The sequence below is a fragment of the Rahnella sp. 1L-D-7-B-C2 genome (genome assembly GCF_057290995.1).
This window is the reverse complement of record NZ_JBXAVQ010000002.1, coordinates 226286-341628: the sequence shown is the minus strand read 5'-3', so window position 1 is coordinate 341628 and position 115343 is coordinate 226286. Positions and strand designations below refer to the sequence as shown.

General features: G+C 52.2%; 102 protein-coding genes, 3 tRNA genes and 2 pseudogenes (1 of these 107 cut by a window edge). 60 read left to right on the top strand and 47 right to left on the bottom strand.

Annotated features, from left to right (window positions below; genetic code table 11):
- The 3 genes from AC0Z7K_RS05170 to ppsR all read right to left on the bottom strand — a co-directional run.
- Positions 1-642: the 5' portion of a hemin-degrading factor gene (locus tag AC0Z7K_RS05170; RefSeq protein ID WP_485613164.1), read on the bottom strand. It extends 393 nt beyond the left edge of the window; 642 of the gene's 1035 nt are visible here — the first part of the coding sequence; the start codon lies at positions 640-642; its stop codon lies beyond the left edge, outside the window.
- Between the two features lie 355 nt (positions 643-997).
- Positions 998-2044, bottom strand: coding sequence for a 3-deoxy-7-phosphoheptulonate synthase (locus tag AC0Z7K_RS05165; RefSeq protein ID WP_413529836.1), 1047 nt, complete (start codon positions 2042-2044; stop codon positions 998-1000).
- Between the two features lie 127 nt (positions 2045-2171).
- Positions 2172-2993 carry a posphoenolpyruvate synthetase regulatory kinase/phosphorylase PpsR gene (gene ppsR / locus AC0Z7K_RS05160; RefSeq protein WP_413529835.1) on the bottom strand — a complete coding sequence of 274 codons (822 nt, stop codon included), beginning with the start codon at positions 2991-2993 and terminating at the stop codon, positions 2172-2174.
- 510 nt (positions 2994-3503) lie between these two features.
- Between ppsR and ppsA the strand changes: the two genes are divergently transcribed.
- Positions 3504-5879: a phosphoenolpyruvate synthase gene (gene ppsA / locus AC0Z7K_RS05155; protein WP_485613162.1), complete on the top strand. Its 2376-nt coding sequence runs from the start codon at positions 3504-3506 to the stop codon at positions 5877-5879.
- Between the two features lie 438 nt (positions 5880-6317).
- Here the strand turns inward: ppsA and ydiK are convergent, their stop codons facing one another.
- Positions 6318-7415, bottom strand: coding sequence for an AI-2E family transporter YdiK (ydiK, locus tag AC0Z7K_RS05150; protein ID WP_413529833.1), 1098 nt, complete (start codon positions 7413-7415; stop codon positions 6318-6320).
- A 331-nt stretch (positions 7416-7746) separates the two neighbouring features.
- Here ydiK and ydiJ point away from each other — a divergent pair, with 331 nt between their 5' ends.
- Positions 7747-10803 (top strand): D-2-hydroxyglutarate dehydrogenase YdiJ, encoded by a 3057-nt coding sequence (ydiJ, locus tag AC0Z7K_RS05145; RefSeq protein WP_485613160.1) that lies wholly within the window; start codon positions 7747-7749, stop codon positions 10801-10803.
- A 16-nt stretch (positions 10804-10819) separates the two neighbouring features.
- A complete protein-coding gene (locus AC0Z7K_RS05140) occupies positions 10820-11239 on the top strand; it encodes a hotdog fold thioesterase (RefSeq protein WP_413529831.1) in 420 nt (139 codons plus the stop codon).
- 107 nt (positions 11240-11346) lie between these two features.
- On the opposite strand, the gene AC0Z7K_RS05135 is transcribed toward AC0Z7K_RS05140, so the two are convergent.
- Positions 11347-11751 (bottom strand): hypothetical protein, encoded by a 405-nt coding sequence (locus tag AC0Z7K_RS05135; protein ID WP_413529830.1) that lies wholly within the window; start codon positions 11749-11751, stop codon positions 11347-11349.
- A gap of 455 nt (positions 11752-12206) precedes the next feature.
- On the opposite strand from AC0Z7K_RS05135, the gene sufA reads away from it, so the two are divergent.
- The 7 genes from sufA (at position 12207) to AC0Z7K_RS05100 (ending at position 19234) form a co-directional block, all read left to right on the top strand.
- Positions 12207-12578, top strand: coding sequence for a Fe-S cluster assembly scaffold SufA (gene sufA, locus AC0Z7K_RS05130; RefSeq protein WP_485613158.1), 372 nt, complete (start codon positions 12207-12209; stop codon positions 12576-12578).
- Between the two features lie 47 nt (positions 12579-12625).
- On the top strand, positions 12626-14149 hold the full coding sequence (sufB, locus tag AC0Z7K_RS05125) for a Fe-S cluster assembly protein SufB (protein ID WP_112168604.1): 1524 nt from the start codon (positions 12626-12628) through the stop codon (positions 14147-14149).
- A 120-nt stretch (positions 14150-14269) separates the two neighbouring features.
- Positions 14270-15016, top strand: coding sequence for a Fe-S cluster assembly ATPase SufC (gene sufC / locus AC0Z7K_RS05120; protein ID WP_413529829.1), 747 nt, complete (start codon positions 14270-14272; stop codon positions 15014-15016).
- The gene (sufD, locus tag AC0Z7K_RS05115; RefSeq protein ID WP_485613157.1) at positions 14991-16292 is read left to right on the top strand and encodes a Fe-S cluster assembly protein SufD; all 1302 of its coding nucleotides are present in this window, start codon (positions 14991-14993) and stop codon (positions 16290-16292) included. The genes sufC and sufD overlap by 26 nt, the downstream gene beginning before the upstream one ends.
- Complete coding sequence (sufS, locus tag AC0Z7K_RS05110; RefSeq protein ID WP_485613155.1) at positions 16292-17512, top strand: cysteine desulfurase SufS; 1221 nt, start codon at positions 16292-16294, stop codon at positions 17510-17512. The genes sufD and sufS overlap by 1 nt, the downstream gene beginning before the upstream one ends.
- Before the next feature lie 28 nt (positions 17513-17540).
- On the top strand, positions 17541-17954 hold the full coding sequence (sufE, locus tag AC0Z7K_RS05105) for a cysteine desulfuration protein SufE (RefSeq protein WP_485613153.1): 414 nt from the start codon (positions 17541-17543) through the stop codon (positions 17952-17954).
- 266 nt (positions 17955-18220) lie between these two features.
- Positions 18221-19234: a L,D-transpeptidase family protein gene (locus tag AC0Z7K_RS05100; protein WP_413529825.1), complete on the top strand. Its 1014-nt coding sequence runs from the start codon at positions 18221-18223 to the stop codon at positions 19232-19234.
- Between the two features lie 230 nt (positions 19235-19464).
- On the opposite strand, the gene AC0Z7K_RS05095 is transcribed toward AC0Z7K_RS05100, so the two are convergent.
- From AC0Z7K_RS05095 to AC0Z7K_RS05075, 5 genes are all read right to left on the bottom strand, one after another.
- Positions 19465-19701, bottom strand: a complete 237-nt coding sequence (locus AC0Z7K_RS05095; RefSeq protein ID WP_056773575.1) for a major outer membrane lipoprotein — start codon at positions 19699-19701, stop codon at positions 19465-19467.
- Positions 19702-19993: 292 nt separating this feature from the next.
- Positions 19994-21406, bottom strand: a complete 1413-nt coding sequence (pykF, locus tag AC0Z7K_RS05090; protein ID WP_413529824.1) for a pyruvate kinase PykF — start codon at positions 21404-21406, stop codon at positions 19994-19996.
- Between the two features lie 564 nt (positions 21407-21970).
- Positions 21971-22047: transfer RNA gene (locus AC0Z7K_RS05085), tRNA-Val, on the bottom strand.
- A gap of 28 nt (positions 22048-22075) precedes the next feature.
- A tRNA-Val gene (locus tag AC0Z7K_RS05080) sits at positions 22076-22152 on the bottom strand.
- A 230-nt stretch (positions 22153-22382) separates the two neighbouring features.
- Positions 22383-23756, bottom strand: coding sequence for an MATE family efflux transporter (locus AC0Z7K_RS05075; RefSeq protein WP_413529823.1), 1374 nt, complete (start codon positions 23754-23756; stop codon positions 22383-22385).
- Between the two features lie 254 nt (positions 23757-24010).
- On the opposite strand from AC0Z7K_RS05075, the gene AC0Z7K_RS05070 reads away from it, so the two are divergent.
- Complete coding sequence (locus AC0Z7K_RS05070; RefSeq protein ID WP_413529822.1) at positions 24011-24664, top strand: riboflavin synthase subunit alpha; 654 nt, start codon at positions 24011-24013, stop codon at positions 24662-24664.
- Between the two features lie 81 nt (positions 24665-24745).
- On the opposite strand, the gene cfa is transcribed toward AC0Z7K_RS05070, so the two are convergent.
- Positions 24746-25897 (bottom strand): cyclopropane fatty acyl phospholipid synthase, encoded by a 1152-nt coding sequence (cfa, locus tag AC0Z7K_RS05065; RefSeq protein WP_413529821.1) that lies wholly within the window; start codon positions 25895-25897, stop codon positions 24746-24748.
- Positions 25898-26257: 360 nt separating this feature from the next.
- The gene (gene punC / locus AC0Z7K_RS05060; protein WP_485613149.1) at positions 26258-27457 is read right to left on the bottom strand and encodes a purine nucleoside transporter PunC; all 1200 of its coding nucleotides are present in this window, start codon (positions 27455-27457) and stop codon (positions 26258-26260) included.
- Between the two features lie 136 nt (positions 27458-27593).
- On the opposite strand from punC, the gene punR reads away from it, so the two are divergent.
- Positions 27594-28499: a DNA-binding transcriptional activator PunR gene (gene punR / locus AC0Z7K_RS05055; RefSeq protein ID WP_485613147.1), complete on the top strand. Its 906-nt coding sequence runs from the start codon at positions 27594-27596 to the stop codon at positions 28497-28499.
- Positions 28500-28556: 57 nt separating this feature from the next.
- Here punR and AC0Z7K_RS05050 read toward each other — a convergent pair whose 3' ends face one another.
- Both AC0Z7K_RS05050 and purR read right to left on the bottom strand, forming a co-directional pair.
- The gene (locus tag AC0Z7K_RS05050) at positions 28557-32429 is read right to left on the bottom strand and encodes a S6 family peptidase (protein WP_485613146.1); all 3873 of its coding nucleotides are present in this window, start codon (positions 32427-32429) and stop codon (positions 28557-28559) included.
- Between the two features lie 373 nt (positions 32430-32802).
- Entirely contained in the window at positions 32803-33828 is a 1026-nt protein-coding gene (gene purR, locus AC0Z7K_RS05045) for an HTH-type transcriptional repressor PurR (protein ID WP_413529817.1), read from the bottom strand.
- 333 nt (positions 33829-34161) lie between these two features.
- Here purR and cydH point away from each other — a divergent pair, with 333 nt between their 5' ends.
- On the top strand, positions 34162-34251 hold the full coding sequence (gene cydH / locus AC0Z7K_RS05040; protein ID WP_112168485.1) for a cytochrome bd-I oxidase subunit CydH: 90 nt from the start codon (positions 34162-34164) through the stop codon (positions 34249-34251).
- Positions 34252-34417: 166 nt separating this feature from the next.
- Here the strand turns inward: cydH and AC0Z7K_RS05035 are convergent, their stop codons facing one another.
- The gene (locus AC0Z7K_RS05035; protein WP_485613390.1) at positions 34418-35332 is read right to left on the bottom strand and encodes a C40 family peptidase; all 915 of its coding nucleotides are present in this window, start codon (positions 35330-35332) and stop codon (positions 34418-34420) included.
- Positions 35333-35794: 462 nt separating this feature from the next.
- Between AC0Z7K_RS05035 and AC0Z7K_RS05030 the strand changes: the two genes are divergently transcribed.
- Positions 35795-36142 carry a Grx4 family monothiol glutaredoxin gene (locus AC0Z7K_RS05030; protein ID WP_056773605.1) on the top strand — a complete coding sequence of 116 codons (348 nt, stop codon included), beginning with the start codon at positions 35795-35797 and terminating at the stop codon, positions 36140-36142.
- A gap of 109 nt (positions 36143-36251) precedes the next feature.
- Here the strand turns inward: AC0Z7K_RS05030 and rnt are convergent, their stop codons facing one another.
- The 3 genes from rnt to nemA form a co-directional block, all read right to left on the bottom strand.
- Positions 36252-36968 carry a ribonuclease T gene (rnt, locus tag AC0Z7K_RS05025; RefSeq protein WP_413529815.1) on the bottom strand — a complete coding sequence of 239 codons (717 nt, stop codon included), beginning with the start codon at positions 36966-36968 and terminating at the stop codon, positions 36252-36254.
- A gap of 103 nt (positions 36969-37071) precedes the next feature.
- Positions 37072-37479, bottom strand: coding sequence for a lactoylglutathione lyase (gene gloA, locus AC0Z7K_RS05020; protein ID WP_213052384.1), 408 nt, complete (start codon positions 37477-37479; stop codon positions 37072-37074).
- Between the two features lie 160 nt (positions 37480-37639).
- Positions 37640-38731, bottom strand: coding sequence for an N-ethylmaleimide reductase (nemA, locus tag AC0Z7K_RS05015; protein ID WP_485613145.1), 1092 nt, complete (start codon positions 38729-38731; stop codon positions 37640-37642).
- A gap of 200 nt (positions 38732-38931) precedes the next feature.
- Between nemA and AC0Z7K_RS05010 the strand changes: the two genes are divergently transcribed.
- Positions 38932-39171, top strand: a complete 240-nt coding sequence (locus AC0Z7K_RS05010; protein ID WP_112168489.1) for a DUF1289 domain-containing protein — start codon at positions 38932-38934, stop codon at positions 39169-39171.
- A 117-nt stretch (positions 39172-39288) separates the two neighbouring features.
- Complete coding sequence (locus tag AC0Z7K_RS05005; RefSeq protein WP_485613143.1) at positions 39289-40185, top strand: aldo/keto reductase; 897 nt, start codon at positions 39289-39291, stop codon at positions 40183-40185.
- A gap of 18 nt (positions 40186-40203) precedes the next feature.
- Here AC0Z7K_RS05005 and AC0Z7K_RS05000 read toward each other — a convergent pair whose 3' ends face one another.
- The 3 genes from AC0Z7K_RS05000 to AC0Z7K_RS04990 are packed head-to-tail and all read right to left on the bottom strand — an operon-like array spanning position 40204 to position 43349.
- On the bottom strand, positions 40204-42255 hold the full coding sequence (locus AC0Z7K_RS05000) for an FUSC family protein (protein ID WP_485613141.1): 2052 nt from the start codon (positions 42253-42255) through the stop codon (positions 40204-40206).
- A gap of 9 nt (positions 42256-42264) precedes the next feature.
- Positions 42265-43122, bottom strand: a complete 858-nt coding sequence (locus AC0Z7K_RS04995) for an efflux RND transporter periplasmic adaptor subunit (RefSeq protein WP_413529812.1) — start codon at positions 43120-43122, stop codon at positions 42265-42267.
- Entirely contained in the window at positions 43119-43349 is a 231-nt protein-coding gene (locus AC0Z7K_RS04990; RefSeq protein ID WP_413529859.1) for a DUF1656 domain-containing protein, read from the bottom strand. The genes AC0Z7K_RS04995 and AC0Z7K_RS04990 overlap by 4 nt, the downstream gene beginning before the upstream one ends.
- Before the next feature lie 194 nt (positions 43350-43543).
- Between AC0Z7K_RS04990 and slyA the strand changes: the two genes are divergently transcribed.
- Positions 43544-43978 carry a transcriptional regulator SlyA gene (slyA, locus tag AC0Z7K_RS04985; protein WP_485613139.1) on the top strand — a complete coding sequence of 145 codons (435 nt, stop codon included), beginning with the start codon at positions 43544-43546 and terminating at the stop codon, positions 43976-43978.
- Positions 43979-44104: 126 nt separating this feature from the next.
- Here the strand turns inward: slyA and AC0Z7K_RS04980 are convergent, their stop codons facing one another.
- Positions 44105-44575, bottom strand: coding sequence for an outer membrane lipoprotein (locus tag AC0Z7K_RS04980; RefSeq protein WP_112168494.1), 471 nt, complete (start codon positions 44573-44575; stop codon positions 44105-44107).
- Positions 44576-44971: 396 nt separating this feature from the next.
- Here AC0Z7K_RS04980 and anmK point away from each other — a divergent pair, with 396 nt between their 5' ends.
- From anmK to pdxY, 5 genes are all read left to right on the top strand, one after another.
- The gene (gene anmK / locus AC0Z7K_RS04975; protein WP_485613388.1) at positions 44972-46090 is read left to right on the top strand and encodes an anhydro-N-acetylmuramic acid kinase; all 1119 of its coding nucleotides are present in this window, start codon (positions 44972-44974) and stop codon (positions 46088-46090) included.
- 84 nt (positions 46091-46174) lie between these two features.
- Positions 46175-46489, top strand: coding sequence for an MliC family protein (locus tag AC0Z7K_RS04970; protein ID WP_485613138.1), 315 nt, complete (start codon positions 46175-46177; stop codon positions 46487-46489).
- Between the two features lie 104 nt (positions 46490-46593).
- Complete coding sequence (gene pdxH, locus AC0Z7K_RS04965) at positions 46594-47259, top strand: pyridoxamine 5'-phosphate oxidase (RefSeq protein WP_485613137.1); 666 nt, start codon at positions 46594-46596, stop codon at positions 47257-47259.
- Between the two features lie 162 nt (positions 47260-47421).
- Complete coding sequence (gene tyrS / locus AC0Z7K_RS04960; RefSeq protein WP_485613135.1) at positions 47422-48696, top strand: tyrosine--tRNA ligase; 1275 nt, start codon at positions 47422-47424, stop codon at positions 48694-48696.
- 104 nt (positions 48697-48800) lie between these two features.
- Positions 48801-49661 (top strand): pyridoxal kinase PdxY, encoded by an 861-nt coding sequence (gene pdxY / locus AC0Z7K_RS04955; RefSeq protein WP_485613134.1) that lies wholly within the window; start codon positions 48801-48803, stop codon positions 49659-49661.
- A gap of 79 nt (positions 49662-49740) precedes the next feature.
- Here the strand turns inward: pdxY and gstA are convergent, their stop codons facing one another.
- The 4 genes from gstA to AC0Z7K_RS04935 all read right to left on the bottom strand — a co-directional run bounded on the left by gstA (position 49741) and on the right by AC0Z7K_RS04935 (position 53813).
- Positions 49741-50346: a glutathione transferase GstA gene (gstA, locus tag AC0Z7K_RS04950; RefSeq protein WP_485613132.1), complete on the bottom strand. Its 606-nt coding sequence runs from the start codon at positions 50344-50346 to the stop codon at positions 49741-49743.
- A gap of 186 nt (positions 50347-50532) precedes the next feature.
- Entirely contained in the window at positions 50533-51399 is an 867-nt protein-coding gene (dapA, locus tag AC0Z7K_RS04945; RefSeq protein ID WP_485613131.1) for a 4-hydroxy-tetrahydrodipicolinate synthase, read from the bottom strand.
- A gap of 124 nt (positions 51400-51523) precedes the next feature.
- Positions 51524-53197: a putative bifunctional diguanylate cyclase/phosphodiesterase gene (locus AC0Z7K_RS04940; protein WP_413529804.1), complete on the bottom strand. Its 1674-nt coding sequence runs from the start codon at positions 53195-53197 to the stop codon at positions 51524-51526.
- 346 nt (positions 53198-53543) lie between these two features.
- Positions 53544-53813 carry a hypothetical protein gene (locus tag AC0Z7K_RS04935; RefSeq protein WP_112168502.1) on the bottom strand — a complete coding sequence of 90 codons (270 nt, stop codon included), beginning with the start codon at positions 53811-53813 and terminating at the stop codon, positions 53544-53546.
- Between the two features lie 170 nt (positions 53814-53983).
- On the opposite strand from AC0Z7K_RS04935, the gene AC0Z7K_RS04930 reads away from it, so the two are divergent.
- The 3 genes from AC0Z7K_RS04930 to AC0Z7K_RS04920 all read left to right on the top strand — a co-directional run bounded on the left by AC0Z7K_RS04930 (position 53984) and on the right by AC0Z7K_RS04920 (position 57437).
- A complete protein-coding gene (locus AC0Z7K_RS04930; protein WP_485613129.1) occupies positions 53984-55015 on the top strand; it encodes a helix-turn-helix domain-containing protein in 1032 nt (343 codons plus the stop codon).
- A gap of 165 nt (positions 55016-55180) precedes the next feature.
- On the top strand, positions 55181-57076 hold the full coding sequence (locus tag AC0Z7K_RS04925; protein WP_413529802.1) for a diguanylate cyclase domain-containing protein: 1896 nt from the start codon (positions 55181-55183) through the stop codon (positions 57074-57076).
- Positions 57077-57098: 22 nt separating this feature from the next.
- A complete protein-coding gene (locus AC0Z7K_RS04920) occupies positions 57099-57437 on the top strand; it encodes a hypothetical protein (RefSeq protein ID WP_485613127.1) in 339 nt (112 codons plus the stop codon).
- 341 nt (positions 57438-57778) lie between these two features.
- Here AC0Z7K_RS04920 and dtpA read toward each other — a convergent pair whose 3' ends face one another.
- The 8 genes from dtpA to pspF form a co-directional block, all read right to left on the bottom strand.
- On the bottom strand, positions 57779-59290 hold the full coding sequence (dtpA, locus tag AC0Z7K_RS04915; RefSeq protein ID WP_413529800.1) for a dipeptide/tripeptide permease DtpA: 1512 nt from the start codon (positions 59288-59290) through the stop codon (positions 57779-57781).
- 586 nt (positions 59291-59876) lie between these two features.
- Positions 59877-61079: a CMD domain-containing protein gene (locus tag AC0Z7K_RS04910; protein ID WP_485613125.1), complete on the bottom strand. Its 1203-nt coding sequence runs from the start codon at positions 61077-61079 to the stop codon at positions 59877-59879.
- A 235-nt stretch (positions 61080-61314) separates the two neighbouring features.
- Positions 61315-62130 (bottom strand): putrescine export ABC transporter ATP-binding protein SapF, encoded by an 816-nt coding sequence (gene sapF, locus AC0Z7K_RS04905; RefSeq protein WP_413529798.1) that lies wholly within the window; start codon positions 62128-62130, stop codon positions 61315-61317.
- The gene (sapD, locus tag AC0Z7K_RS04900) at positions 62130-63122 is read right to left on the bottom strand and encodes a putrescine export ABC transporter ATP-binding protein SapD (RefSeq protein WP_485613123.1); all 993 of its coding nucleotides are present in this window, start codon (positions 63120-63122) and stop codon (positions 62130-62132) included. Before sapD ends, sapF begins: the two co-directional genes overlap by 1 nt.
- Positions 63122-64012, bottom strand: coding sequence for a putrescine export ABC transporter permease SapC (gene sapC, locus AC0Z7K_RS04895; RefSeq protein WP_112168510.1), 891 nt, complete (start codon positions 64010-64012; stop codon positions 63122-63124). The genes sapD and sapC overlap by 1 nt, the downstream gene beginning before the upstream one ends.
- Positions 63999-64964, bottom strand: a complete 966-nt coding sequence (gene sapB, locus AC0Z7K_RS04890; protein ID WP_485613122.1) for a putrescine export ABC transporter permease SapB — start codon at positions 64962-64964, stop codon at positions 63999-64001. Before sapB ends, sapC begins: the two co-directional genes overlap by 14 nt.
- A complete protein-coding gene (gene sapA / locus AC0Z7K_RS04885) occupies positions 64961-66625 on the bottom strand; it encodes an ABC transporter substrate-binding protein SapA (protein ID WP_485613120.1) in 1665 nt (554 codons plus the stop codon). Before sapA ends, sapB begins: the two co-directional genes overlap by 4 nt.
- Before the next feature lie 368 nt (positions 66626-66993).
- Positions 66994-67998: a phage shock protein operon transcriptional activator gene (gene pspF, locus AC0Z7K_RS04880; RefSeq protein ID WP_485613119.1), complete on the bottom strand. Its 1005-nt coding sequence runs from the start codon at positions 67996-67998 to the stop codon at positions 66994-66996.
- A 256-nt stretch (positions 67999-68254) separates the two neighbouring features.
- Between pspF and pspA the strand changes: the two genes are divergently transcribed.
- The 6 genes from pspA to AC0Z7K_RS04850 all read left to right on the top strand — a co-directional run bounded on the left by pspA (position 68255) and on the right by AC0Z7K_RS04850 (position 72368).
- Positions 68255-68926 (top strand): phage shock protein PspA, encoded by a 672-nt coding sequence (gene pspA / locus AC0Z7K_RS04875; RefSeq protein WP_112168513.1) that lies wholly within the window; start codon positions 68255-68257, stop codon positions 68924-68926.
- A 97-nt stretch (positions 68927-69023) separates the two neighbouring features.
- Positions 69024-69251, top strand: a complete 228-nt coding sequence (gene pspB / locus AC0Z7K_RS04870; RefSeq protein WP_056773709.1) for an envelope stress response membrane protein PspB — start codon at positions 69024-69026, stop codon at positions 69249-69251.
- Positions 69251-69610, top strand: a complete 360-nt coding sequence (gene pspC / locus AC0Z7K_RS04865) for an envelope stress response membrane protein PspC (RefSeq protein ID WP_112168514.1) — start codon at positions 69251-69253, stop codon at positions 69608-69610. The genes pspB and pspC overlap by 1 nt, the downstream gene beginning before the upstream one ends.
- Positions 69611-69680: 70 nt before the next feature.
- Positions 69681-69932 carry a phage shock protein PspD gene (locus tag AC0Z7K_RS04860; RefSeq protein ID WP_413529728.1) on the top strand — a complete coding sequence of 84 codons (252 nt, stop codon included), beginning with the start codon at positions 69681-69683 and terminating at the stop codon, positions 69930-69932.
- A complete protein-coding gene (locus AC0Z7K_RS04855) occupies positions 69907-71304 on the top strand; it encodes a YcjX family GTP-binding protein (protein WP_485613116.1) in 1398 nt (465 codons plus the stop codon). The genes AC0Z7K_RS04860 and AC0Z7K_RS04855 overlap by 26 nt, the downstream gene beginning before the upstream one ends.
- On the top strand, positions 71301-72368 hold the full coding sequence (locus AC0Z7K_RS04850) for a TIGR01620 family protein (protein ID WP_485613115.1): 1068 nt from the start codon (positions 71301-71303) through the stop codon (positions 72366-72368). The genes AC0Z7K_RS04855 and AC0Z7K_RS04850 overlap by 4 nt, the downstream gene beginning before the upstream one ends.
- Before the next feature lie 86 nt (positions 72369-72454).
- On the opposite strand, the gene AC0Z7K_RS04845 is transcribed toward AC0Z7K_RS04850, so the two are convergent.
- Complete coding sequence (locus AC0Z7K_RS04845; RefSeq protein ID WP_413529725.1) at positions 72455-72646, bottom strand: chemotaxis protein; 192 nt, start codon at positions 72644-72646, stop codon at positions 72455-72457.
- A gap of 460 nt (positions 72647-73106) precedes the next feature.
- Here AC0Z7K_RS04845 and AC0Z7K_RS04840 point away from each other — a divergent pair, with 460 nt between their 5' ends.
- The 8 genes from AC0Z7K_RS04840 (at position 73107) to hxsC (ending at position 82008) form a co-directional block, all read left to right on the top strand.
- Positions 73107-74393, top strand: coding sequence for an HlyD family secretion protein (locus AC0Z7K_RS04840; protein ID WP_485613113.1), 1287 nt, complete (start codon positions 73107-73109; stop codon positions 74391-74393).
- A complete protein-coding gene (locus AC0Z7K_RS04835) occupies positions 74380-76479 on the top strand; it encodes a peptidase domain-containing ABC transporter (protein ID WP_485613112.1) in 2100 nt (699 codons plus the stop codon). The genes AC0Z7K_RS04840 and AC0Z7K_RS04835 overlap by 14 nt, the downstream gene beginning before the upstream one ends.
- A 213-nt stretch (positions 76480-76692) precedes the next feature.
- The gene (gene hemB, locus AC0Z7K_RS04830) at positions 76693-77667 is read left to right on the top strand and encodes a porphobilinogen synthase (RefSeq protein WP_112168520.1); all 975 of its coding nucleotides are present in this window, start codon (positions 76693-76695) and stop codon (positions 77665-77667) included.
- A gap of 711 nt (positions 77668-78378) precedes the next feature.
- Positions 78379-78696, top strand: a complete 318-nt coding sequence (locus tag AC0Z7K_RS04825; protein WP_485613109.1) for a hypothetical protein — start codon at positions 78379-78381, stop codon at positions 78694-78696.
- Positions 78620-79126: a His-Xaa-Ser system protein HxsD gene (gene hxsD, locus AC0Z7K_RS04820; RefSeq protein WP_413529721.1), complete on the top strand. Its 507-nt coding sequence runs from the start codon at positions 78620-78622 to the stop codon at positions 79124-79126. The genes AC0Z7K_RS04825 and hxsD overlap by 77 nt, the downstream gene beginning before the upstream one ends.
- Positions 79127-79131: 5 nt before the next feature.
- The gene (locus AC0Z7K_RS04815; protein WP_413529720.1) at positions 79132-79356 is read left to right on the top strand and encodes a hypothetical protein; all 225 of its coding nucleotides are present in this window, start codon (positions 79132-79134) and stop codon (positions 79354-79356) included.
- Positions 79346-80803, top strand: coding sequence for a His-Xaa-Ser system radical SAM maturase HxsB (gene hxsB, locus AC0Z7K_RS04810; RefSeq protein WP_485613107.1), 1458 nt, complete (start codon positions 79346-79348; stop codon positions 80801-80803). Before AC0Z7K_RS04815 ends, hxsB begins: the two co-directional genes overlap by 11 nt.
- On the top strand, positions 80800-82008 hold the full coding sequence (gene hxsC / locus AC0Z7K_RS04805) for a His-Xaa-Ser system radical SAM maturase HxsC (protein ID WP_485613106.1): 1209 nt from the start codon (positions 80800-80802) through the stop codon (positions 82006-82008). Before hxsB ends, hxsC begins: the two co-directional genes overlap by 4 nt.
- Positions 82009-82204: 196 nt before the next feature.
- Here hxsC and AC0Z7K_RS04800 read toward each other — a convergent pair whose 3' ends face one another.
- Positions 82205-82753: a TetR/AcrR family transcriptional regulator gene (locus AC0Z7K_RS04800; RefSeq protein WP_413529717.1), complete on the bottom strand. Its 549-nt coding sequence runs from the start codon at positions 82751-82753 to the stop codon at positions 82205-82207.
- A 133-nt stretch (positions 82754-82886) separates the two neighbouring features.
- Here AC0Z7K_RS04800 and AC0Z7K_RS04795 point away from each other — a divergent pair.
- The 3 genes and pseudogenes from AC0Z7K_RS04795 to AC0Z7K_RS04785 form a co-directional block, all read left to right on the top strand.
- A pseudogene (locus AC0Z7K_RS04795) lies at positions 82887-83075 on the top strand (oxidoreductase); the annotation flags it as partial.
- A gap of 35 nt (positions 83076-83110) precedes the next feature.
- Positions 83111-83893 carry an SDR family NAD(P)-dependent oxidoreductase gene (locus AC0Z7K_RS04790; protein WP_485613105.1) on the top strand — a complete coding sequence of 261 codons (783 nt, stop codon included), beginning with the start codon at positions 83111-83113 and terminating at the stop codon, positions 83891-83893.
- A 64-nt stretch (positions 83894-83957) separates the two neighbouring features.
- Positions 83958-84431 (top strand): annotated as a pseudogene (locus AC0Z7K_RS04785) (SDR family NAD(P)-dependent oxidoreductase); the annotation flags it as partial.
- Positions 84432-84553: 122 nt separating this feature from the next.
- Here AC0Z7K_RS04785 and AC0Z7K_RS04780 read toward each other — a convergent pair.
- A complete protein-coding gene (locus AC0Z7K_RS04780) occupies positions 84554-84769 on the bottom strand; it encodes a YgdI/YgdR family lipoprotein (protein ID WP_413534941.1) in 216 nt (71 codons plus the stop codon).
- Positions 84770-85243: 474 nt separating this feature from the next.
- On the opposite strand from AC0Z7K_RS04780, the gene AC0Z7K_RS04775 reads away from it, so the two are divergent.
- From AC0Z7K_RS04775 to AC0Z7K_RS04735, 9 genes are all read left to right on the top strand, one after another.
- A complete protein-coding gene (locus AC0Z7K_RS04775; RefSeq protein ID WP_413529748.1) occupies positions 85244-86365 on the top strand; it encodes a branched-chain amino acid ABC transporter substrate-binding protein in 1122 nt (373 codons plus the stop codon).
- Between the two features lie 170 nt (positions 86366-86535).
- Positions 86536-87450, top strand: coding sequence for an ABC transporter permease subunit (locus AC0Z7K_RS04770; protein WP_413529712.1), 915 nt, complete (start codon positions 86536-86538; stop codon positions 87448-87450).
- A gap of 10 nt (positions 87451-87460) precedes the next feature.
- Positions 87461-88753 (top strand): high-affinity branched-chain amino acid ABC transporter permease LivM, encoded by a 1293-nt coding sequence (gene livM, locus AC0Z7K_RS04765; protein WP_485613103.1) that lies wholly within the window; start codon positions 87461-87463, stop codon positions 88751-88753.
- 11 nt (positions 88754-88764) lie between these two features.
- The gene (locus AC0Z7K_RS04760) at positions 88765-89640 is read left to right on the top strand and encodes an ABC transporter ATP-binding protein (protein WP_413529747.1); all 876 of its coding nucleotides are present in this window, start codon (positions 88765-88767) and stop codon (positions 89638-89640) included.
- On the top strand, positions 89637-90353 hold the full coding sequence (locus AC0Z7K_RS04755) for an ABC transporter ATP-binding protein (protein ID WP_413529710.1): 717 nt from the start codon (positions 89637-89639) through the stop codon (positions 90351-90353). Before AC0Z7K_RS04760 ends, AC0Z7K_RS04755 begins: the two co-directional genes overlap by 4 nt.
- A gap of 440 nt (positions 90354-90793) precedes the next feature.
- Positions 90794-93100: a phosphatidylglycerol--membrane-oligosaccharide glycerophosphotransferase gene (opgB, locus tag AC0Z7K_RS04750; RefSeq protein WP_485613102.1), complete on the top strand. Its 2307-nt coding sequence runs from the start codon at positions 90794-90796 to the stop codon at positions 93098-93100.
- Between the two features lie 234 nt (positions 93101-93334).
- On the top strand, positions 93335-94177 hold the full coding sequence (locus AC0Z7K_RS04745) for a MetQ/NlpA family ABC transporter substrate-binding protein (RefSeq protein WP_485613101.1): 843 nt from the start codon (positions 93335-93337) through the stop codon (positions 94175-94177).
- Positions 94178-94188: 11 nt separating this feature from the next.
- Positions 94189-95343, top strand: coding sequence for a methionine ABC transporter ATP-binding protein (locus AC0Z7K_RS04740; RefSeq protein WP_413529707.1), 1155 nt, complete (start codon positions 94189-94191; stop codon positions 95341-95343).
- The gene (locus AC0Z7K_RS04735; RefSeq protein ID WP_413529706.1) at positions 95324-95980 is read left to right on the top strand and encodes a methionine ABC transporter permease; all 657 of its coding nucleotides are present in this window, start codon (positions 95324-95326) and stop codon (positions 95978-95980) included. Before AC0Z7K_RS04740 ends, AC0Z7K_RS04735 begins: the two co-directional genes overlap by 20 nt.
- A 61-nt stretch (positions 95981-96041) precedes the next feature.
- Here AC0Z7K_RS04735 and AC0Z7K_RS04730 read toward each other — a convergent pair whose 3' ends face one another.
- Entirely contained in the window at positions 96042-97355 is a 1314-nt protein-coding gene (locus tag AC0Z7K_RS04730) for an NAD(P)/FAD-dependent oxidoreductase (protein WP_485613100.1), read from the bottom strand.
- A gap of 321 nt (positions 97356-97676) precedes the next feature.
- Between AC0Z7K_RS04730 and AC0Z7K_RS04725 the strand changes: the two genes are divergently transcribed.
- The gene (locus tag AC0Z7K_RS04725) at positions 97677-97829 is read left to right on the top strand and encodes a Hok/Gef family protein (protein ID WP_112168542.1); all 153 of its coding nucleotides are present in this window, start codon (positions 97677-97679) and stop codon (positions 97827-97829) included.
- A 145-nt stretch (positions 97830-97974) separates the two neighbouring features.
- Here AC0Z7K_RS04725 and AC0Z7K_RS04720 read toward each other — a convergent pair.
- Positions 97975-98050 (bottom strand) — tRNA-Asn (locus AC0Z7K_RS04720).
- Positions 98051-98445: 395 nt separating this feature from the next.
- Here AC0Z7K_RS04720 and AC0Z7K_RS04715 point away from each other — a divergent pair.
- From AC0Z7K_RS04715 to AC0Z7K_RS04685, 7 genes are all read left to right on the top strand, one after another.
- The gene (locus AC0Z7K_RS04715; RefSeq protein ID WP_413529690.1) at positions 98446-99318 is read left to right on the top strand and encodes a MurR/RpiR family transcriptional regulator; all 873 of its coding nucleotides are present in this window, start codon (positions 98446-98448) and stop codon (positions 99316-99318) included.
- Positions 99319-99348: 30 nt separating this feature from the next.
- Positions 99349-99930: a D-alanyl-D-alanine dipeptidase gene (ddpX, locus tag AC0Z7K_RS04710; protein ID WP_485613098.1), complete on the top strand. Its 582-nt coding sequence runs from the start codon at positions 99349-99351 to the stop codon at positions 99928-99930.
- A 37-nt stretch (positions 99931-99967) separates the two neighbouring features.
- A complete protein-coding gene (locus AC0Z7K_RS04705; RefSeq protein WP_485613096.1) occupies positions 99968-101548 on the top strand; it encodes an ABC transporter substrate-binding protein in 1581 nt (526 codons plus the stop codon).
- A gap of 63 nt (positions 101549-101611) precedes the next feature.
- Positions 101612-102628 (top strand): ABC transporter permease, encoded by a 1017-nt coding sequence (locus AC0Z7K_RS04700; RefSeq protein WP_413529687.1) that lies wholly within the window; start codon positions 101612-101614, stop codon positions 102626-102628.
- Positions 102629-102631: 3 nt separating this feature from the next.
- Positions 102632-103543, top strand: a complete 912-nt coding sequence (gene ddpC, locus AC0Z7K_RS04695; protein WP_485613095.1) for a D,D-dipeptide ABC transporter permease — start codon at positions 102632-102634, stop codon at positions 103541-103543.
- Position 103544: 1 nt separating this feature from the next.
- Positions 103545-104573, top strand: coding sequence for an ABC transporter ATP-binding protein (locus tag AC0Z7K_RS04690; protein WP_485613093.1), 1029 nt, complete (start codon positions 103545-103547; stop codon positions 104571-104573).
- Entirely contained in the window at positions 104573-105532 is a 960-nt protein-coding gene (locus AC0Z7K_RS04685) for an oligopeptide/dipeptide ABC transporter ATP-binding protein (RefSeq protein ID WP_485613091.1), read from the top strand. The genes AC0Z7K_RS04690 and AC0Z7K_RS04685 overlap by 1 nt, the downstream gene beginning before the upstream one ends.
- A gap of 709 nt (positions 105533-106241) precedes the next feature.
- Here the strand turns inward: AC0Z7K_RS04685 and AC0Z7K_RS04680 are convergent.
- From AC0Z7K_RS04680 to galB, 4 genes are read right to left on the bottom strand one after another with little or no spacing between them, the layout of a single operon-like run.
- On the bottom strand, positions 106242-107129 hold the full coding sequence (locus tag AC0Z7K_RS04680) for an NAD(P)-dependent oxidoreductase (protein ID WP_485613386.1): 888 nt from the start codon (positions 107127-107129) through the stop codon (positions 106242-106244).
- Complete coding sequence (locus tag AC0Z7K_RS04675; RefSeq protein ID WP_485613089.1) at positions 107122-108234, bottom strand: 4-oxalomesaconate tautomerase; 1113 nt, start codon at positions 108232-108234, stop codon at positions 107122-107124. Before AC0Z7K_RS04675 ends, AC0Z7K_RS04680 begins: the two co-directional genes overlap by 8 nt.
- A gap of 9 nt (positions 108235-108243) precedes the next feature.
- Entirely contained in the window at positions 108244-108969 is a 726-nt protein-coding gene (locus AC0Z7K_RS04670; protein ID WP_413529681.1) for a 4-carboxy-4-hydroxy-2-oxoadipate aldolase/oxaloacetate decarboxylase, read from the bottom strand.
- Positions 108966-109721 carry a 4-oxalmesaconate hydratase gene (galB, locus tag AC0Z7K_RS04665; protein ID WP_485613088.1) on the bottom strand — a complete coding sequence of 252 codons (756 nt, stop codon included), beginning with the start codon at positions 109719-109721 and terminating at the stop codon, positions 108966-108968. The genes AC0Z7K_RS04670 and galB overlap by 4 nt, the downstream gene beginning before the upstream one ends.
- Before the next feature lie 162 nt (positions 109722-109883).
- Between galB and AC0Z7K_RS04660 the strand changes: the two genes are divergently transcribed.
- Entirely contained in the window at positions 109884-111155 is a 1272-nt protein-coding gene (locus tag AC0Z7K_RS04660; RefSeq protein ID WP_485613087.1) for a LysR family transcriptional regulator, read from the top strand.
- Here the strand turns inward: AC0Z7K_RS04660 and aroQ are convergent.
- The 4 genes from aroQ to AC0Z7K_RS04640 form a co-directional block, all read right to left on the bottom strand.
- A complete protein-coding gene (aroQ, locus tag AC0Z7K_RS04655; RefSeq protein WP_413529678.1) occupies positions 111124-111564 on the bottom strand; it encodes a type II 3-dehydroquinate dehydratase in 441 nt (146 codons plus the stop codon). The two genes, AC0Z7K_RS04660 and aroQ, sit on opposite strands and share 32 nt — an antisense overlap.
- A gap of 15 nt (positions 111565-111579) precedes the next feature.
- On the bottom strand, positions 111580-112416 hold the full coding sequence (locus tag AC0Z7K_RS04650) for an amidohydrolase family protein (protein WP_485613086.1): 837 nt from the start codon (positions 112414-112416) through the stop codon (positions 111580-111582).
- Entirely contained in the window at positions 112413-113675 is a 1263-nt protein-coding gene (locus AC0Z7K_RS04645; RefSeq protein ID WP_413529676.1) for a gallate dioxygenase, read from the bottom strand. Before AC0Z7K_RS04645 ends, AC0Z7K_RS04650 begins: the two co-directional genes overlap by 4 nt.
- 91 nt (positions 113676-113766) lie before the next feature.
- On the bottom strand, positions 113767-115146 hold the full coding sequence (locus tag AC0Z7K_RS04640; RefSeq protein ID WP_485613084.1) for an MFS transporter: 1380 nt from the start codon (positions 115144-115146) through the stop codon (positions 113767-113769).
- Positions 115147-115343 lie beyond the last annotated feature (197 nt).

The following is a 115343-nucleotide window of genomic DNA, read 5'->3' as shown; positions in this document are numbered from 1 at the left end:
CGCTTTGAAAGCCTGCTGGCGGGTTACATCATGGCGTTTCAGAAGCTGGAAGAACTGATGAACGTCGGTCATTGCGCGCCATTCGGCATCCAGAGTATTGGTATCGGCGGTGTTGACCACCGGATTTGCCGGTACGGCTTCCAGTTGCAACGACGCCTTAATATCGGTTTTGTACTGAGCCACCAACGCATTCCATACCGCCATATCCGTTTCATCGGTGGTATAGACTTTATGCACCGCGTCGCCCTGGGCATCGAAAAACTGAATGCTGTGCCGATCGCCGCGCGGAGTTGATTCCGTCATGCTGAAAATGTGCACCCAGTGTTGCAGGAACAAGCGCAGATCCAACGCGCGTGGATTGAGAATTAACCCGGCATGGCCGTTCAGATGCTGGTTTGCATAATGGCCTTGCTGCTCGTGAACAGCATAGTCGTTACGTGTAATGGATTTCGTTCCACCGACGCTTTCCAGCGTGGCCAGCAGAGTACGGGCATCAACCTTCAGTTTTGCTGCATCGTGAGAAACGCGTAAGGCCGCTAATTCGGCTTCGCTGATGCCAAGAATTTCAGCCAGATCGCGGGCATATTTACCTGGATTCGCTTCTTTGGCCTGTAAATAATCTTGATAGTGAACAGAAAGCATGGCTGTTTCCTCGTAGTCTTAAATGTCATCCGCCATTGGGCAGATAAAAATTTGAGCTGTTATGTGAATGATTTGTAAAATATTATCCCCAAAGGCCCAAGCTGGCTTACGCGGTGGTAATGGGAATTAATATCAATTTGATAATCATTATCAAATCATTGCAGAAACACATCAAGAAAATTTTTGTTGGCAGAATGTAATTTCTGGCAAATAGCCCTTTAAATACCGTGGGATAACCTAAGGGGAGTGCTGCTGGCAGGGCGTTGCGAAAGGGGAGGTGAGCAAGGCAGAGGCACAAAAAAGGGCAACAAAAATGTCGCCCAGGGTGTTTTTCCGCTTTTACCAGCACAACCGATCAGAATCGGCTATCTGTCGCCTCTGCCAGCATCGCTAGCAGCGTTTCGGTATCTTCCCAGCCCAGGCAAGGATCAGTGATCGATTTTCCGTAAACCAGAGGTTTGTTGGTGGCGACAGGCTGTGTGCCTTCAATCAGGAAACTTTCCGCCATGATGCCCGCGACAGCGGTCGAACCGCCGCGGATTTGTTCGCAAATATCCGCGGCCACATCCAACTGACGTTTGTGTTGCTTTTGGCAGTTACCGTGGCTGAAATCCACCACCAGCCGCTGCGGCAGGTCAAACTCGGCCAGATTCAGGCATGCCTGTTCCAGGTCTTCAGCATGATAATTCGGTTTCTTACCGCCACGCATGATCACATGGCCGTAAGGGTTGCCGGCAGTACGGTAAATGGTCATCTGACCGTTTTTATCAGGTGACAGGAACATATGGCTGGTGCGTGAAGAGCGCATGGCATCAATTGCGATACGTGTGTTGCCGTCAGTACCGTTCTTAAAGCCAACCGGACAGGACAATGCAGACGCCATTTCACGGTGGATCTGGCTCTCCGTAGTACGTGCACCGATAGCGCCCCAGCTGATCAGATCAGCGATGTACTGGCCGATGACCATATCCAGGAATTCGGTCGCCGTCGGAATACCCAACTGATTGACCGCCAGCAGAACCTTACGCGCCAGTTCTATACCATCATTAACACGGCATGAACCGTTAAGTTCGGGATCAGAAATCAGGCCTTTCCAGCCAACCACGGTGCGGGGTTTCTCGAAATAGGTACGCATTACGATTTCAAGACGATCCTGATATTTTTCACGCAGCACATTCAGCTTTCCTGCGTAATCAATAGCAGCTTCAATATCATGAATCGAGCAAGGGCCGATCACTACCAGCAGGCGCGGGTCTTCACCGGTAATTATTTTTTCAATACGTTTACGTGATGCCATCACGTGTTGGGCGACCGACGTGGATATTGGCAATTTATCTGCCAGTGCCTGAGGCGTAATCAGGCTGTCGATGCGCGTCGTACGCAGCTCATCTGTTTGTGACATGGTGCTCTCTAAAATTTGATTCTTCTCTGCGGCAGGAATACCGGGAAGTGATGGCGATCACAATAACTCAAAAACAGATGAATTCAACCACTGTTGGCCGGTTATGCCACTCACATCAGCAAAAGGGTCAGAACATGCGCCGACTCATTCCGAAACTGTCCATAATCTTTGCTGCAATCTCTTCCACAGAATAATTGGTGCTGTTGAGATAGCGGATTTGATTTTTGCGGAAAAGTGCTTCTACCTCAGAGACTTCCATCCGGCACTGGCGCAGTGATGCATAACGGCTATTTTCTACACGCTCCTGGCGAATCGCAGTCAGGCGTTCGGGATCAATCGTCAGTCCGAATAGCTTATGCATATGGGGTTTCAGTGCGGCTGGCAGCTGGATGTTATCCATATCATCGGCAGTGAATGGGTAGTTGGCCGCACGGATACCAAACTGTAGCGCCAGATAAAGGCTGGTCGGTGTTTTCCCGCAGCGGGAAACGCCGAGCAAAATGACCTGCGCCTGATCGAGATTACGAAGCGAAATGCCATCATCATGCGCCAGCGTGTAATCAATGGCGGCGATACGGGCATCGTATTTGGTGATATTGCTGGCGGTCAGCCCGTGTGTACGGTTAGCAATGGGCGTCGGTTCCACGCCGAGCTCATTTTGCAGCGGTGCCACCAGCGACTGAACGATGTCCTGACAAAACCCTTCGCTGGCTTTAATGATATTGCGAATATCGGGCGAAACGATTGAATAGAACACCAGTGGGCGATCACCGGATTTTGCAAATATGTCATTGATCTGCTGAACGACCGTTTTCGCCCTCGCTTCACTTTCTACGAAGGGCAGGGAATAGGTGGTCGCATTCACCGGAAATTGTGACAGCACCGCATGGCCTAAAACTTCCGCCGTAATTGCAGTGCCATCGGAAATGTAAAACACACATCTGTCCACTCACCGCTCCTGATTTCTTTCTGTTTGCCTTATCCCTTACGGGAACCCGTTTAGTAATAACCAGAAATTCACTAAATAAAAAGGCTATTTCTCCGGACGGGCATTCTTAAGTTCATTGCTGCGAGATACTGCGCAAAATGACTGTAATAAATGAAATGGGATTTTAATTTTTTCGCGTTATCCCGCACCTTTTTGATTTGCTTCAGCAACGCGTCAGCTTCTTTGGTAGCGTAGTGTTCATGACGAAGTGTCCGGTGGTTCATCACTGATTCATAAGGAATTATGAGATTTAGATAGGAAGGGGATTCAAAGCCGCAGTGGAATTATCCGAAACAAAAATAGTTTGATTTGCTGGATCGATTCACCTGTCCTGTTCTTATGGATCAATATGCTAGTCTCGAAATGACCGCGTGTTTTAAAGGACATGTAGTTAAAGGACATTAAGTCATTTGACTGTGACTGAATTACGACTCTCTGCTCTCCTACTGAATATTAAGAAAGGATTGTTTCATGGCTCATCTCGATCCCGATTTACGCAATGTTATCTGGTACAACCAACTGGGTATGAACGACGTTGATAAAGTCGGGGGCAAGAACGCATCCCTCGGGGAAATGATCACTAATTTGTCTGAATTAGGGGTCTCTGTCCCTAATGGTTTTGCCACCACTTCTCAGGCGTTTAATGATTTTCTTGATCAAAGTGGCGTTAACCATCGTATTCATGAGTTACTGGATAAAACTGACGTTGATGATATTGCTCAACTGACGCAGACGGGGGCGCAAATTCGCCAGTGGATCATCGAGACGCCTTTCCAGCCTGAGCTGGAAGTGTCAATCCGCGAGGCCTATCAGCAGCTTTCGGAAGGCGAACCTGACGCTTCCTTTGCCGTACGTTCTTCTGCCACTGCCGAAGATATGCCTGATGCGTCTTTCGCCGGGCAGCAGGAAACCTTCCTGAACGTACAGGGCTTTGATGCGGTACTGATTGCCGTGAAACATGTGTATGCCTCTTTATTCAATGATCGTGCGATTTCCTATCGCGTGCATCAGGGTTATGACCATCGCGGCGTGGCGCTCTCGGCCGGTGTTCAGCGCATGGTGCGTTCCGATCTTGCGGCCGCGGGGGTGATGTTCACCATTGATACGGAATCCGGTTTTGATCAGGTGGTTTTTATCACTTCAGCCTACGGTCTGGGCGAAATGGTGGTGCAGGGCGCAGTAAACCCGGACGAGTTCTACGTACACAAACCAACGCTTGCCAAAAATAAACCAGCGATCGTGCGCCGTACTATGGGTTCCAAGAAAATCCGTATGGTGTATGCCCCGAGTCAGGAACATGGCAAACAGGTTCAGATAGAAGATGTACCCGCAGAACTCAGCACGCAATTCTCGCTGACGGATGACGAAATTCAGGCACTGGCACGTCAGGCATTGCTTATCGAAAAACATTACGGTCGCCCGATGGATATCGAATGGGCGAAAGACGGTCACAACGGTAAGTTGTATATCGTGCAGGCGCGGCCGGAGACCGTTCGTTCAAACGGTCAGGTCATGGAGCGCTACCAGCTGAACGGCAGCAGTAAAGTTCTGGTGGAAGGCCGTGCAATTGGTCATCGTATCGGTGCCGGGCCGGTCAAAATCATTCATGACATCAGCGAAATGCATCACGTTAAAGCCGGAGATGTGCTGGTTACGGACATGACTGATCCGGACTGGGAACCGATCATGAAAAAAGCGTCAGCGATTGTGACAAACCGCGGCGGGCGTACTTGTCACGCTGCGATTATCGCCCGCGAACTTGGGATCCCTGCGGTGGTAGGCTGCGGCGACGCAACAGAAAAACTGAAAGAAAACCAAAAAGTCACTGTGTCTTGCTCTGAAGGGGATACCGGTTACGTCTATCAGGATGAACTGGACTTTACGGTGCAAAGTTCCGAAGTCAATGAACTGCCTAAATTGCCGCTGAAAATCATGATGAATATCGGTAATCCCGATCGCGCATTTGATTTCGCCTGTTTGCCTAATGAAGGTGTCGGGCTGGCGCGTCTGGAATTCATCATTAACCGCATGATTGGTGTGCATCCTAAAGCTTTGCTGGAGTTTGACCAACAAACGCCGGAGTTGCAGGCTGAAATCAGCAAACTGATTCAGGGTTACAGCAGCCCGCGCGAATACTATGTGGCGCGCCTGACCGAAGGGATTGCAACACTGGGTGCCGCTTTCTGGCCTAAGCGCGTTATCGTGCGTTTGTCAGATTTTAAATCCAATGAATACGCCAATCTGGTCGGCGGCGAGAAGTATGAACCGCACGAAGAAAATCCGATGCTCGGTTTCCGTGGCGCGGGACGTTACGTCTCTGACAGCTTCCGCGATTGCTTTGCGTTGGAATGTGAGGCGATGAAACGGGTACGTAATGACATGGATCTGACCAATGTCGAAGTCATGATCCCGTTCGTACGTACCGTGACACAGGCGGAAGCTGTGGTGGCCGAACTGGCACGTCAGGGACTTAAACGCGGTGAAAACGGCCTAAAGGTCATCATGATGTGTGAGATCCCATCCAATGCGTTGCTGGCGGATCAATTCCTCGAGCACTTTGATGGTTTCTCTATCGGTTCAAACGACATGACACAACTGGCGCTCGGCCTCGATCGTGATTCAGGCGTCGTGTCTGAACTCTTCGATGAGCGCAATGAAGCCGTTAAAGCACTTCTGTCGATGGCGATTAAGGCCGCCAAGAAACAGGGAAAATACGTTGGTATTTGCGGGCAGGGCCCATCCGATCATCAGGACTTCGCCCAATGGCTGATGGATGAAGGGATCGACAGTTTGTCCCTGAATCCGGATACGGTGGTGCAAACCTGGCTGGCACTGGCAGATAAATAAAGTCTTAAAGCCATAATTTAAATGTTCAAAAAACCATCGTGTAAAAGCGATGGTTTTTTTATGGAATAAATGTTTTTTCTGCAAAAATGGGAGAGGTACTGTTGAGATTAAAATTACAAAGAGGGAAGTTTTAGATAAAAAAAAGCCCGTCTCGAAGACAGGCAAAGACTACACACAGCAATTTGGGGTATACATGCTTTTAGGGGGAAAGCGTGTATATATATCAGTGGGTTGAAATCCGAACTGTTAATAATACTAGGTTTCTCAAGGTATTTAGTCTGTAAGAATCCTCCTAATAGATTTTATTCTCACTTGAATAATTCTTGAATATTTTAAGAGATGAGCGGCGGGGCAGAATTTGAAAGGAATAACAGTGCCCGGTATCTTCTCTTTTATTTGTCTGAGACAACACCGGGCATTTAGAAAGGTACTGAGTGATTAGTCGTCGAGAGCTTTTAGCGCTTCTACCGGATCTGATTCAGGCTCTGGCGCTTCGTGTACCCACAGTGAAATCAGGCGGTACGACACGGCGAGTACTACCGGGCCGATAAACAGACCTATCATTCCGAAAGCAAACAGGCCACCGATAACGCCGGACAGGATGAGCAGCATGGGTAAATCTGCTCCCATGCGGATAAGCACTGGTCGTAGTACGTTATCAAGAGAACCTACCACGCAACTCCATACCAGCAGCACGGTGCCCCATGTGTTATCGCCCGACCAGTACAGCCAGATAATGGCCGGGATGAGCACCAGCAATGGACCGATTTGCGCCACGCAGCAAACGAACATCACCACGGTTAATACGGTGGCGTAAGGTATACCGGCAATGGCCAATCCGATACCGCCGAGAACCGATTGCACAATGGCCGTCACTACCACACCCAGTGCCACGGCGCGAATCGCCTGACCCGCAAGGATGACAGCCGCATCACCACGTTCAGCGGCCAGACGAACGGCGAAGTGACGGATCCCCATCGCAACCTGCTCACCACGGCTATACAGCAAGGCGCTGAATAACAGCATCAGCGAACAGTGGACGATAAAGCGACCCAGATGCCCGGCCTGTGTCAGGAACCACGATGCGGTTTGCCCGACGTAAGGCTGCACTTTAGTCATCAGGACATTACCACCACCATTAATCAGCGCATGCCAGCCGGAATAGAGTTTGTGGCCGATCAGCGGAATCGAGTTCAGCCAGTTGAAATCAGGCATATGCAGGGTCGATGGATTTCCCGCAAGAGCCACCAGCGGCGCGCCATTCTCGATTGCGCTGCTGACCAGTAAAGCGATGGGTAACACGAATAGCAAGATCAGTAACAGCGTCATGACGATGACAGCAAGGAAGCGTCGTCCCCACATAATGCGCTGTAGTTTGATCATAAGCGGCCAGGTGGCAATGACCACCATGCCTGCCCAGGCAAAGCCCAGAATAAAGGGCTGCACTATCCAGATACTGGCGATAGTCATCAGCGCAATAAACAGCACCCCAAACATAATTTGTGGTAAGTCATAACGTTTAATTGGGAGATTCATTCATGTTTCTCAAAAGGATAAACGAAGAGGCATCAGCCTTGAGCCTCCAAAAAATAGCGACACTGCGTTCCCGCAGTTGTCATGCATAAGCATGGAACATTCGATTGGTTTTGGATAGCGCACCGCAAATTTAGTTGCAACACGTTGTTGCTAAACGTGCGTTTTGCGGTGCGTCATGAAACAAATGCAACAATGGTTAACCAGACGGAGCGCTTAAAAAAGAAGTATGTTAGTTTTTAATCTGGGTAAAGAACAGGGTGGATCTGCCTCGCAGATCCGGCAAATCGCTTAGCGCTTGCCAGGCATACAACAAAGACAGAGTCATAATTCAATGATCCCACAGATTTCTCAGGCGCCGGGTGTCATCCAGCTGGTGCTCGATTTTTTGGAAGCCTTAAAAAACGACGGATTTACCGGTGATCTCACCACGACATATGCCGATCGACTGACGATGGCCACTGACAACAGCGTATATCAGCTCTTACCGGATGCGGTTCTGTTTCCGCTGGCAACCTCGGACGTTGCCCTGATAGCACGCCTCGCAGGGCAAGAGCGTTTTAAAACGCTGGTCTTCACGCCGCGCGGCGGGGGCACCGGCACTAACGGTCAGTCATTGAACCGCGGCATTGTGGTTGATATGTCCCGTCATATGAACCGAATTCTCGATATTAATATTGAACAAGGTTGGGTCAAGGTCGAGGCAGGTGTGATTAAAGACCAGCTCAACGATTATCTGCGTCCGCTGGGTTATTTCTTCTCGCCGGAGCTGTCCACCAGTAACCGTGCGACGCTTGGCGGAATGATCAATACCGATGCGTCCGGCCAGGGTTCTCTGGTCTATGGCAAAACCTCAGACCACGTGCTGGGTGTGCGCGCCATCGTGCTCGGTGGCGACATGCTGGACACCACAGCGATACCTACGGCGCTGGCCGATAAACTCGGCGAAGAGGATTCTGTTATTGGCCGCATCTATCGTACCGTACTCGACAGTTGCCGTGATAACCGCGCGCTGGTCATCGAAAAATTCCCGAAATTGAATCGCTTCCTTACCGGCTACGATTTGCGTCACGTATTGAGTGATGATCTGCAAACCTTCAATCTGACCCGTATCCTCACCGGCTCGGAAGGTTCACTGGCCTTTATTACAGAAGCGCGTCTGAATATCACGCCAATCCCCAAAGTGCGCCGTCTGGTCAACATTAAATACGACTCCTTCAACTCCGCGCTGCGCAATGCGCCATTTATGGTGGAAGCCAAAGCCCTTTCAGTTGAAACCGTTGATTCCAAAGTCCTCAATCTGGCGCGTGAAGATATCGTCTGGCACAGCGTTCGTGAGTACATAAAGGATGTGGATGGTAAAGACATGCAGGGGCTCAACATCGTTGAGTTTGCCGGTGACGACGCCGATCTGATTGAAGCTCAGGTCAGCGCCCTGTGCGAGCGCCTCGACGGGCTGATGAGCGACCAGGAAGGTGGTGTGATTGGTTATCAGATTTGTGCCGACCTTGCCGGTATTGAACGTATTTATAATATGCGTAAGAAAGCGGTCGGACTGCTGGGCAATGCGAAAGGGCAGGCCAAACCCCTGCCGTTTGCGGAAGATACGTGCGTGCCGCCGCAGCATCTGGCTGATTATATCGTTGAATTCCGTGCGCTGCTGGACAGCCATAATCTGAGTTATGGCATGTTCGGGCACGTCGATGCTGGCGTACTGCATGTACGTCCGGCGCTCGATATGTGTGATCCGCAACAGGAGATGCTGCTAAAGCAAATTTCTGATGAAGTCGTCGCACTGACCGCTAAATATGGTGGCCTGCTGTGGGGCGAGCACGGCAAAGGTTTCCGTGCTGAATACAGTCCGGCATTTTTCGGCGAAGAACTGTTCCATGAGCTTCGCCGTATCAAAACGGCGTTTGACCCCGATAACCGACTGAATCCAGGTAAGATCTGTGCGCCACTCGATTGCGATGAGCCGATGATGAAAGTCGATGCGGCGAAACGTGGCACGCTGGATCGCCGAATTCCGCTGGAAGTGCGTCAGTCGTTCCGTGGTGCAATGGAATGTAACGGTAACGGTCTTTGCTTCAACTTTGATGTGAAAAGCCCGATGTGTCCGTCGATGAAAATCACCGGTAGCCGAATTCACTCACCAAAAGGACGCGCAGGATTAGTCCGGGAATGGCTGCGTTTGCTGTCTGAGCAGGGCGTTGATCCGCTGGCACTTGAAAACGCCTTGCCGGAGAAAGGGCTGAGTTTCCGCACACTCATCGACCGCACACGTAATACCTGGCACGCCAATAAAGGTGAATATGATTTTTCTCATGAAGTGAAAGAGGCTATGTCGGGTTGTCTGGCCTGCAAGGCCTGTTCGACGCAGTGTCCGATTAAGATTGACGTACCCGGATTCCGCTCACGTTTCCTTCAGCTTTATCACACACGTTATTTGCGCCCGGTGCGCGACCATTTCGTCGCAAGCGTTGAAAGTTATGCGCCGCTGATGGCCAAAGCACCGAAGCTGTTTAACTTCTTCCTGAAACAGCCGTGGGTACGGGAAATGAGCCGTAAAAGCATCGGCATGGTAGATTTGCCTTTGCTGTCCACTCCCACGCTGCGTGAGCAACTGCTGGGGCATCGCGCCAGTACGATGACACTCGAACAGTTGGAGAAAATATCTCCGGCCCAGCGCGGCGAATATGTTCTGGTGGTGCAGGATCCGTTTACCAGTTTTTATGATGCACAGGTCGTGGCTGATTTCATCCGGCTTATCGAAAAATTGGGTCTGAAACCTGTGCTGCTGCCGTTCTCACCGAACGGTAAAGCGCAACACATTAAAGGCTTCCTGCAACGCTTTGCGAAAACCGCGAAGAAAACCTCACAGTTCTTAAACCGTGTGGCTCAGTTAGGAATGCCGCTGGTGGGGGTCGACCCGGCGCTGGTGCTCTGTTATCGCGATGAATATAAGGAAATTCTCGGGGAGGCCCGTGGTTCATTCCAGGTTCAGTTGGTACACGAATGGTTAGATACGTGGCTGGCAGAACGTCCAGCGCAACAGCAGAGCGGTGAGCCTTGGTATCTGTTCGGGCACTGCACTGAAAGTACGGCGTTGCCAACCAGTGGTAAGCAATGGGGAGATATTTTTGCCCGCTACGGCGCTAAGCTGGAAAATGTCAGTGTAGGTTGCTGCGGGATGGCCGGAACTTACGGTCACGAAACGAAAAACCTGCAAAACTCGCTGGGGATATACGAGCTGTCATGGCACACATCTTTACAACGCCTGCCGCGTCAGCGCTGTCTGGCGACCGGTTATTCCTGTCGCAGCCAGGTAAAACGTATTGAAGGTAACGGAGTCCGACATCCTTTGCAGGCTTTACTGGAAATCCTTTCCTGATACATAAGGAAGCACGATGTCATTTTGGAAACGAACCACCACTCTTGATGCGCTCAATGCACGTAGTCAGGGATGCATGGTCGGGCACGTCGGAATAGTGTTCACCCAACTGGGCGAGGATTTTCTTGAAGCTACGATGCCAGTGGATGAACGTACTATTCAGCCTTTTGGTTTGTTGCACGGTGGGGCATCAGTCGTACTGGCTGAAACCCTGGGCTCGATGGCGGGATATCTGTGCAGCGAAGGCACACAGACGGTGGTCGGCGTGGAAATCAATGCCAGCCACATGAAGTCAGCGCGGGAAGGACATGTCCGTGGCGTATGCCGTGCATTACGCGCCGGTCGCCGCAGCCAGGTCTGGCAGATTGAAATTTTTGATCAGCAGGGCGGTCTTTGCTGTGTATCCAGACTGACAACGATGGTTATCGATAAATAATTTGAGTGAATGAATCAGGCAGGTAGAAGACAGAAAGGGCGGACAGGCCGAAAAGTTGTCCGCCTTTTTTATTCGCAGTATTCATTAGCTATCACATTGAAACGCAATCAAAGATGATAGGGCACACGTTTGGCAAAGTCTGTTTGGAAGGCTGTCGCTTTTTCCCAGATGCCCATCATGCCATAATACTGACAAATGAGTTTGAGCGTATGCCGCGCAAAATGGTAGCTCTGAACACGGAAGAGTTCACAACGACCGACACTGTTTATTTCCAATATCAGGCGGTTATGCAGCTTGCATAACGCGTGCAGATAACTGTGATCGTCTCCGTTTTGCAGGCATAAATTGGCCATATCCAGACAAATGCTGTTGAGGCGTTTTAGCTGGCAGAGGTGTGCGTCAGGGCGGCGTAAGGCGGCATCCGCCATATAGAAATCCACAGTAGCATCGCGGACACTGGATTTATATTCGTCGATCTTACTCTGCAACCACGCATTTACCGATTGAGCCATTCTCAGTATTCCGGTTTATCTTAATGATAATCATTATCAAAGAATGAACATCATATTGTCAAAAAATAACCGGATCAACGTTTTCATCTGTTTTTTCAATTTTCGGCGGAAATGAGTAAACAAAAAGAGCCTTATTATTGCGTTTAGGGTGAATTCATAAATAGGCATTTCCGATGAATGTTTTATAATAGACCTAATGAAAGCTATTAAACCATGATCTTTATAAGGTTAATTTTGCGTTTTTTAACAAAAAATTGACAACTTATTCAATCAGTTGATGGTTGCGGTGTTCAAGACCCGCCGGCAGCCCGACCCAAAGCCGATGCACATTGAGTGGCGTTCCTCATGGGTCATCGCTATACCCTCTTAAAACAAGAGGTTGAAGTGATAAATGTTATCACTAGAATAGAGACAATAGGTCTTGTCTATGACCGTAAAACTATGAGGTAAGACAGATGCAAACTGAAACTGTCGGCTCGTTCTCTTTAGACGACAACGTATGGCAAGGCGTGATCCTGACTGACTCTGCGGCGAAACAGGTTAAAACCCTGATGACCCAGGATCCTGAAGTCAAAGGTCTTCAGCTCTCGGTGAAACAATCGGGCTGTGCTGGCTTTGGCTACGTTCTGGATTTAACCAAGCAACCGGGCAGCGATGACCTGGTGTTTGAGCATGACGGCGCTTTGCTGTTTGTTCCGCTGAAAGCGATGCCTTTCATCGACGGAACCGAGGTGGATTTCGTCCGCGAAGGGCTGAATCAGATATTTAAATTCAATAATCCTAAAGCTCAGCATGCCTGCGGGTGTGGCGAAAGTTTCGGCCTGTAAGAACCGGCCGTTTTTAAGATTATTGTAAACAAAGCGATGTAACCAACATGTCACGAAGCAACGTAGAAATTCCAGACGATGTGCAGTCTTGGGTCGGCGAGGGAACGAATTATAAAGAAGGGTTCTTTACCCAGCTGGCAACCGATGAACTAGCATCAGGCATCAACGAAGATGTGGTTCGCGCGATCTCCGCGAAACGCAACGAACCCGAGTGGATGCTGGAGTTCCGTCTGCAGGCTTATCATGCTTGGCTGAAAATGGAAGAGCCGCACTGGTTGAAAGCGTATTACACGCCTCTCGATTATCAGGATTATAGCTATTACTCCGCGCCATCCTGTGGCAGCTGTGATGATACCTGTGGTTCTCAGCCAGGTGCTACGCAACAGCCACCCGCAGATTCTCACGGTATTCCGGCGCTTGATGGTAAAAATTACCTGACCAGCGAAGTGGAAAAAGCTTTTGAGCAGTTGGGTGTTCCCGTACGTGAAGGGAAAGAAGTGGCCGTCGATGCAATTTTCGACTCCGTTTCTGTTTCCACGACGTATCGTGAAAAGCTGGCTGAATCTGGCGTCATTTTCTGCTCATTCGGCGAAGCCATTCACGAATACCCGGATCTGGTTCGCAAATACCTCGGTACCGTAGTACCCGCGCAGGATAACTTCTTTGCTGCGCTGAACGCTGCGGTCGCTTCTGACGGCACTTTTGTTTATGTACCAAAAGGTGTGCGTTGTCCGATGGAACTGTCGACCTATTTCCGTATCAACGCGGCGAAAACCGGTCAGTTCGAACGTACTATTCTGATTGCCGATGAAGGTAGCTATGTCAGTTACATCGAAGGTTGTTCAGCACCGGTACGCGATACCTATCAGCTGCACGCGGCCGTCGTTGAAGTCATTCTGCATAAAGACGCTGAAGTGAAATACTCCACCGTACAGAACTGGTTCTCCGGCAGCAAAGACAGCAGCGGCGGGATCCTCAACTTCGTGACCAAACGCGCATTGTGTGAAGGCGCAGGGTCGAAGATGTCCTGGACGCAGTCTGAAACGGGCTCTGCGATCACCTGGAAATACCCAAGCGTTATCCTTAAAGGCGATAACTCAATCGGCGAATTCTTCTCAGTTGCGCTGACCAGTGGCAAGCAGCAGGCCGATACCGGCACCAAGATGATCCACATTGGTAAAAATACTAAATCGACGATCATCTCCAAAGGGATCTCTGCAGGTCACAGCCAGAACAGCTACCGTGGTCTGGTGAAAATTCTGCCGGGTGCTGAAAATGCCCGTAACTTCACGCAGTGTGACTCAATGCTGATCGGTCCTGACAGCGCCGCGCATACATTCCCGTATGTCGAAGTGCGTAACAATACCGCGCAGCTGGAACACGAAGCGACGACGTCGAAAATTGGCGATGACCAGCTGTTCTACTGTCTGCAACGTGGTATCAGCGAAGATGACGCGATTTCCATGATTGTTAACGGTTTCTGTAAAGATGTCTTTTCCGAGCTGCCGCTGGAGTTTGCTGTCGAAGCACAGAAACTGCTGGCGATAAGCCTTGAACACAGCGTTGGGTAATATCGGCGTCTTTTCCTGCCGTCGCTGTGTGGTGTGACGCCGCGGCGGACAGGTTTGAGTTCAGCACAGTCAAAGCATAATCAGAATTATGAGCGCGCAGGCGCAAACTCAAGGATACGTATGTTAAGCATTAAGAATTTGAAGGTCCGTGTCGAAGAAAAGGAAATTCTTAAGGGACTTGATCTGGAGATCAAACCCGGAGAAGTACACGCCATCATGGGCCCGAACGGCTCAGGTAAAAGTACACTCTCCGCGACGCTGGCTGGCCGTGAAGATTACGAAGTGACCGATGGTTCCGTAATGTTCAATGGTAAAGATTTGCTGGATCTCGCGCCGGAAGACCGCGCGGGTGAAGGTGTGTTCATGGCGTTCCAATATCCGGTAGAAATCCCGGGTGTGACCAACCATTTCTTCCTGCAAACTTCGGTTAACGCGGTACGTAAATACCGTAATCTGCCTCCGATGGACCGCTTTGACTTCGCGGATTTCATCGAAGAGAAGATTGCCATGTTGAAAATGCCTGCGGATCTGCTGACCCGTTCCGTCAACGTCGGTTTCTCCGGCGGTGAGAAGAAGCGTAACGATATTCTGCAAATGGCAGCGCTTGAGCCAAGCCTGTGCATTCTTGATGAAACCGACTCCGGTCTGGACATCGATGCGCTGAAAATTGTGTCTAACGGCGTCAATGCGCTGCGCGATGGCAAACGTTCATTCGTGATTGTCACCCACTACCAACGCATCCTCGACTACATCAAGCCTGATTATGTGCACGTGCTGTATCAGGGACGTATTGTAAAATCTGGCGATTTCAGCCTGGTTAAACAGTTAGAGGAGCAGGGTTATGGCTGGCTTACCGACGAAGAGTAATGTACCTGCGGCGGGCAGTTCACATGCCATGCAGCAGCTTTACCGTCTTTTTGAAGGCCGCGGTGGTGAACAATCTGCTCACGCCCATGCACACTGGCAACAAGTGCTACGCCTCGGTTTTCCGCATGCCAAACTGGAAGACTGGAAATATACGCCGGTCTCTTCCCTGTTGGGCAATCAGTTCTTTGCACCTCAGCAGCAGGCGGTTACGGCTGAAACCGTGAAATCGCTGGCACTGCCGGTGGATTGCTACCGTTTAGTATTCGTCGATGGCCGTTTCGATGCGAGCCTGAGTGATGCTGAAACGGGCGCATTTGAGATCCAAAAACTGAATCCGGCGTCTCAACAAATGCTGCCTGATCCGATTCAGTCTGAAGTCTTTTTACATCTGACGGAAAGTCTGGCACAGGATCCATTATCTGTGCGTTTGCCTGCGGGTAAACAGGCGGATAAACCGCTGTATCTGTTACACATTAGCAGTGGTCGTGATCAGTCACGTGAAATGAATACCGTCCATCATCGCTATCACATGGCTATCGAAAGCGGTGCCAATGCTGAAGTAATTGAGCATTACCTGAGTCTTAACGATCACGGCCACTTTACCGGTGCGCGTATGACGGTAAATGTGGGCGACAATGCGGATTTCACGCATTACAAACTGGCATTTGAAAGCCAGGCGAGCTTCCACTTCTCGCATAATGATTTGGTTATCGGTCGTGATGCCCGTGTCGCGAGCCACAGTTTCCTGCTGGGCGCGGGTTTGACCCGTAATAACACCAGTGCGCAGCTGAACGGCGAGAACACCAATCTCAACATGAACAGCCTGGTTCTGCCGGTTGATACTGAGATTGCGGATACCCGCACGTATCTGGAACATAATAAAGGTTATTGCAACAGCAATCAGTTGCATAAAGTGATCGTTAACGATCGCGCGAAAGCCATCTTCAACGGCATGATCAAAGTGGCGAAGCATGCACTGAAAACCGACGGCAAGATGACCAACAACAACTTGTTGCTGGGCAAACACACTGAGGTCGATACTAAACCTCAGCTGGAGATTTATGCCGACGACGTGAAATGCAGCCACGGTGCGACGGTCGGTCGTATCGACGACGAACAGCTTTTCTATCTGCGTACCCGTGGTATTAGCGGTCAGGATGCACAGCAAATGATCATATTTGCATTTGCTGCGGAACTGACGGAAGCCATCGAGAATGAAACCCTGCGTGACGTCGTGATTGCCCGTATTGCGGGTCGACTCAATCGAGGTAAGTAATGACTTTTCCACTGGAAAGAGTACGTAGCGATTTCCCTGTGCTGAGCCGTGAAGTTAACGGCCAGCCGCTGGCATATCTTGACAGCGCAGCCAGCGCACAGAAACCGCGTCAGGTTATTCAACGTGAAATGTCTTTCTTCGAACAAGGTTATGCTGCGGTTCACCGTGGCATTCATACCATGAGCGCAGAAGCGACTGAGCAGATGGAAAACGTTCGCACTCAGGCCGCTCATTTCATGAATGCGGCCTCTGCGGAAGAAATTGTTTTCGTCAAAGGTTCCACGGAGGCCATTAACCTCGTCGCCAATACTTTTGGCCGTGTTCTGTTGCAGCCGGGCGATCGTATTATTCTGACCGAAATGGAACATCACGCCAATATCGTGCCCTGGCAGATGCTGGCGAAAGAGCGCAGTCTGCATATCGACGTCTGGCATCTCACGCCGGAAGGCGAGCTTGATCTCTCACAGCTTGACGCGCTTATCACCCCTCGTACGAAATTGCTGACGCTGGCGCATGTTTCGAACGTGCTGGGTACCGTGAATCCGCTGGAAAAAATCATTCCTCAGGCCAAAGCTGCCGGTCTGACCGTACTGGTAGATGGCGCGCAGGCAGTGATGCATTACGCCGTGGACGTCCAGGCGCTGGGTTGCGATTTCTATGTCTGGTCAGGCCATAAACTGTATGGGCCAACCGGCATCGGTATTCTGTACGGCCGTAAAGAATTGCTCAATCAGATGCCACCATGGGAAGGCGGCGGATCTATGATCAAACACGTCAGTCTGACCGAAGGTACCACCTTCGCAGCAGCACCCTGGCGTTTTGAAGCCGGTACGCCAAATACCGGTGGCATCATGGGTCTGGGCGCAGCCATGGAGTATGTGACGGAATTGGGTCTGGAAAATATCCATGCCTACGAAAATGAACTGATGGCCTACGCGCTGGAACAAATGGCGAAGGTACCGGATATTCAGATTTACGGTCCGGCCAGCCGTTCAGGCGTTATTGCATTTAATCTGGGGAAACACCATGCTTACGATGTGGGCAGTTTCCTCGATCAATACGGTATTGCCATCCGTACCGGTCACCACTGTGCGATGCCATTAATGTCTTTCTACGGTGTTCCGGCGATGTGCCGTGCGTCGCTTGCGATGTACAATACTCACGAAGAAGTCGACCGTCTGGTCGCAGGACTGCAACGTATTCACCGGTTGTTGGGTTAAGCCCGGCAACCCCGCTCAGGATGTTGTTATGGCTTTGCCAGATAAAAATAAGTTAGTCAGAAATTTTTCCCGCTGCCCGAACTGGGAAGAAAAGTATCTGTATGTCATTGAGCTCGGCGGCCAGTTACCAGCTCTGCCGGAGGAATGTCGTCAGGATAAAAACCTGATTTCTGGTTGTCAGAGTCAGGTGTGGATTGTAATGCGCACGGATGAAACCGGCGCACTGACTTTCGAAGGCGACAGCGATGCGGCCATTGTAAAAGGTTTGGTGGCCATCGTGTTCAGTCTCTATCAGGGGCTGACGCCGCGTGATGTGGTAGAGCTGGATGTGCGTCCGTTCTTCACTGAACTGGAACTCAGCCAGCATCTGACACCTTCACGCTCGCAGGGGCTGGAAGCAATGATCCGGTCCATCCGCGCGAATGCTGCGGCGCTTGCTTAACCACTGACTGACCGCTTTGCTCATTAGGAATCGTCTGCTAATGAGCAAAGCCTTTTTTGATTTTCCCCTCGCTTCATTCCGTTTTACTTCTGATTTTTCATCTGTTTAAAATTCGCTTTTGCCACGTTTAACGCCTGCCGTACGATAAGGTAACTTTCTGATTTTCTGCGGTTTGATTGCTCTGAAATTCTGCGCTGCTAGTATTAACAAACAAGATAATTGTCTGGCCTCAGATTGTCTGAGTTCAGGCCAAAAAAGGACTGAGTATGAGACGCGCATTACCCCTTCTGGCGATGTTAGTTGGCACAATGATGGCAACGCACTCCTTGACCGCAAGTGCAGCAGAATATCCTCTGCCGCCGGATAATAGCCGCCTGATTGGCGAAAACACGACTTATGTGGTGCCAAACGACGGTCAGCCGCTTGAAGCCGTAGCCGCCAAATATCAAATTGGCCTGATTGCTATGCTGGAAGCTAACCCGGGAACCGATCCTTATTTACCGAAAGCCGGCACCGTGCTGACAATCCCTTCGCAAATGCTGTTACCTGACACTAAGCGTGAAGGAATTGTTGTCAACCTCGCGGAATTGCGTTTGTACTACTATCCAAAAGGCGAAGATAAAGTCGTCGTCTATCCTATTGGTATCGGCCAGCTGGGTCGCAACACCCCAGAGATGGTCACGTCTGTAAGCCAGAAAATCCCCAATCCGACCTGGACGCCTACAGCCAATATCCGTAAAGCTTACCTGAAAGACGGCATTAAGCTGCCTGGCATGGTGCCAGCCGGGCCGGAAAACCCGATGGGGCTGTTTGCCATGCGTTTGTCAGCAGGGACAGGGCAGTACCTGATCCACGGGACAAACGCTAACTTTGGTATCGGGATGCGCGTGAGCTCCGGTTGTATCCGTTTGCGCCCTGATGACATCGAGGCGTTGTTTAACAGCGTGCCTAAAGGGACACGTGTACAAATCGTCAATCAGCCGATTAAATATGACATTGAACCCGATGGTAAACGCTATATCGAAGTTCATCAGCCACTGTCGCACACCGAAAAAGATGATCCTCAGACCAAGCCGATTGCTCTGACTGCGGCAATGAAGAAATTCATCAAGCATGACGACACGAATACCGAGGTGGTAAAAGAAGCCATCAAGCGGCGTTCAGGTATGCCCGTGGTAGTAAGCGTCGGTGATAAAGCAACGGGGACGCCTCCGGCTGTCAACGAACCGCAGACCGCAGCAGCCACACAACCAGCAGTGAATACCGCAAGTACGCAATAAAGGTTACAGAAACCATTCAGAAGCGTTTTCTTTCAAAGGAGCCATCATGGCTCCTTTTTTATGGCCAAAGCTCTGGCGGGAGACGGAGAGTGCTTTTAGGGGGGTATCACAAAAAGGTAATGTAGAAACAAATCAGAAAGAAGCGGGGATGAATGACATAAATGCGAGGGGAGGATGACAGGTAAAAAAAATGGCGCACTGAGTGCGCCATTGAACTAGAGAAGTAAATATTACTTCTTGTAAGCGTGAGCTTGGTTGTCAAGACGTTGGTTAGCACGTGCTGCGTCGTCTTTAGCTGCCTGAACGTCAGAACGCATTGCGTTCACGTCGTTGCTCAGTTGGTCAACTTTAGAGTTCAGAGTAGAAACGTCTGAAGACAGTTGATCGATTTTAGCGTTGCTTGAACAACCAGCCAGCATAGTTGAAGCCAGGATTACAGCGCCCAGTACCAGTTTAGTGCGATTCATTATAAAACCCTCTAGATTAAGTTAATCTCCATGTAGCGTTACAAGTATTACACAAACTATTTTCTAATGAGAATAATTTTTTGTCGGTAAACGCTATATTTTGATCGTTCGCTCAAAGAAGCATCTTTTTTTACGAAAAAGTTAAAAATTGCTGGGAAAACAGCTGTATTCCATGGGACTTATCCCAATCTCACGCATTCTGTTTTCTGCACTTTTTAAGAAAAAAGAGGCTTTTCGAAAAATAAACGCCGCAGTATGCAGCGTTTATTCATGCTCTGGGTCACGTTTTTAATTAAACAACGTGCACCGAAGAAGTATTGGTAGTGCCGCTCTGAACCAGTGCGCCAGAAACCATCACTACGATATCACCTTTTTGCGCTAAACCGCTTTCAATCGCCGCTTCTTTACCAATGCGATAGAAATCATCAGTAGAGGCAATTTCTTTCACCAGTTGAGTCACAACGCCTTTGGTCAGGATTAACTGACGTGCAGTGATTTCGTTAGTGGTCAGAGCCAGGATAGTCGCGTGCGGGAAGTATTTACGCACAGCTTTAGCAGATTTACCACCGCTGGTTGCAACAACGATCAACGGAGCATCCAGTTTTTCGGCTGTTTCTACTGCGCCACGGCAGACTGCTTCAGTAATACGCAGTTTGCGGTTGTCATTCTGACCATCGATGCGGCTTTGCATAACGCGGTCGGTACGGGCACAAATGGTGGCCATGATGGTCACCGCTTCCAGTGGGTATTTACCTTTAGCACTTTCGCCAGACAGCATCACGGCATCTGTACCGTCGATGATGGCGTTAGCGACGTCACCAGCTTCTGCGCGGGTAGGGCGCGGGTTTTTGATCATGGAATCGAGCATTTGCGTTGCGGTGATCACCACTTTGCGTGCACGGTTACATTTTTCGATCATCATTTTCTGCGCGAAGATAACTTCTTCAACCGGGATTTCAACGCCGAGGTCACCACGGGCAACCATGATGCCGTCTGAAGCTTCGAGGATTTCGTCGAAGTTGTTCAGGCCTTCCTGGTTTTCAATTTTGGAGATGATCTGGATGTGCTCGCCACCGTGGATTTTCAGGTGTTCGCGGATTTCCAGAACGTCAGAACGTTTACGGATAAAGGAGGCCGCAACGAAGTCAACGCCTTGCTCACAACCGAAGATCAGGTCGCGTTTATCTTTTTCAGCCAGTGCTGGCAGTGCGATAGAAACGCCTGGCAGGTTAACGCCTTTGTTTTCGCCCAGATCACCGTTGTTCAGAACTTTACAGGTCACTTCGGTTTCGGTGACGTTAGTCACTTCCATGCCGATCAGGCCATCGTCCACCAGAATGGTGTTACCGATTTTAAGGTCTGCAGCAAAGCCAGCGTAGGTCACAGCAACACGTTCAGTATTACCAATCACGCTCTGGTCGGTGGTGAAAGTGTAGGTCTGGCCCGCAACCAGCGCAGCATCTTTGCCGCCTTCCAGTTTCATGGTGCGGATTTCAGGACCTTTGGTGTCCAGCAGGATAGCTGCTTTGTGGCCAGTCGCGGCCATCACGTTGCGGATGTTCTTAATGCGTTGACCGTGCTCTTCGTAATCACCGTGAGAGAAGTTCAGACGCATTACGTTCATGCCTGCATCAAGCAGTTTGGTTAGCATTTCTTCGGATTCAGTTTTTGGTCCGATGGTACAAACAATTTTGGTCTTTTTCATGACGATTTTATCTACAAGTTGTGATGGATTGGAAACGTGTTTGCCTGACAGCATGGCTGCCCGCACGAAATTGAAGTCTTGCCTGGTTGATCAAATCATTACTAAGCGTAGAAGACTGTGAAAGGAATGGTGTAGTTAGTTCAGCCAAAGCATAGCGATTAGTGCGATTTAAGATCGCTACGGGAGTGGTCACGCTTATATAAGTGCGATATCGACAGATCAAGGGGCTGAAACCATTCAATCGAAGAGACGATGCGTATTATAGAGGGGAACGAGGTGGGAAACCAAATAAAAAACGTGATAATGCGCAAGCTTAGGGCAGATGGCTGAGCGTTGTTGCGCAAATATCCAAAGCGGGCAGCGGGGAAATCACAGGCATAACAGTTTCGTTACGTGACTTTCGAAAATGCTACAAAGACGAAATAAGCCAATAAAAAGGCTAAGGGGCGTACTGAGTCTGTTGGTAAAACGCAGCAGGGAGCAGTTGTAAAAAGCACTGGGGAATAAAGATGTTTAAATCAGAAAAGTACATCAGAGGAAAGGCGAGATATTAAGAAGAGTTGCTGGTGCGTCCGAGTGGACTCGAACCACCGACCCCCACCATGTCAAGGTGGTGCTCTAACCAACTGAGCTACGGACGCACATTATGCAACGGTACAGCAAAGAAATTGGTGCGTCCGAGTGGACTCGAACCACCGACCCCCACCATGTCAAGGTGGTGCTCTAACCAACTGAGCTACGGACGCATCGTTTTCTTTCTTGTCAGCCAGTGTTGGCGACGGGGACGAATATTAACGACGTCTCTGAAGGCTGGCAAGGGAAAAAAGACATTTTTCTTACATATTGTTCGCGACTGACGAGCTTATGCGCATTGCGTTGTTTTTTTAGACATAACCGCCGTCATTGGGGAGAAAAGGCCACGCGCGATGAATCATTCATCGCGCGTGGCCGGTAAAACTATCGGCCAGCTTTAAAACTATCGGCCAGCTTTTTGCAAAATCGTGAATGAAGGCTGCTTCTGTAGCCAGCGCATACGGAACGTCATCATCACGGCGGCAAACGTCAGCCCCAGAATGAATCCGCACCAGAAGCCGCTCGGCCCCATCCTTGGCACAAGGAAATCGGTCAGCCCGAGCATGTATCCGACCGGCAATCCCAGCACCCAGTAGGCGACAAACGTAATATAGAAGATAGAACGCGTATCTTTATAGCCGCGAAGAATGCCGCTGCCGATGACCTGAACTGCATCTGAAATCTGGAACAAAGCCGCGAATATCAGAAGATGGGAAGCCAGCATCACGACTTCAGGGCTGTCGTTATAGAGTGCGGCAATATGTTCGCGAAAGAGAATAGCCGTCGAAGCCGTACAACAGGCCATGAGAATTCCGGTGAAGATACTGGTATATGCTGCCACTTTGGCACCGTCGACCGATGATTTCCCCAATTGTGAACCGACGCGGATCGTCGCGGCCACGCCAAGCGACAGTGGGACTACAAACATCAGAGAGCCCACGTTCAGTGCAATCTGGTGGCTGGCCACTGCCACAATCCCCAGTGGTGAAACCAGCAGCGCGACGATGGCAAACAGTGTCACTTCAAAGAACAACGCCAGCGCAATTGGCATACCGAGCTGAGTCAGGCGGCGTAATGTTGGCCAGTCGGGTTTGGCGAAGCGCGTTGCTGGAATGATGTCGCGCATCGTGTAATTACGACGTACGTAAAAGCGCATCATAAAGAACATAACCCAATACACTGTGCCCGTTGCGACACCACAACCGACACCGCCAAGCGCGGGCGCACCGAACTTACCGTAAATAAAAATGTAGTTCACAGGTATGTTCACCAGCAGGCCGATGAAACCAAAGACCATGCCCGGCTTCGTTTTCGACAAGCCTTCACACTGATCGCGCAGCACCTGGAAGAATAAATAGCCCGGCGCTCCCCACATAATTGCGCGTAAATAGCCGACTGCTTTTTCTTTCAGTTGCGGATCGATGTTATGCATCAGGCCGATAATCTGATCACAGTGATACAGGACGGCGATGATCAACACGGAAACCCCTGAGGCCAGCCAGAACCCTTGTTGTACCTGATGACCGATTTTATCCCGGCGGCCTGCACCATTGAGATGCGCAATCGTCGGGGTCAGCGACAGTAATAAGCCGTGTCCGAATAAAATAGCCGGTAACCAGATAGAGGTCCCGACGGCGACGGCGGCCATGTCCGTTGCACTGACGGAGCCGGCCATTATCGTGTCCACCACGCCCATTGACGTCTGGGCTATTTGCGCGAGGATGACCGGGATGGCAAGCGCTAATAAGACCCGCGCTTCTGCAAGGTACTTCTGCACAGATACACCTTTATTCTTGATTATATTGGATGAAAAAACGCCACGTCAGGTGGCATTAAAGACGAGAGAATAGCCCGAAGATTGTACCGCTTCCTTTTTTTTAAGCAAACGATGCTGTTAATGGCCGGTTAAATAATGATATCCGATCAGGCAGTGCTATTTGTGCCGTGCAGATTTGGCTTTCAATTAAATCTGCGGCAAACTGACGTCAGCGTTGTCTTAATACAACAGAATTCAGCATTGAGGAAAGGGCTATGTTCACCGGAATTGTTCAGGGAACCGGAACGGTAGTGTCGATTGACGAAAAACCGAATTTCCGTACCCATATTGTTCGCATGCCAGAGGATATGCTGGATAACCTCCAGCTCGGTGCTTCTGTATCGCACAATGGCTGCTGCCTGACGGTAACGGAGGTGCAGGGCGACCTGGTCAGCTTTGACCTGATGAAAGAAACGCTCCGTCTGACCAATCTCGGCGATTTAAACGTCGGCGATCAGGTCAATCTTGAACGCGCTGCGCGATTTAATGATGAGATCGGCGGTCATTTAATGTCGGGCCATATTATTTGTACCGCAGAAGTCGCCAAAATTCTGACATCAGAAAATAACCGTCAAATCTGGTTCCGGATGCCTCATGAAGATTTGATGAAATATGTATTACACAAAGGTTATATCGGCATCGACGGTATTAGTCTGACCATCGGCGAAGTGACCCGCACCCGTTTCTGCGTGCATTTAATTCCTGAAACGCTACAGCGCACGACATTAGGCACTAAGCGTCTGGGGGATAAAATTAATATCGAAATTGATCCGCAAACTCAGGCGATTGTCGATACGGTAGAGCGTGTATTAGAAAGCCGTGAAGCGGCGATTGCCACTGCAAAGGCGATGATCGAAAAAGCGGAATAAACCCTTTTCGCCGTCGTTAAGATATAGAAAAACCGGACACAAAACGCTGTCCGGTTTTTTTATGCGTGATTTTTGCCGTCATTAACGCGGAACGCGAAGACCGCCGTCTACACCCTGCGGGCTGAAGACGACCTGCCACAACTGAATGTCGCGCGCGCGGAAAGCACCGGCGCAGGCATTAAGATAATAGGTGAACATCCGGTGGAAACGGTCACCATAGCGCTCGGCCAGTTGCGGCCAGTGCAGCTGGAAGCGTTCGTGCCACGCCATCAGTGTGCGGTCATAATCGGCACCGATATTGTGCCAGTCTTCCATTACAAAATGGGATTCACTGGTGTGCGCAATCTGTTGAATAGAAGGCAGACAGCCGTTGGGGAAGATATATTTATCAATCCACGGATCCACGCTCAGATCGGTCTTATTTGAGCCGATGGTGTGCAGCAGGAAAATACCGTCCGGTTTGATATTGCGTTTCGCCACGTTGAAATAGGTCTGGTAGTTCTTAGGACCCACGTGCTCAAACATCCCGACGGAAACAACGCGGTCAAACTGATCGTTTAAATCACGATAATCTTGCAAAAGAATGGTGACATCCAGCCCTTCACACCTGTCCTGAGCCAGTTTTTGTTGTTCGGCCGAAATCGTCACGCCCACCACGCTGACGCCATAATGGCGCGCCGCATACTCAGATAATCCGCCCCAGCCGCATCCAATATCCAGCAGACGCAGGCCCGGTTTTAATTGCAGCTTATCGCAGATCATTTTGAGTTTAGCTTCCTGCGCTTCTTCGAGGGTAGTGGCTTCTTTCCAGTAGCCGCAGGAATATTGCATATAAGGGTCGAGCATGAGTGTGAATAAATCATTGCCCAGATCGTAGTGCTCTTTACCCACAATCCACGCGCGCTTGCGTGATTGCAAATTCAGAATACGTGCTGCTGCGATGCGAAGTGTGTCTTTAAAATGGCGGGGAAGTTTATCTTCTAAACCGGCTCGCAGAACGCGCTGAAAAAAGATATCCAGACGTTCACATTCCCACCAGCCGTCCATATAGCTTTCACCCAAACCCAGCGAACCTTCCTGCAAAACACGCTTAAAGAAGTCAGTGTTTTTTACTTTAAGGTCAAAAGGGCGACTGCCATTAATCTGGATGTCCGCGGAAGATAACATTTCGCTGACGATTCGATACCACTGATTATCCTGAATGCTTTGATCTTCTATACACGATGAACTCATAGCTTCTCCATCACTTTCTCTTCTGACTTATTAACCTGCCGGGAAAAGCAAAGGCTATTTGCAGGTCTTTATGAGAACAGACGACTCAGCGCCTCGTCCGATATTCGACACCAACAGAGGAAATTTAGAAGAACACCCACAAGCCAAAAGGGTTGTAGGTCAATCATCCTTGAAATAATAGTGTGACGCACTCCGCGTGGCACACAAAAGCTTGTAATAAAAGTTTTGTAAAAGTGTTATTTTTAGAGGTTTTATTGAGTATAGGCTCGACCGCATGCATTCTCAATAGTTAATCGCGTTGGATGTTAATGACCTTTAAGTGATTGTAACTAAAGGTCATTATCGCGATCGGTGAGTATGCTATGCTTTGGCTTCCTGCGAGGTCTCTTCCATAGCTTCCTGCTGTTTCACCTGCCGTTGTGACAGCCAGCGACCCAAAACTACCAACACTATTGTAGACAGCATGGTGGTAACTGTCGCCATCAGCGGTTGCGCAATAAATGCGGAAACCGACAGACTGGCGAGAAAACACAAGCCTAGCTGAAGCGTATTTTGCAACGCGGCAGCTTTGCCTGTATTAGCAGGAAATGGCATTAATGCATTTGCGACAACAATTGGATAGATTGCGCCATTAACCAAAGCCATGAGACAGAAGGGAATCAACAAGCTCACCAACCCGGCATCGGTGAACATCGCGATAACGAAAAGCCAAACCACGCTCAGGCAGTATCCCGCCAATAACCATGGCAGAATTTTATTCCCATCCAGTTTGCTGATCAGCATCCGGCAACCAAAACCACCCAGCAAGAAGGCGATCGTTTGAGGTACGTAACTCAGGCCGATGACCGCTGGTGAGTAACCCATATCGCTTAAAATAAACGGAGAGCCGGTCAGCCAGGCGAAGAAACCGGCAGAGCAGGCGGCATAAATCATCACGTTGCCGGTGTAAACGCGGGATTTCAGTAAGGTACCGAAACCGGCTTTGCTTTCAGGCGGATGCTCAGCGGGCTGGTTTTCACGCAAAGTGAGCGTAGTGATGACAAGAAGCACCGCGACCACCGTCAGCAGGGCGAAAATGGCTTCCCAGTCAAAATGATTCAGTACCCATGCACCCAGCAGCGGGGCCAGCGCAGGGGAAAGTGCAACCAGCGGCATGATACTGGCGAACGTTTTCTTCGCCACGTCCGCAGAGAAACGGTCAACAACGATCGCCTGCCAGGTGACAGCGGCGGCACAAACTCCCATCGCCTGTAAGAAACGCAGCGCCAGAAGCGCGCGGACATTTTCCACCCACAAAATTCCAAGACAGCCGATGGCAAACAGCGTCAGGCCAATCAACAGCACCGGTTTACGCCCTATACGATCGGAGAGCGGCCCCCAGAGCAGTTGCCCGACAGCGAAACCGCCAAGGAAGATACTCAGGCTGGCGCTGATCATGCCCGGACTGGTCATCAGGCTGGTTTGCATTGCGCTAAACGCAGGTAAATACATATCGGTGGCTAAAAAACCGAGCATGCTCAATCCGGCGAGATAGAGCATAAATCCAAAGGAGGGTTTCATTTTTGTCTCATTAATGTGTTTATTGCAGATGATTTGGCGCAGAAATAGGTTCGGATGCGGAGTTTAACGCTTTGATAACAGTCTTGTGAAACGCTAATATTTGCAGTCTGCTATCAAAAAAATTGAAGGCTAACTGATGTGGTCCGAATATGCACTTGACGTTGTGGATGCAGTAGCACGAACCGGCAGTTTCAGCGCCGCGGCGCAAGATCTCCACCGTGTGCCTTCTGCTATCAGCTACACTGTCCGTCAGCTCGAGCAATGGCTGGCCGTTCCACTGTTTGAACGGCGGCATCGGGATGTGGTGCTGACTCCGGCAGGGAAGGTTTTTGTTGATGAAGCGCGGATTCTGACAAAAAAAATGATAGCCACGCGGCGTCAATGTCAGCAGGTTGCCAACGGCTGGCGCGGCGAACTGCGTGTGGCGGTGGACAGGATTGTTAAACCGGTCAGAACTCGCCGTCTGGTATTGGATTTTTACCGGCATTTCCCTGATACCGAACTGATTATCCATTCTGAAGTGTTTAATGGCGTCTGGGATGCGCTTGTGGATGGCCGTGCGGACGTCGCTATCGGTGCAACGCGCGCCGTTCCGGTTGGCGGGCGTTTTAGTTTCCGCGATATGGGGTTTATGGACTGGCACTGTGTGGTCAGTCCGCAGCATCCGCTGGCGCAACATACCGGTGCGCTAAATGACGAACAGCTGCGCCCTTATCCGGCGCTGTGTCTGGAGGATACCTCGCGGACTTTACCCAAGCGCGATACCTGGACGCTGGATAACCAACGGCGTCTGGTGGTGCCTGACTGGACCTGTGCGCTGGAGTGTCTGACTGAGGGGTTATGCGTGGGTATGATGCCGGTTCATCGCGTTATGCCGTGGATTGAACAACAAAAATTACAGATTCTCACGCTGGAGAACAGATTTCCGGACAGCCCGTGCTGCCTGACGTGGGATCAAAGTAACGCGTCGCCATCGCTGGCCTGGTTGCTGGAATATATGGGCGATACACAAACGATGAACAGCGAATGGCTGCGCGATTAGAAAATAAAACTCCATCTCTTTACGGGATGGAGTTTTACTTACTTGGTGAATGTTCTATTAGAACGTCACTCTGATACCCGCATTGCCCTGCCACGAGTTAATGCCTTCATCATCACTGCTCAGACGCTGCTGATACTGGAAACCGGTGTTCAGAGAGATGAGTGGTGTTATTTCAGTAATAACACCGAGGTCCACAGTCGCCGAACTTCCCGGTTTTCCCATATCAAATGTTGAAGAAACATCGTGATTACGGGCGCTGCCAACCCACACATCTGGCGTATCGCTGAAGTCCTTAGTGAGATAAGCGTTGGAATAAAGCATCATGTTGCCCACGGCGCTGTTACTCAGTTTGTAACGATAACGCATACCTGCTTTTCCTGTTGGACGGACAATATTGTCGTAATGAACGTCAACGCCATCAATGTCAGTGAAGTCATCCACACTTAGCATCTGGATGCCTGCACCCAATACTGGCGCAACTTCATGATCGCCAAAGACAAACGGATAACTGCTTTCCAGTGTGCCACTCCAGGAATAAGCATCAATGTCTGCTACTTTTCCACGCGCATCGGTCGAGACATCGCCATCGTATTTGGTAAAGTCCGCACCGAGGTCGAATGTCCAGCCACTTTGATGATGGAATGTCATTAACGAAGTCAGCCCGTAGGTTTTGTAATGGCCTTCACTGTTACCGTCTTTTGCATCCGGAGTAACTTTCAAATCCGCATTGGAAATGGCTAAATTCCACGCCAGGTATTGCTCGTCGGTACCCAGGTGCATCACTTTGCCGCCTAGCATCCAGCCTTGTTCTTTCTGGGTGTAATCATATCCGTAGTCAGTAAAACCCAGTGATGAGTGATAGTTATCTTCACCATTGATGTACTGGAGCCAGACAGGGTAGTGCTCGCTTTCGAGTCCTTCCATCGTGGAGGTGTGCGCCAGATTCTGGAAAGTCTGGGTCACCCGGCTGTTATAGCTGAGCAATGCTGATGGCAAGGACAAGTAAGAAGGAACCTGCGGTACAACGGCCAGTCGGCCCGGTTGTACCGGGGCAACAGGAGTCGGGTCCGGAACAACGTCAGGCACATCCGGAGTCGGGTCCGGAACAACGTCAGGCACATCCGGAGTCGGGTCCGGAACAACGTCAGGCACATCCGGAGTCGGGACTGGAACAACGTCAGGCACATCCGGAGTCGGGTCTGGAACAACGTCAGGTACATCCGGAGTCGGGTCTGGAACAACGTCAGGTACATCCGGAGTGGGATCTGGCAGTGGTGCAGGTTCATCACCCTCGGTCAAATAACGTGACTCCAGACGATAATCCCAATATTGATTTCCTTCGCCATCAACCAGACGCTCTGACGCATCACTTTTACCAGGGGCAAACGTATAGAGGGAATACTGCCAAGGCCCGTTTGCGACGTAACCATGCTCAAGCTGGAAACTGTCTTTCGTCGACGTTCCGCCAACCTGAACAAGTGATATCCCTTCGGCAGAGCCGGCTATGCCGCTATTATTCACGTCGGTCATATAACCATCACCCGACAAATCAACATGTAACGTGACAGCCTGAGCTGTATCTGCGTTTCCTGAAATCAGTAACGTATCGCTAGTTGATTGCTGCTCTTCCATCCGGGTACGCAGATAGAGGTGAGTATTATTACCGGCTACGAAATTACCATTAACTCCCTGAGAAGCGGGGGTAAAATCCCTTTCTGTGAGTAAGTTTGGCTCATCATCAGGGCGCAGTATGACATTATCACCCAGTGTGAGATTATTCATGGTGGCCTCACCCGATAGCTCAGTCGCATCGTGCAAAATCATGTCCGAAGCGACAGAACCCTCCAGATTTAGCGTCCCGCCATAAATTTCAACGCCGCCGGTTAGGGTATTTTCGCCAGTCCAGTTCAGGGTGTCGTTGCCGTATTTTTCAAGCGAACCTTCGCCTGAAACTTGACCATTCAGCCAGCTATCAGCTGTGCCATCGGTGCTTGTCAATGTGGTAGTGTCATTGACGACCACCAGTTTGGCTTGCTTATCCAGTTCAATATCACCGGTGAAGTGCGTTTTACCAGTCATTTGCATGCTGGCGCGGTCTGCAAGTGTCACCTTGCCGACCATCGAAGCATGTTCGTTCAGGACAAAATCAGCGTCACTTTCAACCAGCAAATGATTCACATGATAACTTTCACTGATCCAGTCATCAGTGATGACCGTACCGGCCGCATGAGGAGTCACTCGCCCGCTGAAGATCGCAGTACCCGCACCCACAGTCATATCATTAACATCCACTCCGCCAGCAAAGTTCCAGCTATTATCTCCTGCCGGAACATAGTCAATATTAAGCGCATCAGGATGTTCCGACGAGCCTAAATGGCCGACAAAAGTCTGGGAGGTAGTGTTGTTTAGCGTCAACGTAGATTGTTCAGCATCGTTGGTGTTAGCGATAATCGCACCATCGTCATTATGATTTATGGTCGCGAAAGACATATCATAACCATTAAGGTCAAGAGTGCCCCCGCGCGAACCAAATTGAATCTTGTCACCGGTAATTTGGTTTTCTCCACCGAGTTGAACAACCGGACGGCCGCTGACCAGCGTAATGGTGGAAAATGCCTGACGCTTGTTGTTCTGGTCAGCTTGTTGGGCCAACACCACGGTACCGTCGCCGACTCGCAGTCCACCCTCATTAACGCCGGTGGCATTCACATACAGAGTACCTTCACCGATTTTATGCAGGTTATCGCCTTTAAGGCCGTTAACTTCCCAGTCAACCGTTTTATCAGCATCCACTTCGACACCACCACCAACCCATGTGGCATTAGCACCTGCCGCGGAGGCAACGCGGTAATCATTGGAAAATTGAAGCTTACCCGCGCCAAGATTTACGGAAGAATCCAGCACAAGCAGACCGCCTTCGCCATTGAAGCGAAGATCGTGTGTTGAGTTCAGCTCAGCATTGCTCGCCTGAGTGGGCAACGCATAGCTAACACCGTGCCATTGCCACTGAGAGCTCCCCTGAGTAATTGCCGTTTTCCCCCAGTGAATATCGCCGTCGGCAGCAATATCGTTGACATCAGGGTCAGTGTTTGCAGCAATTATTGACTCAAGATACGCAGTTTGCATGTAAGTTTCGTAGGACACATAATTGCCATATGGCATTGTTCCGCTGTGGCGGTCGTGAAGGCCTGCTAATTTCCATTGTTTATCCACACTGTCGTAGACATAAGTCGGACTTCCACTGTCACCGGATGTACCTGCAGTGGACAGTGGTGTTAGATTGGCGTCATTTGGGCCGGCGTTCGTCCAATAAAGCCATTGATCGTTTTCCATTGGGTTAACAACCGTTCCCCCTGATTTCCAGGCGTAAGAAATGGCTAACGAGTTTGCCTGCCCTGTGACAGGGTCAACCTGATATTGATGCCCTGTACCTACGCGTGCTAAATATTTATACCTTTCACGATCGCTTCTCAGTTCAGTCTGTGAAACATAAGGCACAGTAGCGGCATCAGTGACGACTTTATTCAGACGCGGGGATTGAAAATCTTGGGGCGTATCTGCGGGATATCCTGGATCATCATTTCTGGCAATAAATTTATAGCTGTAAGCGTATTTAGCGCCATTGCCGAACTTGCTCGATGTGAACTTGGTATTGTGCGCAACGCTGACGATATAGGACGGCGCTACGAGTGTTCCCGTGGCGTAATCATCCGTAGAACTGAAATCAGGCATTGGGAAATTCAATATGCCCGCAGATGTTCCATCCAGTTTAAACACTTCTATATTTTCTGCTCCGGGGGTATATTTACCTTTGTTTTCAGCGAAGTCCCGGTAGTCTTGTACCGAGACATCTTCACGCATTATTCCTGCATGAGTATTGAAAATAGCGCAAGAGATCAGTGTTGCGAGTAAACTTGGCTTCCATTCCATTAAATTTCCTTACTTCCTTTTAAAAGACGCAAGATATTAATTGAACCTTATTGGGAAGTGAAATTATAATTGTAAGGGCCTGTTCAGGCGGGTGGTATATAATACCTATTCATTTGAAATGTATAATGAAATATCACCTCAAAATGTTTTTTATATCATTTATGTTTTACAAATAACTCACGTGTATAATATTACGGTTAATTATCAATTGCGGTGAATTAATGCGCATGGCAAATGAATTCATATAATAATTAAAAGGGAAAACCTGATTTTCCTTAAACAACATTCACTTTAAATTAACGTGCTCGTAGCGAAATAACGCCTGCAAAGGCAGGCGCAATAAGGTATTAACATCAGTTATAACAGGCAAATATTAACGGCGATAGTCACGGTACGGCCCGTCAGCCACCGAGCGGCGTTCTACCAGTTTCGGATGTACCTCGATGGTCTGCGATTCTTCACGCTTACTGACGATGCGATCCAGCAACATCGTGAAGGCCATTTCGCCCAGGCGCTCTTTCGGCTGATGCACCGTGGTCAGCGCAGGTGAGAAGTAACGGGCATTGCGAACGTTATCATATCCGATAACGGAAATGTCCTGAGGAACGCGTAAACCAAACTCATCGGCTGCACAAATCGCGCCCATCGCCATGACGTCGCCGCCACAGAAAACGGCGGTCGGGCGTTGTTTTTGCATCAGGATTTTCTGCATCGCCTGGTAACCTGACTCAGGTTCGAAATCACCCTGAACTACCCATTCTTCACGCAAAGGAATATTGGCTTCCGTCAGCGCTTTCACAAAACCCTGAAAGCGGCCACCGCCGGTGTTACGCGCCAGCTGCCCTGGGATCACGCCGATATCGCGATGACCGCGTTCAATCAGATAGCGTCCGGCCATGTAACCACCTTCAAACGCATTATCGATAATGCTGTCGGTGAAGTTTTTACGCGCTTCGCCCCAGTCCATGACGACCATTGGGATTGACCGGTATTCTTCCAGCATGTTCAGCAGTTCATCAGGATATTCCGCACACATCACCAGCAAACCATCGACACGTTTTTGTGCCAGCATCGCCAGATATGCCTGTTGCTTATCCAGATTGTTGTGTGAATTACACAAAATCAACGTATAGCCTTTGGAGAAGCAACTGTTTTCCACGGCTTCAATCACTTCTGCAAAATAGGGCGCTTCGCTCGAGGTCGCCAGCAGGCCGATCGTTTTAGTGTTATTGACCTTCAGGCTGCGTGCGACGGCGCTTGGCGAGTAGTGCAAGTCTTTGATGGCCAGCAGAACCGCGGCTTTAGTGTCTTCGGCGACGAAACGTGTTTTATTGATGACGTGCGACACGGTTGTGGTGGAAACGCCAGCGCGCTTTGCGACATCTTTAATCGTTGCCATGTAAGGAATGACTCCTGAACTCACGTGTTTCAGCACGTTAGCATTATGTTAATCGTTTGCTTGCGTGGATTTCACTGCGAGCTAATAAAAAGGCAGTGAAATCGTTGGGTGAGTTCGTCAGAGTGAGGCGTAAAGCGCCCTCGGGAGAAATCGACCGGCACACAGGCGTGGTAACCGACAATTTTCTCTTATATTGCAGGAAAGTGGAAGTGTTATTGTAGGTTATCGGGCATGAATCAACGCGGGATTTTAGACGTGAAGTATGAGAAAATGCGTTGGCACACATTTAGTGTGGCTAAATGAAGCGCCACAATTGATCTGTAAGGGGGTTTTATGGACCGCAATCTAAAATTGTCATTAATCACCACGGTTTGCGCTTTGCTTGTGATTGTCGCTTTCAGCTTCACCGCAGTGATGAACTAAAAGACGCGCAAGTCAGGCAATAAAAAGGGCGATTACCTGTTACAGGAATCGCCCTTTTCAATTTTACGCAGTGACCTTTAGCGCCGATACTCTTCCCTGCAGAAACGCTTCGTTAAATGCTATTCAATGGCTGATTAGCGAAACTTCAGACTTAACGAACTGTTTATTATCGGATCGTTTTCGGGGTCATTACCCGACGTGCGCCTACGTAATGGTCTTGCCAGTAATCATCGCCCAGAGAGGTGATTTTGATGTCTTCACCGGTACGCGGTGACTGAATAAATTTGCCGTTGCCAACGTAAACCCCGACATGGTCCGCGGCTCCGCGGTTATTGATTCTAAAGAACACCAGATCGCCCGATTCCAGCTCGCCGCGTTTTACCGGCGCTGCGTCGCGCAGGTGGTACATTTCGTTGGCCGTGCGCGGCATCTTAATGCGAATCAAATCTTTGTACGCGTAATAAACTAAACCACTGCAATCGAATCCCGTATTAGGTGAGGTGCCACCCCAGCGATAAGGCTTGCCAACCTGATGCATCAGCTTTGTCATCGCCGTTTGCTGCGCATGTTGATAACGTTTCTTATGCGTCGCACTTAATGTAATCGGCTTACTGTCTTCTTCAACTAACTTTTTACCTTTGCGGTGTCGACCATAAGGTTCTTTCCTGCTGGCCTTTGTCGTGGTGTTTTTTGCCAGAGCCCGGGTTTTAGATTTCTTATCGGCTTTGCTTTCGGCCCGCGTGGTCTTGAGTGTTTTTTCTTTTTTGCTCTCAACGTGGGTTGCGGCCCGCGTCGTTTTTAGGGTTTTTTCTGACGAGGTTTTTCGCTTAACCAGCTCTGTGCTTTTGACTCTCTTCTTCGTATTCTTTTCGTGGCTCTGTTGTTCTTTAACCGGTGCCACTTTAGTTTTTTTAGTGGTTTTGGCCGCTACCGTTTTTCGCTTTCGGCGTTCTTCAGGGGTAACCTGATTAACGTGACTCTTTTTCTGATCGGCCGTAACGCGGGTCTGCGGTGAGGCCTGGGCTATATTCAAAAATAGCTGGGTAAAGAGCAGCACAAAAAGCGTGAACAGTAAGCGCATAGCTTCGTTACCATGAGTGGTTAGGTTAAACATCAGAGATGTCAGAGTATTGCCTAAAAGAACCAGACAAAACAGCACGAATTGCCTCGATTCTAGATCATATTGTGAGAAAAAGTTAATAGCTTTTTTTATGCTGAAATAAACGCCATTTTTAGTTAAAAAAATGACCACTTTTCAGTATGTTAATATTTGCGTGAAACCATGGTGAATTGCAAATCCGGTGTTAACCCGGCCGGCAAAAATGTTATTCTCCATGAATCTTTTATTTTGTGAGCCCTAACGCAGGCACCGAAAATAGTGAAATAAAATGCCAGTATTGAGAAAGACCCTGCAAAAAATGGCGTTTTTATCTGACTGCTGCCATCGTTACAATAGAGGGTAGTGTGATTCAGCACCGTTTTTGAGTGCTGCGCGTGAAGAGTAATGACCGTGACAGCCTGTACCGGCTTGAGGAAGCAAGAAATGACCACTCCAACTATTGAAAAAATTCAGAAGCAAGTTTCTGAAAACCCGATTCTGCTGTACATGAAAGGTTCTCCAAAACTGCCAAGCTGCGGTTTTTCTGCACAAGCTGTGCAGGCGTTGTCTGCCTGTGGCGAACGCTTCGCGTACGTTGATATCTTGCAGAACCCGGACATCCGCGCAGAAATGCCTAAGTTTGCCAACTGGCCAACGTTCCCACAACTGTGGGTGGATGGTGAACTGGTCGGCGGCTGCGACATCGTCATTGAGATGTATCAGCGCGGCGAACTGCAACAGCTGATCAAAGAAACGGCTGAGAAATATAAATCTTCTGAATCTGAAGAGTAATCAGCAGAAGTCATTGGCTGCCTGAGCGGTGGTGAATGAAAGTGAAAAGAGCGACATTGCGTCGCTCTTTTTGTTTTTATACTGGCAGGATTTGCACCGATTAAAACTGTTACTGCTGATTTTCTTCCGATGCGGTTTCATCTTCCAGCTCTTCGGCGTTCATCGCCAGGGGCCAGCCACCTAAACGTTTCCAGCGGTTCACCAGCTCACAGAACAGTTCTGCGGTGCGTTCGGTGTCATACAGGGCAGAATGCGCCTGACTGCTGTCGAAAACCATGCCCGCGCTGATACAGGCCTTTGCCAGCACGGTCTGCCCAAGAACCAGCCCGCTTAATGCGGCGGTATCAAACGTGGCAAAGGGATGGAACGGGTTACGTTTCAATCCGGCGCGTTCGGCAGCGGCCATCAGGAAGCTGTGATCGAAATTGGCGTTATGCGCCACGATGATCGCCCGGTTGCAATTCTGCTCTTTCATCCCTTTACGGATGACTTTGAATATCTCATGCAGAGCATCGTATTCACTGACCGCACCGCGCAGCGGATTGGTTGGGTCAATCCCGTTAAAAGCCAGCGCCTCGGGCACCAGAATGGAGCCTTCAAACGGCTCAACGTGGAAATGTACGGTCTCGTCGCTTTCCAGCCAGCCGTCTTCATCCATTTTCAGCGTGATTGCCGCAATTTCCAGCAGCGCATCAGTTTTGGCGTTAAATCCGGCAGTTTCTACGTCGATCACTACAGGATAAAAACCACGGAAACGGCCTTTCAGCGCGTTAATGTCACTATTCTCGGCCATTAGTTTCTTATCTTCATCGAATTCAGCGCACATTATGACAAATTTTGCCGCCACTTGCAGGCGTGAGGTAAACATTCGGCAATAAAGCGGGCAATAAAAAGGGCGCTTTCGCGCCCTGAAGCCAGTTAGCAACGTATCAGTTGCCCAGACCCTGACCTGCATGTTTGGATTCGATCAGCTCGATTTTATAACCGTCCGGATCTTCCACAAACGCAATAATGGTGGAGCCGCCTTTAACCGGGCCCGCCTCACGGGTGACTTTGCCACCGGCGTTGCGGATGTCGTCGCAGGTTTGTGCCACGTTATCGACGCCTAATGCGATGTGACCGTAGGCAGTGCCGAGGTCATAGCTGTCAACGCCCCAGTTGTAGGTCAGCTCGATGACTGCGCCTTCGCTTTCATCGGTGTAACCGACAAACGCCAGAGAATATTTGTATTCGGTATTTTCGCTGGTACGCAGCAAACGCATACCTAAAACGTCAGTGTAAAAGCTGATAGCACGTTGCAGATCGCCGACGCGAAGCATGGTATGGAGTAAACGCATAGGTTCCTCTTTTATTTGCAGGATGAGAATAATCAGGTTCAGCCTAACCGATAGAGGCGGTTTTGTCTGTAAAACACAGAACAGGTGTTGAAACTCTGAACAAAAAAAGGCGACCGGAGGGGATCGGTCGCCTGCTGGTGGAGACTACTGGTTTAAACGGTTACAGCGTTGGGTAATCCGTATAACCCTGAGCGTCGCCGCCGTAGAAGGTTTCTGGTTTTGGTTCATTAAGCGGGGCGTGAGATTTCAGACGCTCGACCAGATCCGGGTTTGCGATATAGCTGCGGCCAAAGGCAACGGCGTCGATATACCCTTTTTCGATCAGTTCTTCGCCTTTTTCCGCGGTGTAAGCACCGGCACCTACAATGACACCCTGATAATGCGTACGGATCACTTCACGCAATTCTGTGGTGTAAGGTTTGCCGCCGGCCCAGTCAGGTTCGGAAATATGCAGATAGGCCAGTTTGCGTTTGTTCAGTTCGTCCAGCAGATAGATGGCTGCCTGCACCTGATCTTCACCGTTATCCAGACCGTTGAACGGACCCAGTGGGGAAATGCGGATCCCCACGCGCTCTGCGCCGATTGCTTCAATCGCAGCATCAACCACTTCCAGCGTCAGGCGGGTACGGTTCTCGATGCTGCCGCCGTACTGGTCTTCACGCAAGTTAGAAGCCGGAGACATGAACTGGTGCAGCAGATAGCCGTGTGCCGCGTGCAGCTCAATGTAATCGAAACCGGCTTCTGCGGAATACACGGCGGACTGACGGAAATCATTGATGATACCTGGGATCTCACTCAGTTCCAGCGCACGCGGCGTCGGGCAGTCGACGCGGATAGCGTTGCCTTGCTCATCACGCAGGCTGGTGCGGGTGTTTGGGTTTACAGCGGATGCTGAAACTGGCGTCTGGTTATCTGGCTGAACACTGTTGTGTGAGATGCGGCCGGTGTGCCACAGCTGAACGGCGATGTGCCCGTTTTTATCATGAACACCCGCAACGATTTTCTTCCACGCAGCAACCTGTTCCGGCGTGTGCAAACCCGGGGCGCCCGCGTAACCTTTGGCCTGGAAGGAAACTTGCGTCGCTTCTGTGATGATAAGGCCGGAACTGTGGCGCTGTGCGTAATACTCGCCCATCAGCGGCGTCGGGATATCACCCGGTTCAATGCTGCGCAGGCGGGTCAGGGGAGCCATAAAGACGCGGTTCGGTAACGTGTTTTTACCGACAACAATCGGGGAGAAAAGCTTAGTCATTTCAGTAACTCCGAGGTTAATGGATCGATCGGTATGAGGTGAAGAAAAGGGCTCTGCATCATACGACCTTAGTTATATGGGTACTTTTTAACGTATCTGCCCCGCCTCTGACTACGCGCAAGGTGCCTTTTTATAAATCACCTTGCGGGATGGCGAGAAAACGTCTTGAATGAAAGCTCACCGTTAATTGCGGAGGGTATGTGGCTCAACAGCTCGAGTTCTTTGAAATCCCCAGCCCGTGCCGTGGTATTTGTCAGGCCGATGAGCGGGGCTATTGTCGTGGTTGCCAGCGCAGCCGCGATGAGCGTTTTGGCTGGATTAAAATGACCGATACCGAGAAACGCCACGTGCTGCGTTTATGCCAGCAACGCTTATTGCGTCAGCAGCGTGCCGGAAAATTACCGGATGAGCCTCTGCCTGAACAGCCTGAGCTTTTTTAATCACCAAAGCGGGCATTCCCGTTTCACTTCCTGTTCATTCTTCCTGTCAGCATCAATACAGCGCGCCGGTCGTTGTGTATTCTGTGGGTCGAAAATACCAAAAATAAGGAAATCATCATGGATCCACGTACTCCTATATCGCCGCAAGGCCCGGTTTTCTCAACGCTGATTTGCGGCTACTGGCGTCTGATGGAATGGGACATGACACCGCAGCAGCTTTTGACGTTCATGGAGCAACATATAGAGCTGGGCATCACGACCGCTGATCACGCCGATATCTACGGTGGGTATCAGTGCGAAGCGGCCTTCGGTGAAGCATTGCGCCTGAAGCCTGCGCTGCGTGAACAAATGCAGCTGGTCAGCAAATGCGGTATTGCGACCACCGCCGATCCTGAAAACAAAATCGGCCACTACATTACGGATACGCAGTACATCATTCAGCGTGCAGAAAAATCCCTGAGCAATCTGCATACCGATCATCTGGATTTACTGTTGATCCACCGCCCGGATCCGCTGATGGATGCTGACGAAGTGGCTGAAGCTTTCACACAGCTGCATAAAAGTGGCAAAGTGAAACACTTCGGCGTCTCTAACTTCACGCCTGCGCAGTTTAGTCTGCTGCAGTCGCGCCTGCCTTTCACGCTGGTGACTAATCAGGTTGAGATTTCCCCGATCCATCAGCCTGCTATCCTCGACGGTACGTTAGATCTCTGCCAGCAGCTGCGCATCAAACCGATGGCGTGGTCATGTCTGGGTGGTGGTCGTCTTTTCAGCGATGCCGAATTCCAGCCGCTGCGCGATGAACTTCAGACCGTGGCGAATGAAATGGGTGCCGAGAATATCGAGCAGGTAGTGTATGCGTGGATTATGCGTCTGCCGTCAGAGCCGTTGCCGATCATCGGGTCCGGTAAAATCGAGCGTGTTAAATCTGCGTATAAATCGTTGTCACTGGAAATGACCCGCCAGCAGTGGTTCCGTATTCGTAAAGCAGCGCTGGGCTACGACGTTCCGTAACCCAGTGCTGTCTGACGGTCAGGTGGGTTTTGCAGAGGTTATCGCGGGGCTCGCCGGACCGTCATCCGTCGAAATCGCCTGTTGCAGCTGCGACAGTGAGCAGTATAACCGCCAGATAATACCCGCCAGTTCACGCGCCGCCGGTTCAGGGTGATGCGCCAGCGAATTGCTCATGCGCAATAATTCCACCAGCGTTGCATCCAGATTCTCGTGGCTAACGCCACGCTCGGTCATCACACCTTTGAGACAATGAATACACACGTCACGCACTGCAGACAGCGGATCTGAGCGAGTTCCCCATTCGCGTAACTGCCAGACGATGTGGCTGCAGTTAAGCAATACTACGCCCCAGCGCAGCAGCCAGGTACGGGAATGCTGATCTTTACTCTGATTGAGCTGGTTCATTCGGTGGTAAATCAGTGATTCAAACTGAAAATGGCTGAGCGAAGGTTTTCGGCTGAGCTGATCCATAAAATCGCGGCGCAGTGCACGAATAATGCGGCGGCTTTTACGCTTATCCGAACTTGGTCGTAAGACCTGAAACGCAATACCTGCCAGGGTTACGCCGACGATTTTGGCCACGCCACCATTCATAAACGCTCCGTAGTCGTAGTTTGGCGGGTTAGTCACCGCCAGAAACGAGCCTAAAAAGACGATCATCTGTCCCCATAAACCGGCATAGCGTTTGTACTGCAATTTCATCATCTGCATAGTGACTAACATTGGCAGGAAAAATGCACAAAATACCCAGAAATTGTCGATCTGAATCATCAACCCGAACTTGAGAATAAAACAGCCGATGAACAGCAATCCCAGTGATTTGATCAGCAATGTCACGCTGCTGATGGGGGAACTGGTAGAGGAGTAGAGCACGCAGCTGACCGCCGTCAGCGCGACGGCACCGGAACCAGAATCCCACTGCGTTGTCATCCAAAACGCACAGCCGACCACAATACACAGGAAGGTGCGCAGACCGTTATAGGCGGCCTCTACGGTGTCGGTATGCTGGGCCAAATGGCTAATTTTTGGCGGCTGAAGCGTCTCTGCTTCTGCGGCATTGGCTTTTTCCACGCGGCGTAACCAGCGCTCGTTGCGCAGATAAAGCCAGCAGAAATCGCGTAAACGCATCCAGAACGCCTGATGACGGAAATCGGCGGTGTCCTGAGGTTTAATGAGTCTGAGGATCTTCGACAGTTTGTATTTATCGGTGTCCGGCTTACGTAACTCGTCAAGCAATACGTTAAGGACGGAGGCCAGATTTTCAGGCTGCCGGGGCCAGTTGAGCAGCATACGGCGCAGGCTGGAAATATAACTGGTCATGCGCAGTTGTTGATGTAGCAAATAATTGAGCACGTTATTCTGACGGCGCAGACGGTAATGGCTCCAGACGGCCTGGATACGCAGCAAATTGAGGGTCAGAATCTGGCCGATCAGCCCCTCATGTGAGCTGCGGATCTTGTCATTCACTTCGGCATTCCACAGCAACTGAGCATGTTCTAGCAACTGTGTGTGCATTTTACGCAAAGAGGTGAGCAGGGCGTCACCGTCAGATGTGCTCGGCAGCACCATCATCATAAAACCACCACACAGAATACCGGTGATCACTTCGCCGACGCGCGCCTGTGCGATATCAAAAATTTGCGTCGTGTCGGTGACATTAACGGTTGAAAACACGATGATCGCCGCCGTGTAACCGGCCAGTGCGAAAGCGTATGAGACATTGTTCTGGTAGTGATTGGAGATGTATGTACACAGCCCCAGCCAACCCGCGATAGCAAAGGTGAAAAGCCAGGGCTCATTGAGACAATGGCCGGCGATAAATACCGCTGCGAGCGCGCCGAGCAGGCTGCCGATGATACGACCAATACTTTTACTGATCACCCCACCGACGGTCGGAAAACTGACCACGGCGGCGGAGGTTAACGCCCAGTAGGGTTCGTCCATCTGAAATTCAAAAGCAATAAGCAGTGACAGTATCATCGCGATTGAATTGCGCAGGGCATAGCGCCATTGGCCGCCCGTGGCTTTTCCCCACGGGGTGTTTTTCCATTCCAGCCAGGAGAAGTTCACGGCGCGGCCTTAATTACGGATCGAAATTGTGCAGGTGGTTCCTGCGACCAGCACGGTATGCTCCGGCACATCCTGAAGCTTAATGCGCACCGGTACACGCTGCGCCAGACGTACCCACGGAACGTTCGGTTTCACATTCATCAGCAGGTCATCAGAGGCATCCTGACTCTGATCGTAAATCGCCCGTCCAATACTTTCCACCTGACCTTTCAAAGGGATATTGCCGTTGAATAAGGTGATATCAGCCAGCGCGCCCTCACGGATATTCTTCAATTTAGTTTCTTCGAAATAGCCCAGCACATAGAAAGAGTGAATATCCACCAGACCGACCAGCGGCGTACCCGTGGAGGCGTAATTGCCCTTACGGGTTTGCAGATTGGTGATATAACCGTCAGTTGGCGCAACAATGCTGGTTTTGCTCAAATTCCATTTCGCCTGCTCCAATGATGACTGTGCAGCCTGATAGGCCGCCTGCATCGCCTTGGCGCTAATATTAGATTCATCGAGCGACTCTGCAGAAATAACATTGGTGCCCAGACCACGGCGTCGTGTGGCTTCATGATTGGCTTTGGTTAAATCTGCGGCGGCTTTCGCCAGATCGGCCTCGGCATTATTCACTGCAATTTTAAATGGCACCGGATCCAGACTGAACAACGGATCACCACTTTTCACGAACTGGTTGTCATGCACATTGATATCAATAATGCGACCAGACACTTCCGGCGTGATATCAACAATTTCGGCCCGCACTTTTCCATCGCGAGTCCAAGGCGATTGCATGTAGAAATTCCACATCCACCATCCGGCACATATTGCGACCGCGAAAACCAACACTGTTGAGAAATATTTTAGGGTTTTAAATTTCATTTTAAGAGGTTCACCATGAGCAACAGTGCAGCACAAATAGAGATCACAAAAAGGGATAAATCCATCAACGTTGGATGCCAGACTTCACCGGAATAGATCCAATCACGCAGCAGCCGATGTATCAAAAGCCAGAATACCAATCCCAGTAAAAATGCTTTGAAAATTGGAGGGAAATAAAGTGAGGCACCTAGCACCAAATCAGGGAGCGGGAAGCCTGCTTGAAACATTTGGGTATTCACAATATTAATCTCTGCCAGTGATTGTGTTATAAACGAGTTTGCCATTAGATGCCGGGATGTGGCTTCTGGTTACAGCAGTACCTATTATTATATACAGAATTGTAATTTCTCGATTAAAGTTCTTAAAACTAAGCTAAACTCTGGGGAGTTATCTTAGCATGCTAATTATAAGGAGGGGATAATTGGAATCGAATCTGGGGTCAGATCTAGCACGATTAGTTCGTGCCTGGCGTGCGTTGATTGATGATCGGCTTAAGCCGTTAGAACTTACGCAAACTCATTGGGTAACATTACACAATATCAACATGTTACCACCAGAACAGTCACAAATTCAGCTGGCGAAAGCCATCGGTATTGAACAACCGTCTCTGGTCCGCACGCTGGATCAGCTCGAAGAAAAAAAGTTGATCACCCGGCAGACCTGCGCCAGCGATCGCCGTGCTAAACGCATTAAGCTCACCGAAGAATCCGCACCGATCATCCATAAAATGGAGACGGTAATTAACTCAACCCGCAAAGAAATTCTATCCGGTATGTCAGCCGTAGAAATCGAACAACTTAGCGGAATGTTGTCACGGCTGGAAAAAAATATTGCTTCATTACAAAGCAAATCATAAGAAACAAAATTCTATTTACGTCACACAGCCTTGATTCAGCACTGATTTCAAAAGGGTTATCCATAAAAAAACCGAAGCCATTGGCTTCGGTTTTTTGGTTTCCGGCTGCATTGCAGCTCAGAAGACTCAGGCGCCAGGAGACACCGTAATGGTGCTGCCACTGCTCGCCATGCTGACACGCTGGCCGACGCTGAATTTGGTAGGACCGGCTTTCTGAACCACCTGAATGGTTGTGCCGTCATCACGACGGATTTGCAGTTCTACACCATTAGAACGGTTAAGGTTACTTTGTACACCCTGACCTGCAACGCCACCGGCTACTGCGCCTGCAGCGGTCGCCAGACTACGACCAGTACCGCCACCGACGGTGTTCCCGAGGAAACCACCTAATACAGCACCGCCCAGCGCACCGATGATGTTGGAATCATCGCCACCCTGGATCTGCACCGCACGGGTAGAAACGATGGTGCCGTAAGTGACCTGCTGGATTTGTTTTGCCTGCGAAGATGAATACACATCGCCAGACAAAGAGTTATCGCTGACGCAACCAGCAAGGGAAACGCCGGCAAGTGCGACGACAAGTAAACGCTTAATCATAAATAGCTCCTTTAAGATGCTGCTGCACTTCTAACAGGGTAGCGACAACAACAGAGAAAAACCGGCACACAGTTCAACATCACTGTCGAGGCTGTCATTAACCATATTGACTTAACTGTCTTCGAGTATAACGAAGTTCTCTTCAACTAATAATAAACGCAGGTTTAAGTTTAAGACAGCTTTGTGTTAAATCAAAAACACCGCGGTTTAACATACTGAGTGCTTGTTTTTACAACACGGATAAATTTCAAAAGACGGTATCGTGAGATGAAAAACACGGAGTCATCACAGCGTGTGATAAAAATTCAGTAATTCATGGTGTTGTGATCTGAATTCGGCCTACTCTGTGAGATAGCCGGTCGGGATCTTTTTGCTGAGGAGTGAAGAATGTTATCTATGAAATCGGGTCGCTACATCGGGGTGATGTCTGGCACCAGCCTCGATGGCATTGATGTTGTGCTGGCTGCTATCGACGAACGTATGGTCGCACAGCAGGCAAGCTATTCGCACCCAATTCCCCTTGCGCTTAAAAACGCTGTGCTGGGGATGTGTCAGGGACAACAGGTGACGCTCGAGCAGGTCGGCGCGCTGGATACTCAACTGGGCATTCTCTTTGGTGAGGCGGTGCTGGGTTTGCTGAAAAGCGCGGGCATTTCACCGGAAGAGGTGACGGCGATTGGCTGCCACGGTCAGACGGTCTGGCATCAGCCAAAAGGCGACACCACATTCTCGATGCAACTCGGTGATAACAACCGCATTGCGGCTATGACGGGGATTACGACCGTCGGCGATTTCCGCCGCCGTGATATGGCATGGGGCGGACAGGGCGCGCCGCTGGTGCCTGCATTTCATCAGGCCTTGCTGGCCGATCCGGCCGAGAGGCGGATGATCCTCAATATCGGCGGAATTGCTAATCTTTCCATGCTGCTGCCGGGACAGCCGGTACGCGGCTATGACACCGGACCCGGTAATATGCTGATGGATGCCTGGATCTCACGCCATCAAAATCAGCCTTACGACAAAGGTGCCCAATGGGCCAGTCAGGGGCGGGTGAATTTACGCCTGTTACAACAGATGCTTTCCGATCCTTACTTTGCTGAACCTGCGCCGAAAAGTACCGGGCGGGAATATTTCAATATGGCCTGGCTGGAAAAGCAGCTGGCGCGAGGTCCGGAAGTCTCCGGGGGGGATGTGCAGGCGACGTTGACCGAACTGACGTCCGTCAGCATCGCCGAACAGGTTCAACTGACCGGTGGGTGCGATCGTCTGATGGTCTGCGGCGGCGGTGCGCGCAACCCGCTGCTGATGGCGCGCTTGTCCGCAATGCTGCCGGGGACTGAGGTTTGCACCACCGACGCTTTTGGCATCAGCGGCGACGACATGGAAGCGCTGGCGTTTGCCTGGCTGGCTTTTCGTACTTTATCCGGACAGTCAGGCAATCTGCCGTCAGTGACGGGTGCAAGCCGTGAAACTGTGCTCGGGGCTATTTATCCCGTGGTTTCCTCCCGCGCCTGATGTGTTCTCGGTTTTATCTCAATGTGCTGCGCCAGCGGGCGTGGTACATATCGGGGATAGACCAAAACACTCAGGGAGTACCAGATGAAAAAGGCGATTTTCGCTGCTTTAGCCGGGTTAACGCTGGCCGGATGTAGTCAGTTTCAACATCAGGCGGAAAGCCCGACGCAGGAATTACATTATCAGTGCGGCACCTTGCCGCTGACCATCACGCTCGATAAACCGTCACAGCAGGTCAGCATGGTGCTTGATGGTGAACAATTGAAACTGAAACAGGTGGAATCGGCATCCGGCACCAAATACAGCGACAGCCACTACACCTTCTGGTCTAAAGGTAATCAGGCCTTCGTTCAGCGCGGTGATAATGTGATCATCGACGACTGCGTCCAAAAGTCTTAATAAAGCCTGTTTCCTTTCTAAAACCCCGCGTCAGGGACGTTGAGATCCTGACGCGGCGGGTGCACAATGCAGTTACCTTCCTGTTGATACGCAATTGAATCCATATGGCTGATAATAATGAATTTGATGTTGCCGACTCGCGTCGTGAATACACGCGTGGCGGGCTCCGTCGCGCCGATCTGACCCCTGAACCGCTACCCTTATTTGAGCACTGGCTGAAACAGGCCTGTGAGGCAAAGCTGGCGGATCCTACGGCGATGGTGGTGGCGACAGTTGATGAGAACGGGCAGCCTTTCCAGCGAATTGTGTTACTCAAGCACTACGATGAAAAAGGGCTGGTGTTCTACACCAATCTGGGTAGCCGCAAAGCACAACAGCTGGCGGTGAATTCACACATCAGCCTGCTGTTCCCGTGGCACATGTTGGATCGCCAGGTCATTGTACTCGGGCAGGCCGAACGTCTTTCCACGCTGGAAGTGATGAAATACTTCACCAGCCGCCCGAAAGACAGCCAGATCGGCGCGTGGGTGTCGCAGCAGTCCAGCCGGATTTCGGCGCGTGGCGTGCTGGAAAGCAAGTTCCTCGAACTGAAACAAAAGTTCAGCAAAGGCGAAGTGCCGCTGCCGAGTTTCTGGGGCGGATTCCGCGTGAAAGTGGAGTCGATGGAGTTCTGGCAGGGGGGCGAACACCGTCTGCACGATCGCTTCATTTATCAGCGGGATGCCGAAGAAAGCGAAACTGGCTGGAAAATAGACCGTCTCGCCCCCTGAACGAACAAAATGATGCGAATTCCTAGCGCTCGGGCGATGAGCGCTTTATTCTATGACGTCCCCCGTAAAGGTGAGAGAAAAGGCACATGCGCGGCATGATGCCGGACACGAATCTGCACACATTCAGTACATAATTCTTAGTACATATAAACGGAGTCTTTGATGGCGAGCAGCAACCTGATTAAACAACTGCAAGAGCGGGGCCTCGTTGCCCAGGTGACGGATGAAGAAGCGTTAGCAGAGCTACTGGCGCAAGGGCCAATTGCACTCTATTGCGGTTTCGATCCTACCGCAGACAGCTTGCATTTGGGTCATCTGGTGCCATTGCTTTGCCTGAAGCGTTTCCAGCTCAGCGGCCACAAGCCTGTGGCTCTGGTGGGCGGCGCGACTGGCCTTATCGGCGATCCAAGTTTCAAAGCTACCGAACGTAAGCTCAATACCAATGAAACCGTAAACGAATGGGTTGAGAAAATCCGCCATCAGGTTTCGCCATTCCTTGATTTCAACTGTGGTGAAAACAGCGCCATTACCGCAAATAACTACGACTGGTTCGGCGGCATGAACGTGCTGACTTTCCTGCGTGATATCGGTAAACATTTCTCTGTTAACCAGATGATCAACAAAGAAGCGGTGAAACAGCGCCTGAATCGCGATGACAGCGGTATTTCCTTCACCGAGTTCTCTTACAATCTGTTGCAGGGGTACGACTTCTCCGAGCTGTACAGTCGCCATGAAGTCGTGCTGCAAATCGGAGGTTCCGACCAGTGGGGTAACATCACATCGGGTATAGATTTAACCCGTCGTATGCACCAGAAGCAGGTCTTCGGCCTCACTGTTCCGCTTATCACTAAAGCGGACGGCACCAAATTCGGTAAGACCGAAGGCGGCGCGGTCTGGCTGGATCCGAAGAAAACCAGTCCGTACAAATTCTACCAGTTCTGGATTAACACCGCTGACGCCGACGTTTACCGTTTCCTGAAGTTCTTCACCTTCATGAGCATTGAAGAGATCAATGCACTGGAAGAAGAAGACAAAAACAGCGGCAAAGCCCCGCGCGCGCAGTATGTGCTGGCGGAAGAAGTCACCGGCATGGTGCACGGCGAAGAAGGTCTGGCCGCGGCGAAACGCATCACCCAGAGCCTGTTCTCCGGTTCCCTGAGCGAAATGACCGAAGTCGATTTCGGCCAGCTGGCGCAGGACGGCCTTGAGTTGTTCGAAGTACCGCGTGATACCGATCTGCAACAGGCGCTGGTCATCGCCGGTATGGCACCGTCCAAAGGACAGGCGCGTACCATGATTTCCTCAAACGCCGTTTCCGTTAATGGCGAAAAACAGACAGACACTGAATACAGCTTTGCTGACAGTGACCGACTGTTTGGCCGTTACACCTTGTTGCGTCGCGGTAAAAAGAACTACACCCTGCTGCTCTGGGCATAAGCTTTACGACCGGCATCAATGGGGGGCCTGATGGCCCCTCAATTTTGCCATGACAACTCAGTCATTCCGCCATCTTCCGATGACGTTGCTATCGGTAATTCCTCATGAAAAGCATTCTTTCGATTCAGTCACACACCGTTTTTGGTCACGCCGGTAACAGCGCGGCGGAATTTCCTATGCGTCGCATGGGCGCAAACGTTTGGCCTTTGAATACGGTTCAATTTTCTAACCATACGCAATATGGCCACTGGACCGGTTGCGTAATGCCAGCCAGCCATTTGACTGAAATCGCCCAGGGCATCGGTGACATTGATCGCCTGAAAGATTGTGACGCGGTGCTGAGTGGTTATATCGGCTCCTCTGAACAGGGCCAGAGTATTCTGGAGATTGTGCGCAGGGTGAAAGCGGCTAATCCGGATGCATGGTATTTTTGCGATCCGGTAATGGGCCATCCTGAAAAAGGCTGTATCGTTGCGCCGGGCGTGGCGGAGTTTCACTGCAATCAGGCCCTGATCAATTGTGACATTATTGCGCCAAATCTGCTGGAGCTGGAATTACTCAGCGGCCACGCGGTGGCAAGCGTCGAAGAGGCAGTAGCCACCGCGCGTGAGCTCATCGACAGAGGGCCGAAAATCGTGCTGGTGAAACATCTGAGTCGCGCTGGCTATCACAGTGACCGGTTTGAAATGCTGCTGGTGACGGCAGAAGAAGCCTGGCATATCGATCGTCCGCTGGTGGATTTTGGCGTGCGTCAGCCGGTCGGCGTGGGGGATCTGACCAGTGGTTTACTGCTGGTGAACTTGCTGAAAGGCGAAGCGCTGGATAAAGCCCTGGAACATGTGACGGCTGCGGTGTACGAGGTGATGTTGGCAACACACGCGATGGGCGAGTACGAACTACAAATCGTCGCCGCACAGGACAAAATGGTTAATCCGGAACATCATTTCCCGGCCGTTAAGCTGTAATAAAAATCTTAACGCCTGAATACAAAAACGCCCCGCGCTGAATCAGCCGGGGCGTTTTATTTAATGCTTCTACGAAAACTTATTTCAGACCTTCAGCCGTCAGGGCAGCATCAACTGCCGGGCGTGCGGCCACGCGATCCAGATACGCATTCAAATCGGTCAGCGCGCTCAGATCGAATTTCAGAGCCTTAGCCCAACCCATCACGGTAAACAGATACGCATCTGCCACGCAAAAACGTGCGCCCAGCAGGAAATGATTTCCTTTCAGGGATTCATTCACGTAGGCGAATTTTTTGCTCAGTGCTTCGCGGGTGAGGGCTTTGAACTCTTCCGGCGTTTTCGGATTAAACAGCGGTGAGAAACCTTTGTGCAGTTCGGTGGCAATATAGTTCAGCCATTCCAGCGCATGATAACGGGCCGGTGTGCCAGGTTCCGGCATCAGCTGGCGGTCAGGTTTCTGTTCGGCGATGTATTGCACAATCGCGACGCCTTCTGTCAGGATGCTGCCGTCGTTGAGCAAAAGCGTCGGGATCTGACCCTTTGGATTGACTGTCAGAAAATCGTCACCGGTCTCAGTTTTTTTGGTCGCTAAATCCACTTTCTCGATGCTGAAATCCAGATCGGCTTCGCGAAGAACAATATGCGGGGAAAGGGAACAGGCACCGGGCTTATAGTACAGTTTCATAATCACTCCATCTGATAAGTAATCAGGCCAACCCCGGGAACGCTCCGGTTCACGGGGCAGCGACAGGGCATAGACAAACTGCTTCTATCCTAGAACCGGCGGGAGTAAAAGTCAGTGTTTAAATTACGCCTGATAACAAAAAGTTACGGCGTGGCGAACGTTGTGCCGTTCGCCACAGCATCAGATTTAGCGTGAGTGCTGATTAAGATAGTCGCGGATCGCCGTTTCGACGTTTTCCGGTGCAGGTAACATTGGCGAACGTAGTTCGTTTGCCATCAGCCCGTCCAGCGACAGGGCGAACTTAATGGCTGCCGGATTGGGCGCGGAGAACATCAGGCGGATCATGGGCAACAGGGCGAAGAAAATTTTGCGGGCGGCGATGAGATCGCCTTCTTTAAACTGTTTGATAAGCGCCACAAACTCTTCCGGAAAGATATGAGAAGAGGCCGCAATCGCCCCCGCGCCGCCCAGACTAAGCGTGGAGAAAATCTGTACATCTTCGCCGCACATGACATCCAGCTCACCGTCGGCAATCAGCGACAGCGTCAAATCAATGCTGCCGCCGCAATCCTTGACGGCGGTAATACGCGGGTGTTTTGCCAGCTGGCGCAGGGTATCGAGTTCCATCTGTACGCCGGTGCGGTAGGGAATGTTGTAGAGCATCACCGGCACGGAGGCGTTATCGGCAATTTCAGTGAACCAGGCTACCAGCGCTGGCTGAGAAGGGCGAATATAATACGGTGCAGGCACCAGAAAACCGGCGACCGGACGGCGGGAAATCGCGTCCTGCATCTCACGGATCACCGGCATATGGGTGCCGGACAGCCCCATGATCACCTGATTTCCCGGTACGATTTCCAGTACCGCATCCAGTACCTGCAATTGTTCTTCTTTGGTCAGCATCGGTGCTTCACCGGTGGTACCGCAGACGACAACGCCGTCGACGCCCCGTTTGAGCATCCGGGTGCACAAAGATTTCAGTGCAGAAAAGTCGATCTCGCCCTGACGAAACGGCGTGACCAGTGGAACCCAGATACCTGAAAACGATGACATGTTGTATTTCCTTAAACGGCGTAATTGATCAGCCTCGGATCATGTCAGTAAAACAGGGACGAGCGCCAATTGAATGAATTAATAAGGTGTTTTGAGTTATCTATGGCGCTTATGAAAGACTGATTTAATTGCTGACTAAGATATCCATTTCGGCGCCTAACAGCGTTTTCAAAACCTCTACCGGCACCGGGCGTGAAAAAAGATACCCCTGAAGATGCGAGCAACCTGCTGATACTAAAAAGGATTTTTGTAGCTGATTTTCAACGCCTTCTGCAATGACGTTGAGATGCATTTTATTGCCGAGCTGAGAGACTGCGGTCACAATGGCGGCAGTATCGTTCACTTCTGTGACGTACTGCACAAACGACCGGTCGATTTTCACACTGTCTACCGAGATATCCTTGAGCAAACTGAGGCTGGAATACCCGGTACCGAAATCATCCAGTGAGATTTTAACCCCCAGTTTACGCAGTTCCATCAGATGACTGAGGCTGGTGGGGTTCGCATTCATCACCGACGTTTCGGTCAGTTCGAGTTCAAGGCGTGAAGTCGGGAAACCCTCTTCAGCCAGCAACGCCTGGATCCGCGCGCCAAAATCGGGTTCACCCAGCTGCACGGCCGAAACGTTGATCGCCAGATTGAGCTGATTGAATTGTTTTATATCCCGGCAAGCCTGACGCAGGACAATTTCACCCAGCTGAATGACCAGACCAGTCTCTTCGGCCAGCGCAATAAACTGCACCGGAGACACCGCGCCCAGCACACCGTGATTCCAGCGCGCCAGCGCTTCCACGCAGACCACTTTCTCATCGCGACTGCGCAGGATCGGTTGATACACGCAGGTCAAATCACCTTCTTTGGATAACGATTCGGCCAGCGCTTTAACCATGATGCGTTTGCTGACGGTGCTGGCATCGAGTAATTCTGAATAAAACGAAAAAACATTTTTTCCGCGCTGCTTGGCTTCGAGAAGAGCGGTATTCCCGCGACGCATAATTTCACCGGCGGTAATATTTTCAGCGCCAAACATGACAATCCCAAAGGAAAGCGTGATGAGTGGATTAGCGCGCGTCAGCGTAAAAGGCTGACGCATCATCACCAGTATTTCCAGCGCCAGATTATGCGTCATCTCACTGGTCGGGCTGTCGCGCAGAATAATAGAAAATTCATCACCGCCTATGCGCGAAACGATACCTGAGGTGCCCACTTCATTTCTCAAACGCTGACCGAATTCGCATAAAATAGCGTCTCCGGCCTGATATCCATAGGTGTCGTTAATGTAATTAAAGTCATTCAGATTGAGCAAAAGCAGGGCGTAGGTTTCCGAACGATACATTCGTTGTGCGGCAATCTGGCTGAGTTCTTCATTTAATGCGGTGCGGTTTGGCAGGCCAGTTAATACATCATGGCGAGCCAGATAGCGGATCTGTGCCTCGGAATTTCGCAGCAGAGAAATATCCATGATCGAGGTGAGAATATAATGCCGTTGCTCGAGCGTAACGCGGGATTTCCTCACCAGCACATTGCGTCGTTTTCCGGCCGGGTCAATCATCGTTTCTTCATGAACAGTTTTTTCACCGGTTGTCAGTATTTCAATATCTCGCTCGCGCTGGCGTGCGGCCTGTTCAGGGTCTGTAAAGAAGGAGACGTCTTCACCAATCAGTTCTTCACGAGGCCGACCATAAAACTCGCTGGCTTTCTGATTAAGAAATACCAGCTTACGCAGATCGTCTTTTAATACTGTAGCTTCGGGAAGGGCATCGAGAACTGCCTGGCATATCGCAATATCAGTAAGCATGAGTGAAATACCCCGAGCAGAAAATGAAGGTGATGTGGCCCGGCCGTTCGGGCAATAACCCATCAGGTTTTTGCAATTATTACTCACAAATGGATCAGAATATTAAGGTTGTTTTTAAATTCTAAAATTCAATTGGTTATCATGTGCTAAGTAAAGTATTCAACATTTTATTCGGGTGAATAACGATCAATTAACCGCGAAGCTTTTTTTTCAGGACGATAACGTTATTTCCCCTGCCCGTCGTCGAAAAAATGAACGGTGGCTATAACATTTCGGAATTTCTTTATGATGTCAGGAAGGTTTTTGGCTAAAAGGGAAGGAAATCGGATGACAACGCCTGCTCAGACTAAAGATCTTTCTTTGTCCCGAACTTTTTATCCCACTCACGTCGGTATCCGCGTGATTGTTTACGGCCTTTCAGCCACAGAACGGTACAAACAATGCAAACTCCTGCGGAGAAGACAATGTTACGCATATCCTGATCGTAGAAAATCACCAGCACGCAGTCGAGCGCTGCCACGATGGCGAACCATTTATGCATATGAGACTGACGCCGGGTTTCGGCATTGATACGTTTTAACTGACGTCCTTCATCCAGGACTTTTCGTTTTTCCATCGGCTTTTCCTGGTGTGTTGGGCGAGTCATCGGGGTGAGGGTTGAAAACGTGCCAGTTAAGAATAGCAAATTGGGTGTCTCATTTCCTTATGGTTATTTTCACCGGGAGATTGATTTCGCAGCGGCGCGTAGCGTATCTTTTAGGAATTATCTTAATTCATGGTGATGAAATGAGCGACTCGTCTTCGCGAAAGATTGTTGATGGTGCCAACATTTATCAGGATTTCGAAACCCGTTTTTATGAATGGGAAGACGGGATGTCGAGCGCCGGTTTCAAACTGGAGCTGCCGGACAAATACCGTGAAGAGTTTGACTGGGGCGTCACCGGTTATAACTTTGGCCGTGTGATTGGCGGCGTGTTGACGGTCAGCGAGCACGATATTAACCGTCAGTACGGTAACCTGTTCTCAATGCCCGATCATATCGTCATTTTTATCGTGATTATCGGCGGAATGGACTGCCTGTGTTTTGGCGAGCGTTTTCAGCTCTCACAGGGTGACATCCTGATCCAGGATATGTCGCAACCGATACAAATCCACGTTTATCCGGGTGATGTGAAACCGCGTCTCGGTACCTATCAGTACATCATTATGCCCAAGCACAGCCTGAATTTTAATGTGGATATCGCCTCGTTACACGGCAAGCGCGTTCCTGCGTCATCGCCGGTAAATATTATTTTACGCAATCACTTCGCGACCATGGTTCAGGTTTTTGATCAGATGACCGAGCAGGAGGTGCTTAGCACTGGCGAAGGTGCTGCATCGGTCTTCCTGCAAACGTTGCATCTGATCGCCGGTAAAAAAGTGGAGCATCCTTTTGAGCAAAGCGCACGGCTTGAACGTATCTGTCTGCACATTGAGAAGCATCTGAGCAAGCCGATCGGCATTGATGCACTGTGCAAACATTTTGCGATTTCCCGTTCGGGCCTGTATCGCTTGTTCGAACCGCTTGGCGGCATTGCGCAGTTTATCCGTAGCCGCCGCGTCCTGCTGGCGAAGCGTCTGTTGCGCACGTCTTCTCTGTCTGATCAAAGCCTGGCCGTGATTGCCCGTCAGTGCGGTTTAGAACTGAGCGTGCTGCGCCGGTATTTTCATGAGTTTTACGGAGCCACGCCGTCGGAGATGCGCGACCGCTTCCGTCGCGACGCTGAGGAATCGGGGCATCCTGGCGCTACGCATGTTAACTGGGTCAGTTCCCTTTAATGATTTGATTTCCCTCTCAATGTTTAAAGATTGTTAATTAATTAGTTTTTTAATGTTCTGTCACTATTCTGATTTTTGCCCGCAATGGGTGGAATCAGCGCCGTTTTTTCGGGTAAACGCAGTAGACTTGCTGAGTTGTCCAACGGTAATCATTGAGAGTCCATCATGTTAGTCCCTCAACAGGCAGTAGATGAACAGGCGCGTCTGACCATCCTGGCATCTCTGGGCATACTGGATTCGCCCAGAATCGAGGAGATAGACCGCATCACCCGCATGGCTGCCCGGCAGTTTCAGGCTAAAGCGGTAGTGGTCTCACTGATTGACGCGGACCGTCAGTGGTTTTTGTCCCAGACTGGCCTGAATATTAATCAGTCTCCCCGCGATACCTCTTTTTGCGGCCACACCATTTTGGGATCCGGCCCGCTCATTGTCAGTGATGCCAGACTGGACCTGCGTTTCCACGATAATCCGCTGGTGGCGGGAGACCCTCATATCGTGTTTTACGCCGGTTGCGCGCTGTATTCGAAAGAAGGTGTGGCACTCGGATCTTTTTGTCTGCTTGACGATCAACCGCGTGGATGGAGCGATGAAGATCAGCAGACATTGCTGGATATGACGGCGCTGGTGCAAAGCTACATCCTGCATCTGGAGAACCGTCAGTACACCGCCACCGTCGAAGACAATCTGGCCAAAAGTGAAGCCCTGTTTGAGCAAACTTTTGCGCATGCGGCGGTGGGGTTCTCCCTGGTGGCGCTCGACTGGCGCTGGCTGCGCATCAATCCGCAAGTCTGCAATATGCTTGGCTATGCCGAGTATCAGTTGCGCTCGTGTCTGCTGCACGACGTCACCCATGCCGACGATGTTTACGCTGAAAACATTCTTATTCCCCGCTTGCTCTCTGGCGAAATAAACAGCTTCAGTGTGGAAAAACTTCTGCAACGCGCCAATGGCAGCACGCTCTGGGTCACGCTCACCGCCTCGCTGGTGCGCAACGCCGCAGGCGAAGCACATCACTACATCGTGGTCATCAGCGATATTACCGAGCGTAAGCACATCGAACAGGCGCTGTATTCGCTCCAGGGGGATCTTGAGCGACGGGTCGCTGCGCGGACCATCGAACTACAGGTAGCAATGGACCAGCTGCATCAGGAAATTGCTCAGCGTCTGACGCGTGAGCGGGAACTCACCGAAAGTAAAAACCGTCTGCGCGCAATCACCGATAACATTCCTGCGCTAATCTGCCATGTGGATGCCAGTGAGCAGTACACCTTTGTGAATCACTTCCATGCCAACTGGTACGGTGTGGAAGAGGAAAAAGTCCGCGGGCAGCAGGTGCGCGATGTGGTGGGTTACGCGAGTTATCAGGTCATTCAGCCCTTTATCCGCCAGGTTTTACAGGGACAGACCGTCAGCTATGAAATTGAATTGCCTGCGGATTCAGGTCACGGGATGGGCGGCGTTTTACACACAACACTTATTCCCTGCGATGATGTGCGTAACGGCTATTATGGGCTCTCAACAGATATCACCGAGATAAAGAAACTTCAGGCTCAGCTGGAGTTCGAAGCTAACCATGATTCCCTGACCGGCCTGCCAAACCGCCGGGCATTTCAACAGTCTCTGATTTACGCTGCCAGACAACAAGAAAAGGCAGACAAAGATATCGCATTGCTTTTTTTGGATATTGATAATTTTAAAGCGTACAACGACACCTATGGGCACGAATTTGGCGATTTGGTTCTTAAATTTTTCGGGCATACCCTGCGCGACAATTTGCGTTCACAGGATATGGTCGCACGTCTGGCGGGCGATGAATTTACCGTTTTACTGACTCATCTGGGCAACACTGAAACAGACGTAAGCCGTATCTGTATCGATCTGATAGGCGCGCTCGGTTCGGTGGAAAAAGTAGCCGGTATACCGGTGGCGCTGTCTGCGAGTATCGGCGTCGCCGTCGGGCGTGCGCGTCAGCCGCTGATGCCAGAAACCCTGATGGCCCGTGCAGATGCTGCGATGTACCGGGCTAAACAGGGTGGGAAGGGGCGCTATTATTTGGGGTGAGTGCGATACTGAAATATCAGGTTTGGATGATGATTTTAGTCGTTTTCTCGGTATAGCAAACTGCGTTTTCCGGGATGCTTTTATTGATATAAGACATCGCCCCGACAACGACATTTTTGCCGATAGTAATGTCGTTACCTATGATGCAGCAATTCGCGCCGATATCCACATTATCGCCAATGCACACGCTTGTGCCGCCGACATCCTCTTTGATACCGATGGTGGTGTTTTGCCGGATCCGGACATTGTTACCTATAACGCAATAAGGGTTAATCACAATGCCCGTGAAATGAGGCAGTCTGATTCCTTCTCCGATTTGCGCACCCAGCATAATTTCAATGCTGTACTTTTTGATAAGTGAGAAATTGATCTTACGTGCGCGGCTTTTACAAAAATGGCTGTCGGTGGAATAGAGATAACTCGCAATCCGCCACCAAAAGATATACCGGTGATGAGGCTGTTTAATACACCTGACAATGATGCGTCGCCAGGAAAATGACTTTTTGTTTTTCAGTATATCCGCAGCCAGATAACGGGTGAGTTGTTCGTATTTGCTGTAATTCTGGCTCATCAGAAAAGACCCGGTTCGGTAAGTTTTAACTTACACAATCCTAACACAATGAACACATTTGCTAAATTACTCCAAAAAAAAACGCCTCCCGGAGGAGGCGTTCGTCAACCATCATCAAAAGCTCTCTGCGATTATTGCGCAGAAGACAGTTCAGGTTGTTTTTCGTCAGTGTCGCGATCGAGGGTCATGCGGTGCAATTTAGACGCGGTCACCAGCATCAGCAGGGCAATCACAGCGGTCGCAATACCAATCTGCAGGAACACGTGGCTATAAATCGCCAGAGACGCGTGGGCATCTTCGATATCCGCCGGAACGGCGGTCAGGTTCGCTACGTAGCCTGCGATAATTGCCGCAGCAGCGGTTGTCAGGAACCATGCGCCCATGATGAAGCCCATCAGACGTTGCGGAACCAGCTGTGCCACCATCGCCAGACCCAGACCAGAAATCATCAGCTCACCGATACTTTGCAACGCATAACTCAGTACCAGCCAGTTAACGGAGACGATACCGTGTTCGTTCGCGAGGCTTGCACCCCACGGCAGCACCAGGAATGCACCGGAACATAACACCATACCGATCGCAAACTTGTGCGGCATTGGCATACGGTCACCGACTTTGGTGTAAACCGCGGCCAGCAGCGGGCTGGCAACCATGATCCAGAACGGGTTCAGTGCCTGGAACTGCTCTGGCTGGAAGCTGATACCCAGCAGATCGTGACCCACATTATGGATCGCGAAGAAGTTCAGGGAAGTTGGCATTTGGCTGTACAGAACGAAGAATACAACGGCTTCCATCATCAGCAGGAAGGCCACAATCATCTTACGACGTGCAATTCCTTTCATCGCGAAAGTTTCTTTCGCAAAGACAATGATGATACCCACAGAAACCAAAGCCAGAACCATACGTGCGATGGTTTGGTTATGCAGCAGCCAGCTGGAAATGAACACCAGCGCTACAACGCCGACCAATACCATCAGCAGCTTCTGGAATTGCAACGGTTCGAAGTCCGGTTTTGAACCCTGACGTTTTACCCATTTGCGGCAGAACATGAAGTTCACGATAGTGATCAGCATACCGACGACGCTCAGAGAGAACGCGACGCTCCAGCCGTACTTCGCGGCTAACCACGGGGTGGCAAGCATCGAGAAGAACGAACCGATGTTAACTGACATGTAATACATGGTGAATGCGCCATCAAGACGCGGGTCATCTTTTTCGTAGCAGGTAGAAAGCAATGAGGATGGATTTGCTTTAAACAGACCGCTACCAACGGCGATGGTCGCCATACCCAGATAAACCCAGAAAACTTCGTGGTTGGAATACGCAACGAAGGAATAACCCAGCGCCAGCACAATCGCACCCAGCACGATTACGCGTTTGGAACCCAGCACTTTATCACCCAACCAGCCACCGATAGCCACGAAGCCGTAGACCAGCGCACTGAAGGATGAGAACAGGGTGATCGATTCGGCTTCACTCAGGCCAAGTTGCTTGACCAGGTAAACTGCCATGATCCCTTGCAGGCCGTAATAACCAAAACGTTCCCAAAGTTCGATGGAGAAAATCAGGTAAAACGCTTTTGGCTGTTTGAAGGCGTTCAGACTCACGCTTTCGTTGTTAGGTGTTTTGTTTGCAGTTGACACTCGTACCTCTGTTTATTCCTTCCGGCCGTATGGCGGAAACGCATAAGTGGCGCGAATTAAGCACCCTTTGCATTGTTATAAGATGGGATGACGGCAGGTAATGTTCACTATCTTCGTAAATGAGGCAAGGAGTTTGACATATTCGGTTACATATAACTTTTCCGTCCTGATTAAACTGTGTTCGAAATGTTATGCAGAATTAACGTTTATGTTTTTGAAATAGGCAATGCGAATATGTTGTATGAATAATCATCTCTAAATGCATATATGTTTTGTTTTTTCAGAGGGTTTAAAGGTGGCTGTATTCACTCATTACAATTGAATATGCAGTGAATAACTCTGCTTATGCGTGCCTGTGCGTTACTTTATCCACGAAAGACAGGATGGGGAAGGACGGTGGAAAACGATAAATAGCGTAATGTGATCTGCTTCTCGTTTTAACACTAAATTTCCGATTGAAAATAAGATTAGTACGACTTAGAGCGGTTAAACGGTGGGGGCATTTACAATTGAAGTCTCAGGCAGGGGAAAATCCTGCCGGAGTTGAAGATTAAAGCATCAGTGAGAAAGTATGGAAATTAGCCGATTATTGACTCAATGTATCGCCCAGCGTTTGGATCAGACGATTCGACCAGCTAAACAACGCGGCCGTCAGCAAAATATCCAGAGATTGCGTGGCAGTGTAACCCGCGTCAGATAGCCCGTGCAGCAGCCGCGCATCAAAACGCTCCGGAGTACGGGTCAGGGCAATCACGCTTTCCAGCAAGGCCGCTTCTGCGCTGCCGGCCTGTTTCTGCGAAACTGCATCAACCACGTCATCACGATAAGTGGCTTCAAACAGCTGTTCGATTAATTCCGCACGGCCTTCAGCTTCCAGATACAACCGGCCGTGGATCCCCGCGCAGTACAAACACCCATTAAGCTCTGAAGTGGCCACCGCCGCGAGTTCGCGCCACGCGGCTTTCGGGCGCTCACCCGCCTGCATAACGTTGTTAAATACGGCGGAGAATTCGCTCAGTGCATCGGCGTTGTGTACCAGCAAGGTATAGAAAGAAGAAGAGCGGGCGTCCGGTGCAATCAAATCCAGCACATCCTGCTGATGCTGACTGGCACTTTCGGGAGCGACTTCCGGGAGCCGCGAGGACCATTGCAACATCGCCAGAGAATACCCTTTCTGCTCGCAACCTTCCGGAGAAGGGAAGCCCGGCAATACCGCTGCCGCCCGGCCGCGAAGTCCGTTCAAAATTGCCAGTACGCGTGCCTGATAACTCACAAAACCGATCAGCTGAGTAAAGGTCACAATGTCCTGTGTGCTCAGGCCGACGTCATTGAGCTGGCTCAGCATAGGCGCAGTAATTAAGGTCGGCTGGGTTGCGAGTAATCTGGCGAACTGAGTTATATGGGTCTGGCGGATGTTGCTTTCACGGGAGGCGTCAGGACTGGAGAGCGGGGCGAGGCGTGCGGCGTAATGGCTACAAAGTGGCTGTACGCCGCTAACCTGCGCGACGGTCAGCGCGCTGCTCAGCCGGTCATATAGAGATAATGTCTCGGTGCGGGAAACCTTCAAACTGTCGGGAAAAAGCACGTCGTAACAGGCTCGGGAGGCATTAAGTAATCCCTGACGCTCATGGAAAAGCGAACGCAGCGTCGGGTCGAGTTGTGCATCTTGCCCGAGCAGAAAGCGATCCTGTGCCAACGCAGCATGCGGATTTAGCGGCAGATGACCCTGCAGGCTGCATTGAGTTTCGTGATACCAGCCGCTGTGCGCGGCCTTGCGTTGTTGTTCCATGATCGGGTCCTTTGCTTCAAGCCTGATACCTCAGGCAAATTTACAGACCCTATCGTTGCTTATCCTTGTGTCGAGATAAAATAATGTTAAGCGATAAATCATAGCGAAATGGAATAGAAAGCCGTAGAAATAACAGTCGATTCTATTAATGACGACAATTTATACCGTTATTGTCAAAAAAAGCGGCATCAGTTGCCTGATACCGCTTTATTCAGAAACTGCTTATCGCCTGTTCTCAACGACCGTTACCATCGCGCCGCCAGGCATCTGCGGTCAGCGCCTCACCGAAGTGACTGGAAATCAGTCGTTTGGTGAGGTCATGCAACGGTGCAGCCAGCACTTCGGCAGTATTACCGCGCTCAACCACTTCACCTTCATGCATTACCAGTACCTGATCGCTGATATGTTTCATCATGCCGAGGTGTTGTGTCACATAGATGTACGAAATTCCCTGCTTTTCCTGCAACTCGAGCATCATATTAATCACCTGTGAGCGCATCGACATATCCAGCGACGCCAGCGCTTCATCGGCAACAATCACTTTCGGTTGCAGGATTAGCGCGCGGGCGAGGGCGACGCTCTGCTTTTGCCCGGAGGCGAGCATATGCGGATAGTAGTTGGCGTGATCGGGCAACATGCCCACCAGACGTAACGTCTGGTTAATACGCTGCTCACGCTGCTGGGCATCCATTTCACTGTTCAGACGCAACGGGGCTTCCAGCAACTGGCCGATTCGCTGGCGCGGATTGAGCGAGGTGCTCGGATCCTGAAAAATCATGCGGATCTGCTGGCTGCGAAAACGATAGTCGCGAAACGCCAGCGGATGATCGTCAATCAGGATTTCACCGCCGCTGGGTTCCACCATACCTGACAGCATTTTCGCCAGCGTGGATTTTCCTGAACCATTTTCGCCGATGATCGCCAGCGTCTGTTTTTCCCTCAGCGTGAAGCTGACGGGTTTAACCGCTTCAAGATTCATTTTGCGGAACAACCCGGTGCGATAACGGAACGTTTTGCTCAGGTCACGAACTTCGAGCAAGGTTTGAGCCATTATTGTTCCTCCATATTCAGCGGGAAGTGACAGGCATAGGCGTGGGTTTTCGCCAGACGCAGGCTCGGTGTCTCAATACATTTTTTCTGAGCATAAGGGCAGCGTGGCCCAAGACGGCAGCCGATCGGCAAATGTTCCAGCGAAGGGATAGCGCCGGGCAGTGTGTTCAGCCGGCTTTTGTGCGGCATCGAACGGCCGAAATCAGGCATCGCGCGGATTAACGCCTGCGTGTAGGGATGATGGGGAGTCGCCAGCAGATCTTCGCAGGTCGCACTTTCGACCGTCTGCCCGCAGTACAACACGTTGATACGGTTCGCCCATTTGCTCATCATTTGCAGGTCGTGGCTGATCAATAAAATCGTGGTGTTATTGTTCTGATTAAGGCGCGCGAGCAGGCGGAAAATTTGCGCCTGCGTGGTCGGTTCCATGGCGTTGGTAGGCTCATCGGCAATCAGCAGGCGCGGCTGATTGGCCAGCGCAATGGCGATCATCACTTTCTGGCATTCGCCTTCGGTCAGTTCATACGGATAACTGGCCATAATGTCTTTGTGATCTTTAATGCCAACGCGGTGCAGCAGCTCGATGGCACGATATTTGCGCCAGCGGAAACGCTGATACCAGCGACCTTTATAGGTCCAGCCGGGGATCGCCTGACTCAGCTGTCGCCCGATGTTCTCTGAAGGATCCAGACAGGACTGAGGTTCCTGAAAAATCATCGACACGTTCTGGCCGACCAGCTTGCGGCGTTCGCGCGGGGTCAGTTGCAACAGATCGATATCGTCAAAGCGCATCCGGTCAGCGGTAACGCGCCAGTTATCTTTAGTCACGCCGCAGATGGCCTTGGCGATCAGACTTTTTCCCGAACCGGATTCGCCCACCAGCCCGCGAATTTCACCGGCGTTGAGCGTCATGCTGACGCGATCTACCGCTTTAACCGGGCCCTCGGAGGTCATAAATTCGATGGTCAGATTGCGGATGTCAAGTAACGGCATTATTCCACCCCCGCATTGATCGCCCGACGCACACCGTCACCCAGCAGGTTGATCAGCAGTACGCTGATAAGGATCGCGGCGCCCGGCAGCATCACCGTCCACGGCGCGACATACACCAGCTCCAGTGAATCTCCGAGCATGGCGCCCCATTCCGGAGACGGAAGTTGCGCACCCAAATCAAGGAAGCCGAGCGCGGCGATATCCAGAATGGCCATCGACAGCGCGCGGGTAAACTCGGTTGCCAGCACCGCGACAATATTCGGTAACACCGCGTAACGCAGGATTTGCCAGGTCGAGGCACCGTCCAGACGCACGGCGACGACGTATTCTTTTTCCAGCTCGTCGTGTACCGCGCTGTAAATGGTGCGTGAAATGCGTGGCAGCAGCGCCAGCCACACGGCCAGCATCGCGTGCTCGAGTTTTGGGCCCAGAAAAGCCACCACTACAATGGCCAGCAGCAGGGAAGGGATCGATAACAGCGTATCAAGCACGTGATTGAGAATGGCCGATTTTAGCCCGCGCGAAATCCCGGCAAGCACGCCGATAATTACGCCGCACAGCGACGCCGCAAGCGTAATCACCAGCGCACCACCGATGGTCGGCGCCGCGCCGGTCAGTATTCTGCTCAGCAGATCACGGCCCAGATCGTCAGTGCCCAGAAAGAAGCCGACATTCCCGTATCGCGACCACGAAGGCGGTAACAGCTGATACCCTAAAAATTGCTGATCCAGTGCATACGGCGCCAGCAAATGGCCGAAAACACACAGAAACAGCAACCCGATGACGCCGTAGAAACCGATCATCGACAGCGTGTCACGATAGAAAATCCCCCACGTGTGGCGCAGCGGGCTGGGAACCTGTTTTTCGCGGTATACGTTATCGAAGGGCATACCATTCCTTATGTTTCAATGGATTCATCAGTGCGCCCAAAATGTCTGAGAACACGTTAACCACAATCACCAGCGAACCGACCACCATGACGCCCGCAGAGATTGCGGCGTAATCTTGCTGGCGGATGGCGTTAATCAGCCAGCGCCCAATACCAGGCCAGTTGAAGACAACCTCGGTGATCATCGCCAGTGTCAGCATGGTGGAAAATTGCAGCCCGAGTTTCGGAATGATCGGCGGTAGTGCATTGTGCAGCACATGGCGGCGGATAATGGTGAAGCGGGATAAACCGCGCGTCGCGGCCGCTTTCACATAGTTCTTAGCCAGAATTTCGTCGGTTGAAATTCGCATCAGGCGGATCACCTCAGTGGTCGGGGCCACAGCCAGCGCGGCAATCGGTAAAATCATATGGCGGACGGCGCTGACAATCATCTCATGGCGATAGGGAGAATCTGACAGCCAGGCATCAATCAACGTCAGGCCAGTGACGGTTTTCAACTGATAAAGCAAGTCCAGCCGCCCGGAAACTGGCAGCCAGCCAAGCTGGAGCGAGAAGAACAGCATCAGCAACACTGCCAGCCAGAATACCGGAATGGAAAAACCGAGAAGTGCAAGACTGCTGATTGCCACGTCCGGCCACTTACCGCGCATGACTCCCGCCAGAATACCAAGCGGGATACCGACGATTAACGCCAGCGCAAACGCCAGAATGCAAAGTTCCATGGTCGCCGGAAATACGGACTGGAGCTGGTAGGTAATGCTTTCGCCGTTAATACTGGAAACGCCAAAATCCAGCTGGAATAAGCTGGTGAAGTAGAAATGATAAGCATCCCACAGCGACGCACCGCGCAGTGGGGCGTTGGGCGTAAAATAGCTCAGGCTAAACGCCACCAGACCAAGGAAAAACAACGTCACCAGCAGTAAAAGGATTCGACGTAACGTGAAGATGATCATGGTGCCTTCCTTCCTTCATCATCGCGAAACACACCGGCAAACGAGGAATTGCCAAACGGACTCAACACCAGACCTTTTATATCGTAACGATAAGCCTGAAGGCGCAGGGAGGAGGCCAGCGGCAGAACCGGTAACTGTTGCTCAAGAATTTTTTGCGCCTGCTGATAAAACTCAATGCGCTGAGAAAGTTGCTGTGAGAGTAAGCCCTGGCGCAGCAGTTCATCAAATTTCGGGTCACACCAGTGAGCATAGTTGGTCTGCGAATGGATCGCCGCACAACTGAGCATCGGCCGGAAGAAACTGTCAGGATCGTTACTGTCCGTCGACCAGCCGGTAAGCGTCAGGTCGTGGTTCATCTCCATCAGCCTGGCTTCCTGAAAACGGCCTTCGACCGGCACGATCACTACTTTTATGCCGACCTGCGCCAGATCAGCTTGCAAAAGTTCTGCGGTTTTTAGCGGGCTCGGGTTAAACGACTGAGAAGCCGTGGGCACCCACAAATGCAGCGTCAGCTTTTCCTGCCCTAAATCTTTCAGGATTTGCTGTGCTTTTTTCGGATTGTATTCTGTGACCTGCGCGTTACTGTCGTACGCCCAGGAGGCGCGCGGCAAAATAGAAGCGGCAGTTTCAGCGGTGCCGTAATAAATCGACTGCATCAGGCGCTGATTATTAATAGAAAGCGCCACTGCCTGACGGACTCGCGGATCGTTTAGCGGAGCTTTGTTGGTATTAAACGCCAGATATGCCACGTTCATGCCCGGTCGCAGTGAGAGGCGTAAACGAGGGTCTTCGCGCAGAATCGACAACTGACTGGCGGCGGGATAGGCCAGCACGTCGCATTCGCCGGTCAGAAGTTTGGATAACCGTCCTGTCCCGCCGACGCCCATGTCGATCACCACCTGCGCCATGCGAGGTGTGCCTTTCCAATATTGGCCATTGCGTGCCAGACGAACGTACTGACCGGTGCGATATTCGCTCAGCTGGAACGGCCCGGTGCCAACCGGCTGACGGTCGATCTCTTCTTCGTTACCGGCTTTTTGCAGATTCGCCGCATATTCGGCTGAAAGCACGGGTGCGTAGTGCGTCGCCAAATGCCAGAGGAAGGAGGCGTCAGGATTATTCAGCCGAAACTCCACCGTCGAATCATCAAGCTTCTTAATGCTCTTAATGGCTTTCGCAAACTGCAAACTGTCGAAATAGGGATACTCTTCGCCATTGACGGCGTGGTAGTGATTATTCGGATCGATAATGCGCTGGAAGCTGAACACCACGTCGTCGGCATTCATCTTACGCGTCGGTGAGAACCCGCCCGTTTTCTGGAAAGGCACGTCTTTGCGCAAATGGAAACGGTAGGTCGCACCTTCGTCAAGGACTTCCCAGCTTTGGGCCAGTTCCGGGATCAGACGATAGGTATAGGGATCAACGTCCAGCAGGCGGTCGTACAGCTGTGCCGCGAGGGTATCAATGATCAGCCCGCTGCTGGCTTTTTGCGGGTTAAACGTATTGATCATTCCGTTGACGCAATAGACAAAGCCACTCTGGCGAATATCTTTATTCGGTGCACTGACGACCGGCGGGCTGCCGTGCGTTGGGGCGGTCTCAGCAAATACTGCTGTGGACAGGCCGCTCAATAAAAGTATCCACAAAGTTAAACGACGCATAAAGGCTTCAAAGTTAAGGTGCAATGCCCTAAGTGTACCGTACTCTGCGAGGTACCCCAATCCATTGCGCGAAACACCGTGTATTCCTGCGGCACATCGCGCAAAAATTGCCCGGCAGTCGGGCCAGAGGGTAATCAGGGGAGCCCTTAACGACCTCAGGGTTGTTCAAAGAGTAGTCTTATTGTTGATGTGGTAATGAGAAATATTCTCAACAAAGTGCTTTACAGACGATACTGAGAACCATTATCATTCTTTTCACCGAACGAGAGGTGTCCCGCCAGGGGCGTTAATCGCGAGGTACGACATTGCTCACATTGCTTCCAGAATTACTTAGCCAGCTCGGGTGCTGGCTTTTTTTTGCCTGAAATTCAGTCATCTTCCTGCGAATTAACCTGTATCCCATGCTTCTTCAACATTCCGCGTAACTGATGATATGTCACGTTTAGCAAGCCGGCCGCCTTGCGCTGATTGAAACGCGCCTGCCGCAGCGCCTGCTCGATCAGATTTTTTTCCTGACCGGTCACCCATTGTTTTAAATCCAGCGGCAACGCGGGCAGAGCAGATTGCTCTTCGCTCTCAGTCTGTCGCTCAGGTTCATTGCGGCGCGCAAACGGGTTGAGGATAATATTGTCGAGCGGAATTTCGCTGGTACCGTGACGGTACATCGAGCGTTCAACAACGTTTTTTAGCTCGCGGATGTTGCCCGGCCAGCGGTAAGTCATCAGCGTGTCATGAGCGCCATCGGTAAAGCCGGGAAATAAAGGCAACGAAAGCTCGCGGCACATCTGTATGGCGAAGTGTTCGGCCAGCAACATGATGTCCTGCTGGCGTTCTCTCAGCGGCGGCAGTTGCACTACGTCAAAGGCCAGGCGGTCGAGCAGGTCAGCGCGGAATTTTCCCGCCTCCGCCAGCGCCGGTAAATCATCATTGGTCGCGCACACCAGCCGCACATCGACCTGCAACGGCTGGCTGCCGCCGACGCGCTCCAGATGTCCGTACTCAATCACCCGCAGCAGTTTTTCCTGCACCAGCATCGGCGCCGTCGCCAGCTCATCAAGGAACAGCGTGCCACCGTCCGCGCGCTCAAAGCGCCCGAGATGGCGTTTCTGCGCCCCGGTAAATGCACCGGCTTCGTGGCCGAACAGTTCGGAATCCAGCAGATTTTCATTGAGTGCAGCACAGTTAAGGGAGATGAACGGCCCCTGCCAGCGCGGTGACAGATAATGCAAACGATGCGCGATCAGCTCCTTGCCGCTGCCGCGCTCGCCGGTCACCAGCACCGGCTTATTGAGCTTCGCCAGCTGCGAAACCTGTTCCAGTACCTCTATAAAGGCATTGGCTTCGCCGAGTAAATTGTCTGTATTATCAGTCATCAGGCTTTCCTTGTGTGGTGAATTACACTAACACTTGGTGAAAATAGTCATCTCGAAAAATAAGCATAGCAGAGTAGAAAATAAAAAATTCAATTTATTCATGAAGATAATGATTGGAAAAAGTTGGCACGGATCCTGATATAGGTTTACTGCGGCAAGTCATCAATGACGGCTGCTTTAACCGGTAACAGATTGGCCGGACACCTTAAAACCGGCTGAGGCCGGATGCCAACAGAATCAAAGAGGAATTTCGATTATGGGTATTTTTTCTCGCTTCGCTGACATCATTAACGCCAACATCAACACGCTGTTGGATAAAGCAGAAGATCCACAAAAACTGGTTCGTCTGATGATTCAGGAAATGGAAGACACGCTGGTGGAGTTGCGTTCAACCTCTGCCCGTGCGCTGGCAGAAAAGAAACAGCTGATCCGCCGCATCGATCAGGGCGAGTCTCAGCAGAACGAATGGCAGGACAAAGCCGAACTGGCGCTGCGTAAAGATAAAGACGATCTGGCGCGTGCGGCGCTTATCGAAAAACAGAAACTGTCCGATCTGGTCGCGGTGTTGAAAAATGAAGTGACCGTGGTGGAAGAAACGCTGGATCGCATGAAATCGGAAATCGGCGAGTTGGAAAGCAAACTGACCGAAACCCGTGCCCGTCAACAGGCGCTGACCTTGCGTCATCAGGCTGCGTCTTCTTCCCGTGACGTTCGCCGCCAGCTCGACAGCGGTAAGATTGATGAAGCGATGGCGCGTTTCGAGCAATTTGAGCGTCGTATCGATCACATGGAAGCGGAAGCGGAAACCGTGGGTATCGGCAAAAAGAAATCGCTGGATCAGCAGTTCGCCGATCTGAAAGCCGATGATGAAATCAGTGCGCAGATTGCGGCTCTGAAAGCGAAAATGAACGTCAGTAAAGACGCGTAATCGCTAACGATAGCCGTCGATGGACCTGCCTGCGGGCAGGTTCACATTGCAGGACAAACGCCTTCACCGGCACTAAAAAGACTCATAAGGAGAGACAATGAGCTTCCTGTTTTTAGCCATTCCGCTGACCATTTTCGTTTTATTCGTGGCGCCTGTCTGGTTGTGGCTTCACTACAGCAATCGCCAGCAAAATGGCACTCAGCTTAGTCAGCATGAGATGCAAAATCTCTCCAGCCTGACGCAAGATGCGCAGCGTATGCGCGAACGTATTCAGGCGCTGGAAGAAATTCTGGATTCTGAACATCCGGGCTGGAGGCAATCATAATGGCGAGCCGAATGTCTGAACGAAAACTCTACCGCGTGCCGGAAGAGGGCGTGGTTAAAGGCGTACTTGCCGGGCTGGCACACTATCTGGGTGTTCCGGTAAAACTGCTACGGATCATGGCGGTGCTGTCGATTTTCTTCGGCCTGTTTATGTTCACCGTGGTGGCGTACATCATTCTCAGCTATGTGCTGGATCCGGTGCCCGCCAGCGAATATGAAGGTGAAACTGCGCCTTCGCCGCGCAACCTGCTGGAAGAAGCCGACCGCGAGCTGAAAGCCAGCGAGCAGCGGTTACGCCAGGTGGAGCGTTATGTTACCTCGGAAACCTTTGGCGTACGCAGCCGTTTCCGTCAGCTCTAAAAAAGCTTCTGGCCGCCGGACGTCGCGCCGGTTGCCAATTTCCTTTCCACGTCCCGCTTAAGGAATCTTTATGACCCGTTATCTGAATTCCTCGCTGCCGGGTAAAAGCAGCCTGCTGTCGAAGATCTTCAGCGTGATTGTGACGCTGGCGCTGACGTTTGGTCCTGCCGGGCTGGCAGCCCGCGTGCTGGGCGTGGTAGCAAAAGGACCCGTTCGTTACGTTTTAGCACTATTATTAGAACCGTTATTCAAACGAATTTTGACCGCGCTGTTTGGGCGCTACGCCAGGGAGAGCAATGAAAAGACTACAAAACAACTTTAATTCACTGATCAATCGCGGCATGGACAGGCATCTGCGGCTGGCCGTCACCGGGTTGAGCCGCAGCGGAAAAACCGCTTTTATTACCGCCTTCGTTAACCAGCTTTTACATATGCACAGCGGCGCGCGTTTGCCGCTGTTTTCGGCTGTCCGCGAAGAGCGTCTGCTCGGTGTAAAGCGCGTGCCCCAGCGCGATCTGGGCGTTTCGCGGTTTACTTATGATGAAGGTCTGGCGTCGCTGTTCGGCACGCCGCCTGCGTGGCCGACGCCCACCCGCGGCGTCAGCGAAATCCGTCTCGCACTGCGCTATCGCTCCAACGACTCCCTGCTTCGCCACTTCAAAGATACTTCCACGTTATATCTGGAGATTGTTGATTATCCTGGCGAATGGCTGCTGGATTTACCTATGCTGGAGCAAAACTATCTCGACTGGTCACGCCAGATGGCGGGGCTGTTACAGGGCGATCGCGCCGAATGGGCGAAACCCTGGCTGACCCTGTGTGAGCAATGTGATCCGCTGGCACCGGCCGATGAAAATCTGCTGGGCGCGATTGCGCAGGCCTACACCGATTATCTGGTGCGCTGCAAAACCGAAGGACTGCACTTTATCCAGCCGGGGCGGTTCGTTCTGCCGGGCGATCTGGCCGGTGCACCTGCGTTACAGTTCTTCCCGTGGCCGGAAATGCATCAGTACACCGATGCCCAGCTGGCGCAGGCAGATAAAAACAGCAACCTCGGCATGCTGCGCGCGCGGTTTGACTATTACTGCCAGACCATCGTGAAAGGGTTCTACAAAGAGCATTTCGTTCGATTTGACCGGCAGATTGTGCTGGTGGATTGCCTCCAGCCGCTCAACAGCGGGCCGCAGGCGTTTAACGATATGCGTCTGGCGCTGACCCAGCTGATGCAGAGTTTTCATTACGGCAAGCGCACGCTGTTCCGCCGCCTGTTTAATCCGTGCATCGATAAACTGATGTTTGCCGCCACTAAAGCCGACCACATTACCGGCGATCAGCACGCTAATCTGGTGTCACTGTTGCAGCAGCTGGTGCAGGAAGCGTGGCAGAACGCCGCGTTCGAAGGCATCAGCATGGACTGCGCCGGGCTTGCCTCGGTACAGGCAACCGAAACCGGGCTGGTGGAATATCAGGGGCAAAGTCTGCCCGCGCTGAAAGGCCACCGGCTGGCTGATGGCGCACCGCTGACCGTCTTTCCCGGCGAAGTCCCGGCGCGTCTGCCGGGTCATGCGTTCTGGCAGCAACAGGGGTTCCATTTTGACGAGTTCCGTCCGCGCGAGATGAGCGTGGACCAGCCGTTGCCGCACATTCGTCTGGACGCGGTGATGGAGTTTTTATTGGGAGATAAAATGCGATGAGCGCACCTTTAAAACCGCGTATCGATTTTGAAACGGAATTAAAAGCGCCGGTTGAACCGGCTCTCCGCCCCGCGCAGGCGTTCGACGAGATCATTTCCGAGCGGTTTATCCCTGTTTCCGCTGAGACTGATGAACAACAGGAAGAGGGCGAAGCCGAAGCGGTGCTCAGCCGTGCGCTGAAACCGCGCCGCAGCCTGTGGAGCAAAATGGTGCGTCTGGGTGTGGCGGTGCTGGGTATCAGCGTCGTGGCGCAGGGCGTGCAATGGGTGCATCAGGCGTGGATCCAGCAGGACTGGGTAGCGCTCGGTGCCTGCACGGCGGGCGGTCTTATCGTGTTCGCCGGTGTCGGCTCCATTGTCACTGAATGGCGGCGCTTATACCGTCTGCGCCAGCGCGCTGACGAGCGTGATATGGCCCGTGATTTAATGCACAGCCACGGATTAGGGCAGGGACGGGCGTTTTGCGAAAAATTGGCAGCACAGGCCGGTCTGGATAACAGCCATCCGGCGCTGCAACGCTGGCAGGCCTCGCTACATGAAACGCAGAACGACCGCGAAGTAGTTGAGCTCTATGCCCGTTTAGTGCAGCCGGTGCTGGATGCGCAGGCGCGGCGCGAAATCAGCCATTCAGCGGCGGAATCTGCGCTGATGATCGCCGTCAGCCCGCTGGCGCTGGTGGATATGGCGTTTATCGCCTGGCGTAACCTGCGACTGGTCAACCGCATTGCAGTGCTGTACGGCATTGAACTCGGTTACTTCAGCCGCATCCGCCTGTTCCGGTTAGTGCTGCTGAATATGGCCTTCGCCGGTGCGTCCGAGCTGGTGCGTGAGGTGGGGATGGACTGGATGTCGCAGGATCTGGCCGCGCGCCTTTCCGCCCGTGCCGCTCAGGGCATCGGTGCCGGTTTGCTCACCGCCCGTCTGGGTATCAAAACCATGGAACTTTGCCGCCCGCTGCCGTGGCTGGAAGGCGATAAACCGAAGCTGGGTGATTTCCGCAAAGAGCTGATAGGAAAATTGAAAAACAGCATGGTAAAAAGCGATAAGACGAAATCGGGTGTCTGATATTCGATCACTTATCAATCACCATAAAAAAGCCCCCGCCGAAGCGGGGGCCTGTCTTACTCTGGTTCACCTGTGAAGCATGAAAACTAGGTGGTCAGATAGTTCTGTGCTTTAGCAAGACCGTCGGAAATTTGTGAATACGCCTTGTTCACCGCATTACTGGTGTCACTTACCGCGTCCTGACCAAAGTTTGACAGGCGGTCAGCCACTTTATTCACATCTTCCGACCAGCCCGCACCATTAACCATTTCGATATCACGTTCTGTTAATTGTTTCATCTTAGGTCATCCTCTTATCTGTTAAAGCCAGTCCCCAAAGCTTTCTAATCACCAAAGCATCGGGGGGATGAAAACATTGAGTAATGCTATGGAGATAATTTTTACGCAATGTCTTCACAGGGATTAAGCCTAGAGTACCATGATAAGAATTTGACTAGGAATAATCTCCTATGTGGAATTTTAATTGTAGCCAATTGTTTTATAAGTTATTTAATTTTAATTCATTAATTTCTTAATAAAGATTTGGGTAAAAAATCAGCGCCAAAATATATCTCAGTGCCATCCGCAATAACGATCTTTTAATTCCTCTGCGCGATTATCTTCCGTTGTAAATATCTTCTTTGCCTGTTTCAGAGTATTCGCGGTGGCAGCCAAAATATTGACTGCTATCTTTCACAGATCCTATTTTCAGAGATCTGCATTATGTTCATAAAAACGGTGTTCATCCGGGGGCGTAAATATGCTCTTTCGTAAAGAGGTGAATGAACATCAGCAAAGCCACTGGGCGGGGAAAGCGCTTTTACTCGCCGGCTGGCCTTTATGGATCGTCACCACGCTGACCGCCATTTTTATCTTCGCACTCCTGATTTTCCTCATCTTCGCCAACTACACGCGGCGCATTAACGTCAGCGGTGAAATCATCACACAGCCGCACAGCATTAACCTGTTCAGCCCGGAGCAGGGCGTGGTGACAGAGCTGTTTGTCGATACCGGCAAACCGGTAAAAAAAGGCCAGCCGCTGTATGAGATTGATGTCAGCCGGGTGACGCAGGCGGGGAATGTCAGCACCACCACGCTTGCGGCGATCAAAAAGCAGCGCGAGCAGATAGACGCCATCATCGTGCAGCTTCAGCACAATAAGCAGGAAACGCTGGAAAACCTGCAACAGCAGTTGGATCAGTACCAGAAAGCGCATGAGGTCTCGCAAAGCATGGTGGATTCCGCGCAGGAAGGCCTGAACGCGATGAAAAAAAGTATGCAGAACTACGGCGCGTATCAGAAGAAAGGGCTGATCAATACCGATCAGCTGAACAACCAGCGTTACCTGTTTTATCAGCAACAAACCTCGTTCCAGAGCCTGAACACGCAGGCGATTCAGGAAGCGTTGCAGATAACGAATCTGCGCAGCGAACTGGTGACCCGCGCCGCCGATTTTGACAATCAGATCTCGCAGTATGGCTATCAGCGCAACGATCTCGAACGCCAGTTGGCGCAGGCGGATGCCAAAGGCTCGCTGCTGATAACAGCCCCGACCTCCGGCAAAATTTCCTCGCTAAGCGTCACGCCGGGGCAGATGGTCAACGCCGGTGACAGTCTCGCGCAGCTGGTGCCCGAGAAAAACTCCCCGTTCTTTCTGGTGGCGTGGCTGCCGAATGAAAGCGTGCCTTACGTTAAAGCCGGTGAGCACATCAACATCCGCTACGAAGCCTATCCGTTTGAAAAGTATGGCCAGTTTCCCGGCAAGGTAGAATCGATCTCTTCCGCGCCGGTGTCTGAACAGGAGCTGAATTCTTACGCCAGCGCGCCAAGAACCGCCAACGGCACGGTCAGCGGGCCGTATTACAAAGTGATTGTGTCGCTGGATAAAAAAGCCATGAACTGGCACGGCGAAACGCTGAATTTATCCAGCGGAATGAAAGCGCAATCGACCCTCTTTCTGGAGAAAAGACCGCTATATCAGTGGATGCTCTCTCCGTATTACAGCATGAAGAAAAGCGTGGTGGGGCCAATCAATGAATCTCGATAACGTTCGCGAACTGGCTGACCGCCTGCATTTCAGCTGGCGGCACCGCGTGCCGCAAATTATTCAGACCGAGGCCGCCGAATGCGGGCTGGCCTGCCTGGCGATGGTGTGTGGCTATCACGGCAAACATGTGGATTTACAAACGCTGCGCCAGCGCTACGGTATTTCCTCACGCGGTGCGACGCTGCGCACACTGATGGACATCGCCACTGCCAATGAGCTGAAATCCCGCGCACTCAAGCTGGATATCGATGAACTGAACGCGCTGAAAACGCCCTGCATTTTGCACTGGGATCTCAACCATTTCGTGGTACTGGTCGGTGTGAAACAGGGCAAAGTCATTATTCACGATCCGGCGTTTGGCCGCCGCTCTCTTGGCCTGCGCGAAGTGTCCGAACATTTTACCGGCGTGGCGCTTGAGCTGTGGCCGGACAGCGGCTTCACTTCTGAAAAGCCGCGCGTCCGGCTCGATCTGCGCAAAATGATGGGCAACGTCAGCGGCCTTATTCCTGCGCTTGCCAAGATTTTCTGTCTGTCGCTGATGATTGAATCCGTCAATCTGCTGCTGCCGGTCGGGATGCAGCTGGTGATGGACCACGTGATCCCGGCGAAAGACCCGGATTTACTGACGCTCATTTGTCTCGGCCTGCTGTTCTTCATCATTTTCCGCACCGGCGTCAGTATGCTGCGCGCCTGTACGTCGCTGGTCATGAGCACGCTTATCGACGTTCAGTGGAAAGCGCGGCTGTTCGACCATCTGCTAAAACTGCCGCTCGATTACTTCGAAAAACGCAAACTCGGCGATATCCAGTCGCGTTTCACTTCGCTCGATACGTTACGCACCACGCTGACCACCAACGTGGTCAACAGCATTATCGACGGCATTATGTCGGTGGGGCTTATCGTGATGATGGTGTTGTACGGCGGCTGGTTGATTTGGGTGATTCTAGGCTGCACGGCGGTGTATGTGATTTTCCGTCTGACGACTTACAACGCGTATCGTCAGGTTTCGGAAGAGCAAATCGTCAAAGGGGCACGCGCCGGTTCGCACTTTATGGAAACGCTTTACGGCATCAGCACGCTGAAAGCGCTGGGGTTATCCAAAGCGCGCGCCAACTTCTGGCTAAATCTGAATATTGATAACGCCAATGCGACGGTGCGTAAAACCAAATTTGAAATGATGTTTACCGGCGGGAATACGCTGATCGCCACGCTCGATCAGGTCGCGTTGCTGTGGCTGGGTGCCACCCAGGTGATCGACGGGCATATGACGCTGGGGATGTTCGTCGCATTCAACACCTATCGCGGGCAGTTCTCGGAACGTGCAGCTAATCTGCTGAACATGATGTTGCAGCTGAAAATGCTGTCGCTGCACCGTGACCGTATTGCCGATATCGCGCTGACCGACACCGAGAAATCATTGCCGGAACGTGAGCTGCTGCGGGCGGGCGAAGCGGCGTCGCTCGACGTTCGTGATTTGGTGTTCCAGTACGACAGCCTGACCGCGCCGCTGATCAACGGCCTGAACCTGTCGGTGGCCGCGGGAGAAAGTGTGGCGATCACCGGCCCATCGGGGCAGGGCAAAACCACGCTGATGAAAATCATGACCGGTTTGCTCTCACCCACTGAAGGCCGGATCCTGATTAATGGCATGGATATCACCACCGCCGGGCTTAACAACTACCGCAGCTGTATCGCCTGTGTGTTACAGGATGATACGTTGTTCGCCGGGTCGATTGCCGAGAACATCGCCAGCTTTGACGAGCAAAAGGATGAAGAACGCATCGTTGACTGCGCCCGGCGCTGCAACATTCATGAGGATATTGAACGGATGCCGATGGGTTATGAAACGCTGATCAGCGAACTGGGCGGCAGCCTCTCCGGCGGCCAGAAACAACGGGTGCTGATTGCCCGTGCGCTCTACCGACGCCCGGCAATTCTGTTCCTCGACGAAGCCACCAGCCATCTGGATCTGGACAACGAAGCGCGGATTAATCAGGCGATCAGCGAGCTTGATATCACACGCATTTTTATCGCCCACCGGCCTTCAACCATTGCTTCTGCGGATCGTGAGATCAAACTTGGATAAACGTTTCCTCGGGCGATCCCAGCTAGGGGATCGCCTGCCTAAAAATGCGGCCTACGTTACATCTCCTCACGGAAAGTTCATCATTTGTTTAAAAGTTATTATAAAATACGGGCTTCATCGTCTGACGGCGCTGCATCGCCTCCTGCCGTCTGAACTGTCTGCGCTCCTGTTTCTAAAAAATTTCAGCGCAACAGATTAATTTTAGGAGTTTTCATGTCGAATCAGTTCCCGAGCTCACGCCTTCGCCGCCTGAGACAGTCCGAATCCATGCGCAGCCTTTTTCAGGAAACTGAATTCAGCGTTAACGATCTGGTACTGCCGATTTTCGTAGAAGAAGAGACCTCTGAATACGTACCCATCGAAGCCATGCCCGGTGTGCTTCGTATTCCCGAATCCCGTCTGGCATTTGAAATCGAACGCTATGCCCGCGCCGGTATCCGCTCAGTCATGACCTTTGGTATTTCGCATCACATGGATGCCACCGGCAGCGACACCTGGAACGAAAACGGTCTGGTCGCCCGCATGGCGCGTATCTGCAAAGACACTGTTCCGGAAATGATCGTGATGTCCGACACCTGCTTCTGTGAATATACCTCGCACGGCCACTGCGGCGTATTGCACGATCACGGCGTAGACAACGACGCCACGCTGAAAAACCTCGGCAGACAGGCCGTGGTTGCCGCTGCCGCCGGTGCTGATTTTATCGCACCTTCCGCCGCACAGGACGGTCAGGTGCAGGCCATCCGCAGCGCGCTGGACGAAGCCGGTTTCATCGACACCTCGATCATGGCGTACTCCACCAAATTCGCGTCATCGCTCTACGGACCTTTCCGTGAAGCGGGTGGCAGCGTGCTGAAAGGCAACCGCAAGCAGTACCAGATGAACCCGATGAACCGCCGCGAAGCGGTGCGCGAGTCCTTGCTCGATGAGCAGGAAGGCGCCGATGCGCTGATGGTTAAACCGGCGGGCGCTTATCTGGATATCATCCGCGACATCCGCGAAGCCTCACGTCTGCCACTGGCGGCGTATCAGGTCAGCGGTGAATACGCGATGATAAAATTCGGCGCACAGGCCGGTGCTATCGATGAGCGCGCCGTGGTGCGTGAAAGCCTCGGCGCAATCAAGCGTGCGGGCGCAGACATTATTCTGACCTACTTCGCGATGGATATTGCCGAGCAGGGCGTCTGATTCCTGCCAGCACTGGAAAGTTAAACCGGGCTTTTGCCCGGTTTTTTTATGTTTGAGCGGTGTAGCTACCCGCAAGCGGTTCGCGTTGTAACTTAGACCGATGCCCCGGCGGTTCGGCTTTCGCCATTGTCGTGAGTACGGCGGCTGATCCGTACATCGTAAAGACTACGGCAGAAACTAATGGGAGGCTGCGAGCCCATATCGATAATGTGCTTGGAGAGGAAAGCTATTTCAAAGCCCTCGCCGCTCATGAGCAGTTCAAGGGCGATGTAGCCACAGAACCGATTCATCGGTCAAGCGAACCAATGTGTGTGGTTGTCAGGGATGTAAGGTATAAGCAGGCATGTATAAAACCACAATGCACGGTTCAGAGGGAGTCAATATTGCTCTGGTGATAACTATTTATACATTAATTTAATTTAATAGTGCAGAGCGCACCTTATAATTTATTAGTAACACAGTTAAATAAGAAAGAATAAATCACGTGTTTTTCCCGATGCTGCTAAAACATAGCGTGCTCACTATATGCAATTTATTAATAACCCTTTAATTTTAATAAATGATAAGCAATATCACTTTACCCTGATAAATGATTTTCATATGATTTAAATCAAATACTTCATGTAAATAACCCCAGATAGAATCATGGCAATAATTTATCATATTCATGACAGCAATATGTTGTCTTCTCATCTTTGGTAGGGATTAAAAATGAAAGTATTGCCAAAAGTCGTAAAAGGTTCGGCTAACGAACTTTCGAATAAAAGCATCACACCCATTGTTGCAAGTATTGTTGCCGGAGTTTTAGCAGGTGTTAGTATGCCAGCGATTGCATCCACTAGCAGTGGAACGAATGTCCCTTTGAATCAGTCTCAAGCCACGGTTAATCATACCCCACAGCAGACCAATACAGCTATTATTATGGCTAAACCATCGCTTGATGGGCTGGTATTTGCAGCTCATTACAGCCACTCAAGCCATTCCAGCCATTCCAGTCACTACTCATGCACACCAGGTTCGACGTGCTAATAATCAAGGCCAGCTGTTAAGCTGGCCAATTCAAAAGGCAATGATGATGGAGAATGTCGTACAAGGTGTTAATGCATTGGGTGAGTTTTTTATGCTATCGCTGGGGAAGGTAATTTACAGCCGTGAAGCGATAATGAAAACGTGTTATGCATTTACTGATCATTATTATGTTCACGTTGTAAAAGTGGCGGATGAAACTACAGGTATCTATTTTTATAATAAAAATGGAGATAGCAACGAACAGGATATTAGTGCAGGGGTAAAAAAATTCCTAAACTCACTTAACGAAAATCAGATGCGACAGATAATTTATCAGGAAACCTCTGTTTTACATCAGGAAATCGTAAGGAAAGCTTTTTCTCCAGCAATCATGCTTATTGATGCAGAATGTCAGGATGCGTCTCTTAATATTCTTACCTCTGCTGTGTGATTTCCATGAAAATAAAATTAGATCACGGGTTTTATACCCTGGCTGCCCTATCTGATATGGCCCAACAATTCTCTGACTTTATGAGCGTTGAATATGTGGTTGGAGAAGAAATGTTTCTTACGATGCGTGTTAAGGAAGAAAACCAAGCAGAAAGCGCACTTATCATCCATACATTCCTCAATAATATCCTCGAGTTAAGCATACAGGATATCATGAAAAATGAGCGTTAAAATCCAGTTACCTTCAAAATTTACCCGCGATACATATCAACTCCTTCCTTTTCGTTTTAGCTTACTCGAAAGTGGACGCTATTTCCTTTCGACGGATTATGGCGAATGGATGTGTCTTGAGCAGGAACAACTTATTGCGCTGACCAAAAAAGAGAAAATTGAAAATGAAGCGATTTGGTATGAGTTGAAGGCCAAGCACATGGTGAGTGAGTGTGCAGATGCTAACCAAATTGCACTACTGGCTTCACGATACAGAACGAAAAAAGCTTTTCTCGAGAATTTCTCTCAGTTGCATATCTTTGTTCTTACAATACGTTGTAATAATTCCTGTGTTTACTGCCAGGCTTCGCGTAAAAGCTGCCAATCTGATCAGGCTCGTTATGACATGAGCCCGGCTGTGATGGAAAAAAGCATCGAACTCTTTTTATCGATGCCCTCGGATAAGCTAACACTGGAGTTTCAGGGAGGTGAGTCAACACTTAATATGCCGCTTATCAGGCAAGCTGTTGCACTGGTGAATGCAAAGAATAGACACAAGGATATTCAGTTTGTGGTTTGCACAAACCTGTGTGACCTGAATGATGACGATCTTTCTTTTCTCATTGAACATCAATTCTCAATCAGTACTTCACTGGATGGCCCGCAGGAATTGCATGACAAAAATCGCAGATATGGAAATACAGGTGCCTGGAGCGCATTAGTCGCAACTCTTGATAAGATCAAACGGCGTAATGCCTTCGACAGGGTAAGCGCCCTTATGACAACGACCCGTCAAAGTCTGGAAATGCCGCAAGAGATCATTGATGAGTACGTCAAACATGGATTTCGTAGCATATTTATTCGCGAGCTTAATCCCTATGGTTTTGCCCATAAATATTTCCACAAAATTGGCTACAGCACTGAGCAATTTTTGGACTTTTACGAGAAGTGCCTCGATTACATTATACTTCTAAATCAACAGGGAATCGGGTTTCGTGAATCTTATGCAAGCCTGATCATGAAAAAGCTTATGACCCCGTGGGCAACGGGATTCGTTGATCTTCAGTCGCCCTGCGGCTCTGGTTTTGGCGTAACGTTATATAACTATGACGGAAATATTTACCCAAGTGACGAAAGTCGAATGATGGCGGAAATGGGCGATCAGCACTTTAAAATGGGAAATATCTTTGAGAGCACTCGTGAAGATCTTTTCTTTGGTGATGTGATGCAAGAACTGGCGGCCGCGGGCGTGAACGATTGCTTGCCGGTTTGTTCTGACTGTGCATTAGCCCCTTATTGTGGTGCCGACCCGATCCGCCGATATCAGGTGACAGGTTCAGTGTATGGGCATCCGGGTAAAGATGACTTCTGTTTAAAAAACAGAGGCATTATCACTATGGTGATTAAAAGATTCACAGAAGGTGACGAAAAAACCCGCCGTCTGTTGATGCAGTGGGGAATGAAATGAACACGTTGTATGCTGAAGATACACTTTTTCTTTCTATGCAGGCAGAAAGCATTCTGCATTTAAGTACACCGTTGTTTGGCAAAGTTATGACCGATACGCATGCAGATCTGGCGGGTACGATTCTCTACCTGTCATCGCATACGCAAGAACCTCTGCCACCCTTACACCATGTTTGCGCAATAATTTGTACTAACAAGGATCCTCGGTTTGAGATCATTAAATTGCAGGATGCGGTTCCGATAATTGTTGTCGCTTCGGATGTAGTATTCAGTCAGGGCGATGTTATCACTATCAGTGAACGCGGACGTATTCACCGCAATTTCCGTGCCCGATCTCAAAACAATGCATTCCTGGTGACAGAATCATGCAATAACCTCTGCATCATGTGTCCGCAGCCACCGAAACCGCAATCGATGGGGAGTCATGAGTCTATTGAGCAAAGGATCCTGCAAACACTTGAACTTATTGATAATGAAAATTTTCCTGCCACATTTTGCATTACGGGTGGGGAACCGACCATGCTTAAGGAAGGATTACTTCGTATTGTTGAGGGAATTTCGGTCAGGTCACCGCAGACATTAATCCATTTACTGACTAATGGCCGTTATTTGTCTAATGAGCACTACACTGCCCGTCTGGCTCAAGCCGGAGGACATCAATTACTTGCAGGAATACCACTATTTGGCCATGTCTCAGACATACATGACTACGTAGTTCAGTGCGAGGGGGCTTTTGAGCAAACGATGGCTGGCCTGCTGAATTGTTATAAACACGGTATCAACATCGAACTGCGTGTTGTTTTGACCAAAGTAACAGTAACGTATCTGAAGGCACTTGCCGAATTCATTTGCCGTAATCTTTTCTTTGTGAAACATGTTGCACTGATGGGAATGGAGAATATGGGTTTAGCGAAGCTTAATCGCGACACGGTATTTATCGATCCTTGGGAATATAAAGATGAACTCTCTGCAGCAATTGAAGTTTTTGAATTGTACGGTATCGATGTAAGAATTTTTAATTTGCCTCTTTGTGTCGTGAATCCAGATACTCGCCCATATTGTAAACAAAGTATCAGTGATTTTAAGAATAGCTGGGATACAGCCTGTGACAGTTGTGTTAAGCGTGAAAGTTGCTGTGGCTTCTTTAATTCTTCAACTGAGAAATTTTGGCTTTCCAGACATATCAAACCCTTTGTTGCTGTTTAAAAAAGAATTGCGCTGGTCGTGTCATTTTTCAAATTAGGGAATAAGCTTGGGAGTGCCTCCCCAGCAAACAAACATGGTCAGCGCCCCTCAACTATCCACCGCAGTTCTGGCTCATGTCATCGCGCGTGGGTTTTTCGAGGGTGAAAAACTGCTGCGCGCGCTGTCCCTGACTATGATCGCAACGGCTGCAGCACCTTCAATCCTTATGGTCATCCTGACTGCGAAGGCGTGTGCAGCACACCTCCAGAATTTCATCAGCCAGAGCAGAATTATCCGGGCAAGCACGGGATAGCACCAGGGCGCCGACAAGATGAGCAATGGTATTTATCAGGTCAGCGCGTGTTCCATTGTCATTTCCCAAAACTGCCAGCTGACGTTCAATTCCCGCTGCAAATGTCGCTTTGATTGACTCAGACTGACGGGCTGTATCGGTGCCCAGTGCCGACATGACACACCCTTTTCCCCTATCATCGCGATGTTGTCGGGAGAGGTAGTATTGAATAAATTTTTCCCGGTTCACTCCTGCCGTACTTTCTGCGGATCGTGTAAAACCGCAGCTCATCGCCTCTGACAACAGGTCAGCCTTAGAGCCAAAGTGCTTGTAGAACCCCCCGTGTGTCAAGCCTGCAGCTGACATCAGTTCCGCGACGCCCACGCCATCGTAACCGCGCTCACGAAAAAGTTCTGAGGCCGTTTCAACAATGCGCATCCGGTTTTCCCGAACCTGCTCTTTTGACACTTTCATGTTTTTCAATCCTCTCAAAATATAGGGCCAAGTATACATTGATGATGGTCATAATCAAAAGAATTGACTTTAATGATTATGATCATCATCATTAAGTCGAGGCTACAACCACCATCTGCCAAAGAGGATAAACATGACGAATCGACCACTATTTAAACCCTATGATCTTGGGACAATAACGCTTTCCAACCATATCGTGATGGCACCGCTGACGCGTAACCGTGCCGGAGCAGGTCTGGTTCCCGGCGAACTGGCGGCGACCTATTATGCCCAGCGCGCCACCGCAGGATTGCTGATTACCCAAGACACGCAGAACACTGCGAATTTTGTTTACACACTAATAAAGAAGATCATCTTATGACTAAAGCTTCAGTTCTCATTACAGGCGCATCCACGGGTATTGGTGCTGTTTACGCGGAACGGTTTGCCCGCCGGGGCCACGATCTGGTTCTGGTCGCACGTGACAAAGCAAAGTTAGAAACACTTGCCGATCGTCTGCGACAGGAAAATGGTATTTCTGTCGATGTTCTGCCTGCTGACCTTACGCAATCGGCGGATGTAGAGACGGTCGAAGCTCGCCTGCGTGAAGACGCGCAAATCGGCATTCTTATCAATAATGCGGGTATTGCGCAGTCGGGCAGTTTTACCGAGCAGACGCCTGATTCAATAGAAAGCCTTATCGCGCTCAACGTCACTGCGCTGACGAGACTTGCCAGTGCCGTGGCACCACGCTTTGTGCAAGCGGGGGAGGGATCGATCGTTAACATCAGTTCCATCGTCGGACTCGCCCCGGAATTTGCCATGTCGGTTTACGGCGCAACCAAAGCCTTTGTCCTTTTCCTGTCTCAGGGAATGAATGTCGAGCTGTCTTCTAAGGGCATTTATATCCAGGCGGTGCTTCCTGCCGGCACTTATACGGAGATCTGGGACCGTGCGGGTATCGATATCAGTAACTCGGCAAAATTCATGGAAGTGGGCGAGTTAGTGGATGCAGCGCTGGTGGGCTTTGATCGCCGTGAACTCGTCACCATCCCGCCTTTACATAATGCAGCCCGCTGGGACACCCTCGATGCGACGCGTCAGGCTCTGCTTTCCGACATCAAACAAGATGAAGCCGCAGAGCGATATAAAGCAATTTAGTCAACGAGTTGCACTGTGCAGAACGGTCTTGCGGCTGTTCTGCACAGAGGTAAATCCGACATAAATCCCTCACATGCGCCGTCAGGGCAGCGGGCGCATCATTAACATCGGTTCGATTCTCGGGATCGTTCCGTTGCCGTATGTGGCACTTTATGCGGCCAGTAAGCATGCGGTCGAAGGATATACGGGGGCACTGGATCATGAACTGCGCACGCAGGGCATCAGAGTGTCTGTGATCGAACCTGCTTACATGAAAACACAGTTCGAAAACAATAATCTAGAGCCGGATGCCAGGCTTGAAGAGTATGACCAGATCCGGGCTAAGCTGACGAAAGTGGTGAGCAAAGCAATGGCCGAAGCGGAAAGCCCGGAGGTGGTGGCTGATGTGGTGGTTAAAGCGGCTCAGAGTTCACGTCCAAAGGTGCGTTACACGGCGGGAAAGCTGGCAGGTCAATTGAACTTTATTCTCAGATTCGCGCCTGCATCATTCCTGGATAAGGTCGTACGCAAAAGCCTTCAGCTTGATACGAAAGAGTAAAAATGAATTTCCTCAACTGGCTATTCTGACCACAGCTGCAGAAGCGAAGGGGCGATTGCCTGTCTCGCTCGGGGACAGGCGAAAGGAAAAGTGGTCACCCTCAGCCGACGGTGAATGCCACATTATTTCTTCACAATCCCCGCAATATCATTGGTATTCATCAGATGATAATCGCCGTTCATGTCGGTGTAGCTGGTCATACCGGTATCGCGGTCGCGATCCGGTTCGCCATGGGCGAAGAACTGGTCACCGGCCTTGGTGTTGATCACGTAATCACTGGCGCAGCCGGTGAGCGTCAGGGCCAGCGCGAGGGCGGTGAGGCAAGATAATTTCTTCATTGTTAAGTCGTTTCCCTTTGCATTCATCTGCCTGCATTACAAAACAACCCACCCGAACATGCAAAGGATAAAAGTGTCACCAGGCGTAATAGTGCGAACACGCTGGCAGAAATTGCGGCGGGTCATTTTGGTGCACGGCGTTGCGACATCCCTCTTTTTCCTCATCTTTTCAGCACCAGCGCAGTGCGATGTGATCCCGCCGTTGTTTCTGCAACTTGCTTCGGGGCGTTGCCTCACGCGCTCTATACTCAAAATGACCACCAATTGCGTGACAGGTTGCAACACTGGCAGCAATTTTGCTTAAGGTTTTACACCTTTAGCGAAACCGTAAGGAAACTCCGCAGTCGTCCCCGGGAAGATTTCAACCACTCCATTCAGTGCTTTTTGTTCGTGTTTAGCGTCAGGATTTAAGACCACGCTCCGGCGTTCTTACTAAAACCATTTTGCTCAAACAGGCTACTAAGGAACACGATGATGTCGATGAAATTGATAAGAAATCCGCTTTCTCTTTTACTGGCAGGGTGTCTGGCGACGGCGTTTTCCGCGCATGCAGATATTGTGATTGGTGTGGCTGGCCCGTTCACCGGCCCGAATGCCACCTATGGCGATCAGTACTGGCATGGTGCCACGCAGGCCGCCGAAGACATTAATGCCGCAGGCGGGATTAATGGCGAAAAAATTAAGCTGGTGCAGGGCGATGACGCCTGTGAACCGAAACAGGCAGTTGCCGTTGCTAACCGCTTAGTCGATCAGGACAAAGTCCAGGCAGTGGTCGGGCATTTTTGCTCCTCATCTACCATGCCTGCTTCCGAGGTATATAACGACGCCGGAATTATTGCCATCACCCCCGGATCTACCAACCCGCAAATCACCGAGCGCGGCATGAGCGATATGTTCCGCATGTGTGGGCGTGACGATCAGCAGGGTCTGGTTGCCAGCGATTACATCATCGACAAACTCAAAGCCAAAAAAGTAGTCATCATCCACGACAAAGACACCTACGGACAGGGTCTGGCGGATGCTACCAAAGCGGCGCTCAACAAACGCGGCGTGAAGGAAGTGATGTACGAAGGGCTGTCACGCGGCGAAAAAGACTTTAACGCGCTGGTGACCAAAATCAGTGCGCAGAAACCCGACGTGGTGTTCTTCGGCGGTTGCCATCCGGAAGCCGGTCCGTTAGTGCGCCAGATGCGGGAACAGGGTGTGCAGGCGACGTTCTTCTCCGGCGATTGTATCGTCAATGAAGAAATGGTGACGGCCGCGGGTGGCCCGCAATATACCAACGGCATTCTGATGACCTTCGGCAAAGACCCGCGTCTGATTGCCGAAGGGAAAACCGTTATCGATAAGTTCCGCGCCAACAAGTTCGAACCCGAAGGATACACGTTGTATTCCTACGCCTCGGTTCAGGCGATTGCTGCCGCGTTCAAAGCCACCGGCGGCACCGATTCAGCCAAGGCCAGCGCCTGGCTGAAAGCTAACAGCGTCGATACCGTGATGGGCAAAAAATCCTGGGACAGCAAAGGCGATCTGAAAGTCTCGGATTACGTGGTTTATAAATGGGATGACAAAGGCAAATACCAGGAAGTGAAATAAAGCTATTTTATTTGCCATTTTGAATCCGGGCAGTGCTCAAACTCCTCACGTACTACGTGTACGCTCCGGGTTTTCCGCGCTGGCCGGGTCCAAACTGGCTGCAACAATAACGCTTTATGAGTTCTGACCGCGCTTCCCCAAACGCGGTCGCAAAAAGAGACTGCGTATTTATGGATTCATTCTTCCTGCAACAGCTGTTTAACGGCATCACGCTGGGCGCGGTGTACGGGCTGATCGCCATCGGTTACACCATGGTTTACGGTATCATCGGGATGATCAACTTCGCCCATGGCGAGGTGTATATGATCTCCGCTTATCTGTGCGCCATCGCGCTGGCGCTGCTGTCTTTCTTCGGGTTGCACTCATTTCCCTTGCTGATCCTCGGCACGCTGGTGTTTACCATCGTGGTCACCGGCGTTTACGGCTGGGCGATTGAGCGCATTGCCTACAAACCGCTGCGAAACTCTACCCGCCTTGCGCCGCTGATCTCCGCGATCGGCATGTCGCTTATCTTGCAAAACTACGCACAAATCAGTCAGGGACCGCGACAGCAGGGGATCCCGACTATGTTTGACGGCGCGCTGCGTTTTCACATCGGCGACAGCTTCGTGCAGATGACTTATACCAAGCTGTTCATTCTGGTGGCGGCGTTTGTCGGGATGCTGGTGTTGTCGTGGATTATCAGCAGCACCAAACTCGGCCGCATGTGCCGGGCAGTGCAGCAGGATCGCAAGATGGCGTCGATTCTGGGCATCAATACCGACCGCATCATCTCGCTGGTGTTTATGATTGGCGCGGCGATGGCCGGGCTGGCGGGTGTGCTGGTCACCATGAACTACGGCACTTTTGATTTTTACGCCGGATTTATCATCGGTATCAAGGCTTTCACGGCGGCTGTGCTGGGCGGAATTGGTTCGCTGCCGGGCGCGATGCTGGGCGGCCTGATTTTAGGCATCGCTGAAGCGCAGTTCTCAGGCATGGTGAACTCGGATTACAAAGATGTGTTCTCCTTCGGATTGCTGGTGGTGATCCTCATTTTCCGCCCTCAGGGCCTGCTGGGTCGCCCGGTCGTATCTAAAGTGTGAGGGAGAAAAAATGACGTCACAAACTGCTGTTATTGATGGCGGCTTCTCACTGAAACGCTGTCTGCTGGATGCCATTTTCGCCGGGCTGGTCGCGCTGATTATCTTCGGGCCGGTGGTCGGGGTAGTGCTCGATGGCTACAGCTTCAACTTCCATTCTCAACGGCTGGTGTGGATTATCGCCGCGGTGATGGTCGGACGTTTTATGCTCAGTGCCTTTCTGGAAACCGCCGCCGGGCAGAAAATGCGGACGCGTTTTGAAAGCGAAAGCGCGGGAGTGTATGTCCGGCCTGTGGATCATAAAAGCAGCCTGCGCTGGGTGCTGCCGCTGTTAATCGTGCTGGCGATATTCTTTCCGTTTGTCGCCACCAAATACATTCTGACCGTTGCGATTTTAGGGCTGATTTACGTGCTGCTTGGGCTCGGGCTGAACATTGTGGTCGGGCTGGCGGGGCTGCTGGATCTCGGATACGTGGCGTTTTACGCCATCGGAGCTTACGGGCTGGCGCTTGGCTATCAGTATCTTGGCCTCGGGTTCTGGTCGATGCTGCCGCTGGCGGCGCTGATGGCAGCCCTCGCCGGTGCGCTGCTCGGGTTCCCGGTGCTGAGGATGCACGGCGATTATCTGGCAATCGTTACGCTCGGCTTTGGTGAAATCATCCGGCTGGTGCTGACTAACTGGCTGTCGTTTACCGGCGGACCGAACGGCGTCTCCGCGCCTGCACCGACGTTTTTCGGGCTGGAGTTCGGGCGACGGGCGAAAGAGGGCGGCGTGCCGTTCCATGAATTTTTCCATCTCACCTATAACCCCAATATGAAGTTTATTTTTATCTACACCGTGCTGGTTCTCGTCGTGTTGCTGGTGCTGTTTATCAAACACCGGCTGACGCGCATGCCAATTGGGCGTGCGTGGGAGGCGCTGCGGGAGGATGAAATCGCCTGCCGCGCGATGGGGCTGAATCACGTACTGGTGAAGCTTTCTGCATTCACGCTCGGGGCATCCACCGCCGGGATCGCAGGCGTGTTTTTCGCCACCTATCAGGGCTTCGTGAACCCGACCTCGTTTACCTTTTTCGAATCCGCACTGATCCTCGCCATCGTGGTGCTTGGCGGTATGGGGTCGACCATCGGCGTGGTGCTGGCGGCGTTTGTGCTGACCGTCGCGCCGGAGCTGCTGCGCAGTTTTGCGGAATATCGTGTGCTGTTATTTGGCGTGCTGATGGTGGTGATGATGATCTGGCGGCCGCGCGGGTTAATCCGCATCAGCCGCAGCGGATTTGCCGTACGTAAAGGAGTCGCACCATGAATGCCGCGGTGATGAATGAAAGCATCCTCAGCGTTAAACATCTGATGATGCACTTTGGCGGTATTAAGGCGCTCAACGATGTGAGTCTTGACGTCAGGCGCGGCTCTATCACCGCCCTGATTGGCCCGAATGGTGCAGGGAAAACCACGGTCTTTAACTGCCTGACCGGTTTTTATAAAGCGTCCGGCGGCACGATTTCCCTCAACACGCGCACAGGCTCGACCAACGTCGTTCAGGTGCTCGGGCAGAAGTTTCAGCCGGATGACTGGTTGAAACCGGCGCAGCTCGGCAGGCGGATTTTCTACAAAATGTTTGGCGGCACCCATCTGGTGAACCGCGCTGGGCTGGCGCGCACCTTTCAAAATATCCGCCTGTTCCGTGAGATGTCGGTGGTGGAGAACCTGCTGGTGGCGCAGCACATGCAAACCAACCGCAATCTGATTGCCGGAGTGCTCAATACGCCGGGCTACCGGCGTGCAGAGGAGCGGGCGCTGGATCGCGCATTTTACTGGCTGGAAGTGGTGGAACTGGTGGACTGCGCCAACCGGCTGGCGGGCGAGATGTCTTACGGCCAGCAGCGGCGGCTGGAGATCGCCCGCGCCATGTGCACCGCGCCGGAAATGATTTGCCTTGATGAACCGGCCGCCGGGCTGAATCCGGTGGAAACCCGCACGCTGAGCAAAATTATCCGCTTCCTGCGTGACCATCACGACATCACCGTGCTGCTGATCGAACACGATATGGGGATGGTGATGGAGATCTCCGATCACATCATTGTGCTCGACCACGGCGACGTGATTGCCGGAGGGGCGCCGCAGGAAATTGTAAACAATGAGAAAGTCATCGCCGCCTATCTGGGTGCTGACGAAGACGAGGTCAGCCTATGAGCCAGGCGATGCTGGAGTTTCGGGACGTAGAGGTCTATTACGGTGCGATCCAGGCGTTGCAACAGGTCTCTTTGCAGGTGGATCAGGGCGAAACCGTGGCGCTGATCGGCGCGAACGGTGCGGGGAAATCAACGTTACTGATGTCGATTTTCGGCCAGCCGCGCATCCGCAGCGGTCAGATTTTATTTTGTGGCGAAGATATCAGCCGTAAATCCACGCATTTTGTGGCATCAAAGGGCATTGCGCAGTCGCCGGAAGGGCGGCGCGTTTTCCCGGATATGACCGTTGAAGAAAACCTCCTGATGGGTACCATTCCCATCGGCAATAAACACGCGGCGGAGGATCTGCAAACCATGTTCGAACTGTTTCCACGCCTGAAAGAGCGGCGTAAGCAGCGGGCGATGACCATGTCCGGTGGGGAGCAGCAAATGCTGGCGATTGCGCGGGCGCTGATGAGCCGTCCGAAACTGTTGTTGCTGGATGAACCGAGTCTTGGCCTCGCGCCGATCGTCGTAAAACAGATTTTCCAGACGCTGCGCGAGCTGGCGCGTAACGGAATGACAATTTTTCTGGTTGAACAAAATGCGCATCACGCCCTGAAACTTTCCGATCGCGCTTACGTGATGGTCAACGGTCAGATCCGCATGAGCGGCACTGGCGAGGCGTTGCTGGTGGATCCGGAAGTCCGCAGGGCGTACTTAGGCGGCGCATAGCCCCTTCGAATTACACTGAACGTTTGAGCCCGGGATGCCCGCATCACGGGCTTTTTTTTGCGATGTCACTCTAGGTTTTATCTGATTCCAAAACCGTTCTCCACATTTCGCTCATACTCTTCCGATAACATGCAATTCCTACAATTTAGTGACCGGAAGGTTAAATCTTTGAGGTATCATTCAGAGATAACCGTCACGAATTTGTGAGAAAGAGGTTTATTCGGATAAATCAGTGACCTAAAACAGCATTAGGGCGTTGACCCCCTGATGTTGAACAGGCTATATAGCGTCACCCGTTTTTGGCACAAAATTTTCCTGTCTCAGGGATGAAGTGAATGACAAACGGGTCATTTACTCGATGAATTGAACCGTCGGCGCTGCTGGCAAATCAGCAGACTGGGTCGTTGTGTTTATTTTTTTAATCAGACAGGGCGCTGAAAATGGCTTCTGAGTGGCTTTCATTTGTTTTGTTTCTTTCCTCTATCTATTTCTACGTCACGCGTGCGTCGGCCGGTCGTATCTGGTTTTCGCTGGTACTGTTCTTTTTAGGGCTTTACGTCATTTTGAACGTGATCCTGATCGGCAGTAACTATTTTACCGGTGAAGGCATCACCGATGCCGTGCTGTACACCGTCACCAGCAGCCTGAAAGGCGCCGGTCTGAATAAATATATCCTGCCGTTCCTCGGGTTACTGGCCGGATTGATCATCGTCTTCTGGCTTCTCGCCTGGGGGCTGAAGCAGCGTCGCGCCAAAAACAGCAGCGCGGTGTACAGCGTGCTGGCCGTGGTGCTAGCGGTATTCTCGGTCGGCTCCACGCAGGCGTTCCAGAATATTTCCCGCCTGGTGAAAACTCAAATTTCCGGCAGCGGTGCGGATTTCGATACCTATTACAAAGTGCCGGTCAAGGCCGTGAAAGGCGAGAAAAAGCCGAATCTGGTCTACATCTACGGCGAAAGTCTGGAACGTACTTATTTCGATGAGAACGTCTTTCCCGGGCTGACCACTGAACTGAGTCGCCACAAAGCGCAGAGTACCGATTTCACCAACACCAAACAGGTGCCGGGCACCGGTTACACCATCGCCGGTATGGTTGCTTCGCAGTGCGGTATCCCGCTGTTTGCGCCGTTTGACGGCAATGCCTCCAGTGCCTTAGCGACGTTCTATCCCGAAAACGTCTGTCTGGGTGACGTCCTCAAAGGCGCGGGCTACACCAACTATTTCTATCAGGGGGCGGAACTGGCGTTTGCTGGTAAAGGCACCTTCCTGAAGTCCCACGGTTTTGATCATCTTTACGGCTATAACGATCTGCGTCCGACCGTCGCCGATCCGGCATACAAAAATGACTGGGGCTGGTATGACGACACGCTGCTGGACGAGGTGTACAAGAAGTTTGTCGAGCTGAGCAAAGAGGGCAAGCCGTTTTCTCTCTTCACGCTGACCGTCGATACGCATCACCCCGACGGTTTTATTTCCCGTGGCTGTACCCGTAAAGCCTATCCGCTGACCGGCAAACCGAATCAGTCTTTGAGCGCAGTTTCATGCAGTCAGGAGCTGATTGCGGCGTTTATCGACAAGATCAAAGCCTCAGGCTATTTCGATAACACCATCATCGTGGTTTCTTCCGATCATCTGGCGATGAACAACACCGCCTACAGCACGCTGACCAAACAGAATCGCAAAGATCTGTTCTTCGTGCTCGATGGCCGTCATCCGGTGGGCGATCTGAATGCCGCCAAGCGCAGCACGCTGGATAACGGCGCGACCGTGCTGGATATGATGGGCGGCGATAACTATATCGGCCTCGGCCGCAGCGGGATTTCCGCGACGTCAATGACCGAGCAGTTCCTCAATATCGATGACAAAGTGAATGCCTGGAAACCGGCGGTCATCAAACAGTGGGGCTTCCCAAACAGCATCAAAAATTACACCGTCAGCAACAAGGAAAACAGCTTCACATTCTCTGGCATGACCATCAAAACGCCGTTTATTTTGAAAGTCACCAAGGACAAAATTGAGCCGATGTTTGACGTGTATTTATCGACGCCGCTGAAAAAACAGCTCGCTACGCTGTCGACCAGCGACAACTTTGTCTGGGTGGATAAATGCTATGAAATGGGGCGCGTCTGGGCACCTGAGCTGTCGCTCAATACCGGTCTCTGTGTGGCCTCCGGCAACCTGGGAGCGCGCCCGACTATCGTGCAGGCGAACGGCGACAGCTTCAAAGGTAAAGTCGATTTTGTGAAGGATATGTCTGGCAGCAATGCGATTTATCAGCAGACGGTGAAAACGCTCAATATTGATGATGCAGACACGACCTACAAATCCGCTGCGATTGCCTTCATGGTACCGGGTCTGCCTGAGCAGGTGAAAGCGATCGCCGGGGTTTCCGCCGTGGAGAACTGGGGGCGCTGGTCTGATGCGAATCTCGCGCCGTCGGTGAAAATCGATTACGTCAAACCGCTGCCAACCACTTTTGACGTGGTGATCCGCGCCAGAGCCTACGGCAGTAACATCGATAAACCGGTGTCAGTCCGCGTCGGCGATCAGGAACAATTCGTCTCCTTTGGGGATAAAGACGGCACGGTGAAAGTCCAGTTCACCAATCCTGGCGCGGCGCAAAGCATTGTCATCACGCCGCCGTCACCGACCGAACCGACCGAAGGCACCAGCGGCGGTTTCCAGCCGCGTAAGCTGGGCATCGGCATGGTTTCCCTGGAAGTTCAGCCGGTCGAACCCCAGTCCTGAGACCGATGTGTAAGAATGAGAAAACCCGCTACGGCGGGTTTTTTCGTTCTGAATCAGGCCACGGCGAGCTTATCTTTTTAATCGCTTTACTTTGCCATTTCACATATTCATTTCAGGAATATGTATCTCTTAAACAATATTATATAGAAATAAGCCGATGGGTATACTCGCCAAATTCCTGCACAGAATCACAGCCTTGTGCAGGCAGCTCATACACACTTTTGGGGATACTCGATGCGTACAAAATTTAACAAAACTAAGACCCGCGTAAACCGTGCTTTTTTACTGGCGGCAAGTTCTGCTGTTATGATTTCGAGCGGTATTTTGGCCCCGCTTACGGCTGCTCATGCAGCGGATAAAACGACCATCAAAGTCGGTATCATCAGCGGTGAAGACGAAGATGTCTGGCGCGAAGTGGTGAAGCAGGCAGCGGCGAAAGGGGTGACCGTCAAGCCGGTGGTGTTTAATGATTACAACCAGCCTAACGAAGCGCTGCAAAATGGCGAAGTGGATGCCAACGCCTTCCAGCATCAGCCGTTTCTCGATAATCAGATCAAAGTGAATCATTACGATATCGTGCGCGTCGGTTATACCGCCGTGTGGCCAATCGGTTTGTATTCTAAAAAAGTAAAAAAAGCTGACGAGCTGAAAGACGGTGCGGTCATCGGCGTACCTAATGATCCAGCCAACGAAGCGCGCGGCCTGATCCTGCTCGAACAGTCCGGTGTGATTAAACTGAAACCGGGCGCAGGCATTTTCGCGACCACCGCAGACATCACAGAAAACCCGCGCCATGTCGTCATCAAAGAGCTGGACTCCGGCATTATCGGCCGTTCAGTGCCAGATCTGGATGCGGCGATTGTCAACACAGACTGGGCGTTGAAAAGTGGCCTGACGCCAGCCGATCGCATCGCGCAGGAGCCGGTCAAAGGCAACCCTTACAACAACTTCATTGCAGTGAAAACAGAAAACGCCAATGCGCCGTGGGTGAAAACGCTCGTTTCCTCCTACCAGAACGACGACGTGAAAAAAGTGTTTGATAAGGTTTATAAAGGCACCGGCGTCACGGCCTGGTAAGGATGTAAAGCATGACGATTATCTCTGAGATCGACGCGCATTTTACTGCCACCTCTGCGGATGACAAAGACGCCGTCGCAGCGGGCGTAAACGCGTTTGTAAGCGCTGAGCGAACAAGCGCGGCAGAGGATGCCGAAGACGTGGTGCGATTGCACCGCGTTAGCCGCCGGTTCGGTACCACGCAGGCACTCAAGGATGTGTCGTTAACGGTGAGGCGGGGAGAAATCCTCGGCCTTATCGGCCGCAGCGGGGCAGGGAAATCCACCCTGATCCGCTGTCTCAACGGACTGGAACAACCCGACGACGGTGTGATCGAAATCGAAGGCCACGCAATAACCGGCCTGAGTGAGAAAGCGTTGCAGTCCGTGCGCAGCCGCGTCGGTATGGTATTTCAGCATTTTAATTTGCTGTCGGCCAAAACCGTAGAACAGAACGTCGCACTGCCGCTGAAAATCGCCGGATATGACAAGGCTCGCCGTCAGGCGCGAGTCGCCGAATTGCTGGCGCTGGTCGGGCTGGAAGATAAAGCCAAAAACTATCCGGCCGCCTTGTCTGGCGGACAAAAACAGCGCGTCGGCATTGCGCGTGCGCTGGCCGCCAGTCCGGCATTGTTACTGTGCGATGAAGCCACGTCGGCGCTCGATCCTGAAACTACCCGCTCTATTCTGACGCTGTTGCAGTCGCTGAATCAGACGCTCGGCATCACTATTTTGCTCATTACTCATGAGATGGAAGTGATCAAAAAGATTGCTCATCGGGTGGCGGTCATTAACGGCGGGGAAATTATTGAAGAAGGCCCGGTGTGGCAGGTGTTTGCGCATCCTCAATCGCAACTGACCCGCATCCTGTTACAGGGTTTGCTGCTGCAACTGCCGGAGGCGCTGGCTGAACGGCTGACGCAGGTACGTCAGGGCGAGGCGATTTACAGCGTGCATTACGCCGGGCAGGGCAGACAGGGCGAAATTCTCACGCGGATGGCTGCGGAACTGCCGGGGCAGTTCCGCCTGATTCAGGGCGGGGTCGATCATATTCAGCATTACGCCATCGTGCGTTTTTTCTTCTCTGTGCCGGTCGATAACGCCGCCTCAGAGCAAACCGTTTTACACTGGTTGGAACAGCACCAGGCCACCGTGGAGCTGACAGGCTATGTCTCCAGTAATGCTTGATTTATTGATTAACGCCGTTGAAGAAACGTTGCTGATGACCGCCATCTCCGGACTGTTTTCACTGATTGCCGGTCTGCCCTTAGGGCTGATTTTGGTGATGAGCAGCCCCGGCGGCATTGCTGAAAGCCGCTGGGTCAACCGCTCGCTCGGGCTTGTCATCAACGGTTTTCGCTCGCTGCCGTTCATCATTTTGCTGGTGGCCTTAATTCCGGTGACACGCTTTCTGGTCGGCACATCCCTCGGGACGTGGGCGGCGATCGTTCCGCTTTCTATTACAGCCACGCCTTATTTTGCGCGCGTGGCGGAAGTCTCCCTGCGAGATGTCGATCGCGGGCTGATCGACGCGGTGCGGGCGATGGGCGCGAGCAAACTGCGCATCGTCTGGGACGTGCTTATCCCGGAAGCGTTACCGGGCATTTTGTCCGGATTCGTGGTGACGCTGGTGGCGCTGATTGGTGCATCGGCGATGGCGGGGGCTATCGGCGCGGGTGGGTTAGGCGACCTGGCGATCCGCTACGGCTATCAGCGTTTTGAAACGGTGGTCATGATTGAAGTGATTGTGGTGCTGATTGTCATGGTATGCGGTATTCAGTGGCTGGGTGACCGCATCGTCGCCCGGGTCGATAAACGTCATTAACCTTCGGTGATTATTAAAACCGGTCATCTTTTTCAAAGTGACCGGTTTTATTCAACAGCGTTTACAGCTCACTGCGCGAACGCCAGCGCTCACGGGCCATAAAACTTTTCACACCGACATCCAGGAACGGGCGGGGCGGCAGATAATTGGCGCGCCCGACGGTTTGCATATCCGCCAGCAGCGGGTTGTCTTCGCCCAGCGCATGTTCCGCCAGCAACCGGCCAAATGCGCTTTGCTTGGAGCTTCCTGAGCCGTTACATCCCGCCGACGAATACACATTCTCTGACAGATTCCCCCACACCGGCGCACCGTTGCGGGTAATGCTGATCAGCCCGGACCAGGTATAAGCCATATTGACGTCCTGCAACTGCGGGTAAATTCGTGCGAACAGCTGCTGATGGCGGCGGGCGTGACGGCCAGTTTCCACCGCGCCGGTCACCAGCCCCGGCGTAAAGTTGACGTGCTCGCGGATCAGAAAACGGTGATCGGCGGTGTAGCGCAGGGTCGTACCGGCCAGCGCATTCACCGGCGTTGAGCCCCAGGGTAGAATATCGCCGATGCGCTGGCGCTGTTCCGGCGTCAGCGGCTCGGTCAGCGTCGCGAAGGTCGACATCGCAAACACGTTCCCCTTAAACAACGGCAATCCCCGCGCCGCGCCGTTGATCGCCAGCATCAGCTTGCGCGCCCGCACTTCACCATGGGGCGTTTCAGCCCGGATAGCGCCCTGGGTTTCGATCTGCAAGGCAGGGGAATTGGCGTAGACCGTCACGTTCGGCGGCAGCGTGGCGACCAGCCCGCTGATAAGCGCTGCCGGATTCACCAAAATGCAGTTCGGCGTATACACGGCGCTGCGATAAAAACCGGTGCCCAAACGCTGTTTCAGCGCCGCGTTATCCAGCAGTTCGAAGCTTTCGCCGAGTGTCGTGAGCTCCTGCTGATAGTGCGCAATCTCGCCGTCAAACTGCTCGCTGACCGCGCAATGGTATTTCCCAGAATTCTGCCAGTCACATTCAATAGCGTGTTGATCCACCGTCTCTTTCAAACTCATCAGCCCATATTGCAACAGCCGCCGATAGGTATGCGCCTGCTCCAACTCTGCCGACGTACTGCCCACCGTGTGCGGCAGGTCTATCACAAACCCCGAATTACGCGCCGAGGCATTATCTGCCACGTCGAGAGCTTCGAGTACCACAACGTGCTCATGCGGACGGAGTTCGGCGATCCGCCGTGCAAATGCCAGCCCGGCGAACCCCGCACCTATCACCAGCCAGTCCGCCGTCACTTTGCCGTGTAAAGCCGGATGACGCGGGGTATCTCCCCTGAGTGCCGCCCAGCCGTTGATATTTTGATCGAGTGGTAAATTTCTAATTTTCATTGTCGCATCATGCCGTTATCCCGGATGGTTCGATCCTAATTCATAGCCGTATAGATGTCTAATGCGTAATCAGGCTAAAGATATGCCGGCATTAGGTGAAAGAAAGCGACGGTGAAAATTAGGACAAAGTGAACAAAAAGCAGGCAAGGGGATGCTGATAGAATGCGCGCGGGTGCTTGAGGCTTATGTGGCTTGAGCATTGTTGTTCAGGACATATAAGGCAAAAGCCCCGAGTTAATTTTTCAATCAACCCGAGGCTCTTCCTCTGTCCAGACAACAGCAGGATAGCCTCTTAAAAGCAGAAATGCAACGGAGGGTAAGATGTCGCGAAAGCTTGTTTTGCATGGACTCATCGTGATTTGTTTCACGCTGTTGGCCTGGACCTGGATGGTACGTGACTCGCTGTGCGAGCTGCACATTAAACAGGGTTTGACAGAAATTGCGGCAGTCTTAAGCTACGAAATTAAGCGCTAACCGTAGGGTGGGGTTCGCCCCACCTTTTTGGTTGTTGTCGAAGCATAGGACCTCAGGCACCCATTTATTTCACGTTGCTTCTTTAAAGCCCGTCGACGAAAAGCAAAAAGCCCGCTTAAGTTTCCTTAAGCGCGCTTTTCTAATATGGCTCCTCTGACTGGACTCGAACCAGTGACATACGGATTAACAGTCCGCCGTTCTACCGACTGAACTACAGAGGAATCGTTGGAACGGGGCGAATAATAGCGACTGCCCCTGTGCATGTCAAAGGGTTAAAGAAAAAAGTTGTCTGACTGCTTTCTTAATATCCAACTTGTTGACTATTAAGACAAAGTGATTAAATCCTCCACCATTTTTTTCATTGTCCCTCACGCTGAAAGTTGATGTTGCACTAAAAGCACTCATAAGCTGCCTGTTTGTTGTGCATCAGTTACCAGCATTGTTGCAGATCCCAAATCCTAAGCACGTTTTTTGCCACTCTTTAGCCCTGAGATGACAGTGAATGCAGATCTGCTGCACAAATTTCAATCATTTTTCGTAATTGGCACACCCCGTGCATTGTTATCTCACTAACAACAACTAGCTTTATGACAATAAAGCAACATGAGATTAACCGATGCAGCCAGCGCAGGATGTGATTGAACAAATCGAAGCCTCGTTTGCCGGACAGACGCCGACGGGGAAACGCATTGCCAGTTATTTGCTGGCGAATCTTGCACAAATCCCGTTTGAGACCGCCGACAGCATCGCGCGAAGTGCGGCGACCAGCGGGATTTCGGTAGGACGTTATTTGCGCAGCCTCGGGTATCGGAATCTGGATGACTTCAAACAAACGCTGCGTCAGCAAAGTGGTACCGCCTACCAGCCGTGGGTGGTCACTGACCGCCTCGGAGCTTACCGCGAACGCAGCAAACAACCGCGGCAGGAAAAGCTTGAGCAGTCGCTGACGCTTGAACTCGAAGCCATCCATCACGTCTATCAGCTGGCGCAGACCGACAGCTTTGCGCAGGTAAGCCGCCGACTGGCTGAGGCTGATGCGGTGTTTATTCTCGGCATCCAGTCGGTGCGGGGGATTGCCAATAACTTCTCGAGCTATCTCGAATATCTGCGCCCGAAAGTGTATTTCGCCGACGGCCTGTCCGGCACCTATGTCGAATCTCTGAATTCCGAATTCGCCCGCCCGTATCTGGTGGTCACCGACACCCGTGCCTATTCGAAACTGGCGCAAACCTATTGTGAAGCGGCCTGCGAGCGCGGGCTGAACGTGGCGCTGATCACCGACATTTACTGCCCCTGGGCGCGCGACTATCCGGTGGATTTGTTGCAGGTCAAAACTGACACCGGCCAGTTCTGGGATTCGATGGCGCCGCTTAGCTGCCTTTTCAACCTGCTGTGTTCCTCGGTGCTGGAACTGCGGGGTAACGACGTCGAAGAGCGGCTGGCAAATAACCGGATTTTGCAGAAACAGCTCGGGCAGTTTGAATCGTAATTTTCTAAAAACAGCGGACAGAGTTTATTAATGAATACCAAAACACCTGACGTACCCCTGACCGATCTGGCGCACGCGCTGCCCGATGCGGTGATCGACCTGAAATATGCCACGGCAGATAACCTGACCGGTCAGCCGATTTATCGCGAGTCGCTCTGCCTGTTGCATCCGGACGCTGCCGCCGCGCTGGTTCGCTGTAACGCCGTGGCAAAGCTGGCGGGATTTCGGCTGAAAATTTACGACGCTTATCGTCCGCAGGCGGCGCAGGCCTGTCTGTGGGCCGCGTTTCCCAATCCGGATTATGTGGTGGATATCAAACTCGGATCGCACCACAGCCGCGGTGTGGCGGTGGATCTTACCCTGCTCGATGAGCGTGGTGAGGTACTGGATATGGGCGCAGGCTTTGACGAAATGACCGAAGTCTCGCATCCGTTTTATCCGGATTTACCGCCGCACATTCAGCGCAACCGACTTTTGCTTAACGCCGTCATGGCCGCAGGTGGCTACAAGGGTATCACCAGCGAGTGGTGGCACTTTGAATTACCGGATGCCAAAACGTATCCGTTGTTGGAAGAGCGGTTTGGTTGCTATCCGCCAATTAACGCCGCCTGATTTTCGTCTCACTTTTCCTCAAGCCAGGAGTTCAACGATGAATAACACAGCAATCAGTACGTTTCGCACAATCACCAAAACACGGATCGCCGGTGCCATTTTACTCGCTGTATCAGGGTTAAGTCTTTCCGCGCAGGCCGCCGTGCCAAAAGACATGTTGGTGATTGGTAAAGCTGCGGACCCGCAAACGCTGGATCCTGCGGTGACTATCGACAACAACGACTGGACGGTCACTTATCCGGCCTATCAGCGACTCGTCCAGTACAAGACGGAAGGGGGCAAAGGTTCGACGCAGGTGGAAGGCGATCTGGCCGCCAGCTGGACCGCGTCACCGGATCAGCTGGTGTGGACATTCAAACTCAAGCCCGGCGCAAAATTTGATGACGGCACTGACGTTAACGCCGATGCGGTGAAATGGTCGTTTGAGCGCCTGATGAAAATCGGTCAGGGTCCGTCGGAAGCCTTTCCGAAAGACATGACCGTCACGATAGTTGATCCGATGACCGTCACCTTTACGCTGAAATCCCCGTTTGCGCCCTTCCTGTACACGCTGGCCAATGACGGCGCAGGCATTGTCAATCCGGCCATCGCTAAAGCCAATCCAGCCGATGAAGGCAAAGCCTGGCTGGCGGGACATACCGCCGGTTCCGGCCCTTACAAGCTGGACCGCTGGCAGAAAGGCCAGCAACTGGTGCTGGTGCCGAACCCGCATTACAGTGGCGCTAAACCAGCCTTTAAACGCGTGACGGTGAAAATTATCGGCGAGAGTGCCACCCGCCGCCTGCAGCTGTCGCGTGGCGATCTGGATATCGCCGATTCCCTGCCGATGGATCAGCTGGCGGCGCTGAAGAAAGAAGACAAAGTCGCCGTCGAAGAATTCCCTTCGCTGCGCGTCACCTATCTGTATCTTAATAACGCAAAAACGCCACTCAATCAGGTGGATCTGCGCCGTGCGATTTCCTCAGCAGTGGATTATCAGGGCATGGTAAAAGGCATTATGGGCGGTAACGCCAAACAGATGCGCGGGCCGATCCCGGATGGCATGTGGGGCTTCGACCCGACGGCGAAACAGTACACCCTCGACATGACCCAGGCCAAAGCCGATCTGGCGAAAGTGAAAGACAAACCTCAGACGCTGGACTTCCTCTATTCAGATAACGATCCGAACTGGGAATCTATCGCGCTGGCGGTGCAGGCGAGCCTCGGTCAGGCGGGTATCAGCGTCAAGCTGGAAAAACTGGCCAACGCCACCATGCGCGACCGCATCGGGCAGGGCGATTACGATATTTCTATCGGCAACTGGAGCCCTGATTTCGCCGATCCGTACATGTTTATGAACTACTGGTTCGAGTCCGACAAAAAAGGGCTGCCGGGCAACCGTTCCTTCTATTCCAATCCAGACGTCGATGCCTTGCTGAAAAAAGCGGTGTCGGTCACCGATCAGAAACAGCGCACGGATTATTACCAGCAGGCACAGAAAATCGTTATCGATGAAGCGGCCTACGTGTATCTGTTCCAGAAAAACTATCAGGTCGCGATGAACAAAGACGTCAAAGGTTTTGTGTTCAACCCGATGCTGGAGCAGGTGTTTAACGTCGGCCAGATGAGCAAGCAATAACGGCGATATCATTCACGAAGACCCCTTTCTACCATGTGAGGGGTTTTACGGGGAAAAATAACGATGACTTTCTGGACACTAATCCGCCAGCGATGCTGGGGGCTGGTTTTGGTGATGATAGGGGTATGCGTTATTACTTTTATCATCTCGCATATGATCCCGGGCGACCCGGCGCGTCTGCTGGCAGGCGATCGCGCCAGCAATGAAATGGTTGAGCATATCCGTCAGCAACTGGGTTTGGATCAGCCGTTATATGTGCAGTTTTTTCGTTACGTCAGCGATTTGCTGCATGGTGATCTTGGAACGTCGATTCGCACCGGTCGGCCGGTGCTGGAAGACCTGAAAGCCTTCTTCCCGGCCACCTTAGAACTGGCGTTTACCGCGCTGTTTCTGGCGATTGTGCTGGGTATTCCGCTCGGCGTGCTGTCTGCGGTTTATCAAAATAAATTCCCCGATCATCTGGTGCGTTTACTTTCCGTTCTGGGGATTTCCACCCCGGCGTTCTGGCTGGGATTGGGCGTCATCATCCTGTTTTACGGCCATCTGAACCTGCTGCCGGGGGGCGGAAGGCTGGATGACTGGCTGGATCCGCCCGCCAATATCACCGGTTTTTACGTGCTTGATTCTCTACTGACCGGCAATTGGGAGACCCTCTGGAACAGTCTGCAGCATCTGGCGATGCCCGCACTGACGCTGGCGTTCGTGCATATGGGGATTGTGGCGCGGCAGATCCGTTCGGCGATGCTCGAACAGCTTAATGAAGATTATATCCGCACGGCGCGTGCCAACGGCTTATCGCGCTGGCGGGTGATCCTCAGCCATGCGTTGCCCAATGCGCTGATCCCGTCGGTGACGGTGCTCGGTCTGGCGATGGGCGATTTGCTTTACGGCGCGGTGCTGACGGAAACCGTGTTCGCCTGGCCAGGGATGGGGGCGTACGTGGTTAACTCGATTCAGGCGCTGGATTTCCCGGCGGTGATGGGTTTTGCGGTGGTGGTGTCGTTTGCGTACGTCATCGTCAATTTGTGTGTGGATTTACTGTATGTGTGGATCGACCCACGCATTGGCCGGGAGGGGTGACCGATGTCTGTTATTGAACCGGGTGTGAACAATCAGCGTGCCGATATCGTGGCACCTGACGTCAGGCCGCGCTTCGCCAGCTGGCGGCGCACATTTCATCTGCTGAGCCGTAGCCCGCTGACCATGCTGGGTCTGGCAATCATGCTTATTGTGCTGTTTATCATGATTTTCTCCCCGTGGCTGGTGCCGCACGATCCGAACGCTATCAGCCTGACCGATCGTTTGCAGGCACCTTCCTCCGGCCACTGGTTTGGCACCGATGAAGTCGGGCGCGATTTATTCAGCCGGGTATTGATAGGCAGCCAGCAGTCGGTCGCCGCCGGGCTGGCGGTGGTAATCATCGCGGGCAGCATCGGTTCACTGCTCGGTTGCTTCTCCGGCGTGGTGGGCGGTCTTGTGGATGCGCTGATCATGCGCGGTATGGATATCATGCTGTCGGTACCGTCGCTGGTGCTGACCATGGCGCTGGCCGCCGCCCTCGGCCCGAGTCTTTTCAATGCCATGCTGGCGATTGCCGTGGTGCGTATTCCGTTTTACGTCCGGCTGGCACGCGGGCAAACGCTGATGTTGCGCCATCAGGCCTACATGCAGGCAACGCGTACCTTCGGCGCGTCGCGCTGGCATCTCATCACCTGGCACGTCTTGCGTAATGTCATGCCGCCGCTGGTGGTGCAGGCGTCGCTTGATATCGGCACCTCAATTCTGATGGCCGCCACGCTGGGCTTTATCGGCCTCGGCGCACAGCAACCGACCGCCGAGTGGGGCGCGATGGTCTCCAATGGCCGTAACTATATTCTCGATCAGTGGTGGTATTCGGCGTTTCCCGGCGTGGCCATTCTGATCACGGCCACCGGTTTCAACCTGTTCGGCGACGGTCTGCGCGACCTGCTGGATCCGAAAAGCAGAGGGCGCTGAGATGACTGAACGACACACCGCTCCGGTGCTGGAAATCGACAAATTACAACTGGTCTTTCCCGTTTACGGCGGCGAAGTGAAAGCGCTCAATCAGGTCTCGCTGGCGGTGAACACCGGAGAAATTGTCGGCGTGGTGGGGGAATCCGGCTCCGGTAAATCGGTCACCGCGATGATGGCGATGCGCCTGCTGCCACCGGACGGTTTTACCGTCACCGGTGGCACAATCAACATGCTCGGCACCGACGTGGTGCGCGCCAGCGAAGAAGAGATGCGGAGCCTGCGCGGTGCACGGGTGGCGATGATTTTTCAGGAGCCGATGAACGCGCTGAACCCGACGCGCAAAATTGGCCGACAGATGTGCGAAGTGATCTGCCTGCATCAGAAAGTCAGCCGTGCGCAGGCGTGGAAAAAGGCTATCGGCCTGCTCGACGACATGCAGATCGCCGACGCGGAACAGGTCATGTCGCGCTATCCGTTTGAGCTTTCCGGCGGGATGCGTCAGCGTGTTCTGATCGCGATGGCGTTTTCCTGCGAACCGGAGCTTATCATTGCCGACGAGCCAACCACCGCGCTGGACGTCACCGTGCAGCGTCAGGTTTTGCGACTTTTACAGCGCAAAGCCCGTGCCAGCGGCACGGCGGTGTTGTTTATCACTCACGACATGGCGGTGGTTTCGCAACTGTGCGACCGGGTTTACGTGATGTACGCCGGACATGTGATTGAAAGCGGCAACACGGCGGATGTCATCGATTCGCCGTCGCATCCGTATTCCATCGGATTATTGCAGGCCGCGCCGGAAAACGGCACGCCGCGCAGCCTGCTAAAAGCCATCCCCGGCACGGTGCCGAATCTTGCCAACCTCCCGCAGGGCTGCGCCTTCCGCGGGCGCTGTCAGCACGCCGACGACCGTTGTTTCATCACACCTGAACTTGCTCCGCAGACGGAATTTCCGCAGCAATCCGTCGCCTGCTGGCATCCGCAACGTTTTGCCAATCCGATACGTATCCCACACATTGAGGAGCTCTCCTGATGATTGCCGAACACTTAGTGGAACTTCAGGATGTGCGCGTGCATTTCCCTGCGACCGTCAACTGGCGAGGCAAACCGACCGGCTACGTTCACGCGCTGAATGGTTTAGATCTCAACATTATTCGCGGCGAAACCCTGGGGATCGTTGGCGAGTCCGGCTGTGGGAAAAGTACGCTGGCGCAGTTGCTGATGGGCTTACAAAAGCCAAGCAGCGGTGAGATTCACCGCGCCCGTCATGATAACTCCTGGTTTGGTTCCGGCATGCAGATGGTGTTTCAGGATCCGCAGTCCTCACTCGACCCGCGTCTGCCGATCTGGTGGATTATTACCGAGCCGGTCTACGTGCAAAAACACAACAGCAGCCGTGAGCGCCGCGAGTTAGCCGCCACGCTGGCCGGGCAGGTGGGCATCCGCAAGGAGTACCTCGACCGCCTGCCGCATGAATTTTCCGGCGGCCAGCGTCAGCGCATCTCCATTGCCCGCGCGCTTTCTTCCGAGCCGGATATCATCGTGCTCGATGAACCGACCTCAGCGCTGGATATTTCCGTACAGGCGCAGATCCTTAATCTGCTGGTCGAACTGCAACGCCAGCGCAATCTGACGTTTGTGCTGATTTCGCACAACGTGTCGGTGGTACGCCACATGAGCGATCGCGTAGCGGTGATGTATCTTGGCCAAATCGTTGAACTCGGAGCGGCAGAAAAAGTGCTGACCGATCCGCAGCACCCGTACACTCGGCTCCTGCTCGATTCCGTCCCCCGCGCCGGGCGAGCACTAGATGACGGGATTATCGATAAAAAAGGCGAGTTACCCAGTAACCGAAATCTGCCGAAAGGCTGTTATTTCCGGGAACGGTGCCCGCTGGCGGGAGACGGGTGTCAGATGCCGCAGGATTTGGCCCGCGCGGCGGGAGGCTGTGTTGCGAGGTGTCATCGCGTAGATGTGGCTGAGCGGTCATAAATGGTTATTTTGTGCAGATGCCGATGCACTGGCGGCATTAAACGCCGTTCGAAATAAAAGTAGATCGAGAATATTTCGGTTTCTGAATAGCAGTGATCACATGGCATGTCGCGCCGAAACCGAGCAGAGGGGAAAAGCTTTTCCCCTCTGCACTCCCCTCGCTTTTTCACACCCGTGCCATGCACACCGGCTATGTTTCAGCAGCTACCGCTATTGCCGCAAAATCCCGCCGCTGCGCGGTGCCCTTCGGTCGGGTTACAACCCGCGCAAAAAAACGCGCGGTTTTCCACCTCTTCCTACGGCGTGATTTTTAAAAGCGGCTAAAGGCTTCCAGGTCACAACTTAACCGGCTCGGATCATTTTAAAAGCAAAATACTTTGCTCATTGTTCATATGATTTTGACGTTAAAAATTGTGAAATGGCGCGATCAAAAAATCCTGCTGAACGGAGCGGCTTCGAGACCTATGGCTCGAAGACCGAGTGAGGGAACCGCGCAGCGGCAGGGTTTTGCGCCACACGCGGAAGCTACAGAACACGTCCATCGGCCCAGCGACAGCGCGTTTTTAAAAAGCGAGGAGGGATGCAAGGGAGGAAAAGCACTTTCCTCCCTTGCTCGGTTTCGGCGCGAAAGGCCAGGAGATCACCGATAATAAGAAACCGAAATATGCGCAAAACTGCTTTAAAATGCGCGAGTGCCCCACCCGAGCACTCACCGACGATGCAAAATATCCACTGTCTTGATCCAGTCAAACGGCTCCAGATCCCTGTACCCAATCCTCTCCGCGGCCAGCGCATCTACCAGCCCTTGCTGGGTCAGCACTGTCCCGCGGCTCATGTCTGCGGCGACGCCGACGTCTTCCAATGTTTTGACCACTTCCCGCATCTCCTCCGCGCGGCGTTTGCCATGTTCCGCTATCCGGCTGATGAGATAATGCGGGAATGCTCCGTCCCAGCCCAGTGACGGAAAACTGGCGTGCAGCGAAGCGACGACTTCCTGTTCGACGCCGTATTGCCGGGCAGCGGTCAGGCATTCGGCGGTCAGCGCTTCCAGTCCTTTGATCATCACACTGCGACACATCTTGATTGCCGAGGCTTCGCCGACCACGTTGCCGTGTACCTGACTGCGGAAACCTTGTCCGTTGAGCCATTCGCTGACCGCGTGGGCGTGCGTACCGCCGAGCAGCAGCGGGGTTTTCAGACGTGCCGGCGGGTAGGGTGCCATCACGGCGACATCAATGTATACGCCGCCGGCCTGTTCGATCGCGGCCATTGCGCTGCGTTTGGTGTTTGGCGAGACTGAATTTACATCAAGGAAGGTTTGATACTGCGAAATATGCTGTGCGACGTCGAGGGCGACGCTCAGCGACTCGGCGGCGGTGACGGCAGAGAAAATGATCTGGCTGCCTTTGACGGCGTCTTGCAGGGTTGCTTCCAGACGGATCCCCGCCAGATGAGCGCGTTCTGAGAGAAAGTCAGAACCGGTTTGTTTATCGAACGCAACGATATCCAGTGAGGGATCCTGCTTTTTTAAATCGGTGGCCAAAATAGTGCCGACTTCTCCGAGGCCGATTACGGCAATACGGGTAACGTTATTCATCATGATTCTCCTGACGACCGTCCCAGACGCTGGCCGCAATGGCGACGCGGCCTTCAAAAATCAGCCGCGCGGTGCGTAACAATGCGCAGCCGGTCAGACGTTCTGCGCCAGTGCGGGTCGGATCGAGTTGTAATTCGACGCTGAATTCGCCGGTCGGGTGTTCCACGCTGACCAGTGGCGAGTTGCCGGAAGGCGTGTGCGCTATCCCTTCAGTGATGGTGCCCCGGATCAGGCAGGCGCTGGCAACACTGACCGCACCAAGCACGCCGATCGACGCGTGGCAGCGGTGAGGGATAAATGTCCGGCTGGAGAGTGTGCCGCCGCTGCGCGGTTCGGCGATCAGCGTCATTTTCGGCACGGTGCGTTGAGTGACGTCGCCAAGATTCATTTTCGCACCGGCCTGCAGGCGGATGGATTCCAGCCGCTGTTTGAGTTCGTCATCGGCGTCCAGCTGTTCGCGGGTTTCATAGCCGCTGCGGCTGAGATCGGCGGCGCGCAGCAGAACTACCGGCATTCCGTTGTCGATGCAGGTGACCTCAATGCCGTCGAAGGTATCGCGCGCATTACCGGTCGGCAACAATGCGCCGCAGCTGGAACCGGCAATATCTGCGAATTCGATGCTGATTTTCGCCGCTGTGCCAGGCACGCCGTCAATGCGCAAATCACCCTGATAGCGCACCTGTCCGTCTTCCACCGGCACATACGCGGTGGCAATCTGGCCGGTATTCTCCATAAAAATACGCACCGGCGTGATGCCTTCGCGGGCGGCTATCAGCTGACGTTCGATGGCAAAGGGGCCGACCGCGGCCAGAATATTGCCGCAGTTTTGTCCGTAATCCACCACTGCCTGACCGACGCTGACCTGCGCAAACAGATAATCGACATCGGCGTCTGGCCTCCGGGACGGTCGCACTATCGCCACTTTGCTGGTCAGCGGATCCGCGCCGCCTATGCCGTCAATCTGACGCGGATCGGGTGAACCCATTACCGCCAGCAGCACGTTGTCGCGCAATTTTTCGCTCCGTGGCAAATGTTCAGCCAGAAAGAATGCGCCTTTAGACGTACCACCGCGCATCATCATGCAGGGAATTCGGGTCTGTGGCATGGCGGCTCCTCAGCGTTTTTCAGCCTGTTCCAGATCTTCGGTGGAATCGAAATAGGTCAGCCCTTTTTCGGCCAGACGCGGACGCATGGTGTAGATATCCAGCCCCAGTTCGCCGTCGGCCATGCGCGCACGTTTGCTCTCTTCCAGCGCTTCACGTTCACGGCTGGCGTGCAGAACCTGCGCGACATCTTCACGACGAATGACCACCACGCCGTCGTCGTCAGCCACAATCGCATCGCCCGGATACACCAGCTGACCGGCGCAGACCACCGGCACATTCACCGAACCGAGCGTTTCCTTCACCGTACCCTGCGCGTAAACCGCCCGTGACCAGACGCGGAACCCCATCTCACGTAAGGTTTTGGTATCCCGTACGCCCAGATCGGCGACCAGCCCGACCACGCCGCGCGCTTTCAGCGACGTTGCCAGCAGATCGCCGAAGAAACCGTCGGAGCAGGGAGAAGTCGGTGCGACTACCAGAATATCGCCCGGCTGACACTGTTCGACCGCCACATGAAACATCCAGTTATCACCCGGAGCGGTCAGAACCGTGACGGCGCTGCCGGAAATCGCGCAGTCTTGTTGGATCGGTCGGATGGCCGGATCCAGCAGGCCCTTGCGCCCCTGCGCTTCGTGAACCGTTGCTACGCCGAACGCGGCCAGCGCAGTCACGTCCGCTTTGTTCGCTCGTGGAATATTGCGCACCACCACGCCTTTTTTACCGATCAGACTCATGCTAAATCCTCCGTCACGCGCGGGAAGATGCTCTGATAGCCTTCGCCATACACGATGTTTTTGGTGCTGGTAATGCCGACGTTACGTTTGGCCTGTACGCCGCGCTGCTGCGCAACGCGGGTGTAGTATTCCCACAAATGTTCCTGTCCGGCCATGCACTGAATGGCCTGATATTTTTTGTCCCAGACGTCGGTGATATCGAGCAGAACGTCTGGTTTCCATTCGCACTGTTCCGGCTGATGCGGCTCGAAGCAGTAAACCGGCGGCGCGCCGATGATGGTTTCGCCAGGCTTATACCCCTCAGCCTGGGCGATAATCCGCGCTTCCTGCGCCAGATGAGTGGCCATCGGATGATCGTAGTTGTACGGGTCTTTCAGGGAGTGCGTCAGCACGAAATGTGGCTGCACCCTGCGATAAACATCGGCCAGGCGGAACAGCGATTCTTTGTCAGCGCGCAACGGGTAATCGCCCATATCAAAAAATTCGACGGTTGCGCCGAGAATTTCCGCCGCCGCCATCGCCTCTTCACGGCGCGACGCCTTCACAATATCTTCACTCATATTGCCTTTACGCCACAGTTTGGCCGATTCCCCGCGTTCACCAAAAGACAGGCAAACGATGTGAACGGCGTAACCGTCCTGCGTATGTTTGGCGATGGCACCGCCTGCACGCCAGACGAAATCGGCGGAGTGGGCGCTGACGACTAAAGCACTTTTGGCGTTTTTTACATCATCTTGCTTGAACTGAGTCATGAGGCGTTTCCTTCGTTTTTGTTCTGATCCGGGGAGAGGTTCTGCGTACGGCCATGCTGTCAGTCCGCGTATCCGGCGGGTAATTCATTTAATTGCAGAGGGTATGCGTTTTATTTATATTGCAGAGGGATGTCACGAAAAAAAACCTGACGGGAGAAGGGGATGGCGCAAGCTGAGATGTTGAGTAACCTGATGCAAATACGGGCCTTTTGTCAGGTGGTCGATCAGGGCAGCGTATCGCGTGCGGCCGATGAGCTGTACCGCACACAGTCGGCGGTGACCCGGGCGATCCGTGACCTGGAGCAGGCGCTGGAGGTGCCGCTGTTTGAACGCCATGCCAACGGCATGCTGCTGACCGATTTCGGCAAATGCGTATTACCGCGCGCGCGACGGGCGATCGCCGAGCTGCATTTGATCCCGGCGCAGCTGGCGAAACTTCACGGCAAAGCGGGGCAGACGCGCAGCGAAACTGAGCCGTTGTATCTGTTCAACGTCCGCCGACTGCAAATTTTTATCTCCCTGTGCAAAACACGCCATATGCAGACGGTCGCGACGCTGCTGGGCCTAAGCCAGCCGGCGGTCAGTGCGGCGCTAAAAGTGCTGGAAAACGGCGCGGGCATGGCACTGCTCGAACGCACGCCGCACGGCATGATGCCGTCGCTGGCGGGGCAGGACATCGTGCCTAATCTGCGTCGTGCGCTGAACGAGCTTCGGCATATTCCGGCGGACATTGCCGCCCGGTGCGGCGTGCTGGAAGGCACCGTGCAGGTCGGGGCGTTGCCGCTCGGACGCACGCGGTTGTTGCCGCAGGCGATCATCGGCCTGACGCAGCGCTACGGCGGCGTGAAAGTGGTGACTAACGAAAGCGCATTCAGCGCACTGGCCTCCGAACTGCGTTCCGGCGAAGTGGATTTTATCTTCGGTGCGCTGCGCTCAAGCGATTATGCGGCGGATATGGTGAACGAAACGTTGTTCACCGAAAGCATGGTGATTCTGGCCAGAAAGGGGCATCCGTTGCTGGCGGAAGAGGTGACCTGTGAGGATTTACGCGAAGCGCGCTGGGTGCTGCCACGTGCTGAAACGCCGGCGCGACGGTTGCTGGATAACAGTTTTGCCGCGATGGATATTCCGCCGCCGGATCCGGTGGTGGAAAGCGGCGATCTGGGCATTGTGCGCGGATTACTGCTCGGATCCGACATGCTGGCGGCGGTGTCTGCGCGCCAGCTGGAGCACGAACTGGCGTCCGGTGAACTGGTGCAACTGCCGCTGGATCTGGCCGATACGCATCGCGCCATCGGCCTGACCTACCGCGCCGGAAGTCTGCTTTCACCTGCCGCCGAGGCTTTAGTGGCAGAGATCAGACGGGTTTGTTGCTCCACACCTTCGCAGGACAGGGAGTTAATCACTTACTCAAATTCACCACCGCCTGCCTGACAGCATATTCATATCCCTGAATGCCGAACCCGCAAATCACGCCGACGGAGACGTCGGAAAGAAACGAGTGGTGGCGGAACGCATCGCGCTTGTGGACGTTGGTGATGTGCACTTCATACAGCGGCAGGCTGACGGCGGTCACCGCATCGCGGATGGCGACGGAAGTGTGCGTCCACGCGGCAGCGTTGAGGACAATCGCATCCACTTTGCCACGGCAGGCCTGAATGCGGTCAATCATCTCGCCTTCATGGTTGGTCTGGAAAAATTCGATGACCGCGCCGCAGCTTTCGCCGGTCTGGTGACAAAGTTTTTCGATGGTCGCCAGCGTGTCGTGACCGTAAGTTTCCGGCTCGCGGGTGCCAAGCAGGTTCAGGTTGGGGCCGTTAAAGACGGCAATTTTATAGCTCATTATCATCCCTTATCGTTATGCGTAATCTTTGAAGCCAAACAGGTCTTTCGGCGTTTGCCACAAGATCTGGTGTCGGGTCTTTTCATCGGGAAACAGTTGTTCCACCAGCATCAGCAACGTACCGAGATCCATCCGGTGTTCGGCGCGCAGAAACGGCCAGTCGGATCCCCACATGCAGTGCCCGGCGCCAAAGGCGTCGAGCAGCGCGTGCTGATACGCGTGGCCGTCCTGATAAGGAAACGGCTGGCGGCTAAACTTCGACAATCCCGAGAGTTTTACCCAGGTGCGTTGCTGTGAGGCCAGCCTGAGCAGCGCCTGAAACGCCGGTTGTTGCAGGCCTTGCGACACATCCGGGCGGCCGGAATGGTCGATCAGCAGCCGCGTTCGCGTGCGGTTAATCAGCGGCAGCAGCGCCAGCAGCTGATCGTCCTGCACCTGAATGGCGGCGAACAGGTCGAGTTCGGCGAGGTCACCCATCAGCCGGTCGAGATGCAAAAACGGCTGCGTGCCAAGCATCGCGACGTTCATCGCAATTCCCACCACACCGGCCTGCTTCAGGTGCGCAAGCCGGTCCTGCGTGATATCAAAAGGCACCACCGCGATACCCTTGAAACGCCCGTTACCTTTTTCCAGCGCATCCAGCAGACAGGCGCAGTCGGTGTTATAACCGGACGTCGGACCGACAATCAGTGAATGACGGATGTTATACGCCTGCATCACCGCGCGGTAATAATCGGCAGTGCCAATCTCGTGCCCTTCCGGACGGTAAGGTGTGTCCGGAAGGTACGGGAAGCGCGCCGGATCAAACACATGATGATGGGTGTCGATCTTAGGTTGCTCAAATATCGTCATGCTTTCGCTTTACCTGCGACTGAATAGAGAACTTGCTGATTGCGGGTTTTCTGGAATTCTTCCAGCGTTTCGCCGCGCATCGCGGAGTAGATATGTAAGTTGGAAACGCCGACGACCGCGCCGAGTTTTTCCAGCAGGAAGAAACTGACGCCGTAATGGATCATGCCGCGCCAGTCCAGTTCGCGCAGGAGTTTTTGCTCGGTATCGGTGAGTTTGTTTTCGGCAAACATAGCGTTCTGATCGGTAAGGAAACGTTCGCGCCACGCGGGCTGGATCAGGCGATGCAGGAACCGGTTGATGCGCAGGGCTTTGAGGCTCCGCGCCTGCGTAAACGGATAGGTGCCGGGCAGTTTTTCCACGCCCGCCAGCTGTTGCGCAATTTTGTCGCGCTGGCGCTGATGTACGTCAAACGGCGCTTCGCGGGACTGATTTTCAAGGATAAGCGTCGCGATGCCGGTCATCGACGGCAGGTAATAGGCCTGATGGGTTTTCTTCACGTTGGCAGACAGCGCACCGCGCATCACCAGCCACATGATCACTTCCGCGCCTTCCATTCCGCCGAGCGTGGCGAATTCCGCCAGCGTCATTTCGGTCAGCCGCTCCGGATCGTTGACAATCATATCGACAAACTGCTCGTCCCAGTCCGGATTGTTAAAGCCGCAGCGCTCGCCGTGCACCTGATGAGAAACGCCGCCGGTGGCGACAATCGCCACATTTAAATCTTCCGGGAAACTTTCAATGGCGCGGCGCAGTGCCTGACCGAGCTTGTAACAACGGCGGGCGGTGGGAATAGGGAACTGCAACACGCCGATTTGCAGGGGGACAATTTGCGTCGGCCAGCCGCCATCATGTGGCAACAGGGCTGAAAGCGGCGAAAACAGGCCGTGATCCAGCGGCTTATCCTGGAAGAACGACATGTCGAATTCGTCCGCCATCAGGCTGGCACCAATGTGCTGCGACAGCGCCGCGTGGCCTTTTACCGGTGGTAAATCACGCGGGCCGCCGCCTTCATCGGCAACCTCATAATGATCGTCGATGCCTAATGTGAAAGCTGAATAGTGATCGAAAAAGAAAGAGGTGACATGGTCGTTAAAAATGTAGACCAGGACGTCGGGTTTCTTCTCTTCCAGCCATTCCTGCATCGGCGCAAAGCCTTCAAAAATCGGCGCCCAGGCGCTCTCTTCCTGTTTGTTGTGATCCACGGCGAAACCGATGGTCGGGGTATGTGAAACTGCTAAACCGCCTATGATCTTAGCCATCTTCAATCCTTAATACTGATGTAGGGTAAGCGCGGCGCATAAGCCGCGTGAGTAATGTTTCGGTCTAATTATCAGAAGGCTAATCCAGAGATTAGCGGACATTCATGGTGCGCGACAACTCCGGGATGTCAGTAATATCAACCCCCTTGAGCGTCTCGGCCGGGTGCGCCGCACGATGTAAAAGAATGCTCAGGCCAGCCAGCAGGGCAGGCAGTGCCAGAATCATGAAGATCATGTTTTCGCCGGAGAAGACACCCAGCAGAATGCCCCCCATCGAGGAGCTGATGATCGCGCCGCTGCGGCCAATGCCGTGCATCCAGCAGACGCCGGTGGCGCGCATCTCGGTCGGATAGAAGGCCGGTGAAAATGCCTGCAACCCTGTTTGTGCGCCGTTAATACACACGCCGCTGATGAAGACCAGCAGGGCGAGAACGTCCGGGCCAAAGTTACCGATGCCCTGTGACAGCAAACTCACCATGCCCATCATGTAGAAACCGGCGATCACGCGTTTTGCGGTGAATCGATCCATCAGCCCGCCGACCATCAGGCCGCCGAAGGTACCACCCAGCTGGAACAGACCGGCGACAATCGCTGCGCGCTCCAGCGAAAATCCGCCGTTACGCATAATGGTCGGCAGCCAGCCGTTGAGCAGGTAAATCACGAACAGCCCCATGAAATAGGTCACCCACAGCACGACGGTCCCTTTGGCATAGCCATTGGTGAACAGCTGGAAGACTTTGGCTTTTTTCTGAATGACCGGCGTTTTGAGCACAAATTTGGTGTTGGCGCTGAAAATGCCACCGGCGCGGGTCAGCACTTTGGCGATCTTTTCTTTGGCGACGTTGCGCACCACCATGTACATGGCCGACTCCGGCAGGATCCACATCAGCAAGGGCAGCATCAGCAGCGGCAAAATCCCGCCAGCAAAAATTACCGCTTTCCAGCCGTAATCCGGCAACAGGCCTGCGGCGATGAAACCGCCCGCGCCGGAGCCGACATTAAAACCGCTGTACATAACGGTGATCATCAGGCTGCGACGGCGCTCCGGCATGTATTCGGAAACCAGCGTCACGGTATTAGGCATCACCGCGCCTAACCCCAGGCCGGTGAGAAAACGCAGCAAGGCCATTTCCATCGGCGTACGCGCGAAGGTACTCAGCAGGCTGAAGAGTGCGAAACACAAAATCGACCACATCAGCACGCGTTTGCGCCCGAAGCGGTCGGCGTTCGGCCCGGCGATCAGCGCCCCAATCGCTACTCCAAACATGGCGGCGCCAAGGATCGGCCCCATCTCTGCGCGGCTGATGCCCCAGTCTTCAATCAGCGCAGGGGCGATAAAACCCATCACCGCGGCGTCATAGCCGTCGAACATAATGATGATGAAACACAGCGACAGAACCACCCACTGATATTTCGATATCGGGCGTTCGTCTATCCACGTTTTGACATCCACGATGGTGTTGTTGCTCATAGGGTACGCTCTCTGTTTTTTTTATTAATATGTGATCGGATTAAAACTTTGAGAATGATTCCACCGGCAGGCGGGGCACGCCGCAGACCCGTGGTGGGGTTTTATTAAAATTATTTTATTTATTAAACAATGATTTGACTTGTCATTGCCGCACTTCCAGATTACCAACTTAGGGGCTGCAAACGGCGCTGTCTGCC

Bases quoted from the DNA above. Each gene is read 5' to 3' on its own strand.
- sapA (WP_485613120.1), bottom strand. From the start codon at position 66,625: ATGCGTCGTTTAACTTTGTGGATACTTTTATTGAGCGGCCTGTCCACA.
- AC0Z7K_RS04680 (WP_485613386.1), bottom strand. From the start codon at position 107,129: ATGAATAACGTTACCCGTATTGCCGTAATCGGCCTCGGAGAAGTCGGC.
- AC0Z7K_RS04840 (WP_485613113.1), top strand. From the start codon at position 73,107: ATGCTCTTTCGTAAAGAGGTGAATGAACATCAGCAAAGCCACTGGGCG.
- AC0Z7K_RS04745 (WP_485613101.1), top strand. From the start codon at position 93,335: ATGCGTACAAAATTTAACAAAACTAAGACCCGCGTAAACCGTGCTTTT.
- AC0Z7K_RS04935 (WP_112168502.1), bottom strand. From the start codon at position 53,813: ATGGAAAAACGAAAAGTCCTGGATGAAGGACGTCAGTTAAAACGTATC.
- AC0Z7K_RS04660 (WP_485613087.1), top strand. From the start codon at position 109,884: ATGGCGCAAGCTGAGATGTTGAGTAACCTGATGCAAATACGGGCCTTT.
- galB (WP_485613088.1), bottom strand. From the start codon at position 109,721: ATGACTCAGTTCAAGCAAGATGATGTAAAAAACGCCAAAAGTGCTTTA.
- ppsA (WP_485613162.1), top strand. From the start codon at position 3,504: ATGGCTCATCTCGATCCCGATTTACGCAATGTTATCTGGTACAACCAA.
- AC0Z7K_RS04735 (WP_413529706.1), top strand. From the start codon at position 95,324: ATGTCTCCAGTAATGCTTGATTTATTGATTAACGCCGTTGAAGAAACG.
- anmK (WP_485613388.1), top strand. From the start codon at position 44,972: ATGAAATCGGGTCGCTACATCGGGGTGATGTCTGGCACCAGCCTCGAT.
- AC0Z7K_RS04910 (WP_485613125.1), bottom strand. From the start codon at position 61,079: ATGGAACAACAACGCAAGGCCGCGCACAGCGGCTGGTATCACGAAACT.
- opgB (WP_485613102.1), top strand. From the start codon at position 90,794: ATGGCTTCTGAGTGGCTTTCATTTGTTTTGTTTCTTTCCTCTATCTAT.
- AC0Z7K_RS04790 (WP_485613105.1), top strand. From the start codon at position 83,111: ATGACTAAAGCTTCAGTTCTCATTACAGGCGCATCCACGGGTATTGGT.
- AC0Z7K_RS04855 (WP_485613116.1), top strand. From the start codon at position 69,907: ATGAAAAGACTACAAAACAACTTTAATTCACTGATCAATCGCGGCATG.
- purR (WP_413529817.1), bottom strand. From the start codon at position 33,828: ATGGCAACGATTAAAGATGTCGCAAAGCGCGCTGGCGTTTCCACCACA.
- rnt (WP_413529815.1), bottom strand. From the start codon at position 36,968: ATGTGCGCTGAATTCGATGAAGATAAGAAACTAATGGCCGAGAATAGT.
- AC0Z7K_RS04835 (WP_485613112.1), top strand. From the start codon at position 74,380: ATGAATCTCGATAACGTTCGCGAACTGGCTGACCGCCTGCATTTCAGC.
- AC0Z7K_RS04770 (WP_413529712.1), top strand. From the start codon at position 86,536: ATGGATTCATTCTTCCTGCAACAGCTGTTTAACGGCATCACGCTGGGC.
- dapA (WP_485613131.1), bottom strand. From the start codon at position 51,399: ATGTCATCGTTTTCAGGTATCTGGGTTCCACTGGTCACGCCGTTTCGT.
- AC0Z7K_RS04725 (WP_112168542.1), top strand. From the start codon at position 97,677: ATGTCGCGAAAGCTTGTTTTGCATGGACTCATCGTGATTTGTTTCACG.
- pspB (WP_056773709.1), top strand. From the start codon at position 69,024: ATGAGCTTCCTGTTTTTAGCCATTCCGCTGACCATTTTCGTTTTATTC.
- AC0Z7K_RS04780 (WP_413534941.1), bottom strand. From the start codon at position 84,769: ATGAAGAAATTATCTTGCCTCACCGCCCTCGCGCTGGCCCTGACGCTC.
- AC0Z7K_RS04645 (WP_413529676.1), bottom strand. From the start codon at position 113,675: ATGGCTAAGATCATAGGCGGTTTAGCAGTTTCACATACCCCGACCATC.
- pspA (WP_112168513.1), top strand. From the start codon at position 68,255: ATGGGTATTTTTTCTCGCTTCGCTGACATCATTAACGCCAACATCAAC.
- hxsB (WP_485613107.1), top strand. From the start codon at position 79,346: ATGAGCGTTAAAATCCAGTTACCTTCAAAATTTACCCGCGATACATAT.
- AC0Z7K_RS05140 (WP_413529831.1), top strand. From the start codon at position 10,820: ATGTCATTTTGGAAACGAACCACCACTCTTGATGCGCTCAATGCACGT.
- pykF (WP_413529824.1), bottom strand. From the start codon at position 21,406: ATGAAAAAGACCAAAATTGTTTGTACCATCGGACCAAAAACTGAATCC.
- AC0Z7K_RS04740 (WP_413529707.1), top strand. From the start codon at position 94,189: ATGACGATTATCTCTGAGATCGACGCGCATTTTACTGCCACCTCTGCG.
- AC0Z7K_RS05100 (WP_413529825.1), top strand. From the start codon at position 18,221: ATGAGACGCGCATTACCCCTTCTGGCGATGTTAGTTGGCACAATGATG.
- AC0Z7K_RS04940 (WP_413529804.1), bottom strand. From the start codon at position 53,197: ATGCTTACTGATATTGCGATATGCCAGGCAGTTCTCGATGCCCTTCCC.
- pspF (WP_485613119.1), bottom strand. From the start codon at position 67,998: ATGACTGATAATACAGACAATTTACTCGGCGAAGCCAATGCCTTTATA.
- AC0Z7K_RS05165 (WP_413529836.1), bottom strand. From the start codon at position 2,044: ATGTCACAAACAGATGAGCTGCGTACGACGCGCATCGACAGCCTGATT.
- AC0Z7K_RS04815 (WP_413529720.1), top strand. From the start codon at position 79,132: ATGAAAATAAAATTAGATCACGGGTTTTATACCCTGGCTGCCCTATCT.
- AC0Z7K_RS04995 (WP_413529812.1), bottom strand. From the start codon at position 43,122: ATGAAATTTAAAACCCTAAAATATTTCTCAACAGTGTTGGTTTTCGCG.
- gloA (WP_213052384.1), bottom strand. From the start codon at position 37,479: ATGCGTTTACTCCATACCATGCTTCGCGTCGGCGATCTGCAACGTGCT.
- sufC (WP_413529829.1), top strand. From the start codon at position 14,270: ATGTTAAGCATTAAGAATTTGAAGGTCCGTGTCGAAGAAAAGGAAATT.
- AC0Z7K_RS04700 (WP_413529687.1), top strand. From the start codon at position 101,612: ATGACTTTCTGGACACTAATCCGCCAGCGATGCTGGGGGCTGGTTTTG.
- AC0Z7K_RS04675 (WP_485613089.1), bottom strand. From the start codon at position 108,234: ATGCCACAGACCCGAATTCCCTGCATGATGATGCGCGGTGGTACGTCT.
- AC0Z7K_RS04705 (WP_485613096.1), top strand. From the start codon at position 99,968: ATGAATAACACAGCAATCAGTACGTTTCGCACAATCACCAAAACACGG.
- sapB (WP_485613122.1), bottom strand. From the start codon at position 64,964: ATGATCATCTTCACGTTACGTCGAATCCTTTTACTGCTGGTGACGTTG.
- nemA (WP_485613145.1), bottom strand. From the start codon at position 38,731: ATGACTAAGCTTTTCTCCCCGATTGTTGTCGGTAAAAACACGTTACCG.
- AC0Z7K_RS04755 (WP_413529710.1), top strand. From the start codon at position 89,637: ATGAGCCAGGCGATGCTGGAGTTTCGGGACGTAGAGGTCTATTACGGT.
- ddpC (WP_485613095.1), top strand. From the start codon at position 102,632: ATGTCTGTTATTGAACCGGGTGTGAACAATCAGCGTGCCGATATCGTG.
- AC0Z7K_RS04800 (WP_413529717.1), bottom strand. From the start codon at position 82,753: ATGAAAGTGTCAAAAGAGCAGGTTCGGGAAAACCGGATGCGCATTGTT.
- sufS (WP_485613155.1), top strand. From the start codon at position 16,292: ATGACTTTTCCACTGGAAAGAGTACGTAGCGATTTCCCTGTGCTGAGC.
- AC0Z7K_RS04990 (WP_413529859.1), bottom strand. From the start codon at position 43,349: ATGTTTCAAGCAGGCTTCCCGCTCCCTGATTTGGTGCTAGGTGCCTCA.
- punR (WP_485613147.1), top strand. From the start codon at position 27,594: ATGTGGTCCGAATATGCACTTGACGTTGTGGATGCAGTAGCACGAACC.
- AC0Z7K_RS04730 (WP_485613100.1), bottom strand. From the start codon at position 97,355: ATGAAAATTAGAAATTTACCACTCGATCAAAATATCAACGGCTGGGCG.
- punC (WP_485613149.1), bottom strand. From the start codon at position 27,457: ATGAAACCCTCCTTTGGATTTATGCTCTATCTCGCCGGATTGAGCATG.
- hemB (WP_112168520.1), top strand. From the start codon at position 76,693: ATGTCGAATCAGTTCCCGAGCTCACGCCTTCGCCGCCTGAGACAGTCC.
- pspC (WP_112168514.1), top strand. From the start codon at position 69,251: ATGGCGAGCCGAATGTCTGAACGAAAACTCTACCGCGTGCCGGAAGAG.
- gstA (WP_485613132.1), bottom strand. From the start codon at position 50,346: ATGAAACTGTACTATAAGCCCGGTGCCTGTTCCCTTTCCCCGCATATT.
- sufA (WP_485613158.1), top strand. From the start codon at position 12,207: ATGCAAACTGAAACTGTCGGCTCGTTCTCTTTAGACGACAACGTATGG.
- ydiK (WP_413529833.1), bottom strand. From the start codon at position 7,415: ATGAATCTCCCAATTAAACGTTATGACTTACCACAAATTATGTTTGGG.
- sapF (WP_413529798.1), bottom strand. From the start codon at position 62,130: ATGGCTCAAACCTTGCTCGAAGTTCGTGACCTGAGCAAAACGTTCCGT.
- sufD (WP_485613157.1), top strand. From the start codon at position 14,991: ATGGCTGGCTTACCGACGAAGAGTAATGTACCTGCGGCGGGCAGTTCA.
- AC0Z7K_RS05095 (WP_056773575.1), bottom strand. From the start codon at position 19,701: ATGAATCGCACTAAACTGGTACTGGGCGCTGTAATCCTGGCTTCAACT.
- AC0Z7K_RS04850 (WP_485613115.1), top strand. From the start codon at position 71,301: ATGAGCGCACCTTTAAAACCGCGTATCGATTTTGAAACGGAATTAAAA.
- AC0Z7K_RS04980 (WP_112168494.1), bottom strand. From the start codon at position 44,575: ATGATTAAGCGTTTACTTGTCGTCGCACTTGCCGGCGTTTCCCTTGCT.
- sapC (WP_112168510.1), bottom strand. From the start codon at position 64,012: ATGCCCTTCGATAACGTATACCGCGAAAAACAGGTTCCCAGCCCGCTG.
- pdxH (WP_485613137.1), top strand. From the start codon at position 46,594: ATGGCTGATAATAATGAATTTGATGTTGCCGACTCGCGTCGTGAATAC.
- AC0Z7K_RS04930 (WP_485613129.1), top strand. From the start codon at position 53,984: ATGAGCGACTCGTCTTCGCGAAAGATTGTTGATGGTGCCAACATTTAT.
- AC0Z7K_RS05035 (WP_485613390.1), bottom strand. From the start codon at position 35,332: ATGCGCTTACTGTTCACGCTTTTTGTGCTGCTCTTTACCCAGCTATTT.
- AC0Z7K_RS05030 (WP_056773605.1), top strand. From the start codon at position 35,795: ATGACCACTCCAACTATTGAAAAAATTCAGAAGCAAGTTTCTGAAAAC.
- AC0Z7K_RS04860 (WP_413529728.1), top strand. From the start codon at position 69,681: ATGACCCGTTATCTGAATTCCTCGCTGCCGGGTAAAAGCAGCCTGCTG.
- hxsC (WP_485613106.1), top strand. From the start codon at position 80,800: ATGAACACGTTGTATGCTGAAGATACACTTTTTCTTTCTATGCAGGCA.
- ddpX (WP_485613098.1), top strand. From the start codon at position 99,349: ATGAATACCAAAACACCTGACGTACCCCTGACCGATCTGGCGCACGCG.
- cydH (WP_112168485.1), top strand. From the start codon at position 34,162: ATGGACCGCAATCTAAAATTGTCATTAATCACCACGGTTTGCGCTTTG.
- AC0Z7K_RS05135 (WP_413529830.1), bottom strand. From the start codon at position 11,751: ATGGCTCAATCGGTAAATGCGTGGTTGCAGAGTAAGATCGACGAATAT.
- sufB (WP_112168604.1), top strand. From the start codon at position 12,626: ATGTCACGAAGCAACGTAGAAATTCCAGACGATGTGCAGTCTTGGGTC.
- AC0Z7K_RS05050 (WP_485613146.1), bottom strand. From the start codon at position 32,429: ATGGAATGGAAGCCAAGTTTACTCGCAACACTGATCTCTTGCGCTATT.
- AC0Z7K_RS04845 (WP_413529725.1), bottom strand. From the start codon at position 72,646: ATGAAACAATTAACAGAACGTGATATCGAAATGGTTAATGGTGCGGGC.
- ydiJ (WP_485613160.1), top strand. From the start codon at position 7,747: ATGATCCCACAGATTTCTCAGGCGCCGGGTGTCATCCAGCTGGTGCTC.
- AC0Z7K_RS04715 (WP_413529690.1), top strand. From the start codon at position 98,446: ATGCAGCCAGCGCAGGATGTGATTGAACAAATCGAAGCCTCGTTTGCC.
- AC0Z7K_RS04970 (WP_485613138.1), top strand. From the start codon at position 46,175: ATGAAAAAGGCGATTTTCGCTGCTTTAGCCGGGTTAACGCTGGCCGGA.
- aroQ (WP_413529678.1), bottom strand. From the start codon at position 111,564: ATGAGCTATAAAATTGCCGTCTTTAACGGCCCCAACCTGAACCTGCTT.
- AC0Z7K_RS04775 (WP_413529748.1), top strand. From the start codon at position 85,244: ATGTCGATGAAATTGATAAGAAATCCGCTTTCTCTTTTACTGGCAGGG.
- sufE (WP_485613153.1), top strand. From the start codon at position 17,541: ATGGCTTTGCCAGATAAAAATAAGTTAGTCAGAAATTTTTCCCGCTGC.
- cfa (WP_413529821.1), bottom strand. From the start codon at position 25,897: ATGAGTTCATCGTGTATAGAAGATCAAAGCATTCAGGATAATCAGTGG.
- AC0Z7K_RS04925 (WP_413529802.1), top strand. From the start codon at position 55,181: ATGTTAGTCCCTCAACAGGCAGTAGATGAACAGGCGCGTCTGACCATC.
- AC0Z7K_RS05005 (WP_485613143.1), top strand. From the start codon at position 39,289: ATGGATCCACGTACTCCTATATCGCCGCAAGGCCCGGTTTTCTCAACG.
- AC0Z7K_RS04825 (WP_485613109.1), top strand. From the start codon at position 78,379: ATGAAAGTATTGCCAAAAGTCGTAAAAGGTTCGGCTAACGAACTTTCG.
- AC0Z7K_RS04690 (WP_485613093.1), top strand. From the start codon at position 103,545: ATGACTGAACGACACACCGCTCCGGTGCTGGAAATCGACAAATTACAA.
- AC0Z7K_RS04670 (WP_413529681.1), bottom strand. From the start codon at position 108,969: ATGAGTCTGATCGGTAAAAAAGGCGTGGTGGTGCGCAATATTCCACGA.
- livM (WP_485613103.1), top strand. From the start codon at position 87,461: ATGACGTCACAAACTGCTGTTATTGATGGCGGCTTCTCACTGAAACGC.
- AC0Z7K_RS05070 (WP_413529822.1), top strand. From the start codon at position 24,011: ATGTTCACCGGAATTGTTCAGGGAACCGGAACGGTAGTGTCGATTGAC.
- AC0Z7K_RS04685 (WP_485613091.1), top strand. From the start codon at position 104,573: ATGATTGCCGAACACTTAGTGGAACTTCAGGATGTGCGCGTGCATTTC.
- AC0Z7K_RS04760 (WP_413529747.1), top strand. From the start codon at position 88,765: ATGAATGAAAGCATCCTCAGCGTTAAACATCTGATGATGCACTTTGGC.
- sapD (WP_485613123.1), bottom strand. From the start codon at position 63,122: ATGCCGTTACTTGACATCCGCAATCTGACCATCGAATTTATGACCTCC.
- AC0Z7K_RS04650 (WP_485613086.1), bottom strand. From the start codon at position 112,416: ATGACGATATTTGAGCAACCTAAGATCGACACCCATCATCATGTGTTT.
- tyrS (WP_485613135.1), top strand. From the start codon at position 47,422: ATGGCGAGCAGCAACCTGATTAAACAACTGCAAGAGCGGGGCCTCGTT.
- pdxY (WP_485613134.1), top strand. From the start codon at position 48,801: ATGAAAAGCATTCTTTCGATTCAGTCACACACCGTTTTTGGTCACGCC.
- AC0Z7K_RS04640 (WP_485613084.1), bottom strand. From the start codon at position 115,146: ATGAGCAACAACACCATCGTGGATGTCAAAACGTGGATAGACGAACGC.